Annotated in this window: 113 protein-coding genes, 2 tRNA genes and 1 riboswitch (2 of these 116 cut by a window edge); of the genes, 60 read left to right on the top strand and 55 right to left on the bottom strand. The window is 70.3% G+C overall.

Features of this window, described 5'->3' with window-relative positions:
- The 3 genes from BJ963_RS08165 to BJ963_RS08175 form a co-directional block, all read left to right on the top strand.
- On the top strand, positions 1–903 hold the 3' portion of the coding sequence (locus BJ963_RS08165; RefSeq protein WP_179455827.1) for a phospholipid carrier-dependent glycosyltransferase. Its footprint begins 711 nt before the window's first position; 903 of the gene's 1,614 nt are visible here — the last part of the coding sequence; the start codon falls outside the window, past its left edge; it ends in the stop codon at positions 901–903.
- Between the two features lie 58 nt (positions 904–961).
- Entirely contained in the window at positions 962–2,554 is a 1,593-nt protein-coding gene (locus BJ963_RS08170; RefSeq protein ID WP_179455829.1) for a S53 family peptidase, read from the top strand.
- 119 nt (positions 2,555–2,673) lie between these two features.
- Positions 2,674–3,696, top strand: a complete 1,023-nt coding sequence (locus BJ963_RS08175) for a putative sulfate exporter family transporter (RefSeq protein ID WP_179455831.1) — start codon at positions 2,674–2,676, stop codon at positions 3,694–3,696.
- Between the two features lie 5 nt (positions 3,697–3,701).
- Here BJ963_RS08175 and BJ963_RS08180 read toward each other — a convergent pair whose 3' ends face one another.
- Positions 3,702–4,016 carry an SMR family transporter gene (locus BJ963_RS08180; protein ID WP_179455832.1) on the bottom strand — a complete coding sequence of 105 codons (315 nt, stop codon included), beginning with the start codon at positions 4,014–4,016 and terminating at the stop codon, positions 3,702–3,704.
- Positions 4,017–4,026: 10 nt separating this feature from the next.
- Positions 4,027–4,091, bottom strand: a riboswitch (guanidine-III (ykkC-III) riboswitch).
- 77 nt (positions 4,092–4,168) lie between these two features.
- On the opposite strand from BJ963_RS08180, the gene BJ963_RS08185 reads away from it, so the two are divergent.
- Positions 4,169–5,470: an O-acetylhomoserine aminocarboxypropyltransferase/cysteine synthase family protein gene (locus BJ963_RS08185; RefSeq protein ID WP_179455834.1), complete on the top strand. Its 1,302-nt coding sequence runs from the start codon at positions 4,169–4,171 to the stop codon at positions 5,468–5,470.
- On the top strand, positions 5,467–6,060 hold the full coding sequence (locus tag BJ963_RS08190; RefSeq protein ID WP_179455836.1) for a CoA-binding protein: 594 nt from the start codon (positions 5,467–5,469) through the stop codon (positions 6,058–6,060). Before BJ963_RS08185 ends, BJ963_RS08190 begins: the two co-directional genes overlap by 4 nt.
- A gap of 27 nt (positions 6,061–6,087) precedes the next feature.
- On the opposite strand, the gene BJ963_RS08195 is transcribed toward BJ963_RS08190, so the two are convergent.
- Positions 6,088–6,669 carry a class I SAM-dependent methyltransferase gene (locus BJ963_RS08195; RefSeq protein WP_179455838.1) on the bottom strand — a complete coding sequence of 194 codons (582 nt, stop codon included), beginning with the start codon at positions 6,667–6,669 and terminating at the stop codon, positions 6,088–6,090.
- A gap of 152 nt (positions 6,670–6,821) precedes the next feature.
- Here BJ963_RS08195 and BJ963_RS08200 point away from each other — a divergent pair, with 152 nt between their 5' ends.
- The 8 genes from BJ963_RS08200 to BJ963_RS08235 all read left to right on the top strand — a co-directional run bounded on the left by BJ963_RS08200 (position 6,822) and on the right by BJ963_RS08235 (position 23,240).
- Positions 6,822–14,906 carry a DUF7507 domain-containing protein gene (locus BJ963_RS08200; protein WP_179455840.1) on the top strand — a complete coding sequence of 2,695 codons (8,085 nt, stop codon included), beginning with the start codon at positions 6,822–6,824 and terminating at the stop codon, positions 14,904–14,906.
- 43 nt (positions 14,907–14,949) lie between these two features.
- A complete protein-coding gene (locus BJ963_RS08205) occupies positions 14,950–18,315 on the top strand; it encodes a BTAD domain-containing putative transcriptional regulator (protein ID WP_179455842.1) in 3,366 nt (1,121 codons plus the stop codon).
- Positions 18,316–18,455: 140 nt separating this feature from the next.
- On the top strand, positions 18,456–18,698 hold the full coding sequence (locus BJ963_RS08210) for a helix-turn-helix domain-containing protein (protein ID WP_089909321.1): 243 nt from the start codon (positions 18,456–18,458) through the stop codon (positions 18,696–18,698).
- Positions 18,691–19,197, top strand: a complete 507-nt coding sequence (locus BJ963_RS08215; protein WP_089909317.1) for a Clp protease N-terminal domain-containing protein — start codon at positions 18,691–18,693, stop codon at positions 19,195–19,197. The genes BJ963_RS08210 and BJ963_RS08215 overlap by 8 nt, the downstream gene beginning before the upstream one ends.
- A gap of 116 nt (positions 19,198–19,313) precedes the next feature.
- Positions 19,314–20,315, top strand: coding sequence for an ATP-binding cassette domain-containing protein (locus BJ963_RS08220; RefSeq protein ID WP_089909314.1), 1,002 nt, complete (start codon positions 19,314–19,316; stop codon positions 20,313–20,315).
- The gene (locus BJ963_RS08225; RefSeq protein WP_179455844.1) at positions 20,312–21,130 is read left to right on the top strand and encodes an ABC transporter permease; all 819 of its coding nucleotides are present in this window, start codon (positions 20,312–20,314) and stop codon (positions 21,128–21,130) included. Before BJ963_RS08220 ends, BJ963_RS08225 begins: the two co-directional genes overlap by 4 nt.
- Before the next feature lie 171 nt (positions 21,131–21,301).
- Positions 21,302–22,687, top strand: coding sequence for an L-serine ammonia-lyase (locus BJ963_RS08230; protein ID WP_179455846.1), 1,386 nt, complete (start codon positions 21,302–21,304; stop codon positions 22,685–22,687).
- A gap of 64 nt (positions 22,688–22,751) precedes the next feature.
- Positions 22,752–23,240 (top strand): glutathione peroxidase, encoded by a 489-nt coding sequence (locus BJ963_RS08235; RefSeq protein ID WP_089909304.1) that lies wholly within the window; start codon positions 22,752–22,754, stop codon positions 23,238–23,240.
- A 22-nt stretch (positions 23,241–23,262) separates the two neighbouring features.
- On the opposite strand, the gene BJ963_RS08240 is transcribed toward BJ963_RS08235, so the two are convergent.
- Complete coding sequence (locus tag BJ963_RS08240; RefSeq protein WP_089909301.1) at positions 23,263–23,553, bottom strand: hypothetical protein; 291 nt, start codon at positions 23,551–23,553, stop codon at positions 23,263–23,265.
- A gap of 112 nt (positions 23,554–23,665) precedes the next feature.
- Here BJ963_RS08240 and BJ963_RS08245 point away from each other — a divergent pair, with 112 nt between their 5' ends.
- Positions 23,666–24,097 (top strand): TraR/DksA family transcriptional regulator, encoded by a 432-nt coding sequence (locus BJ963_RS08245; RefSeq protein WP_089909298.1) that lies wholly within the window; start codon positions 23,666–23,668, stop codon positions 24,095–24,097.
- A gap of 142 nt (positions 24,098–24,239) precedes the next feature.
- Here BJ963_RS08245 and BJ963_RS08250 read toward each other — a convergent pair whose 3' ends face one another.
- Complete coding sequence (locus BJ963_RS08250; protein ID WP_179455848.1) at positions 24,240–27,209, bottom strand: helix-turn-helix transcriptional regulator; 2,970 nt, start codon at positions 27,207–27,209, stop codon at positions 24,240–24,242.
- An 85-nt stretch (positions 27,210–27,294) separates the two neighbouring features.
- The gene (locus BJ963_RS08255) at positions 27,295–27,546 is read right to left on the bottom strand and encodes a hypothetical protein (RefSeq protein WP_246298008.1); all 252 of its coding nucleotides are present in this window, start codon (positions 27,544–27,546) and stop codon (positions 27,295–27,297) included.
- 128 nt (positions 27,547–27,674) lie between these two features.
- On the opposite strand from BJ963_RS08255, the gene BJ963_RS08260 reads away from it, so the two are divergent.
- Entirely contained in the window at positions 27,675–28,277 is a 603-nt protein-coding gene (locus tag BJ963_RS08260) for an NADPH-dependent FMN reductase (RefSeq protein ID WP_179455850.1), read from the top strand.
- Entirely contained in the window at positions 28,274–28,696 is a 423-nt protein-coding gene (locus BJ963_RS08265) for a WapI family immunity protein (RefSeq protein WP_179455852.1), read from the top strand. Before BJ963_RS08260 ends, BJ963_RS08265 begins: the two co-directional genes overlap by 4 nt.
- A gap of 116 nt (positions 28,697–28,812) precedes the next feature.
- Here BJ963_RS08265 and BJ963_RS08270 read toward each other — a convergent pair whose 3' ends face one another.
- On the bottom strand, positions 28,813–29,844 hold the full coding sequence (locus tag BJ963_RS08270) for an aldo/keto reductase (protein ID WP_179455854.1): 1,032 nt from the start codon (positions 29,842–29,844) through the stop codon (positions 28,813–28,815).
- Positions 29,845–29,891: 47 nt separating this feature from the next.
- Between BJ963_RS08270 and BJ963_RS08275 the strand changes: the two genes are divergently transcribed.
- Both BJ963_RS08275 and BJ963_RS08280 read left to right on the top strand, forming a co-directional pair.
- A complete protein-coding gene (locus BJ963_RS08275; RefSeq protein WP_179455856.1) occupies positions 29,892–30,392 on the top strand; it encodes a YfcE family phosphodiesterase in 501 nt (166 codons plus the stop codon).
- A gap of 95 nt (positions 30,393–30,487) precedes the next feature.
- Positions 30,488–30,874 carry a hypothetical protein gene (locus BJ963_RS08280; RefSeq protein WP_179455858.1) on the top strand — a complete coding sequence of 129 codons (387 nt, stop codon included), beginning with the start codon at positions 30,488–30,490 and terminating at the stop codon, positions 30,872–30,874.
- Between the two features lie 103 nt (positions 30,875–30,977).
- Here the strand turns inward: BJ963_RS08280 and BJ963_RS08285 are convergent, their stop codons facing one another.
- The gene (locus tag BJ963_RS08285) at positions 30,978–32,507 is read right to left on the bottom strand and encodes a DUF7059 domain-containing protein (RefSeq protein ID WP_179455860.1); all 1,530 of its coding nucleotides are present in this window, start codon (positions 32,505–32,507) and stop codon (positions 30,978–30,980) included.
- Between the two features lie 31 nt (positions 32,508–32,538).
- Between BJ963_RS08285 and BJ963_RS08290 the strand changes: the two genes are divergently transcribed.
- From BJ963_RS08290 to BJ963_RS08305, 4 genes are all read left to right on the top strand, one after another.
- Complete coding sequence (locus BJ963_RS08290) at positions 32,539–32,814, top strand: acylphosphatase (protein ID WP_179455862.1); 276 nt, start codon at positions 32,539–32,541, stop codon at positions 32,812–32,814.
- A gap of 136 nt (positions 32,815–32,950) precedes the next feature.
- A complete protein-coding gene (locus BJ963_RS08295; protein ID WP_179455864.1) occupies positions 32,951–33,844 on the top strand; it encodes an aminodeoxychorismate lyase in 894 nt (297 codons plus the stop codon).
- 188 nt (positions 33,845–34,032) lie between these two features.
- Positions 34,033–34,368: a hypothetical protein gene (locus tag BJ963_RS08300; RefSeq protein ID WP_018191664.1), complete on the top strand. Its 336-nt coding sequence runs from the start codon at positions 34,033–34,035 to the stop codon at positions 34,366–34,368.
- A 13-nt stretch (positions 34,369–34,381) separates the two neighbouring features.
- On the top strand, positions 34,382–34,993 hold the full coding sequence (locus BJ963_RS08305; RefSeq protein ID WP_179455866.1) for a dihydrofolate reductase family protein: 612 nt from the start codon (positions 34,382–34,384) through the stop codon (positions 34,991–34,993).
- 109 nt (positions 34,994–35,102) lie between these two features.
- Here the strand turns inward: BJ963_RS08305 and BJ963_RS08310 are convergent, their stop codons facing one another.
- From BJ963_RS08310 to BJ963_RS08325, 4 genes are all read right to left on the bottom strand, one after another.
- The gene (locus BJ963_RS08310) at positions 35,103–36,965 is read right to left on the bottom strand and encodes a thioredoxin domain-containing protein (protein ID WP_179455868.1); all 1,863 of its coding nucleotides are present in this window, start codon (positions 36,963–36,965) and stop codon (positions 35,103–35,105) included.
- 71 nt (positions 36,966–37,036) lie between these two features.
- Entirely contained in the window at positions 37,037–37,447 is a 411-nt protein-coding gene (locus BJ963_RS08315; protein ID WP_179455870.1) for a hypothetical protein, read from the bottom strand.
- A 58-nt stretch (positions 37,448–37,505) separates the two neighbouring features.
- Positions 37,506–38,339, bottom strand: a complete 834-nt coding sequence (locus tag BJ963_RS08320; RefSeq protein WP_179455872.1) for an aldo/keto reductase — start codon at positions 38,337–38,339, stop codon at positions 37,506–37,508.
- Positions 38,340–38,370: 31 nt separating this feature from the next.
- Positions 38,371–39,984 (bottom strand): long-chain-fatty-acid--CoA ligase, encoded by a 1,614-nt coding sequence (locus BJ963_RS08325; protein ID WP_246298009.1) that lies wholly within the window; start codon positions 39,982–39,984, stop codon positions 38,371–38,373.
- 160 nt (positions 39,985–40,144) lie between these two features.
- Between BJ963_RS08325 and hrpA the strand changes: the two genes are divergently transcribed.
- Positions 40,145–44,014, top strand: a complete 3,870-nt coding sequence (hrpA, locus tag BJ963_RS08330; protein WP_179455874.1) for an ATP-dependent RNA helicase HrpA — start codon at positions 40,145–40,147, stop codon at positions 44,012–44,014.
- 95 nt (positions 44,015–44,109) lie between these two features.
- Here hrpA and BJ963_RS08335 read toward each other — a convergent pair whose 3' ends face one another.
- From BJ963_RS08335 to BJ963_RS08365, 7 genes are all read right to left on the bottom strand, one after another.
- Complete coding sequence (locus tag BJ963_RS08335; protein WP_343037244.1) at positions 44,110–44,880, bottom strand: SDR family oxidoreductase; 771 nt, start codon at positions 44,878–44,880, stop codon at positions 44,110–44,112.
- Between the two features lie 82 nt (positions 44,881–44,962).
- A complete protein-coding gene (locus tag BJ963_RS08340; RefSeq protein WP_018191676.1) occupies positions 44,963–45,736 on the bottom strand; it encodes an amino acid ABC transporter ATP-binding protein in 774 nt (257 codons plus the stop codon).
- Positions 45,733–46,716, bottom strand: coding sequence for an amino acid ABC transporter permease (locus BJ963_RS08345; RefSeq protein WP_179455892.1), 984 nt, complete (start codon positions 46,714–46,716; stop codon positions 45,733–45,735). The genes BJ963_RS08340 and BJ963_RS08345 overlap by 4 nt, the downstream gene beginning before the upstream one ends.
- Positions 46,717–46,721: 5 nt before the next feature.
- Entirely contained in the window at positions 46,722–47,621 is a 900-nt protein-coding gene (locus BJ963_RS08350) for an ABC transporter substrate-binding protein (protein ID WP_179455894.1), read from the bottom strand.
- Positions 47,622–47,859: 238 nt separating this feature from the next.
- Complete coding sequence (locus tag BJ963_RS08355; protein ID WP_179455896.1) at positions 47,860–48,744, bottom strand: sulfurtransferase; 885 nt, start codon at positions 48,742–48,744, stop codon at positions 47,860–47,862.
- Between the two features lies 1 nt (position 48,745).
- Positions 48,746–49,735 carry a ribonucleotide-diphosphate reductase subunit beta gene (locus BJ963_RS08360; RefSeq protein ID WP_089909242.1) on the bottom strand — a complete coding sequence of 330 codons (990 nt, stop codon included), beginning with the start codon at positions 49,733–49,735 and terminating at the stop codon, positions 48,746–48,748.
- 112 nt (positions 49,736–49,847) lie between these two features.
- On the bottom strand, positions 49,848–52,328 hold the full coding sequence (locus tag BJ963_RS08365) for a ribonucleoside-diphosphate reductase subunit alpha (protein ID WP_179455898.1): 2,481 nt from the start codon (positions 52,326–52,328) through the stop codon (positions 49,848–49,850).
- 263 nt (positions 52,329–52,591) lie between these two features.
- Here BJ963_RS08365 and BJ963_RS08370 point away from each other — a divergent pair, with 263 nt between their 5' ends.
- Both BJ963_RS08370 and BJ963_RS08375 read left to right on the top strand, forming a co-directional pair.
- Positions 52,592–53,803, top strand: coding sequence for an MFS transporter (locus tag BJ963_RS08370; protein ID WP_179455900.1), 1,212 nt, complete (start codon positions 52,592–52,594; stop codon positions 53,801–53,803).
- A gap of 240 nt (positions 53,804–54,043) precedes the next feature.
- Complete coding sequence (locus BJ963_RS08375) at positions 54,044–54,820, top strand: hypothetical protein (protein WP_246298010.1); 777 nt, start codon at positions 54,044–54,046, stop codon at positions 54,818–54,820.
- 59 nt (positions 54,821–54,879) lie between these two features.
- On the opposite strand, the gene BJ963_RS08380 is transcribed toward BJ963_RS08375, so the two are convergent.
- A complete protein-coding gene (locus BJ963_RS08380) occupies positions 54,880–55,860 on the bottom strand; it encodes an aldo/keto reductase (RefSeq protein WP_179455904.1) in 981 nt (326 codons plus the stop codon).
- A gap of 9 nt (positions 55,861–55,869) precedes the next feature.
- Positions 55,870–56,481: a TetR/AcrR family transcriptional regulator gene (locus BJ963_RS08385; RefSeq protein WP_179455906.1), complete on the bottom strand. Its 612-nt coding sequence runs from the start codon at positions 56,479–56,481 to the stop codon at positions 55,870–55,872.
- Between the two features lie 57 nt (positions 56,482–56,538).
- Here BJ963_RS08385 and BJ963_RS08390 point away from each other — a divergent pair, with 57 nt between their 5' ends.
- The 3 genes from BJ963_RS08390 (at position 56,539) to BJ963_RS08400 (ending at position 59,686) form a co-directional block, all read left to right on the top strand.
- Positions 56,539–57,294, top strand: coding sequence for an SDR family NAD(P)-dependent oxidoreductase (locus BJ963_RS08390; RefSeq protein ID WP_179455908.1), 756 nt, complete (start codon positions 56,539–56,541; stop codon positions 57,292–57,294).
- A gap of 77 nt (positions 57,295–57,371) precedes the next feature.
- Positions 57,372–58,547 carry an acyl-CoA dehydrogenase family protein gene (locus tag BJ963_RS08395; protein ID WP_179455910.1) on the top strand — a complete coding sequence of 392 codons (1,176 nt, stop codon included), beginning with the start codon at positions 57,372–57,374 and terminating at the stop codon, positions 58,545–58,547.
- Positions 58,548–58,573: 26 nt separating this feature from the next.
- Entirely contained in the window at positions 58,574–59,686 is a 1,113-nt protein-coding gene (locus BJ963_RS08400; protein WP_179455912.1) for an aminopeptidase P family protein, read from the top strand.
- Positions 59,687–59,693: 7 nt separating this feature from the next.
- Here the strand turns inward: BJ963_RS08400 and BJ963_RS08405 are convergent, their stop codons facing one another.
- A complete protein-coding gene (locus BJ963_RS08405; protein ID WP_425484716.1) occupies positions 59,694–60,107 on the bottom strand; it encodes a DUF3054 domain-containing protein in 414 nt (137 codons plus the stop codon).
- 174 nt (positions 60,108–60,281) lie between these two features.
- Between BJ963_RS08405 and BJ963_RS08410 the strand changes: the two genes are divergently transcribed.
- Positions 60,282–63,155 (top strand): aminotransferase, encoded by a 2,874-nt coding sequence (locus BJ963_RS08410; RefSeq protein WP_179455915.1) that lies wholly within the window; start codon positions 60,282–60,284, stop codon positions 63,153–63,155.
- On the opposite strand, the gene BJ963_RS08415 is transcribed toward BJ963_RS08410, so the two are convergent.
- Positions 63,094–64,029, bottom strand: a complete 936-nt coding sequence (locus BJ963_RS08415; protein ID WP_179455917.1) for a LysR family transcriptional regulator ArgP — start codon at positions 64,027–64,029, stop codon at positions 63,094–63,096. The genes BJ963_RS08410 and BJ963_RS08415 overlap by 62 nt on opposite strands.
- Before the next feature lie 71 nt (positions 64,030–64,100).
- Here BJ963_RS08415 and BJ963_RS08420 point away from each other — a divergent pair, with 71 nt between their 5' ends.
- Complete coding sequence (locus BJ963_RS08420) at positions 64,101–64,700, top strand: LysE family transporter (protein ID WP_179455919.1); 600 nt, start codon at positions 64,101–64,103, stop codon at positions 64,698–64,700.
- Positions 64,701–64,733: 33 nt separating this feature from the next.
- On the opposite strand, the gene BJ963_RS08425 is transcribed toward BJ963_RS08420, so the two are convergent.
- The 6 genes from BJ963_RS08425 to galU all read right to left on the bottom strand — a co-directional run bounded on the left by BJ963_RS08425 (position 64,734) and on the right by galU (position 68,996).
- Positions 64,734–65,336, bottom strand: coding sequence for a TetR/AcrR family transcriptional regulator (locus tag BJ963_RS08425; protein ID WP_179455921.1), 603 nt, complete (start codon positions 65,334–65,336; stop codon positions 64,734–64,736).
- 2 nt (positions 65,337–65,338) lie between these two features.
- Positions 65,339–65,887 (bottom strand): hypothetical protein, encoded by a 549-nt coding sequence (locus tag BJ963_RS08430; RefSeq protein ID WP_179455923.1) that lies wholly within the window; start codon positions 65,885–65,887, stop codon positions 65,339–65,341.
- A 106-nt stretch (positions 65,888–65,993) separates the two neighbouring features.
- Positions 65,994–66,069 (bottom strand) — tRNA-Ala (locus BJ963_RS08435).
- A 58-nt stretch (positions 66,070–66,127) separates the two neighbouring features.
- Entirely contained in the window at positions 66,128–67,204 is a 1,077-nt protein-coding gene (locus tag BJ963_RS08440) for a hypothetical protein (protein ID WP_179455925.1), read from the bottom strand.
- 128 nt (positions 67,205–67,332) lie between these two features.
- Positions 67,333–67,995 carry a GNAT family N-acetyltransferase gene (locus BJ963_RS08445; RefSeq protein ID WP_089909194.1) on the bottom strand — a complete coding sequence of 221 codons (663 nt, stop codon included), beginning with the start codon at positions 67,993–67,995 and terminating at the stop codon, positions 67,333–67,335.
- A 23-nt stretch (positions 67,996–68,018) separates the two neighbouring features.
- Positions 68,019–68,996, bottom strand: a complete 978-nt coding sequence (galU, locus tag BJ963_RS08450; protein WP_089909191.1) for a UTP--glucose-1-phosphate uridylyltransferase GalU — start codon at positions 68,994–68,996, stop codon at positions 68,019–68,021.
- Positions 68,997–69,055: 59 nt separating this feature from the next.
- Between galU and BJ963_RS08455 the strand changes: the two genes are divergently transcribed.
- From BJ963_RS08455 to mscL, 3 genes are read left to right on the top strand one after another with little or no spacing between them, the layout of a single operon-like run.
- Positions 69,056–69,640 (top strand): 5-formyltetrahydrofolate cyclo-ligase, encoded by a 585-nt coding sequence (locus BJ963_RS08455; protein WP_179455927.1) that lies wholly within the window; start codon positions 69,056–69,058, stop codon positions 69,638–69,640.
- Between the two features lie 34 nt (positions 69,641–69,674).
- Entirely contained in the window at positions 69,675–70,010 is a 336-nt protein-coding gene (locus BJ963_RS08460) for an FmdB family zinc ribbon protein (RefSeq protein ID WP_179455929.1), read from the top strand.
- 16 nt (positions 70,011–70,026) lie between these two features.
- Positions 70,027–70,464: a large-conductance mechanosensitive channel protein MscL gene (gene mscL / locus BJ963_RS08465; RefSeq protein WP_089909182.1), complete on the top strand. Its 438-nt coding sequence runs from the start codon at positions 70,027–70,029 to the stop codon at positions 70,462–70,464.
- A 94-nt stretch (positions 70,465–70,558) separates the two neighbouring features.
- Here mscL and BJ963_RS08470 read toward each other — a convergent pair whose 3' ends face one another.
- From BJ963_RS08470 to BJ963_RS08490, 5 genes are all read right to left on the bottom strand, one after another.
- Positions 70,559–70,747 carry a hypothetical protein gene (locus BJ963_RS08470; protein WP_157696905.1) on the bottom strand — a complete coding sequence of 63 codons (189 nt, stop codon included), beginning with the start codon at positions 70,745–70,747 and terminating at the stop codon, positions 70,559–70,561.
- Positions 70,748–70,785: 38 nt separating this feature from the next.
- Positions 70,786–74,559 carry an ATP-binding protein gene (locus BJ963_RS08475; RefSeq protein WP_179455931.1) on the bottom strand — a complete coding sequence of 1,258 codons (3,774 nt, stop codon included), beginning with the start codon at positions 74,557–74,559 and terminating at the stop codon, positions 70,786–70,788.
- Between the two features lie 165 nt (positions 74,560–74,724).
- Entirely contained in the window at positions 74,725–75,222 is a 498-nt protein-coding gene (locus tag BJ963_RS08480) for a hypothetical protein (RefSeq protein WP_179455936.1), read from the bottom strand.
- A 51-nt stretch (positions 75,223–75,273) separates the two neighbouring features.
- A complete protein-coding gene (locus BJ963_RS08485) occupies positions 75,274–76,548 on the bottom strand; it encodes an MFS transporter (protein WP_179455939.1) in 1,275 nt (424 codons plus the stop codon).
- A complete protein-coding gene (locus BJ963_RS08490; protein ID WP_246298011.1) occupies positions 76,545–77,255 on the bottom strand; it encodes an ArsR/SmtB family transcription factor in 711 nt (236 codons plus the stop codon). Before BJ963_RS08490 ends, BJ963_RS08485 begins: the two co-directional genes overlap by 4 nt.
- Before the next feature lie 75 nt (positions 77,256–77,330).
- On the opposite strand from BJ963_RS08490, the gene BJ963_RS08495 reads away from it, so the two are divergent.
- Entirely contained in the window at positions 77,331–78,776 is a 1,446-nt protein-coding gene (locus BJ963_RS08495; protein ID WP_179455941.1) for an MDR family MFS transporter, read from the top strand.
- 111 nt (positions 78,777–78,887) lie between these two features.
- Here the strand turns inward: BJ963_RS08495 and BJ963_RS08500 are convergent, their stop codons facing one another.
- Positions 78,888–79,529, bottom strand: a complete 642-nt coding sequence (locus BJ963_RS08500) for a class I SAM-dependent methyltransferase (RefSeq protein WP_179455943.1) — start codon at positions 79,527–79,529, stop codon at positions 78,888–78,890.
- Between the two features lie 119 nt (positions 79,530–79,648).
- On the opposite strand from BJ963_RS08500, the gene BJ963_RS08505 reads away from it, so the two are divergent.
- Positions 79,649–80,557: a DsbA family protein gene (locus tag BJ963_RS08505; RefSeq protein ID WP_246298012.1), complete on the top strand. Its 909-nt coding sequence runs from the start codon at positions 79,649–79,651 to the stop codon at positions 80,555–80,557.
- A gap of 127 nt (positions 80,558–80,684) precedes the next feature.
- The gene (locus BJ963_RS08510) at positions 80,685–81,008 is read left to right on the top strand and encodes a hypothetical protein (RefSeq protein ID WP_089909162.1); all 324 of its coding nucleotides are present in this window, start codon (positions 80,685–80,687) and stop codon (positions 81,006–81,008) included.
- Here BJ963_RS08510 and BJ963_RS08515 read toward each other — a convergent pair.
- The gene (locus BJ963_RS08515; protein WP_179455945.1) at positions 81,005–81,619 is read right to left on the bottom strand and encodes a TetR/AcrR family transcriptional regulator; all 615 of its coding nucleotides are present in this window, start codon (positions 81,617–81,619) and stop codon (positions 81,005–81,007) included. The genes BJ963_RS08510 and BJ963_RS08515 overlap by 4 nt on opposite strands.
- A 132-nt stretch (positions 81,620–81,751) precedes the next feature.
- On the opposite strand from BJ963_RS08515, the gene BJ963_RS08520 reads away from it, so the two are divergent.
- The 3 genes from BJ963_RS08520 to BJ963_RS08530 are packed head-to-tail and all read left to right on the top strand — an operon-like array spanning position 81,752 to position 83,567.
- Complete coding sequence (locus BJ963_RS08520; RefSeq protein ID WP_089909158.1) at positions 81,752–82,348, top strand: DUF6230 family protein; 597 nt, start codon at positions 81,752–81,754, stop codon at positions 82,346–82,348.
- Complete coding sequence (locus tag BJ963_RS08525; RefSeq protein ID WP_179455947.1) at positions 82,339–82,863, top strand: DUF6114 domain-containing protein; 525 nt, start codon at positions 82,339–82,341, stop codon at positions 82,861–82,863. The genes BJ963_RS08520 and BJ963_RS08525 overlap by 10 nt, the downstream gene beginning before the upstream one ends.
- Positions 82,860–83,567, top strand: coding sequence for a hypothetical protein (locus BJ963_RS08530; protein WP_179455949.1), 708 nt, complete (start codon positions 82,860–82,862; stop codon positions 83,565–83,567). Before BJ963_RS08525 ends, BJ963_RS08530 begins: the two co-directional genes overlap by 4 nt.
- Before the next feature lie 10 nt (positions 83,568–83,577).
- Here BJ963_RS08530 and BJ963_RS08535 read toward each other — a convergent pair whose 3' ends face one another.
- Positions 83,578–84,192, bottom strand: a complete 615-nt coding sequence (locus BJ963_RS08535; protein ID WP_179455950.1) for a DnaJ family domain-containing protein — start codon at positions 84,190–84,192, stop codon at positions 83,578–83,580.
- An 86-nt stretch (positions 84,193–84,278) separates the two neighbouring features.
- On the opposite strand from BJ963_RS08535, the gene BJ963_RS08540 reads away from it, so the two are divergent.
- Together BJ963_RS08540 and BJ963_RS08545 are read left to right on the top strand one after the other, a co-directional pair.
- On the top strand, positions 84,279–85,364 hold the full coding sequence (locus BJ963_RS08540; RefSeq protein WP_179455952.1) for an epoxide hydrolase family protein: 1,086 nt from the start codon (positions 84,279–84,281) through the stop codon (positions 85,362–85,364).
- Between the two features lie 202 nt (positions 85,365–85,566).
- The gene (locus BJ963_RS08545) at positions 85,567–86,187 is read left to right on the top strand and encodes a methyltransferase domain-containing protein (protein WP_179455954.1); all 621 of its coding nucleotides are present in this window, start codon (positions 85,567–85,569) and stop codon (positions 86,185–86,187) included.
- 6 nt (positions 86,188–86,193) lie between these two features.
- Here the strand turns inward: BJ963_RS08545 and BJ963_RS08550 are convergent, their stop codons facing one another.
- A complete protein-coding gene (locus tag BJ963_RS08550; RefSeq protein ID WP_179455956.1) occupies positions 86,194–87,624 on the bottom strand; it encodes an FAD-dependent monooxygenase in 1,431 nt (476 codons plus the stop codon).
- A 397-nt stretch (positions 87,625–88,021) separates the two neighbouring features.
- Here BJ963_RS08550 and BJ963_RS08555 point away from each other — a divergent pair, with 397 nt between their 5' ends.
- Complete coding sequence (locus tag BJ963_RS08555; RefSeq protein WP_089909143.1) at positions 88,022–88,228, top strand: hypothetical protein; 207 nt, start codon at positions 88,022–88,024, stop codon at positions 88,226–88,228.
- Between the two features lie 113 nt (positions 88,229–88,341).
- Positions 88,342–89,538: a DNA polymerase IV gene (dinB, locus tag BJ963_RS08560; protein ID WP_179455965.1), complete on the top strand. Its 1,197-nt coding sequence runs from the start codon at positions 88,342–88,344 to the stop codon at positions 89,536–89,538.
- A gap of 18 nt (positions 89,539–89,556) precedes the next feature.
- On the opposite strand, the gene BJ963_RS08565 is transcribed toward dinB, so the two are convergent.
- Positions 89,557–89,784 (bottom strand): RNA-binding S4 domain-containing protein, encoded by a 228-nt coding sequence (locus BJ963_RS08565; protein WP_089909134.1) that lies wholly within the window; start codon positions 89,782–89,784, stop codon positions 89,557–89,559.
- A 95-nt stretch (positions 89,785–89,879) separates the two neighbouring features.
- Between BJ963_RS08565 and BJ963_RS08570 the strand changes: the two genes are divergently transcribed.
- The 4 genes from BJ963_RS08570 (at position 89,880) to BJ963_RS08585 (ending at position 92,410) form a co-directional block, all read left to right on the top strand.
- Positions 89,880–90,440 (top strand): dihydrofolate reductase family protein, encoded by a 561-nt coding sequence (locus BJ963_RS08570; RefSeq protein WP_179455967.1) that lies wholly within the window; start codon positions 89,880–89,882, stop codon positions 90,438–90,440.
- Between the two features lie 83 nt (positions 90,441–90,523).
- Positions 90,524–91,657 (top strand): hypothetical protein, encoded by a 1,134-nt coding sequence (locus BJ963_RS08575; protein ID WP_179455969.1) that lies wholly within the window; start codon positions 90,524–90,526, stop codon positions 91,655–91,657.
- A gap of 45 nt (positions 91,658–91,702) precedes the next feature.
- Positions 91,703–92,140 (top strand): alternative ribosome rescue aminoacyl-tRNA hydrolase ArfB, encoded by a 438-nt coding sequence (gene arfB, locus BJ963_RS08580; RefSeq protein ID WP_179455971.1) that lies wholly within the window; start codon positions 91,703–91,705, stop codon positions 92,138–92,140.
- 63 nt (positions 92,141–92,203) lie between these two features.
- A complete protein-coding gene (locus BJ963_RS08585; protein WP_179455973.1) occupies positions 92,204–92,410 on the top strand; it encodes a hypothetical protein in 207 nt (68 codons plus the stop codon).
- Between the two features lie 36 nt (positions 92,411–92,446).
- Here the strand turns inward: BJ963_RS08585 and BJ963_RS08590 are convergent, their stop codons facing one another.
- Positions 92,447–92,611: a hypothetical protein gene (locus BJ963_RS08590; RefSeq protein ID WP_179455975.1), complete on the bottom strand. Its 165-nt coding sequence runs from the start codon at positions 92,609–92,611 to the stop codon at positions 92,447–92,449.
- Positions 92,612–92,701: 90 nt separating this feature from the next.
- Here BJ963_RS08590 and BJ963_RS08595 point away from each other — a divergent pair, with 90 nt between their 5' ends.
- Entirely contained in the window at positions 92,702–93,127 is a 426-nt protein-coding gene (locus BJ963_RS08595; protein WP_179455977.1) for a response regulator transcription factor, read from the top strand.
- 116 nt (positions 93,128–93,243) lie between these two features.
- Here BJ963_RS08595 and BJ963_RS08600 read toward each other — a convergent pair.
- A tRNA-Arg gene (locus BJ963_RS08600) sits at positions 93,244–93,316 on the bottom strand.
- Between the two features lie 137 nt (positions 93,317–93,453).
- Between BJ963_RS08600 and BJ963_RS08605 the strand changes: the two genes are divergently transcribed.
- Genes BJ963_RS08605 through BJ963_RS08620 form a run of 4 tightly spaced genes read left to right on the top strand, consistent with a single transcriptional unit; the run spans position 93,454 to position 95,739 of the window.
- The gene (locus BJ963_RS08605; protein ID WP_089909106.1) at positions 93,454–93,783 is read left to right on the top strand and encodes a PadR family transcriptional regulator; all 330 of its coding nucleotides are present in this window, start codon (positions 93,454–93,456) and stop codon (positions 93,781–93,783) included.
- Between the two features lie 2 nt (positions 93,784–93,785).
- Positions 93,786–94,154, top strand: a complete 369-nt coding sequence (locus BJ963_RS08610) for a DUF1048 domain-containing protein (RefSeq protein ID WP_089909104.1) — start codon at positions 93,786–93,788, stop codon at positions 94,152–94,154.
- Positions 94,151–94,972 carry an ABC transporter ATP-binding protein gene (locus BJ963_RS08615; RefSeq protein ID WP_179455979.1) on the top strand — a complete coding sequence of 274 codons (822 nt, stop codon included), beginning with the start codon at positions 94,151–94,153 and terminating at the stop codon, positions 94,970–94,972. Before BJ963_RS08610 ends, BJ963_RS08615 begins: the two co-directional genes overlap by 4 nt.
- Entirely contained in the window at positions 94,969–95,739 is a 771-nt protein-coding gene (locus BJ963_RS08620; protein WP_179455981.1) for an ABC transporter permease, read from the top strand. The genes BJ963_RS08615 and BJ963_RS08620 overlap by 4 nt, the downstream gene beginning before the upstream one ends.
- 115 nt (positions 95,740–95,854) lie before the next feature.
- On the opposite strand, the gene BJ963_RS08625 is transcribed toward BJ963_RS08620, so the two are convergent.
- Complete coding sequence (locus BJ963_RS08625; protein WP_179455983.1) at positions 95,855–96,070, bottom strand: hypothetical protein; 216 nt, start codon at positions 96,068–96,070, stop codon at positions 95,855–95,857.
- Between the two features lie 11 nt (positions 96,071–96,081).
- Entirely contained in the window at positions 96,082–96,246 is a 165-nt protein-coding gene (locus tag BJ963_RS08630) for a hypothetical protein (RefSeq protein ID WP_246298013.1), read from the bottom strand.
- 246 nt (positions 96,247–96,492) lie between these two features.
- Here BJ963_RS08630 and BJ963_RS08635 point away from each other — a divergent pair, with 246 nt between their 5' ends.
- Together BJ963_RS08635 and BJ963_RS08640 are read left to right on the top strand one after the other, a co-directional pair.
- Entirely contained in the window at positions 96,493–96,987 is a 495-nt protein-coding gene (locus BJ963_RS08635) for an HAD-IA family hydrolase (RefSeq protein WP_246298014.1), read from the top strand.
- 190 nt (positions 96,988–97,177) lie between these two features.
- Positions 97,178–97,585: a hypothetical protein gene (locus BJ963_RS08640; protein WP_179455987.1), complete on the top strand. Its 408-nt coding sequence runs from the start codon at positions 97,178–97,180 to the stop codon at positions 97,583–97,585.
- Between the two features lie 38 nt (positions 97,586–97,623).
- Here BJ963_RS08640 and BJ963_RS08645 read toward each other — a convergent pair whose 3' ends face one another.
- Entirely contained in the window at positions 97,624–98,142 is a 519-nt protein-coding gene (locus BJ963_RS08645; RefSeq protein ID WP_343037245.1) for a GNAT family N-acetyltransferase, read from the bottom strand.
- A gap of 58 nt (positions 98,143–98,200) precedes the next feature.
- Here BJ963_RS08645 and BJ963_RS08650 point away from each other — a divergent pair, with 58 nt between their 5' ends.
- The 3 genes from BJ963_RS08650 (at position 98,201) to BJ963_RS08660 (ending at position 100,208) form a co-directional block, all read left to right on the top strand.
- Positions 98,201–98,683, top strand: a complete 483-nt coding sequence (locus tag BJ963_RS08650; protein ID WP_179455988.1) for a hypothetical protein — start codon at positions 98,201–98,203, stop codon at positions 98,681–98,683.
- A 137-nt stretch (positions 98,684–98,820) separates the two neighbouring features.
- Positions 98,821–99,648, top strand: a complete 828-nt coding sequence (locus BJ963_RS08655) for a phosphotransferase (protein ID WP_179455996.1) — start codon at positions 98,821–98,823, stop codon at positions 99,646–99,648.
- Positions 99,649–99,758: 110 nt separating this feature from the next.
- Positions 99,759–100,208: a GNAT family N-acetyltransferase gene (locus BJ963_RS08660; protein WP_179455998.1), complete on the top strand. Its 450-nt coding sequence runs from the start codon at positions 99,759–99,761 to the stop codon at positions 100,206–100,208.
- Here BJ963_RS08660 and BJ963_RS08665 read toward each other — a convergent pair.
- The 5 genes from BJ963_RS08665 to BJ963_RS08685 are packed head-to-tail and all read right to left on the bottom strand — an operon-like array spanning position 100,205 to position 103,675.
- Positions 100,205–100,903 (bottom strand): GNAT family N-acetyltransferase, encoded by a 699-nt coding sequence (locus tag BJ963_RS08665; protein WP_246298220.1) that lies wholly within the window; start codon positions 100,901–100,903, stop codon positions 100,205–100,207. The genes BJ963_RS08660 and BJ963_RS08665 overlap by 4 nt on opposite strands.
- A 34-nt stretch (positions 100,904–100,937) precedes the next feature.
- Complete coding sequence (locus tag BJ963_RS08670) at positions 100,938–101,690, bottom strand: class I SAM-dependent methyltransferase (protein WP_179456002.1); 753 nt, start codon at positions 101,688–101,690, stop codon at positions 100,938–100,940.
- A 7-nt stretch (positions 101,691–101,697) separates the two neighbouring features.
- Entirely contained in the window at positions 101,698–102,279 is a 582-nt protein-coding gene (locus BJ963_RS08675) for a P-loop NTPase family protein (protein ID WP_218857047.1), read from the bottom strand.
- Positions 102,280–102,288: 9 nt separating this feature from the next.
- Positions 102,289–102,798, bottom strand: a complete 510-nt coding sequence (locus BJ963_RS08680; protein ID WP_179456004.1) for a GNAT family N-acetyltransferase — start codon at positions 102,796–102,798, stop codon at positions 102,289–102,291.
- Between the two features lie 40 nt (positions 102,799–102,838).
- Complete coding sequence (locus BJ963_RS08685; RefSeq protein ID WP_179456006.1) at positions 102,839–103,675, bottom strand: hypothetical protein; 837 nt, start codon at positions 103,673–103,675, stop codon at positions 102,839–102,841.
- A 77-nt stretch (positions 103,676–103,752) separates the two neighbouring features.
- On the opposite strand from BJ963_RS08685, the gene BJ963_RS08690 reads away from it, so the two are divergent.
- Entirely contained in the window at positions 103,753–104,115 is a 363-nt protein-coding gene (locus tag BJ963_RS08690; protein ID WP_179456008.1) for an XRE family transcriptional regulator, read from the top strand.
- 6 nt (positions 104,116–104,121) lie between these two features.
- Here the strand turns inward: BJ963_RS08690 and BJ963_RS08695 are convergent, their stop codons facing one another.
- The 6 genes from BJ963_RS08695 to BJ963_RS08720 all read right to left on the bottom strand — a co-directional run bounded on the left by BJ963_RS08695 (position 104,122) and on the right by BJ963_RS08720 (position 109,814).
- Positions 104,122–106,623, bottom strand: a complete 2,502-nt coding sequence (locus BJ963_RS08695) for a site-specific integrase (RefSeq protein WP_179456009.1) — start codon at positions 106,621–106,623, stop codon at positions 104,122–104,124.
- Positions 106,616–107,212 (bottom strand): tyrosine-type recombinase/integrase, encoded by a 597-nt coding sequence (locus tag BJ963_RS08700; RefSeq protein WP_179456011.1) that lies wholly within the window; start codon positions 107,210–107,212, stop codon positions 106,616–106,618. The genes BJ963_RS08695 and BJ963_RS08700 overlap by 8 nt, the downstream gene beginning before the upstream one ends.
- Before the next feature lie 324 nt (positions 107,213–107,536).
- Positions 107,537–107,773, bottom strand: coding sequence for a hypothetical protein (locus BJ963_RS08705; RefSeq protein ID WP_179456013.1), 237 nt, complete (start codon positions 107,771–107,773; stop codon positions 107,537–107,539).
- Between the two features lie 68 nt (positions 107,774–107,841).
- The gene (locus BJ963_RS08710; protein WP_179456015.1) at positions 107,842–108,360 is read right to left on the bottom strand and encodes an HNH endonuclease; all 519 of its coding nucleotides are present in this window, start codon (positions 108,358–108,360) and stop codon (positions 107,842–107,844) included.
- Positions 108,357–108,761 (bottom strand): HNH endonuclease, encoded by a 405-nt coding sequence (locus BJ963_RS08715; protein ID WP_246298016.1) that lies wholly within the window; start codon positions 108,759–108,761, stop codon positions 108,357–108,359. The genes BJ963_RS08710 and BJ963_RS08715 overlap by 4 nt, the downstream gene beginning before the upstream one ends.
- A 414-nt stretch (positions 108,762–109,175) precedes the next feature.
- Complete coding sequence (locus BJ963_RS08720; protein WP_157696903.1) at positions 109,176–109,814, bottom strand: C40 family peptidase; 639 nt, start codon at positions 109,812–109,814, stop codon at positions 109,176–109,178.
- Here BJ963_RS08720 and BJ963_RS08725 point away from each other — a divergent pair.
- The gene (locus BJ963_RS08725) at positions 109,813–110,118 is read left to right on the top strand and encodes a hypothetical protein (RefSeq protein WP_179456017.1); all 306 of its coding nucleotides are present in this window, start codon (positions 109,813–109,815) and stop codon (positions 110,116–110,118) included. The two genes, BJ963_RS08720 and BJ963_RS08725, sit on opposite strands and share 2 nt — an antisense overlap.
- Before the next feature lie 214 nt (positions 110,119–110,332).
- On the opposite strand, the gene BJ963_RS08730 is transcribed toward BJ963_RS08725, so the two are convergent.
- Complete coding sequence (locus BJ963_RS08730; protein ID WP_089909085.1) at positions 110,333–111,025, bottom strand: iron-dependent transcriptional repressor DtxR; 693 nt, start codon at positions 111,023–111,025, stop codon at positions 110,333–110,335.
- 131 nt (positions 111,026–111,156) lie between these two features.
- Here BJ963_RS08730 and serC point away from each other — a divergent pair, with 131 nt between their 5' ends.
- A protein-coding gene (gene serC, locus BJ963_RS08735; RefSeq protein ID WP_179456019.1) for a phosphoserine transaminase crosses the window boundary here: on the top strand, positions 111,157–111,337 show its 5' end (the start). Its footprint extends 935 nt past the window's final position; the window shows 181 of its 1,116 coding nt (coding positions 1–181); it begins with the start codon at positions 111,157–111,159; the stop codon falls past the right edge of the window.

Raw genomic sequence — 111,337 nt, forward strand, 5'->3', positions numbered from 1 at the left:
CCGTGGCTGATCGCCGCGGGCATCCTGTGCGGGCTGTGCGCCGGGGTCAAGTGGACGGGCTTCTACTTCCTCGCCTTCTTCGCCGTGTACACGGTGGTGGTGGATGCGGTGGCCCGCCGCCGCGAGAAGCTGCCGTTCTACGCGAGCGGCGCGCTTCTCAAGCAGGCGCCGGCGACCTTCGTCCTCATGGTCCCGCTCGCGTTCGTCGCCTACGTCGCGACCTGGACCGGCTGGATCCTGTCGAAGGACGGCTACTACCGCCACTGGGCGGAGGCCGCGCACGCGCAGTGGACGGGCGCGTTCGCCTGGGTGCCGCTCTGGGCGCAGAACCTCTGGTACTACCAGACGCAGATGTACAACTACAGCATCAACCTGCACACGCCGCACCCGTACCAGTCGAACCCGTTGACGTGGACGCTGATGCTGCGGCCGACCAGCATGTACTACGTCGGGACGACGAAGGGCAAGGACGGCTGCGCGTGGGACTCCTGCTCCGCCGCGATCACCTCGCTCGGCAACCCGCTGATCTGGTGGGCGGGAACGGCGGCGATCCTGTTCCTGCTGTACTGGCTCGTCCGCACCCGCGACTGGCGCATCGGGCTCATCCTCACGGGGCTCGCGGCGGGATACCTGCCGTGGTGGCTGTACATGGGTCGCACCATCTTCACGTTCTATTCGATCGCCTTCGAGCCGTACCTGATCCTCGCGCTCACGGCCGCCATCGCCATCGTGCTCGGCCGGCGGACCGATCCGGAGCCGCGACGGCGGCGCGGCATCCTGTGGACCGGCGTCTTCCTGGCCGCGTGCGCCGTGGTGAGCGCGTTCTTCTGGCCGATCTGGACGGGGCAGCAGGTGCCGTTCTGGTTCTGGCAGATCCACATGTGGCTGCCCAGCTGGGTGTAGTCCGCGGGGGTCGCGGATGCACTGTCCCGTGTCGGGGGCCGGTGGTAGACCGAGGGGTATGACCGATGCGGAGCAGCCCCTCGACCTCGTCCCCCTTCCCGGAAGCGAACGGCCGGAGCGCCCGGGCTTCCACGCGCACGGGGGGCTCGCGCCCGACACCCGCGTGGATGCGACGCTCGTGCTGCGCCGCCGCGCCGAGCTCCCCGAGAGCGCCTTCGCCGAGCCGCTCAGCCGGGACGAGCTCGCGGAGCGCTACGGAGCCTCGCCCGACGACGTCGAGCTGGTGCGCCGCACCCTGGAGGGCCTCGGCGTGAGCATCGACGAGGTGGATGCGGGCGCACGGCGCATCCGCGTCTCCGGTCCTGTGCAGACCGTCGCCCGCGTGTTCGGCACCGACCTGGCGCAGTCGAGCGCGGAGGGCGCCGGCGAAGGCGCCGCGGTGTACCGGCAGCGGACGGGCGGCCTCAGCATCCCGGCGGCGCTCGCCGGGGTCGTGACCGCCGTCCTCGGGCTGGACGACCGGCCGCAGGCGCGCGCGCAGTACCGCTACGTGCCCGCCGCGGCGGTCAACACCAGCTACACGCCCCCGCAGCTCGGGACGGTCTACTCCTTCCCCGATGGCACCGACGGCAGCGGTCAGACCATCGCGATCATCGAGCTGGGCGGCGGCTACGTGCAGAAGGACCTCGACACCTACTTCGCCGGACTCGGCATCCCGACCCCGAGCGTCCGCGCGGTGGGGGTCGACGGCGGCTCGAACGCGCCGGACGGCAACCCGAACGGCGCAGACGGCGAGGTCATGCTCGACATCGAGGTGGCGGGGGCGCTGGCCCCGAAGGCGGAGATCGTCGTCTACTTCGCGCCCAACACGGACGCGGGGTTCCTGGACGCGGTGACGACCGCCGCGCACGCGGAGCCGACGCCCGCTGCGATCAGCATCAGCTGGGGGCAGTCGGAGGACGGTTGGACCGCCCAGGCCCGCACGGCGTTCGACCAGGCGCTGCAGGACGCCGCAGCACTCGGCGTGACGACCACGGCCGCGGCGGGCGACGACGGGAGCAGCGACCGCGTCGGTGACGGCCGGCCGCACGTCGACTTCCCCGCCTCCTCGCCGCACGCGCTGGCCTGCGGGGGAACGCGGCTCGAAGCGGACGTCTCGACCGGCACGGTGCGCTCGGAGGTCGTCTGGAACAACGGCACCGGCGGAGGCGCCACCGGAGGAGGCGTGAGCGCCGTCTTCCCGCTGCCGTCCTGGCAGGCGGGCGTCGGGGTGCCGTCCGGTGCGGACGGAACGGACGCGGGCGGCACCAGGAACGGCGCGGGCGGACGCGGCGTGCCGGACGTCTCCGCGGTCGCCGATCCGCAGACGGGCTACCGCATCCGCGTCGACGGCCAGGACACCGTGATCGGCGGCACGAGCGCGGTGGCCCCGCTGTGGGCCGCGCTGGTCGCGCGACTCGCGCAGTCCACCGGCACGCCGCTCGGTCTCCTCCAGCCGCGGCTGTACGACGCGGTGCCGGCCGGGCAGGTCGCGGACGGCTTCCGCGACATCACGACCGGCGACAACGGCGCCTACCGGGCGACGGCGGGGTGGGACGCGTGCACCGGCCTCGGCGTCCCGGACGGCGCGCGGCTGCTGACATCGCTCTAGGGAACCGCCCGCGTCCGTCGGACGAACGGCCGCAGATCTCCGACGGACCGCGGCGCGGACGGAGTCCTCGCGGTACGGAGGTCGAATGCCCGACAGCGGGATGCCGACAGAATGGGTCGGTGAGCACTCCGTCGCCGACCGCCCGAACGCTGCCCTGGCTCCCCGGTGTCGTGGCGTGCGCCGTGGCTGCGGCCGTCGCGTGGGGCGTGCACTGGCTGGTCCCCGTCGTCCCGTGGCTGACGGCGGCCGTTGTGCTCGGGATCGTGGTCGGTCAGCTCCCGGTCGCACGGCCGGCCGTCGCCGGACGCCTGGCCCCCGGTCTGTCCCTGAGCGCCAAACGGCTGATGCGCATCGGCGTCGTCCTGCTCGGACTGAAGCTCAGCCTCGGTGACATCGCCGGGCTCGGCTGGGTCGCCATCCTGACCACCGTCGGCGTCGTGCTGCTCAGTTTCGCCGGAACCTTCTGGATCGGTCGGCTGATGCGCCTCCCCGGTCACCAGCCGCTGCTGATCGCCACCGGCTTCTCCATCTGCGGCGCGTCCGCCATCGGCGCCATGAGCGGGGTCGTGAAGCCCAAGGACGAGGAGGCCGCCACCCCCGTCGCCCTGGTGACCCTGTGCGGAACGCTCGCCATCTTCGTCCTTCCGCTCTTCTGGCATCCGCTCGGATTGGATGCGCGGCAGTTCGGCCACTGGGTGGGCGCCGGCGTCCACGACGTCGGACAGGTCGTCGCGACCGCGCAGCTGGCGGGTGCACGAGCGCTCGCCGTTGCGGTCGTGGTCAAGCTCACCCGCGTGCTGATGCTCGCCCCGGTCGTGGCGGTCGCCGCGGTCGTGGAGCGTCGCCGCCACGTCGCGGGCGACCCGGGCGTGAAGCGCCCGCCCATCGTTCCGCTGTTCGTCGCCGGGTTCCTGCTGGCCGTTCTCGTGCGCACGTTCGTGCCGCTCCCGTCCCTCGTGACGGATGGCGCGGACACCCTCCAGACCGTGCTGCTCGCCATGGCGCTGTTCGGCCTGGGGACGGCGGTGCGCCTCCGCACCCTGGTCGGCACCGGCTGGCGCGCGCTCGTCACGGGCCTGGTGTCCTGGCTGCTGATCGCCCTGCTGGCGCTCGCCGCCGTCTGGGTGTCGGCCGTCGCCTGACGCGGTCAGTCGACCAGCTTCAGCCCGATGACGCAGCCGACCAGGCCGACGATGAGCAGCGCCTTCACGAGCGAGAAGCCGTCTCCGCCGAACGCCATGGCGTACAGCACCGTGAGGGCGGCGCCGATGCCGACCCACACCGCGTAAGCGGTGCCCGTCGAGATCTCGCGCATCGCGAAGGCCAGCCCGGCCATGGATGCGACGAGGGCGACGACGAAGACGACGGTCGGCCAGAGCCGGGTGAGCCCGGCGGACCGGCCGAGGGCGGTGGCCCAGACGGCTTCGAGCACGCCGGAGACGATGAGGACGATCCAGGACACGGTGCGACTCCTTGGCCAGTCTTGTCGCTCACCGGGTACTGAACCGTCGTCCGGGGCCCCGCATCGGACCTGGCCCCAGGGTAGCGAACCGGGTTGCCGCGTGTTACGTCGGCCGCCGCGGGCCGTCGGCGGCGTCGGGTAGCGTGACCCCCATGGCAGATCGCGAATACGGTTTCCGCACGCGGGCGATCCACGCGGGCAACATCCCCGATCCCGTGACGGGAGCGCGCGCGCTGCCGATCTATCAGACCAGCGCGTTCGTGTTCGACGACACGGCGGATGCCGCGGCCCGCTTCGCCCTGCAGAAGTACGGCAACATCTACTCGCGCCTCGCGAACCCGACCGTCGCCTCGTTCGAGGAGCGCGTCGCCAGCCTCGAGGGCGGCCTCGGCGCGGTGGCGACGGCCTCCGGCCTCAGCGCGCAGTACATCACGTTCGCGTCCCTCGTCGGCGCGGGCGACCACATCGTCGCCTCGGCGAACCTGTACGGCGGATCGATCACCCAGCTGGATGTGACCCTGCGGCGCTTCGGCGTCGAGACCACCTTCGTGCAGAGCGCGGACCCGGCCGACTACGCCGCCGCGATCACCGACCGCACGAAGCTGGTGTTCGCCGAGACGATCGCGAACCCGTCCGGCGAGATCGCCGACATCGAAGGGCTGGCGGAGGTCGCGCACGCGGCGGGCATCCCCCTCGCCATCGACTCCACGATCGCGACCCCGTACCTCAACCGGCCGTTCGAGTGGGGCGCCGACATCGTCATCCACTCGGCCACCAAGTTCCTCGGCGGGCACGGCACGACCCTCGGCGGCGTCGTGGTCGAGAGCGGCCGCTTCGACTGGCACTCCTCGAAGTTCCCGCTGTTCGGCGAGCCCGTCCCCTCGTACGGCGGCCTGCAGTGGTCGGGCAACTTCGGCGAGTACGCGTTCCTCACCCGGCTGCGCGCCGAGCAGCTGCGCGACATCGGCCCGGTGCTCGCCCCGCACTCGGCCTTCCTGCTGGCGCAGGGCGTCGAGACGCTGCCCTATCGCATCCAGGCGCACGTCGACAATGCGCGAGCGGTGGCCGAGTGGCTGGATGCCGACCCGCGCATCGAGAAGGTGTTCTGGGCCGGACTGCCCGGGCACCCGCACCACGACCGTGCGCTCAAGTACCTGCCGAAGGGCCCGGGAAGCGTGTTCAGCTTCGTGGTGAAGGGCGGCCGCGAGGTCGGCCAGAGGTTCATCGAGTCGGTGAATCTCGCCAGCCACCTCGCCAACATCGGCGACGCGAAGACGCTGGTGATCCATCCCGCCTCGACGACCCACGCGCAGCTCACCGAGCAGCAGCTGCTCGACGCCGGCGTGCTGCCGGGCGTCGTGCGCATCAGCGTCGGGATCGAAGACGTCGACGACATCATCTACGATCTCGATCAGGCGCTCACGATCGCCGTCGAGGAGGCGAACGCAGCATGACCACTCCCACCACGGAAGCCACCACGGAAGCCACCACTGAGGTCCAGCTCGCGAACGGACTGAGCTGCGCCCTGCCGTCGGACTCCCCCCTCGCGAAGCTCCTGAAGTCGCAGCGCACCTGGGCCGGACCGGACGCCAAGGAGCGCCTGAAGATCCTGCGCGGGGCGAAGTCCGTCGCGATCGTCGGCGCGTCCCCCAACCCGGCCCGGTCGTCCTCCTTCGTCGGCACCTACCTGCAGCAGTCGAGCGACTACCGGCTGTACTTCGTCAACCCGAACGCGGACACCATCCTGGGCGAGAAGGCCTACCCCGACCTCGCGTCGCTGCCCGAGGTGCCGGACATCGTGGATGTGTTCCGCAAGCCCGCCGACATCCCGGCCGTCATCGACGAGGCGCTCGCCATCGGCGCGCCGACCGTGTGGGTGCAGCTGGGCATCTGGAACCAGGAGGCCGCCGAGTACGGCGAGTCGAAGGGCCTGACGGTCGTGATGGACCGCTGCATGAAGATCGAGCACGCCCGCTTCCACGGCGGTCTGCACCTGCTCGGCTTCGACACCGGCCAGATCACCGCGCGCAAGACGCTCCGCTGACGTCCCTCCGCTGACGTCCCCGCGCGGTCAGGCGCGCGCGACGATGTGGAAGACGTGCCAGTGCTTCGGGCCCTCGAAGGACATCCCGCGACGGTCGTCCTCCACCAGCTGCAGCACGTCCATCCCGGCGAGCATGCCCTCCACCTGGCCGCGCTCATGGAAGCTCATCCCGGGCCGGCCGGCCCATTCGTCGTGCGGGCCGAACAGCTCGCCGGCGAACAGGCCGCCGGGCCGCAGCGCCTCGCGGATGTCGGCCCACAAGTATGGGAAGTGCGACTCGTCGCAGAACGGCAGCGCGAAGCCCGCGTAGACGAGATCCGCGGGAGGCAGCTCGCCCAGCGTCTCGAATGACGCGCGCCGCACGTCGACACGCTCGGACGCGTCCGGCGACAGGCCGGCGCGCACCCGCTCCTCCACGCCGGGGTCGGCGTCCACCGCCAGCACACGCCACCCGTGCTCGGCGAGGTGCCTGGTCTCGACGCCGTCGCCGCAGCCGAGATCGACCGCATCGCCCGGCTCCCCGTCCCAGGCGGAGAGGGCGCTCTGGAAGGTCGGCCGCACGCCGCGCCCGCCCTGCTTCTCATAGAACTGCGACCAGTCGAACGCCATGTCGCCGAGCCTACGCGGACCACGCGACCGCCGGGTGGGCCACGCGGCGCTGTCTTTCGAGCCGGGAGATGCCCACCTAGCTTGTCAGGCAGGCGTCCACCGGAGCACTCTCGCAGCTCCGGGTGGGGGGCGAACGCCGGAAGGAAGTTCTCATGCGTCACCGGAATCCCACCATCCGGCGAGCGGTCGTGGCGACCGTCGCCATCCTCGGGCTGATCGTCACCGGAGTCGGCGTCGGCCTCCCCGCCCAGCAGGCGGAGGCGACGACGGCGGGAACGCCGGGCACCCCGCAGCCGCCGACCGCCCTGTTCACCGAGGACTTCTCCGGCCAGAACGCGGCATCGACCGCGATCAACATCACGGCGTACCAGGGCACCCCGGGCAGCAGCTACGTTCCCGGCGTCTCCGGCGCGAACGCGGAGACCTACTACGCGGACCCCCGCTGGGCCGACGGGCAGTACTGCAACGGCTACATCGTCAACGGGTCGACGACGACCGCGCCGCCCGGGTGGAACCCGGGATGCCCGATCTCGGGGGTGCAGATCCTCGCGAACGCGATGGGCCAGTTCCAGGGGTACTCCACAGCGGCGGCCGCCCAGAACCAGGCGGTGACGGCCTACACGGCCAACGGCACCGTCCCGGGCATCCAGCTGCGGACGAGCACGGCCATACCGGCGATCCCCGGCCACTTCTACCAGACGACGGCGATCGTCGCGGCGACCAACTGCACCGCGAACAGCGCGGGGAACCCCTCGGAGACCCTCTCGCTCTACGTCAACGGCGTGAAGAACGTGCTGGCGACGCAGCTCGACCCGTGCCATTATCCCGGCGCGGTCCAGTACGGCTCGGGACCGTTCGGGCCCACGATGGTCGCCGGTCTCGTCTCCGCGGCGATCAAGGTGCCGAGCACCGGGACGCCGACCGTCGGCATGCAGCTCGAGAACCAGAGCGCGGTCGTGGCCGGGAACGACGGCGCGTTCGACCTCCCCCAGATCCTGGATGTGACCCCGCAGCTCGACAAGGCGTTCAGCCCGTCGACGATCGCGTCGGGCCAGACGTCGACGCTGACCTACACGATCACGAACACCTCCGAGCTGGCGGCGAAGAACGGCTGGGGGTTCCACGACGACCTGCCGTCCGGGGTGACGGCCACCGGGGTGAACGCGACGACATGCGCGAGCGGCGCGGTCACGGCTGCGCAGGGGTCCGCCTCGGTCGTCGTGAACGGCACCCTGAACCAGGGACAGAACGCCTGCACCGTGACCGTGCAGGTGACCGCCACCGTGCCGGGCACCTACACCAACGGCCCGGCCAACTTCCCCGACGGGACCGCCGGCCTCGACGGTCTCAACCCGCCGGCCGACACTCCCCTGACCGTGACGCCGCCCGCCTCCCTCATCGTGAGCAAGGCGTCGTCGACGACGGCGATCACCCGGGTCGGTCAAGTGGTCACGTACAAGTTCGTCGTGACGAACCGCTCGCAGGTGACGCTGCACGACATCGCGGTCGTCGACACCCAGACGCCGCCCGCATCGCAGGCCGCCCTCTCCGCGATCCTGTGCGAGACGCAGACGCTCGCACCCCAGGCCTCGACGACCTGCACCGCGCGCTACACCGTCTCCCAGGCCGACCTCGACAACGGGTCGGTGCGCGACACGGCGACGGCCAGCGGCCTCGATCCGGCGGGCGCGACCGTCACCGCGCCTCCGGCGACGCTCACGATCACCAGCGCCCGCCCCGCGATCTCGGTGGTCAAGTCGACCACGGCCACCCTGGCGAGCTCCGTCGGCCAGCAGATCCCCTACGTCTTCCGCGTCACGAACACCGGGAACGTCACGCTGTTCGGGGTGTCCGTCACCGACACGCCGACGCCGCCGGCATCCCCGGCGAACATGTCGGCGATCACCTGCCCGAACCCGGCGCTGGCTCCGGGCGAGTCGCAGTCCTGCACCGGCACGTACACGGCGACCCTGGCGGACCTCCAGAACGGCACGCTCGCGGACTCGGCGACGGCCTCCGGCGCACCCGAGGGCGGGGCCGCCGTGACCTCCGAGCCGTCCGACCTCTCCATCCCGACCCAGCTGCCGGGCTCGCTGACCATCCGCAAAGCGACGACGACGGCCGCCGTGACGTCGATCGGGCAGGTCATCCCGTACACGTTCCTGGTGACCAACAACTCCACGGTGGTGGTCGACAACATCGTGGTGACCGACACCGTCGAGGCCCCGTCCCTGCCGGGCAACCTGACCGCGCCGACGTGCCCGGCGACGACGCTCGCTCCCGGGGCGTCGACCACCTGCACCGCGTCGTACCGGGTCACCTCCGCCGATGTGAACGCCGGCGTCGTCGCCGACCACGCCCGGGCGTCGGGGACCGACCCCGGCGGCAACCCGGTCCTGTCGTCCCCCTCGCGCGTCGAGCTCTTCTCCCCGATCTCCGCCCTGACGATCGTGAAGTCGACGACGGCGACCTCGGTGTCCGCCGTCGGCCAGCAGGTGCCGTATTCGTTCGTCGTGACGAACACCGGGAACCAGGTGCTCACGAACGTGGCGGTCGCGGACACGCAGGTGCTGCCCGGATCGCAGGCGAACATGTCGGCGATCTCCTGCCCGCAGACCACCCTGAACCCCGCAGCATCCATGACCTGCACGGGCTCCTACCAGGTGACGGCGGCGGATCTCGGCAACGGCTCGGTGAACGACTTCGCGACCGCATCCGGGCGGAATCCGGCGGGGACGACCGTCACCTCCCCGCAATCGGCGGCGTCCGTCAACGCGACTCCAGCAGCGCTGACGATGGTGAAGGCCTCATCGACCAACTCCTTCAGCTCGGTCGGGCAGCCGGTGCGCTACACGTTCACCGTCACGAACAACTCGTCCACGACCTATCGGAACATCGCCATCCAGGACACCCAGGTCGCCCCGGCGACCCAGGGCCGGCTGTCGGTGATCGCCTGCGACCGGACCACCCTCTCGCCGGGCCAGATCGCCGTCTGCTCGGCCACCTACTCGGTGACCGCGGCCGACATCACGAACGGATGGCTCAGCGACTTCGCGACAGCGACCGGGGTCGACGTGGCGAACAACACCTACACGACCGCGCGGTCGAGCACGATCATCCCGGCCATCCAATCGCCCGCCATCACGGTCACCAAGTCGTCCGCCGTCACGCGCGTCACGGCCGTCGGACAGGAGGTGCCGTACGTCTTCACCGTGCGGAACACCGGCAACGTCGACGTCACGGACGTGACCGTCGCCGACACCCAGACGCCGCCGGCCGTGCAGGCGAACATGAGCCAGGTGGCCTGTCCGCCGGCACCTCTCGCACCGGGTCGGACCGTCGACTGCACCGGCACATACACGGTCACCCAGGCCGACCTCGACCATGGCGTGGTCGCCGACTCCGCGACCGCGACGGCCATCGGGCCGACGGGCGAACCGGTGGAGGCGCCTCCCTCGCGGCTGCGGATCACGACGAATCCGGCGCTGACGATCGCGAAGTCGTCGACGACGACGCTGATCACCGACATCGGCCAGCAGGTGCCGTACGAGTTCGTGGTCACGAACATCCGGACGACGCCGGTCTCGAACGTGCGCGTGGACGACACCCCTGCGTTCCCGTCCAGCCCGGCCGGGATGTCCGCGATCGTCTGCGACGACGAGACCCTCGCGCCCGGCGCCTCCACGACCTGCCGCGGCACCTACACCGTGACCGCCGCCGACATCGCGAACGGCACCGTGGACGACTCGGCCGTGGCCGAGGGCACGGATGCGAACGGTCTGCCGCTTCCGCCCTCCGAGCCGTCCGATCTCGGCATCCCGACGCAGCAGTCGCCCGCGCTGACGGTCACCAAGACCTCCGGCGTCTCGGTCATCACGTCGGTCGGCCAGACCGTGACGTACCAGTTCCTGGTCGTCAACACCGGGAACGTCCGCATCGACGGCGTCGACATCGAGGACACGCAGCTCCCGCCCGCCCAGCAGTCCGGCCTCTCGCCGGTGGCCTGCCCGTATCCCTCGCTCGAGCCGGGCCGGTCGCAGGTGTGCACGGCCACGTACACGGTCACCCAGGCCGACGTGACCAACGGCGCCGTGGCCGACACGGCGACCGCGACCGGGACGTCGCCGGCCGGCGTCGCCGTCCGCTCGACGCCGGATGCACTCAGCATCCCCGCACCCTCCACGCCGCCGGCGATCTCCATCGTGAAGTCGTCGTCGTCGCCGGGAGTCGGCGCCCTGAACGAGCAGGTGCCCTACAGCTTCGAGGTGACCAACAACTCCGCGACCACGCTGACCGAGGTACGCGTCGTCGACACCCAGACTCCGCCCGCCTCCCAGGCGAATCTGTCGGCGGTGTCGTGCCCGTCCACGACCCTCGCCGCCGGAGCGTCGATGACCTGCACGGCGACGTACACGACCACCCAGCCCGACTTCGACCACGGCCGCATCGACGACTCGGCCGTGGCGACCGGACGCGATCCGGGCGGCACGGTGGTGCAGTCGCCGGCGTCGGCGTACGTCGTGCTGGTCGACCCCGTCGACAACAGCCTGACGATCGACAAGCGCTCCAGCACCACTTCGATCACCCAGATCGGCCAGCAGGTGCCCTACGAGTTCGTCGTCACCAACACCGGCGGCCAGACCCTCACCGGGCTCTCGGTGACGGATGTGGTGGCCGCACCATCGGCGCAGTCCAACCTCACCGCGGTGAGCTGCCCCTCGGCGCCGCTCGCTCCCCAGGCGAGCGCGACCTGCACGGCCACCTACACGACCACCGAGGCGGACCTGAACAACGGGGCCGTGGCCGACACGGCGACCGCCCACGCCGTCAGCCCGACCGGGGCACGGGTCGACTCGGCCGACGACAGCCTGAGCCTGCCGGCGGTCGCCTCCCCCGCTCTCACGGTGGCGAAGTCGACGACGACGACGGCGGCGACCCGCGTCGGCCAGCAGATCCCGTACACGTTCACGGTGTCGAACGTCGGCAACGTGACCCTGGCGGACGTGGCGGTCGCCGACACCGTCGCGCCGCCGTCTCTCCCGGGCGGTCTGAGCGCGGTGACGTGCCCGGCGACCACGCTGCCGGCCGGCGGTTCCGTCACCTGCACCGCGACCTACACGGTCAGCCAGGCCGACATCGACGCCGGGACGGTGAACGACACCGCGACGGCGTCCGGCACGCCTCCGGCCACGCCGGCCGACCCGGACCCGGCACCGAGCACCTCGGGGCCGTCGAGCAGCACCGTTCCGGTGCTGTACCAGGCGGAGCTGACCATCCTGAAGTCGAGCACCTCCACCGAGGTGGTGCGCAGCGGGGAGAGCATCCCGTACACCTTCGTCGTGACGAACAGCGGCAACCTCGCCGTCTCCGGCCTCGAGGTGACCGACACCGTCTCCGCTCCGTCGGACCCGGCGAACCTCAGCGCCGTGGTCTGCCCGGTCACCACTCTCGCCCCCGGGGCGTCCACCACCTGCACCGCGACCTACCTGACGACCCAGGCGGATGTGGACAGCGGCGGAGTGCACGACTCCGCCGTCGCGTCGGGACAGCCCGCACCGAGTCCCGGCGACCCCACCCCCGGGCGCATCGCGTCGGAACCGTCGACGGTGACCCTGACGGTCGCCTCCGACCCGGCACTCACCGTGGTGAAGTCCTCCCCGCAGTCGGCGACGCCGCCGACGGCCGCCGGTGATCAGATCGAATACTCGTTCCTGGTCGAGAATACCGGCAACGAGACCCTCATGGATGTGAGCGTCGACGATCAGCAGGTCGCCCCGGCCGAACAGGCGGACCTGTCCCCGGTCCTCTGCCCGCCCGGCCCGCTCGCACCGGGCGCCCAGATCACCTGCACGGCGACCTATACGGTCACCCAGGCGGACGTCGACAACGGGTCGGTCACCGACCGCGCCACCGCATCCGGCCTGCCGCCGGCCACACCGAGCGACCCCACCCCGCCGCGCACCAGCTCGCCGGAGAGCACGCTCACCGTGTCCGTGCCTCCTTCGGCGTCCCTCACGGTCGCCAAGTCGTCGACCACGACCTCGGTGGATCAGGTGGGCGACGAGGTGCCCTATACCTTCGTCGTGACGAACACGGGCAACGTCACGCTGACCGGTATCACCGTGGACGACCAGGTCACCGCGCCCTCCGACCCGGCGAACCTCTCCGCAATCGACTGCCCGCAGACCACCCTCGCGCCGGCCGCGACCGTGACCTGCACGGCCACCTACACCGTCACCCAGGCCGACCTGGACAACGGAACCGTCACCGACAGCGCGACCGCCTCCGGCGTCCCGCCCGCGACACCGGGCGACCCGAACCCGCCGGCCGTCACGTCGCCCCCGTCCGACGCCACTGTCTCGGTCGACCAGTCGGCGGGGATCACCGTCGTCAAACGCTCCACCGCCCCCGCCGTCGGGGAGGCGGGACAGCAGGTGCCCTACGAGTTCGTGGTCACCAACACCGGCACTATCACCCTGACCGCGATCACCGTGGACGACCAGGTCACCGCGCCCTCCGACCCGGCGAACCTCTCCGCAATCAGCTGCCCGGGGACCACGCTCGCGCCGGCCGCCACCATGACCTGCACGGCCACCTACACCGTCAGCCAGGCGGACATCGACAACGGAACGGTCAGCGACACCGCCGCCGCCACCGGCACCCCGCCCGCCACCCCGGCCGAGCCCAACCCGCCGACGATCGAATCCCCGCACTCGACGGTCACCATCACCGCCGACACCGAGCCCGCCCTGACCGTCACCAAGTCCTCGCCGCAATCCGCCACGCCCCCGACCGCGGTCGGCGGCGTCATCGACTACGACTTCCTCGTCGTGAACACCGGGAACGTGACGCTCAGCGACATCCAGGTCGCCGACCTCCAGGATGCGCCCGCCACCCAGGGCAACCTCTCGCCGGTCATCTGCCCGCCGGGACCGCTCGCTCCCGGAGCGCAGGTCACCTGCACCGCCGCCTACACCCTCACCCAGGCAGATGTCGACGCCGGGACCGTCGGCGACCGCGCCACCGCATCCGGCCTGCCGCCGGCCACACCGAGCGACCCCAACCCACCGCGCACGACCTCCCCGGAGAGCACGCTCACGGTGTCCGTGCCTCCCTCGGCCTCCCTCACGGTGGCCAAATCGTCCACGACGACCTCGCTGGACCAGGTGGGCCAGCAGGTGCCCTACGAGTTCCTCGTAACCAACACCGGCAACGTCACCCTGACCGACATCACCGTGGACGACCAGGTCACCGCACCCTCCGACCCGGCGAACCTCTCCGCCGTCACCTGCCCGCAGACCACCCTCGCGCCCCAGGCGACCACGACCTGCACGGCCACCTACACCGTCACCCAGGCCGACCTGGACAACGGAACGGTCACCGATACCGCCACCGCGCACGGCATCCGGCCCGCGACGCCCGGCGACCCCACCCCGCCGCCCGTGGACTCCCCCACGTCCGGCCTCACCATCTCCGTCGACCGGGCGCCGGCGCTCAGCATCCTCAAGTCCACCGAGACCACCGAGATCACGCGGGCGGGGCAGGAGGTCGTCTTCACCTTCCTGGTGACGAACACCGGAAACGTCGACCTCGAGGGCGTCACCGTCGACGATCGGCTCGCCGCTCCATCCAGCCCTGCCGGTCTCAGCCCGATCAGCTGCCCGCAGACCGCACTGGCACCGGCCGAAGCGATCACCTGCACCGCGACGTACACCGTCAGCCAGGCGGATATGGACGCCGGCTCGGTCGCGGACACCGCCACGGCGTCCGGGACGCCGCCGGCGACACCGGGCGACCCCACCCCGACGGCGATCTCGTCGGAGCCGTCGACGGTCACCGTCGCCGAGCAGACGCAACCCGGTCTGAGCATCGCGAAGACGTCCGACACCCGCGCCGCGACCGCGGAGGGCCAGCAGATCCCGTACGCCTTCGTGGTCACGAACACCGGGAACGTCACGATGACCGACATCGTCGTCACCGACACCGTGGCTGCTCCCTCCACCCCGTCCGGCCTCTCCGCGGTCTCCTGCCCGTCCGACACCCTCGCGCCGGGAGAGCGGATGACCTGCACCGCCACGTACACGGTCAGTGCCGCGGACCTCATGCTCGGGAGCTCGATCAGCGACACCGCAACGGTGGCCGGCACGGCGCCGGGCGGGGCACGGATCGGCTCGGCGCCCTCCACCCTCGCCCTGCCCGTCCAGCCGATCGCGCACCTCCCGATCGTGACCGGGTGAGCGGATGCGACCGAGCGCCGGCCGCACTGGCTAAGATCGGCGGGTGCAGTCAGCGCCCCCGCCCCTCCGCGTCGCCGTGCTCGGCCCGGTGCTGGTGGAGGACCGCGCGGGCGCGCTGGCCGAGCCCGCCGGCGTCCTCGGCAAGAGCCTGATCGTCGCGCTGACCCTGGCGCGCGGCATCGCGACCGTCCCCTCCCTCGTGGAGGACCTGTGGGATGACGCCCCGCCCCGCCAGGAACGTGCGGCCCTGCAGACCCTCGTCTCGCGCGTGCGCACCGCCAGCGCCGACGGCCTGCTCGATTCGACTCCCAGCGGGTACACGCTCGCCGTCGCTCCCGAGCAGACCGACCTCGGGCTGGCCCGCCGGTGCCTCGACCGCGCCACCGCCGCGCTGCGGGCAGGCGACACCGCCTCCGCGATCGCCGAGGCATCGCGGGCTCTCGCGCTGTGGCGCGGCGAGCCGGGCGCCGAGCTCGGCGGCACACCGCTGGCCGACGCGCTGCAGCGCACCGCGAGCGCCCTCCGCGACGACCTGCTGCTCGTGCGCGCCCGCGCACACCGGTCCGGCGGCGACCCCGCCTCCGCCCTGGACGACCTGCGGCCCCTGCTAGAGAGCCGCCCGCTCGACGAGACCCTCCGCCGCGAGCAGCTGCGCGCGCTGGCCGACGCCGGCCGGCGCAGCGAGGCCCTGCTGGCCTTCGCCGAGCTGAAGGAGGCGCTGCTCGACCGGCTCGGAACGCGCCCGGGCCCGGACCTGGTCGCGCTCAACGCCGAGCTGCTCGCGGCCGACGAGGAGGAGCGGCCCAGCGCACCCCGCCGGGTGCGCATCGGGCTCCGCACGGCACCGAACGCGCTCGTCGGCCGCGAGTACGACCTGCAGGCGGTCGAAGACCTGATCGCCACCTCCCGGCTGACCACGATCCTCGGCGCCGGCGGCCTGGGCAAGACGCGGCTCGCGCAGGAGGTCGGGACACGCGCCGTCCACACGCCGGCCGTCATCGTCGTCGAGCTGGCGAGCGTCCGCTCCGGCGAGGACGTCGAACTCGCCTTCGCGTCGACCCTCGGCATCCGCGAGGCCCGTGCGACGCGGGCGGCGGACCCGGGCTCGCAGCTCGACCTGCGCTCGCGCATCCTCGGCCTCCTCTCCGAGCGCGAGACCCTGCTCATCGTCGACAACTGCGAGCACATCGTGGATGCGGCGGCCGCCTACGTGCAGGACATCCTCGACTCGACCACCACCGTCCGGGTGCTCGCGACCAGCCGCGCGCCGCTCGCGATCGGCGCGGAGCGCGTGTACCCGCTCGACTCGCTGAAGAGCACCGACGGAGACGCGGCACGCGCATCGGGTGCTGCGGTCGCCTCCGCCCCGCCTGCCGCTCTCGACGCGTACGGCCCGGCCGTCGCCCTGTTCGTCGAGCGCGCCCGGGCCGCGCGCCCGGGCGCCGTGCTGCCCCTCGACGTCGTCGCCCGGCTCTGCGACCGGCTCGACGGCCTCCCGCTCGCCATCGAGCTCGCCGCCGCGCGCACCCGCTCGCTGTCGGTGGACGAGATCGAGCGCCGGCTCGGCAACCGCTTCGCCCTGCTCACCGGCGGCGAGCGCACCGCCCCGGAACGGCACCGCACCCTGTTCGCGGTGATCGAGTGGAGCTGGAACCTGCTCGGCACGTCCGAGCAGGCGCTGCTGCGGCGGCTGTCCCGCTTCCCCGACGGGTTCAGCGCCGAGGCCGCGGAGGCCGTCGCCGGCGCGGGTGCCGTGACCGTGCTGGACGACCTGGACGCTCTCGTCGCGCAGTCCCTGGTGACCGTGACCGAGGACCGCAGCACCGGCCTCCTCCGCTACCGCATGCTCGAGACCGTCCGCGAGTTCGGCGACCACGAGCTGGTGGGTGCGCGCGACGAGGACGCGGTGCTGGCCGGGATGGACGCCTGGGCCACATCGTTCAGCCGCGAGACGCTGTCGCAGATGCACGGACCGCAGCAGGTGGCCACGTTCCAGCGGGTGACCGCGGAGCAGGACAACCTGGTCGCCGTCCTCCGTTCCGCCATCGAGGGCGAGCGGCGCGAGACGGCCGCCGTGCTGTTCGCCACGCTCGCCTACTACTGGTCGCTGCGCAGCGCGCACTCCGAAGTCATCGCCTTCGGGCCCGCGATCATGGACCTGCTGAAGGACGGGGAGCCCGCCGGCGAGCTCCGCGAGGCGGTCGCCGCGTGCTACACGATCCTGGGCGGCACCTTCCTGTTCGTGGACCTCCGCACCTCCGCCCGCGCGATCTCGCGGTTGCGCCGCCTGCGTCGGCGCGAGCCGTTCGCCGACTCCCGGCTGGATGCGCTCGCGGCGCTCGTCCTGCACGCGGGCCGAGCGGACACCGGGATCGAGCTGCTCCGGACGTATGCGGCCTCCACCGACCCGGAGCGTGCGGCCATCGGCAGCCTGCTGCTCGCGCAGCTGCACGAGAACTCCGGCGAGCTGGATGAGGCGCTCGCCACGGCCACGCAGGCATGGCAGGCCGCCCAGGCGGCGGGGGACGCCTGGTCGCTGGCGTCCGCCGCCCAGGCCATCGCCCAGTGCCACAGCCAGCTCGCGCATCCCGCGGAGGCACTGGAGTGGGCGCAGCGCGCCTACGACCACATGGCGCAGCTGCAGGCGGACGGCGACCTGCGCCAGCTCGACTGGCTGATCGCGATGAACGCGATCTCGAGCGGCGACACGGCTCGCGGGCGCACGCTGCTGGAGCGGTATCTCGCCGCGGAGGTCGACCGGACCGGCTTCGATTACGCCGACTATTACGCGATCGGCTACGCCGGCATGGCCGAGATCGCCCTGGCCGACGGCGACCCGGCGGAAGGCATCCGGCTCTACGACCAGGCGCTCGCGGCCTTCGGCGGGGCGCCGACCGCGGGCGAGCGCCTGCTGAACCCGTGGACGATCGTGCTCGCCGCAGCCGCGCTCGTCGTGCGACTGCGGCTGCTCACCACGGACCCGACCGTTGTCGACCGGGACGAGACGGACGCTGCGGCCGCCGCCCTGCGCAGGCGCATCCTGGTGACGGCTCGGCTCAACCCGCCCTCGCTCGACCGGCCCGTCACCGGGTCCGGTCTGTCCGGCTTCGCGGTGTGGATGCTCGACCCCCGCACGGCGGAGCGCCACGGCGCGACGGACGGCGCCACGACGGACGGCGCCGCCCCCGGCGGGAGCTGGGTCGACACCGGTCTCACCCTGTTCGCGCTCGCCGGACGGGCCAACGGGCGCCAGGACGTCGCGAGCCTGCACCGGGATGCGCTGGAGGCGCGGATCGCCGGCACCTGGGGTCGGGACCGGCTGGAGGCCGCATCCGCTGCCGTGGCGTCCGTGCCGCCGGCCGAGGCCGTCGTCCGCGGCCTCGCTGTGCTCGCCGACGTGCGCCCCTGACCCGGCCGCGCCCCTCCATCCGGCGCCGAGGGGTCGCAACACACCGTTTTGCGCCCGGCATAACGGCGTGTTGCGACCCCTCGCACCTCGCGCTAGCAACTTTGGTTGACAAAGAGGATTAAGCAACTATAGTTGCTTGCATGACTCCGAAAGCACCGTTCCCGGACCCCGTCGGAGGCGTCGCCGACGGATTGGCCGCGGTGGTCGCCCTCCGTGAGCTCGCCGACCGCCTCGAAGACGCCGAGGTCGAGCGCGCGCTCCGCGACGGCTGGAGCTGGACCCAGATCGCCGACGCGCTCGGCATCACGCGGCAGGCGGTCCACAAGAAGCACCTGCGCCGTGTCGCCGCGGCCGGCGTCGACCTGAGGAGACGCAATGTCTGAGACCTCCCACCCCGCGGCAGACCTGCCCGGGCAGCCCGTATCGCGCGCACTGCGCCCCATCGTGATCCGCGCCGTCGCCGAGGCGCAGCAGCGGAACGCGCCGCTCGTCGAGGCCGAGCATCTGCTGCTCGCGCTGTCCGCAGACGGAGGGCCCGCTGTGCGCACCGCCCTCGCCGAGGCGGGCCTCGGCCCGGATGGCCTCGCCGCCGCCCTCGCGGCCGAACGCGCAGCCAGCCTGCACGTCGTCGGCGTCACACCCCCGGACGAGGACCGGCTCGCCGCCGCTCCCCGCGTCACCCGCCCCCGCTGGGGCGCGTCGGCGAAGGAGGCGCTCGTGCGGGCGCACCGGGCCACGGTCGCGAACCGCCGGCAACGGGCCGCCGAGGTCGACCTCCTCGCCGCCCTGTTCGGGCTGGAACTCGGCACCGTTCCGCGCACGCTGACGCTCGCCGGGGTGGATCGGAACGCTGTCGTCGCCCGCGCCCTGCGCGCCGCCTGACACCCGCTCACACGCTCTTACATCCCCTCGCCCGCGCTGTAAGCGGCACGTGAGGGCGATGTAAGCGTGCCGGCGCAGCATCGGAGCATCACCATTCCCACCAGGAAAGGAACACCATGACTCGCAGCTCGGAGTGGGCCGTCGAAGCCCACGGGCTCGTCAAGGTCTTCGGCGACAATCGTGCGGTCGACGGCGTCGACCTCACCGTTCGCGCCGGCGCCGTCTACGGCGTGCTCGGCCCGAACGGGGCCGGCAAGACCACCACGATCTCCATGCTCGCCACCCTGCTGAAGCCGGATGCGGGCGAGGCCTTCATCTTCGGCCACGACATCCGCCGGGAGCAACAGGTCGTCCGCCAGCTGATCGGCGTCACCGCGCAGTTCGCCTCCGTCGACGAGACCCTGTCGGCCAACGAGAACCTCATCATCTTCTCCCGACTGCTCGGGCTCAGCGGCCGCGAGGCCAAGCGGAAGACCGCCGAGCTGCTCGAGGAGTTCGGGCTCACGGAGGCGGCGAAGCGCCCGTTGAAGAAGTTCTCCGGCGGCATGCGCCGGCGCCTCGACCTGGCCGCCAGCCTGATCGCCCAGCCGCCGCTGATCTTCCTCGACGAGCCCACCACGGGCCTCGACCCGCGCACCCGTGCGCAGATGTGGGACACCATCCGCCGCCTGGTCTCCACCGGATCCACCGTGCTGCTCACCACGCAGTACCTGGACGAGGCCGACCAGCTGGCCGACCGCATCGCGGTCATCGACCGCGGCCGCGTCGTCGCCGAGGGCACCGCCGACGAGCTCAAGGCGTCGGTCGGAGAGTCGTCGCTGCAGCTCCGCATCAGCGACCCGGCCGACATCGAGGACGCCCGACGCGCCATCCAGACGGTGCTCGGGGTGGATGCGGTGGTCTCGCCGGAGGGCTCGCGCCTCACCGCCCCCATGCGCAACGCGGATGCGGTCACCGACCTGTTCGTGACCTTCCGCGAGGCGGGCATCCACCTGTCGGAGATGTCCGTGCAGAAGCCGACGCTCGACGAGGTGTTCCTCACCCTCACCGGCCACGGCGTCGAAGACGAGAAGACGGACGAAGCGTCCGCCGACGAAGGAGAGAAGGTCTCCGCATGACCGTCCTGACCACCATCACCGCTCCCTCGGAGCGGAACCTGAAGAACCACGTGAGCGTGCGCCAGACGCTCGCGAACACCGTCACCATGGCGCACCGCGGCCTGCTCAAGATCAAGCGGACGCCGGAGCAGCTGATGGATGTGACGCTCCAGCCGATCATCTTCACGCTGATGTTCGCGTACCTGTTCGGCGGCGCGATCGCCGGCGACGTGCAGGCGTACCTGCCGCAGCTGATCCCCGGCATCCTCGTGCAGACGGTGATCACCACGTCGGTCGTGACCGGCGTCCAGCTGCGGGAGGACATGGACAAGGGCGTGTTCGACCGCTTCAAATCGCTGCCGATCGCGCGCATCGCACCGCTCTCGGGAGCACTCCTCGCCGACACCCTGCGGTACACGATCGCGACGACCATCACCTTCGTCGTCGGCTTCCTGATGGGCTATCGCCCGGCGGGCGGCCTCGGCTACGTGATCCTGGCGGGCCTGCTCGTCATCGTCTGCTCCTGGGCGATCAGCTGGATCTTCGCCTTCTTCGGCGTCATCGCGCGCACGGCCGGCTCGGTGCAGGGCATCTCGTTCCTGGTGCTGTTCCCGCTGACGTTCTTCTCGAACGCCTTCGTGCCCGTGAACACGCTGCCCGGGTGGCTGCAGTGGTTCGTGAACATCAACCCGGTGTCGCACCTGGTCACCGCGGTCCGCGACCTGGCCAACAGCGGCACGTTCGGCGCCGACGGCTGGATCGCCCTCGCCGGCGCCGCGGTGATCGTCGCGGTGTTCGCCCCGCTCACGGTCCGCGCCTACATGCGCAAGGCTTGAGCGCCGCCCCTCTCCCCTGACGGCGGCCGTCGCATCCTGCGGAGGGATGCGGCGGCCGCTTCGCCCCGCGATTTGGCGCAAATCGTGCGGCCGCAGGGTCGCGCACGATCCGTGCGCGGATGCGCGCGGGGACGCCGGAAAGCGGCGCGCCGGGCGACATACACTGGAGAAGTGACAGCGTACGTCTCGGCCTTCGACCTGTTCTCGATCGGCATCGGCCCCTCGAGTTCGCACACCGTCGGACCCCTCCGAGCGGCCGCCGCGTTCGCCTCCCGCCTCTCCGACGAGGGGATGCTCGACCGCGTCGACCAGGTCACCTGCGCCCTCTACGGCTCGCTCGGCTCCACCGGCATCGGCCACGGAACGCCGGACGCCGTCATCGCCGGACTCCGCGGCCTGCAGCCCGAGACGTGCCGCCCCGAAGACGTACGCGGCGCCTGGGCCGACCTCGCCCCCGGCGCGACGCTGCTGCTCGCCGGCCGCCGCAGCATCCCGCTGTCGAAGGACGACATCGCCTTCGAGCCGCGCACCCGCCTCCCTGGCCACCCCAACGCCCTGACCCTCCGCGCCTGGGGCCGCGACGCGAACGGCGAGCGGTCGCCGCTCCCCCTGCTCGAGGAGACGTACTACTCGATCGGCGGCGGCTTCATCCGGCGGGACGGCGAGGAGGCCGACCTGGCCGCGCGCAAGGCGCACCCGCTCCCCTACGACACCGCCCAGGAGCTGATCGCGATCTGCGACCGGGAGTCCATCCCGATCTGCGAGGTCGCCCGGCGCAACGAGATCGCCCTGCACGGGGAGGACGCCACCCGCGAGCGCCTCGACCTGATCTGGGAGGCCATGGCCGAGTGCGTCGCCCGCGGCCTCTCCGGCGACGGGACGCTTCCGGGCGGTCTCGGCGTCTGGCGCCGCGCCGCGAAGATGCGGCAGCACCTGGAGTCCGTGCAGGACGACCCGGGCCGCGCGACCGCCCTCGAGTGGCTGCACGCCTTCGCGCTCGCGGTCAACGAGGAGAACGCGTCCGGCGGCCGGGTGGTCACAGCGCCGACCAACGGCGCCGCCGGCATCGTCCCCGCCGTCGCCCACTACTACCTGCGGTTCGTGCCCGGCGCCTCCATCGAGGGCATCCGGCAGTACCTCCTGACCGCGACGGCGATCGGCTCGCTGTTCAAAGCCAACGCCTCCATCTCGGGTGCGGAGGGCGGCTGTCAGGCCGAGGTCGGATCGGCGTGCGCGATGGCGGCCGGAGCCCTCTGCGCCGTGCTCGGCGGAACCCCGCGTCAGGTCGAGAACGCGGCGGAGATCGCGATGGAGCACCACCTCGGACTCACGTGCGACCCGGTCGGCGGACTGGTCCAGATCCCGTGCATCGAGCGCAACGCGATCGCCTCGTCCACGGCCGTGTCGGCCGCGCGCCTCGCCCTCCACGGCGACGGCTCGCACCTGGTGTCCCTCGACATGGTGATCGAGACCATGCGCCAGACCGGGCTCGACATGTCGACCAAGTACAAGGAGACCAGCGAGGGCGGCCTGGCGGTCAACGTCATCGAGTGCTGAGGGCGCGGCGCGCCGGGCCACAGACTCGGAGCCGACTCGAAGGCTCACGCCATACGCTGCGATCATGACCGTGATGGACATCCCCTTCCACACCATCGACGGCGAGCAGACCTCCCTTTCGGCATTCGCCGGGAAGGTCATCCTCGTCGTCAACGTCGCCTCCCGCTGCGGGCTCGCCCCGCAGTACGAGAAGCTGGAGAAGCTGCAGGAGACCTATGGCGACCGCGGGTTCACCGTCGTCGGGTTCCCCAGCAACCAGTTCCTGCAGGAGCTGAGCTCGACCGACGCCATCAAGGAGTACTGCTCCACCACATGGGGCGTCACGTTCCCGATGATGGAGAAGGTGCGGCTGAACGGGCGCAACGCGCACCCGCTCTACCAGGAGCTGACGAAGTCGCCGGACGCCGACGGCAAGGCCGGGCGGGTGAAGTGGAACTTCGAGAAGTTCGTGATCACGCCCGACGGCGCCGTGCACCGCTTCCGCCCGCAGACCGAGCCGGACGCCCCGGAGATCCTCGGGCTGATCGAGGAATCGCTGCCCGCCGCAGCCTGACCAGGCTCGCGACCTGACGCGGTCACGCCCGGCGGAACCAGCGGCCACCGACGCGCTCGGTGAGCCGCCACGGGCCGGTCTCGGCGACCGCGCCGAGGCCGGCGACGGTGTGCTCGGCGACCCGGAGGGCGGACTGCGCGGAGTCCTCGGTGAACCGGACGGTGATGCGCGCCTCACCGGCCACCACATCCACACTCGACGCCTCCACGACGGCGAGTTCGCGAGCGGCATCCGCCGCCGTCGGCTCCACACTGCGCGGGTCGACACCTGGGCGGAGACGGCCGACGGCGACGATCACGCGGAAGGAGGGCACCCGGTGAGCCTACGCGCGTCGCAGAGGCGGAATCGATCGAGCGGGCGTACCCTGACTCGATCAGAAGCACGGTCGGGGGATCGGAAGGGGTGCACTGGTGCACGAGGCACGGATGGATGAGCGGGCAGCGGCCGACGAGCCGGTGACCGCCGAGCTGCGGCTGGTGACGGACGACGACGTCCTCACGGCCGAGGAGCGCGACGAACTGGCCGCCCTGCTGCACGAACGGCGACGCGGCGACCTCGCCGAGGCGCAGCGCATGGCGGAGTCCTTGGGCGTGCTGCTCGCCTCGCGGTCGGAGTCGACCGCCGACGACGAGCACGACCCGGAGGGCCCGACGCTGTCGTCGGAGTGGAGCCGTCTGCAGGCCCAGCGGTCGGACGCGGCCCGCGACATCGCGGCGGTGGATGCCGCGCTCGAGCGGATGCGGACGGGCACCTACGGCATCTGCGTCCGCTGCGGGGAGCCGATCGGAGTGGACCGCTTGCGGGCCCGGCCGACCGCCGAACTCTGCATCCGGTGCGCGGTGGCCGTCGAGAGCTGACCGAGCCGGCGCCTCTCGCCGACCGCTCGGGACGGCCGGCGGGCCGACGCGAGCCGACCGGGCCGACGAGTCGACGCGCCCGACCGGGCCGACGCGGTCGACCGGGGCGACGAGTCGACGCGGCCGACCGGTCGGGGCACACTCAGGGCAGCGGCCTCGACGCCAGGTAGACCGCCTCGGTGCGGCTGGACGCGCCCGTCTTGCGCAGAATGCTCGACACGTGCACGCTCGCCGTCTTGGCGCTGATGTAGAGACGCTCGCCGATCTGCTTGTTGCTGAGGCCCTGCTCGATGAGCGCGAGCACCTGCTCCTCGCGCTCGGTCAGCGGCTGGCCGTGCGCCGTCGCGACGGCGGCGGGGCGGCCGGCCGGGTGCTCGGCGAGCGCGTCGGCGACCTGGACGAGCAGCGGGATGCCGCCGGAGACGGCCGCCTGCCGCCCCTCGGCGACGAGCACGTCGGCTCGCGAGCGCTCTCCCGCGGCCAGGGCGACACGCGCTCCGCGCAGCAGCGCGTACGGCCGCAGGTGCACGGGCGCGACGGCGTCGCCCGCGGCTGCGATGGCGGACTCCCAGGCTGCGAGAGCGTCGGCGTACCGCTCGGCGCGATCCGCGGTGTCCGAAACGGCCGCCCGGGCCGTCGCGAGCTCGGCCTCCACGAGCGGGGCCCACGCCCGCGCGGTCGGCCAGGCACGCAGCCGGTCGAGGGTGGCCTCCAGTCGCGCAGCCTCGGCCAGAACGTCGAGCGCGCCGTCGAGCGCGCCGTCGCCTCCGGCCGCATCTCCGCCCCGGCCTGACGCCCCACCGGCCCCGCCTCCGCGCGCGGCCAGCTCGGCGAGCGCGCGCGACGCGGACGCCAGCACCGGGAGGTCGTACCCCGGCAGCGAGCGGAACGGCAGAGACCCGACCCCCCGCGCCTCCGCCCAGGCGCGGTCGTAGTCGCCGAGCGCGATCGCCACCTCGGCGGAGACCCGCGCCAGCGACAGGCGCGTCTGCTGCTCCAGCTCGGCCAGCGCGCGCAGAGGCGTGCGCAGCCGCCGGAGCAGCGCCTCCGCCCGTTGCGGCTCGCCGTGCCACACCCAGAGACGCGCCCGCTGCAGTTGCGCGGTCACCCCCGTGCGGTCGTCGAATCCGAGCGCGATGCGCAGCATCTCCTCCGCCCGGTCGTACTGCCCGAGAGCGATCAGGGGTTCCGCCGTGTTCGCCGCGAGCCACACCCCGGAGGTGCGCTCGACCCCGCGTTCGCGCGCCTGGGCGACCCCGGACTCGGCCAGGCGCACCGCCTCGGCGTACTGCCCCACCGAGTTCAGGGCGTCCGACGCGTTGACCGCGTGCCGCAGCGTCGCCCCGGCGTCGCCGACCGCGAGGCGCCCGGCGATCTCGAACTCGGCGAACCCCTCCTCGATGCGCCCGGACTCGATGAGCGACGCCGCGAGGATGTTGTGGGCGACGGAGCGCATCGCGGGCGCCGCCGACTCGGCCTCGGCGATCGCGGCGCGGGCCGTCTCGATCGCGATGTCGAACAGGCCGGCGAGCATGCGCTGCGCGGCGAGCTCGGTAAGCAGGTGCGGCCGCAACGGGTCGCCCGGCGACACCGCCTCGGGCGGGACCAGGGAGAGCGCCTCCTCCAGGAGCTCGGCACTGCCGGGACGGTTGAGGTTCGCGAGGTACTGCCCCTTGTCGCGCAGCAGCCGCGCGCGGCGCGAGGGCGGCAGGTCGTCGGCCTCCGCCAGCGCGGACTCGACCAGCGCGAGCGCGCGTTCGTTGTTGCCCGCGTTCCGGAGTGCGGACGCGGTGCGCGCGATCACCGAGGCGCGGTCCCGCCCGCTCAGGGTCTCCGCGTCCGGGATGCGGTCCCACAGCTCCAGCACGCGGTCGCCCATGGCCGCCGTGGTCGCATAGGCATAGGAGCGCTTGGCCTCCTCCATCGCCTCCAGCGAGGCGAGGAACGCGCGACGCACGTCGTGGGCGGCGAGCCAATGCGACGACAGCTGCACGGCCGAGCGCTGCGGGCTCTGCTCCAGCGCCTCGGCGTAGCGGGCGTGGAACCGCGTGCGCTCTCCCGGCAGCAGGTCGGCGTGGATGGCCTCGCGGACGAGCGCGTGACGGAACGAGTACTCGGTGGAGTCGGCGGAGAGGAGGTTGGCGACGACGGCCTCGCGCGCTCCCGCATCCAGCTCGTCCGGTGTGCCCTCGAACACCGCAGCGAGGAGCTCGTGCGTGACGCACACACCGCCCGCCGCCAGCACCCGCAGCAGCCGCTGCGCCGGGTCGCTCAACCGCTCGAACCGGGTGAGCACCAGCTCGCGGAGGGTCGCCGGGAGGTCGTCGCCGGACCGCAGCCCGTCGATGCACACGAGCTCTTCGACGAAGAAGGGAACACCCTCGCTCAGCTCGGTCACGCGGGCGAGCGACGGATCGTCCGGCACGCGCCCCAGGAGCTCGGCCACCAGCTCCGCGACCTGCTCGGGGCGCAGCCGGGACAGCTCCCAGCGGGTGACGCGGCGGGTGCGTTCCAGCTCGGGCAGCCACGACCGCAGAACATGGCCCCGCGGCACCTCGTCACTGCGATAGGTGAGAACGACGAGGAGGCGGCCGCCCTCCGCCATCCGCACGATGAAGCGGAGCAGCTCGAGCGTCGAGCGGTCGGCCCACTGCACGTCCTCGATCGCCAGGATGACCGGGCGGTCACCCGAGATCTTCTCCAGCAGCACGGTCACGAGCTCGTAGAGCCGCTCTGCGCCGATGCGCGGGGGCACCGCCGACTCGTCGGCGAGCTCCGGAAGCAGAGCCGACAGCACTCCGGCTCCGGAACCGGTCGCGTCGAGCACGCGATCGAGGCCGACCGTCTGGATGAGGCGCCGCAGCACTCCGGCGAACGGCGCGTAGGGTGCGGCGTCGTCGCCCAGGTCGACGCAGCGGCCGAGCAGCACGGTGGCCGTCGCCTCCTGCCCGGCCAGGAACTCCTCCAGCAGCCGGGACTTGCCGATGCCGGCCTCGCCGCCGATCACCACGGCCTGCGGCTCACCCGCCTCGGCGTCGCGGAGAGCGTCGCGCAGCGCCACCAGATCGGACTCCCGTCCGATCAACGTGGGGCTCGACGCCGGTGCTCGCATGACATCATCGTGCCACCCGCCACCGACATCCGTGGCCTCCGCGAACGCGGGTCTGCGGACGGCAGACAGCCGCCCGCCGCCGCCCTCAGCGGGCGACGTCGGCCAGCTCCCTGCGCTCCCCGACCCGGGCTTCCGCGACCGGCTCGACGGCGGCCGGCACAACGGCGGCCGCCGCGACGGCGACGGCGTCCGATCCCGCGGCCCGGCGCCCCCGGCGCTCCGACCGCAGCCACCGCCCCCGCTCGTCGGCGCGCCGCACCTGCTCGCGCCGCTGCTCCTCGCGCACCGTCTCGCCGGCCCGCACCCGGAAGTCCACGAACTCTTCGATCATCATCATCCGATCCCCTCGTCCTCGTTGACCTCAGCCTTCTCGCTAAGGCACCCCGCCGACATCGGGAAGATGCCCTATTCGCGAGCCCGGACGGCCACTTAAGGGGCTTCACTCCACCGGCCTGTGGGGGCAGCATGGCCACCATGGCGACGATCAACGAACTCCAACCTCCGTACAAGGTCGGCTACTTCGTGGGCAGTCTGTCCACGGAGTCCGTCAACCGCACGCTCTCCCAGGCGCTGCTCCGGCTCGCTCCCTCCGATCTCGTGTTCACCGAGATCCCCATCGGCGAGCTTCCGCTCTACAACCGGGACTTCGACGGCGACTTCCCGCCGGTCGCCCGCGCGTACAAGGCGCTGATCGCGGAGCAGGATGCGCTGCTCTTCGTCACGCCCGAGTACAACCGGTCGATCCCGGGGGCGCTGAAGAACGCCATCGACTGGGCCAGCCGCCCCTACGGCGAGAACGTGATCGCGCGCAAGGCCACGGCCGTCATCGGCGCGTCGCCCGGGCAGATCGGCACGGCCGTCGCCCAGCAGCAGCTGCGCAGCGTCCTCAGCTTCCTCCAGGCGCCGCAGATGAACGCGCCGGAGGCCTACATCTGGATGCGGCCCGGCCTCATCGAGGCCGACGGCACGGTCACCGACCCCGGGACGGAGGAGTTCCTCCGCGGGTTCATGAACGCGTTCTTCGAGTACATCGAGCGCGTGCTGACGGTGGTGCCGAGCGCATCGTGAGACTGCGCGACGAGGGCGGCGACCGCAGCGTCGAGCTGCGACCGGTCGCCGACGACTCGGCGACCGACCGCGTCGTCGTCGACGCCGTGGTCGAGGACGGCGTGCGGCGCTGGACGCTGGCCGACACCTGCCTGACCGACGACGAGGCGCGCGACCTCGCGGCGTGGCTCGCCGGGATCGCCGACGACGCCACGGCGGCGGCCGACGAGTGGACGGCGCTCACGTTCTCCTCCCCCGTCATCACGCTGAGCGGTCACCGCATCCCCGGCGGGACGGTGGAGCTGCGGATCGGGGTGCTGCGCATGGTCGCGGCCGGAGGCGGGACGGCGGACGTCGTCGTCGGGCTCCGAGCGCCGCAGGCGGCGGTCGTCGCCGCCGCCCGCGATCTCCTCGTCGAGGTGGACGCCCTTCCGTCGTAGCGGCCACCCCGCCCCATCTCGCCGCGCCGGGCTCGCAATTCGTCACGAATGGTCGCCATTCGTGACGAATTGCGCCCATTCGTGACGAATCGCGGAGGGGCAAGCACCCGGAAGGGCTAGCGGCCGCCCTCCCGCTTGCGGTGACGCTGCTGGATCGCCTGCTCGCCGTACGGGTAGATGCCGGCGTGCGGTGCGCTCGCCTCGTCGAGACGTGCCCGCTGCTCCCCGGTCAGCTCCAGGTCGGCTGCGCCGAGGTTGTCCTCGAGCTGCTCGACGGTGCGGGCGCCGAGGATGACGGACGTGACCGCCGGGCGGTCGCTCAGCCACGCCAGCGACACCTGCGAGGCGGAGACTCCGGTCTCGCGGGCCACCGCATCCACCGCGTCGATGATCTCCCACGTGCGCGGGTCGGCGTTCCGCGCCTCCCACGCCTCCATGCCGCGCGTCGGGTTCTCGCCGAGCCGGGTCGCGCCCGTCGGCGGCTCGTCGCGACGGTACTTGCCGCTCAGCCAGCCGCCCGCGAGCGGCGACCACGGCAGCAGGCCGACGCTCGCATCCAGCGCCGCCGGCACGACCTCGTGCTCGATGCCGCGCACGATCAGGCTGTACTGCGGCTGCAGCGTCACGGGCGGCGCCCATCCGTTGGCGCGCGCGACCTGCACCGCCTTGGTGAGCTGCCAGCCCAGGTAGTTCGAGAAGCCGTAGTACGAGATCTTGCCGGAGGCGACCGCGTCGTCGAGGAACCGCAGGGTCTCCTCGATCGGGGTCAGCGCATCCCACGCGTGCATCTGGTACAGGTCGATGTGGTCGACGCCGAGCCGGCGCAGGGAGGCGTCGAGCGCCGTGCGGAGATGGGTGCGCGAGAGACCGAGGTCGTTGGGGCCGCCGCCCATCGGGAACCGGCCCTTCGTCGCGATCACCACGCCGTCGCGGCTGCCCGGGTTGCGGGAGAGCCACCGGCCGATGATCGACTCGGAGGCGCCGCTCGTGTAGACGTCCGCGGTGTCGATGAAATTGCCGCCCGCGTCGAGGTAGCGCTCCAGGATGGCGTGCGACGTCTGCTCGTCCGCCTCCGCTCCGAAGGTCATGGTGCCGAGGGCGAACTCCGACACGATCGTTCCGCTGTTTCCGAGGTTGCGTAGATCCATAGCGCGAAACTAGCCCCGTCCCGGCGGTTTGCGTACTGTGTGCCATCGTGAGGCTGCTCCTGATCTCCGACACGCACGTCCCGAAACGCGCCCGCGTCCTGCCCGCCCCGGTGCTCGCCGCGGTGGATGCGGCCGATGTCGTCATCCACGCCGGGGACTGGGTGGATGCGGCGACGCTCGACCTCCTGGAGCAGCGGGCGCGGCGCCTGGTCGGCGTCTGGGGCAACAACGACGGACCGGAGCTGCGGCGGCGTCTCCCCGAGGTCGCGCGCGTGGAGCTCGACGGCGTGCGGTTCGCCGTCGTCCACGAGACCGGCCCTGCTGCCGGCCGCGAGGCGCGCTGCGAGCGGGACTACCCGGATGCGGACGTGCTCGTGTTCGGCCACTCCCACATCCCGTGGGACACCGTCTCGCCCGGCGGTCTGCGCCTGCTGAACCCGGGGTCGCCGACCGACCGGCGACGGCAGCCGGAGTGCACCTTCCTGACCGCCGAGGTCGTGGACGGACGCGTCGCCGACGTCACCCTGGTGCCGGTCGACCGCGGCTGACGCGCCCTGGCCCGTCCGCCCGCGGGAACGACTGTCTTTCCCTGCGCTCGGCGAACGGCGAGCCTGTCCCTGAGGCGCAGACCGGGGAGGCGACCATGCGGGATCATCAGGCGTCGGGACCGGGCCGTCCGGACATCCTGGCCTGGTCGGGCACTCTGGTGCTCGGGACCGTCGGGATCGGCCTCGTCGCGATCTGGCTCGCCGGGAGGGCGGCGCCGCCTGCGGTGCCGGACGACGCGCTCGGCGACATCCTCCAGGGCGCGGTCGGGGTGGGCGGGCTCCTGTGCGTGCTCGCCGTCGGCGTCGGAGCCGCCATGCTCCGCGAGCGTCCCCTCAGCGCACGATCGCACCGGGTACGGCGTGATCCGTCCCGGCACGGAGCGCTCGCACGCTCGACGGTGTCGGCGTCCGTTGCCACCCCGGTGCGCGAGGCGGCCGCGTCCCGTCCCGTCCCGCCGGCGCGCCGCGCACGACATCTCTGACCCGCCCGGTCCCTGCCCCCGAACGCCCCTGTGGGGCGCAACACGCCGTTACGGCTCCCCCATGACGGCGTGTTGCGCCCCACAGATGCGGATGGGCGCGAGGTCACGCCCGGAGGAAGCCGTCCGTCAGCAGTCCGCGCACGGCGGGCAGCAGGTCGGCGAGCAGCGCGTCGCCGTCCACCTCCAGCAGCTGCGCCAGCGCCGCCGCGATCGCGGCGACGGACAGCTCGCCGTCGCACGCGCCCACGAGCGCCGCGAGCCCGGTGTCGGCCGACACCGTGCGCCCGAAGCCGCCGCCCTGCCGGAGCAGGATCGCCGTCGGGGAGTCTGCACCCGGCCAGAGGTGCCGCTCCTCGGTCACGTCACCGGCGACGACCGGACGCAGCCGGCCGAGCTCGTCGTCCGTCAGCGCCGCCTGCAGGTCGTGCGCGTCGAGCGCCTCGCCGAGGTGCACGCCGAGCCCGGCCTCGTTGGCGCCGAGCGAGCCGTGCAGCCGCTCGAACCGGCGCAGCGTCGGCAGCCCGGCCGACCGGCGCAGCAGGAGGTATCCGAAGCCGACCGAGCGCACGTCCCGTGCCTCGAAGTCGTCGAGCCAGGCACCGAGGAGCCGCTCGAACTCCGGGGTGCCCGGGCGGGTGCCACCGTCGCGGATCCACGTCTCCGAATAGCGGACCGCGTCCTCCACGTCGCGCTCGATCACCCACGCGTCGAGCGGAGCGGGGGACGCATCCACCCAGTCCCGCACTCGCGCGAGGCCGTCGCCCGCTCCCCGGTACTCCCAGTTGCCGAGCAGCTGGGCGACGCCGCCCGGCTGGAGGTGCTCTCCGCATCCGCTCACGAACGCGGCGACGAGGCCGTCGCCGACCATGCCGCCGTCGCGGTACTCGTATGCGGGCACGCCTTCGGCCCGCGGCGTGATCACGAACGGCGGATTGGACACGATGTGGTCGAAGCGCTCCCCCGCGACCGGCTCGAACATGCTCCCGAGCCGCAGCTCGACGCCGTCGATCTCGTTCAGGGCCAGGTTCAGGGCGGCCAGGCGGAGCGCCCGCCGGGAGATGTCGGTCGCGACGACCCGGCGGGCGTGGCGGGCGGCGTGCATGGCCTGGATGCCGCATCCCGTTCCGAGGTCGAGCGCGCTGTCGACGGGGGTCTGCAGCATCAGTCCGCTGAGTGTGAGGGAGGCGCCGCCGACGCCCAGGACGTGGTCCTCCGGGAGCGCATGGCCGAGGGCGAGCTCGCCGAGGTCGGAGACGATCCACCACTCGGCCGGACCCGCCGCATCCACGAAACCGTACGGTCGGAGGTCGACCGCGGAGGCGACCGTGTCGCCGTCGCGCGTGACGAGCCCGAGCGCGACCGCTCCGTCGACCCCGAGTGCGGGAAGGGCCGCGGCGACCTCGTCGTGCGAGACGGGCCGGCCGAGCACGAACAGGCGCGCGAGGGTGGCGAGCGCCGAGGGACCGCGGCGGCGCAGGGCGCGCTCCGCCGGGACGCGCTGCCCGCGGTGCAGCGCCTCCGCCGCCTCCTCGCCCCACAGCTCGGTCAGCGCGTCGACGGTCAGACCCGCGGCGATCAGGTCGGACCGGAGGTCGGGGATGCGTTCGGCGGCCGGGACAGCGGGTGCGCTCATCCTTCCATTCAAGCAGGGGCAGAATGGGGCTGTGATCCGCAGGAGAGCGATCGTGTCCGGTGGCGTGCAGGGCGTCGGCTTCCGCTGGGGTGCGCGGGAGGCCGCGCAGCGCCTCGGCGTGACCGGCTGGGCGCGCAACCGCCTCGACGGCACGGTCGAGGCCGAGATCGAGGGGACGCCGGACCAGGTCGCCGGGATGCTGGACTGGCTCCGTACCGGCCCGCCCGGCGCATCCGTCACGTCCGTCGCCGTCACCGACCTCCCACTCGCCCACGACGAAGCCTTCCGCATCCACGAGACCGCCTGACCCGCCCCCACCCCCACCCCAGCCCCCGCCCCCGCCGTCGAGTCCGCAAACTTTGCACGCGACACGCGGGGGCGATGTGCAAAGTTCGCGGACTCGACGGTGGGGGGCCCGGGAGGGGGCGGGGCAGAATGGGGGCATGACGCGCGCGACACTGCTGACCATCACCATGCCGACCGGAGCGCCGGAGGCCGGCGACCCCGGGTTCGTGGTGTCCGACTTCGACGCGCCGCAGGTGCGCGTCACCGACCTCGCGGTCACCCGCGGCGACGGCGTCTTCGAGACGATCGCCGTCATCGGCGGGCACCCGCAGGCACTGGAGCCCCACCTCGCCCGCCTGGCCCACTCGGCCGCGCTGCTCGACCTCCCGGACCCGGCGCTGGATGTCTGGCGCGAGGCCGTCCGCGCCGGCGTCGCGGACTACCTGACCCGGAACGGCGATCGGGATGCGGAGCTCTACGCGAAGCTCGTCTACAGCCGCGGCGTCGAGGGCTCGGGCGCTCCGAGCGGCTGGCTGTTCGTCGACCAGGGCGAGGACTTCTCGCGGGCACGCCTCGGCATCCGGGTCGTCACGCTGGATCGCGGCCTCCGTCACGACGTCGCCGAGACCTCACCGTGGCTCCTCGCCGGCGCGAAGACGCTGTCCTACGCGGTCAACCGGACCGCTCAGCGCGAGGCCGTGCGGCGCGGCGCCGACGACGTGCTCTTCGTCAGCAGCGACGGCTACGCGCTCGAAGGCCCCACCTCCAACGTGGTGACCCTAGCCGACGGCGTCGTCCGCACGCCGAACACCGATCAGGGAATCCTCGCCGGGACGACGCAGGCGGCCGTGTTCGACTTCTTCGAGCAGCGCGGCCTCCGCACCGAGTTCGCACCGCTGACGCTCGACGACGTCACCGCCGCCGACGCCCTCTGGCTCGTGTCCAGCGTCCGGCAGGCCGCGCCCGTCACGCACCTCGACGGCCGCGAGTACCCGGTGGATGCCGCACTCACCGCCGAGCTCAACGCGTACCTCCTCGCCCGCACCGAGTGACAACGGGCCGCGCCAGGCACTGCCCGGCAACGCCGCATCCCGCGCAACGGAACGACACGTAGACCCATCGTTGCACCCCGATTGGCGTGGCGTCGGCGGCACCGCCTAGGCTGTTGCCACCGCGCGGCGATGGGGCCGGCGCGACGGGCGAACGTCCCGTCGACGACCCGGGGAAGGAGGGGTGCGAGATGACCGAGCCGGTGCCGCGCAGCATCGAGCTGCTCCGTCAGCAGGCGCGCGACGAACTGTCCGCGATCATCGAGCACCGCTGCCGTGCGGGCGAAGATCCGTGGCAGTTCATCCCCGACCTCCCGAGCGTCGACGAGCAGGTCGTCATCGGCCTCCGGGCGACGGCCATCGAGGCGTTCGACCTCGCCGACGAGCAGTCGCGGGCGCACCATCCCTCGGCCGGTCGCGACGTGTTCGCGCGCTTCGAGTACGGTGTGCTCCGCCGGATCGCGCTGGAGCATCCCGAACTGAGCGAAGCCGTCTGGGGGATGCTCGACAAGGTCGAGCGCGCCTGACTACTCTTCCCGCATGGGAATCGTCACCGCCGACATCGCCATCTCGCTGGACGGCTTCGCAGCCGGACCGGATCAATCGCTCGAGCACCCGCTGGGCGGGGGCGCGGCCGACCGCCTCCACGTGTGGATGTTCGAGTACGCCGATGCCCACACCGCCGAGATCGATGCGATCACCGCGGCCGGCGCCTACGTGATGGGCCGCAACATGTTCGGCCCGGTGAGGCACGAGTGGCCGGCCCCCGGCGAGCCGCTCGGCGACTGGATCGGCTGGTGGGGCGACGAGCCGCCGTACCACGCCCCCGTGTTCGTGCTGACCCACTACCCGCGCGACCCGCTGGAGCTGACCGGGACCACGTTCCATTTCGTCACCGACGGCATCCACTCGGCGGTCGAGCAGGCGCGGGCGATCGCCGGGGATGCGGACGTCGCCATTGCCGGCGGCGCCGAGACCCTCAACCAGGCCCTGTGGGCGGGCATCGTCGACGAGCTGCGCCTGCACGTCGCCCCCGTCACCCTGGGAGCGGGCGAGCGCGTCTTCGACCGCGTTCCGTCGCTCGAGCTGGAGCTGCTGAGCGAGCGGGTCACCCCGGAGGTCGCCCACCTCACCTACCGGGTGCGGCGCTGACGCCGCACCCTTCCGTCGGAGATCCGCAGTCGTCGGCTCCGCATCTCCTGCCGCACCGCGGTGCGTCGGAGATGAAGGCGCTTTCCACCGACGGAAGCACCGGCCCGTGCTACAGCGCGGCCGCGTCCGTCACGGGCAGCCGGCAGACGAAGTCGCGACACAAATACGCGGTCGGCAGTCCGTCCCGCGCGACGCGCCCCGCGAACAGCTCGAACCCGTCGGCGGTCAGGTCCGCCGCCTCCTGCTCGGTCACGAGGGCGACCAGCGGTGCGGGATGCCGCCGAGCGACCCGCACGAGGTCGCCGTCTCCGGCACCGCCGGCCGCCCCGTTCCCACCCGGCCGCACGACGACCAGCTGCTCCGGCTCCTCCGCCAGTCGCGACATCAGCGACAGCGACGCCCCGAACCCGCTCGGCACCTCCGGGGCCTGCGCGGCCACCATCCGCATCGCCTCGCGCGCCGCCCGCTCGTACTTCCGCTCCCCCGACAGCAGGTAGAGGGTGTGCGCCGCCGCCGCGGTCGCGCTCAGCCCGGACGGATACGCGCCCTCGCTCGGGTCGACGCGCACGGCCAGTCCGGTCGCGGCGAGCACCGGGTCGCCCCCGCCCGGAGTCTCGAACGGGCACGTCCCCTCGCCGGCCGCATCCAGGCACAGGTCCACCAGATCGCGCGCGGCCGCGGCGTACCGCGGTCCGCCGCCCGCGAGCGCGAGCTCCAGCAGACCGCCGGCGAGCCCGCCGTAGTCCTCGAGCGTCGCCTCCGCGTCGCTGACCCGGTCGCCGAGGGAGGCGCGCAGCAGCAGCCCGTCCGGCCGCCTGTGCCGGGCCAGCAGCAGGTCGGCCGTCTCCCGCGCCGCGGCGATCCAGGCCGGGCGGTCCAGGATGCGACCGGCGCGGGAGAGCGCACCGATCGCGAAGCCGTTCCAGCCGGTCAGCACCTTGGCGTCGACCTCCGGCGGTTCCAGCCGGGCCCGCTCCTCGGGCGCCACCCGGTAGTAGGTCCCCTCGACCCGGGCGCCGTCGATCACGCTCTCCGAATCCTGCGCCGACGCGAAGCCTCCGTTCGGTCGCCGCAGCACCGCCAGTAGGAACGCGGCGATGCCGTCGGCCGTCCGTTCGGCCCACGCGGCGCCGCCCTGCTGCCACGACGTGGAGTAGGCGTCGAGGAGGAGCGCGTTGTCGTACAGCATCCGCTCGTAGTGCGGGTCGCTCCAGTCACGGCGGGTGGCGTAGCGGAAGAACCCGCCGTCGACGGGGTCGCGCAGCGGGGAGTCCGCCATGCGCTGCAGGGTGCGGTGCGCCAGCTCGCGCCCGGCCGGGCGGGCGAGTAGGAACCCGAGAACGGGCGCGACGGGGAACTTCGGCGCGGTCCCGAAGCCGCCGTACTGCGGATCCTCCGCCTCGGCGAGACGTTCGACGGCGCCGTCCAGAGCGCGGTCGTCGGGCAGGTCGGCGACCGCTGTCGCCGCTGCGGCCGCCGCCGCCATCGCCTCCCCCACGCGGGCGGCGTCGGACTGGACGGCGTCGCGCCGGTTCTCCCAGGCGTCGGCCACCGCATCCAGCACCTGCCGGAAGGTGGCCCGCCCGCCGACCGGCTCCGGCGGGAAGTACGTGCCGGCGAAGAACGCCCGCCCGTCGGGGGTGGCGAACACCGTCAGCGGCCAGCCCAGGTTGTCGGTGAATGCGCTCGCGGCCGACAGATAGGCCGCATCCACCTCGGGATGCTCTTCGCGGTCGACCTTGATCGCGACGAACCGGGCGTTCAGCTCGCCGGCGGCGACGGGGTCGCTGAAGCTCTCACGCGCCATGACGTGGCACCAGTGGCAGGTCGCGTACCCGATGGAGATCAGCACGGGCACATCCCGCCTCCGCGCCTCCGCGAATGCGTCGGCGCCCCACGGGAACCAGTCGACCGGGTTGGCCGCGTGAGCGCGCAGATAGGGGCTGACCGCGTCCGCGAGCCGATTCACCATGCGCTCACCCTACGACCCGAGGGCTGTGACCGAAGCCCTCGATCCGGCCGGGCTCGGAGCCGGGTGCGCCCTCAGGCGGGCCGGTCCATCCCGTGCAGCCGAACCGACGAGTTGAGGTAGAACGCGCCGAGCACGGCGTAGGTCAGGCATGCGACGGCCGGGATGAGCGCCCCCTCCGGGCGGCTGGCCAGCGCGCCGACGCCCGAGACGAACGCCAGCAGGATCAGGCCGCCGCCGATCCAGAACCCCGCAGCAGGCCGGGCGGTCGCACGCCACCACGGCCGCGGGTCGGTGCGGTTCTCGTCGGCGCCGCGGAAGCAGCGCACCCCGACGATCACATACGCCACGTTGAGGGCGGCGACGATCAGCACGTCGAGGGTGGCGTTCACGAGGTTCGCGATGACGAACCCGTTGAGCAGCAGGATGAACGCGAAGACGCCGACGACGTAGGCGATCTTCCCCGTGACCGACGTGATCCTCACCCGACGAGCCTAGCCGGGAGCGGCGACAGCGGTGGGCCGCACGCTCCCGGCCGGTGGATCAGTTGACCTCGTCCGGGTGGGCGCCGACGCGTCCCTCGCGCTCGAGCGAGCTGATCGCCGCGATCTCGTCGGAGGTGAGCTCGAAGTCGAACACGTCGAAGTTCTCGGCCATCCGGGAGCGGGAGTTCGACTTCGGGAACACGATGTTCCCGGTCTGCAGGTGCCAGCGGATGACGACCTGCGCCGGCGTCTTGCCGTGCGCCTCGGCGGCCTGCGACACCTCGGGCGTCTCGAACAGCGGGTACTTGCCCTGGCCGAGCGGACCCCACGCCTCGATGGCGATACCGTGCTCGCGCGAGAACGCGGTCACCTCCGGCTGCTGGTGCGCCGGGTGCAGCTCGATCTGGTTGACGGCCGGGACCACGTCCGTGTTGGCGAGCAGCTTCTCGAGGTGCGGAACGAGGAAGTTGGAGACGCCGATCGCCTTGGCGCGACCGGACGCGTAGATCTTCTCCAGCGACGTCCAGGCCTGCACGAAGGTGTCCTTCTGCGGCGTCGGCCAGTGGATGAGGTACAGGTCGACGTAGTCGAGGCCCAGCTTGCCGAGCGACTCGTCGAAGGCCGCCTCCGCGTCGGTCTGGCGGTCGTTCCACAGCTTGGTGGTGACGAAGAGCTCGTCGCGCGGGATGCCGGAGGAGGCGATCGCGGCGCCCACGCCCTCCTCGTTGCCGTAGATCGCGGCGGTGTCGATGTGGCGGTAGCCGACCTCGAGGGCGTCGGTCACGATCCGGGTGGTCTCGTCCGGATCGACCTTGAAGACACCGAAGCCGAGCTGCGGGATGGTCGTCCCGTTGTTCAGGGTCAGGAGCGGAGTATTTGCGTTTGCAACCATATCCGCCACGGTACCAGGCCCGCGGGGGCTGTCATCCCACCGGCCGCGACTCCTCGTCCACCACCTCGTCCACCTCGTCGACGATGATCGCGTCACCGTCGAACCGGGCCACCAGCTCCCTCTTGAGCACCTTCCCGCTCGGTCCGAGCGGCAGGGTCTCGACGATCACGACGCGCCGCGGGAACTTGTAGGCCGCCACGCGCTCCTGGGCGTACGCGATCAGCTCCTCGGCCTCCGCCTCGCCGCCGGGCATCAGCGTCACCGCCGCCATGATCTCCTGCCCGTGGGTCTCGTGCGTCACCCCGAAGACGGCCACCATGGCGACGGCGGGATGCGCGGACAGCACCTCCTCCACCTCGCGCGGGTACACGTTGTAGCCGTTGCGGACGATCATGTCCTTCTTGCGGTCGACGATCGTGATGTAGTCGTCCTCGCTCTTCGTCCCCAGGTCGCCGGTGCGGAACCAGCCATCGACCACGGCCTCCGCGTTCGCCTCCGGCAGGTTGAGGTAGCCCTTCATCAGGTTGTGGCCGCGCACGACGATCTCGCCCAGCTCGCCGCGCGGGAGCAGCCGGATGCGGTCGTCCACCTCGGCGTCGGCGATCTCCACATCCACTCCCCAGATCGGCGTGCCCACCGTGCCCACCCGGGTCGGCCGGCCGCGGTGGTTGAAGGAGGCCACCGGCGAGGTCTCGGTGAGGCCGTAGCCCTCGTGCACGTCGATGCCGTAGACCTCCTTCATGCGCTCGATGACCGCGACCGGGATGGCCGCGCCCCCGCTCATCCCGTAGCGCAGCGGCGGGCGGTCCGGGTTGGCCTTCGCGGCCTCCAAGAGCGCGATGTACATCGTCGGAACCCCGGTCATGACCGTGCAGGCGTGCTGGTTCATCAGCTGCAGGGCCGTGGCTCCGTCGAACTTGGGTACGAGCACGACCGCCGCTCCCGCCCGGAAGCCCATGTTCATCACGCAGGTCTGCCCGAACGTGTGGAACAGCGGGAGACAGCCGAGGATGCGGTCGGCGGGTTCGAGGTCGAGCGTCCCGGAGAGCAGGACGTTGACCTGCTCGACCAGGGAGAAGTGGCATCCCTCCGCCCCCTTCGGCTTGCCGGTCGTCCCGCTGGTGTACAGGATCGTCGCGGTGTCGAACGGATCGCGCGGCACGTACGTGTCGACGGGCTCCGCTGCGGCGGCGAGCTCCTCCAGCCGCGGGAAGGGCGCCTGCTCGTACATCTCGTCCGGTACCAGCACCGACAGCGTCGGGATGCCGGCGAGCGCCGCCCCCCGGGCGCCCTCGGCGAGGAGCGGCGCCGCGCAGATCAGCAGCGACGCCCCGGAGTCGCGCAGCACGTACGCGATCTCGTCGGCCTTCAGCAGCGCATGGATCGGCACGACGACCCCGCCGAGCGCCAGGACGGCGTAGTACGAGCGGGGGAAGTCGGGGATGTTCGGCAGCATCAGCGCCACCTTGTCGCCCGGGCCGACGCCCAGCTCCCGCAACGCCCCCGCATACGCGCGGGTCTGCTCCCACAGCTCGCTGTAGCGGATCTCCTGCCCCGCGAAGATCAGGGCGACGTTGTCGGGCATCCGATGCGCCGTCTCCGCCAGGATGCTCGCGACCGACATGGTCGCATAGCCGTGACTCATGGGTTCTCCTCGTCTCCGTCGACGCCGGACCCGATACCGGTTGAGGAGAACCTACGTCACGCCCGGGCGCGGGGCAACGCCCCAGGGTGGGGACCACGGGTGAGGACCCCGGGCGCGGACCGTCCGGGCGGGACGCGCGCGCCGGTAGACTGGAGGGCTCATGTCTTCGACCTCGACCCTCCCCCGCATCGTCTTCCCGCCCGAACTGCCTGTCAGCCGGAGGCGGGAGGACATCGCGCGCGCGATCCGCGACAACCAGGTCGTGATCGTCGCCGGCGCCACCGGCTCGGGCAAAACGACGCAGCTGCCGAAGATCGCCCTGGAGCTCGGCCGGACCAGCATCGGCCACACGCAGCCGCGCCGCCTCGCCGCGCGCACCATCGCCGAACGCATCGCGGAGGAGCTGGGGCAGTCCGTCGGCGAGCTGGTCGGCTACCAGGTCCGCTTCACCGACCGGGTCTCGAAGGCGACCAGGATCAAGCTGATGACCGACGGCATCCTGCTCAACGAGCTGCGCCGCGACCGCCTGCTGCGCGCGTACGACACGATCATCATCGACGAGGCGCACGAGCGCAGCCTCAACATCGACTTCCTGCTCGGCTATCTCAAGCAGCTGCTGCCGAAGCGTCCCGACCTCAAGCTGATCATCACGTCCGCCACCATCGACCCGGAGAGCTTCGCCCGGCACTTCGCCTCGCCGGACGGCACGCCGGCGCCGATCGTCGAGGTCTCCGGCCGCACCTACCCGGTCGAGATCCGCTACCGCCCGCTGGTCGCCGAGGCGCTGGAGGACGACGACGACGATCCGGATCCCGTGCCGTCGGTCGACCGCGACTACCTGCAGGGCATCAACGACGCGCTCGACGAACTCGACCGCGAGGCACGCGGAGACGTGCTCGTGTTCCTCTCCGGCGAGAACGAGATCCGGGATGCGGCCGACGCCATCCGCGGCCGCAACCTCCCCGGAACCGAGGTGCTGCCGCTCTACGGCCGCCTCTCCTCCGCCGAGCAGCACCGCGTCTTCCAGCCATCGACCGTCCCCGGCATCCGGCGGCGCGTCGTGCTCGCCACCAACGTCGCCGAGACCAGCCTCACCGTCCCCGGCATCAAGTACGTGGTGGATGCGGGAACGGCCCGCATCAGCCGCTACAGCACACGGGCGAAGGTGCAGCGGCTGCCCATCGAGGCGATCTCGCAGGCCAGCGCCAACCAGCGTTCCGGCCGCTCCGGCCGCACCAGCGACGGCATCGCCATCCGGCTGTACTCGGAGGAGGACTTCGCCAAGCGGCCCGAGTACACCGAGCCCGAGATCCTGCGCACCAACCTCGCCGCCGTCATCCTCCAGATGATCTCGCTCGGCCTCGGCGACATCGCGGCCTTTCCGTTCCTCACCCCGCCCGATTCGCGCGGCATCAAGGACGGCCTGGACCTGCTCACGGAGCTCGGCGCGATCACGGCGTCGAAGGAGGACACCACGCTCACGGCGGTCGGCCGCCAGCTCGCCCAGCTCCCCATCGATCCCCGGTTCGCCCGCATGGTCGTCGAATCGAAGCGGCACGGCACCTCCCGCGAGGTCATGGCCATCGTGGCCGGGCTCACCATCCAGGATCCGCGCGAACGGCCGGTCGAGCGCCGCGGCAGCGCCGACGAGAAGCATGCCAGGTTCGCCGACCCGACCAGCGACTTCCTCACCCTGCTGAACCTCTGGAACTACCTCGAGGAGCAGCAGAAAGAGCTGTCGTCCAGCGCGTTCCGCCGGCTCTGCAAGGCGGAGTTCCTCAACTTCCTGCGCGTGCGCGAGTGGCAGGACGTCTATCGCCAGCTGCGCCAGCTCGCCAAGCCGCTCGGGCTGGCCATCGGCGAGCCGTCCGTGAACCCGGATGGCATCCACCGCTCGCTGCTCGCCGGGCTGCTCTCGCACATCGGGCTGAAGGATGTGCGCGAGAGCGGGCAGGCTCCGAAGGGCGCGGGGAAGGGCCCGCGCAGCCGGCAGGCCGAATACCTCGGCGCACGGCAGACCCGGTTCGTGATCTTCCCCGGATCCACCCTCGCCAAGAAGCAGCCCACCGCGCTGATGAGCGCAGAACTGGTGGAGACCTCCCGGCTGTTCGCGCGGATGAACGCGGCCATCGACCCGGCCTGGGCCGAGCCGATCGCCGGCGACCTCTGCAAGCGGCAGTACAGCGAGCCGCACTGGGAGAAGAGTCAGGGCTCCGTCGTCGCCTACGAGCGGGTGACGCTGTTCGGCGTCCCGATCATCCCGCGCCGGCGCGTGCAGTACGCCCGGATCGACCGGGAGCTGTCGCGGGAGCTGTTCATCCGGCACGCGCTCGTCGACGGCGAATGGGACTCCCATCAGGCCTTCGACCGCGCCAACCGCGCCCTGCGGGCCGAGCTGCGCGAGCTGGAGGAGCGCACCCGCCGCCGCGACATCCTCAACGACGACGAGGCGGTCTTCGAGTTCTACGACGCGCGCATCCCGGCCGATGTGGTGTCGACGCGCACGTTCGAGGGATGGTGGAAGAAGGCCAGGCAGGAGACGCCCGACCTCCTCACCATGACGCCGGAGGCCCTTCTGGACGAGGAGGCCGCCGAGGTCGACGAGGACGCCTTCCCGCCGGTCTGGCGGCAGGGCGACCAGCGGCTCACCCTGCGGTACCGGTTCGAGCCGGGCGCCGAAGACGACGGGGTCACCGTCCAGGTGCCGCTTCCGCTGCTCGCCGGACTCCTCCCCGACGGCTTCGACTGGCAGGTGCCCGGACTCCGTCACGAGCTGGTCACCGCGCTGATCAAATCGCTGCCGAAGGCGATCCGCCGCCAGGTCGTGCCCGCCGCCGACTGGGCGCAGCGCCTGCTCGGCGAGCTGTCCGGGACAGCCGGGATGCGCGCGCACGAGGGCGAGCGGCCCGCGGCGTCGCTCGCCGACACGCTCGCGGCGACGATCTCGCGGCTGACCGGCTCGCGCGTCAGCGGCTCCGACTTCGACCTCGACCGGCTCCCCGCTCACCTGCGCCCGACCTTCCAAGTCGTCGGGGAGCGCGGGCGCACCCTCGCCAGCGGCAAGGACCTCGCCGCCCTCCAGGAGCGGCTGCGCTCGCGGGCCCGCGACTCGGTGGCCGCCGTCGCCGAGGCGCGGACGCCGAACGCGATCGAGCGGTCGGGGCTCACCACGTGGGACCTCGACGAGCTCCCGCGCTTCGTCGACTCGACGCACACCGGGCCGGGCGGCACCACGAACGTGATCCGCGCCTACCCGGCGCTCGTCGACGACGGCGACGCGGTCAGCATCCGCCTGATGGGAACGCCCGCCGAGCAGGCACGCGCGATGCCGGGCGGGGTGCGCCGACTGCTGCTCGCCAGCATCCCCTCGCCCGTCGCGTACGTGCAGCAGCACCTCACGTCCGCCGAGAAGCTCACGCTCGCCGCCAGCCCGTACCCGAACACCAAAGCGCTGTTCGACGACTGCCTGCTCGCCGTCGTCGACTCGGTGCTGTACCGGATGAAGCCCGACGGCCAGGTGTTCATGCGCGCCGAGTTCGAGGCGGTGCGCGATCGCGTCTCCGGCATCGTGATGGACTCGATGTTCGAGACGGTCGCACTCGTCACCCGCATCCTCACCGCCGCGCGCACGGCCGAGAAGGCGATCGCGGGGGTGACGGCCCTCACCTACCTGTCGGCGCTGAACGACGCGAAGGGCCAGCTCTCCGGGCTCGTGTATCCGGGGTTCGTCTCCGCGACCGGCCTTGAGCAGCTGCGGCACCTTCCGCGTTACCTGGCGGGCATCACGCAGCGGATGCAGGCGCTGCCCACCAACCCCGGCCGCGATCGAGCCTGGCAGACGCAGGTGGAGACCGCGGTCGCGCTCTACACGGATGCCGGCGGACGCATCCCGCTCGCACCGGGCTCTCCGCCGTCGCTGGTGCACGCGCGGTGGATGCTGGAGGAGTTCCGCGTCTCGCTCTTCGCGCAGTCGCTCGGGACGGCCGAGACCGTCTCCCTCCAGCGCATCCGCAAAGTCCTCACCTCCTGACCCCCATCGCCCCACCGTCGAGTCCGCAAACTTTGCACGTTCGCACCGCGTGTCGCGTGCAAAGATTGCGGACTCGACGGTGGGACGGGGGCGGGTCAGACGTCGAGGTGGAAGCCGCCGTTGGAGTGGAGGAGCTGGCCGGTGATCCAGCCGCCGGACACGGAGAGCAGGAATGCGACGAGGTCGGCGGTGTCGTGCGGACGGCCCAGCCGGCCGAGGGCGGTCTCCGCCGTCAGCTGCTCGACCAGCTCCGGCGTCATCCACCCGGTGTCGATCGGCCCCGGGTTGATCAGGTTCGCGGTGATCCCGAGGTGCGCGAGCTCGACGGCCGCCGCCTTCACGATGCGATCGAGCGCGCCCTTGCTCGCGCCATAGGGCAGGTTGTGCGCGGTGTGGTCGCTGGTCAGCGCGACGATCCGCCCCAGACCCGCCGCCCCGGACGGGAACTGCTCGGCGAACGCCCGGATGAGCAGCCACGAACCGCGCGTGTTCACGGCGAAGTGCCGGTCGAACGCCTCCACCGACGTGTCGAGGATGCCGCTGTCGACCGAGTGCGCGTGGCTCATCACCAGCGCCTGCACCGGCCCGAGCTCGTCGCGCACCCGCGCGACAGCGACGGCCGGCGCCTCCGCATCCGCCAGGTCGACGGATACCGGAAGAGCGCGCGCGCCCAGGCGGCGCAGCTCCTCCGCCAGAGCCTCATGCTCGGCGGGATGCGCACCCCACGGCATATCCGAGTCGTAGCCGTCCCAATACCCGAACGCGACATCGAACCCGATCGACGCGAGGTTCCGGGCGATCGCGTCGCCGATCGACCCCGGCCGGCTCGCACCGGTCACGAACACCACAGGCCGCTTCGCATCCACCCCGCGATGCTATCGGCTCCGGAGTTTCTCGCACCGACACGCCGTGTCGAGGCGGAGAAACTCCGGAGCCGATGGCGGGAGGCTAGAGCACCTTCGAGAGGAACGCCTGCGTCCGCTGGTGCTGCGGGTTGCTGAGCACTTCGCGCGGGTCGCCGGACTCGACGACCACGCCGCCGTCCATGAAGACCAGCTCGTCGGCGACCTCGCGGGCGAAGCCCATCTCGTGCGTCACGACCACCATGGTCATGCCGCTCGCGGCCAGGCCCTTCATCACATCCAGCACCTCGCCGACGAGCTCGGGGTCGAGTGCCGACGTCGGCTCGTCGAACAGCATCAGCTTGGGGTCCATCGCGAGCGCACGCGCGATCGCGACGCGCTGCTGCTGACCGCCGGACAGCTGGGACGGGTAGTGGTCGCCCTTGTCGCTCAGCCCGACGCGGGCCAGCAGCTCGGTCGCCCGCTCCACCGCCTTCGCCTTCGAGAGCCCCTTCACACGGATGGGCGCCTCGATGATGTTCTCCAGCGCCGTCATGTGCGGGAACAGGTTGAACCGCTGGAACACCATCCCGATCTCGCGGCGCTGCCGGGCGGCCTCCTTGGGCTTCAGCTCGTACAGCTTGTCGCCGTGCTGCCGGTAGCCGACCACCTCGCCGTCGACCGAGAGCCGGCCGGCGTCGACGCGCTCCAGGTGGTTGATGCAGCGGAGGAAGGTGGACTTTCCGGAGCCCGACGGCCCGATGATGCACAGCACCTCGCCCGGGTTGACCTTGAGGTCGATGCTCTTGAGCACCTCGTTCGAGCCGAAGCTCTTCGAGACGCCCTCGGCCAGAACCATGGGGGTCTTCGTGTCGGTCATCCCTTGCCTCCGAGGTCGTTGCCGTCCGGTGCTCCGGCCGCGGGGAGCGCGCCGGTCGCGAGGGCCGGTTCGTTGCGGTCCGGGCGGCGCGCGTTGACGCCGCGGGAGAACCGCTTCTCCAGGAAGTACTGGCCCACCATCAGCAGGGAGGTGAACAGCAGGTACCAGAGCGACGCCACGATGAGCAGCGGGATGGGCGTGTACGTTACCGCCGAGATGTCGCGTGCGACCCCGTAGAGGTCGGTCGTCAGCGGGATCGCCGCCACCAGCGAGGTCGTCTTCAGCATCGAGATGACCTCGTTGCCGGTCGGCGGGATGATGACGCGCATGGCCTGCGGGATGACGATCCGGGTCATGGTCTGCCACCACGACATGCCGAGCGCCGTCGCCGCCTCCTCCTGGCCCTCGTCGACCGAGAGCAGACCGGCGCGCACGATCTCCGCCATGTACGCGGCCTCATTCAGCGCGAGGCCGATCACCGCGATGACGAAGGCGTTCTGCATGAACCCGAGGTCGAGGGTGAAGCCGACCTGGGTCCACGGAACGCCGAGGAAGATCTGCGGATAGATCAGCGAGAACAGGCCCCAGAAGACCAGCTGCACGTACACAGGCGTGCCGCGGAAGATCCAGAGGTAGAGCCAGGCGACCGACTTCACGACCGGGTTCGGCGAGAGGCGCATGACGGCCAGAATGAGGCCGAGCACGACGCCGATGATCATGGAGTAGATCGTCAGCTGGAGGGTCACGAGCGCAGCAGCACTGATGCGCTTGTCGAAGACGTACTTGCCGACGTACTGCCAGCCGTAGGCCTCGCGCTGGGAGGCGTCCACGATGAACCAGACCAGCAGGAGGATGAGGATCGCCGCGATGACGATGCGCCAGGGGTGCCGGAGCTTGATCGCCTTGATCGGCTCGGGACGGGTCCCGCCCGGCGACGGGACGGATCCCGTCGCCGGCCGGGCGGTGTTGCTCTGTGACATGAAGGTCAGCCCTTCGAGGCCGCGTTGACCTCGGCCTTCTCGACGGCGCCGTCGGCGACGCCCCACTTGTCGAGGATCTTCTTGTAGGTGCCGTCGTCGATGAGGGCCTGAACGGCCTTCTGCAGCACCGGGGTCAGCTCCGAGTCCTTCTTGACGGGGAGGCCGTACGGCGCCTCGTCGAAGGTCTTGCCGGCCGCCTCGAGCTTGCCGTTCGACTTCGAGATCGCGTACAGGGTGACGGGCGAGTCGGCGCTGAGGGCGTCGGCCTTGCCGAGGATGACCGCGTTGGTCGCGTCGTCCTGCGTGTCGTAGCGGAGCGCCTGGATGGCGGGCTTGCCCTCATCCGTGCACTTCTTCGACTTGGTGGGAACCTCGTCGGTGTCCTCGTACGTCGTCGACTGGACGGCGACCTTCAGGCCGCAGGCGTTGTCCGGGTCGATGTTCTTGCCCTTCTGGGAGGCCCAGAGGATGCCGGCCGAGTAGTAGTTGACGAAGTCGACCTGCTGCTCGCGCTCGGTGGTGTCGGTGAACGACGACATGCCGTAGTCGTCCTTGCCTCCGGCGACGCTCGGGATGATGTTGTCGAACTTCGCGATCGCGAACTCCGTCTTCACACCCAGCTTGTCGCCGATGGCCTTGGCGAGGTCGACCTCCCAGCCGACGGGCTGGGCGTTGTCGTCCTTGTACTCGTTCGGCGGGTACGTGTTGTCCATGCCGACGACGAGCTTGCCGGCGTCCTTGATCTTCTGGGGCAGCTGCCCGGCGAGGGTGTCGTCCTTCTTCACGTCCGAGGCCGAGCTCGACGTTGAGCTGCCGGACGGGGTGCTGTTGTCGACACAGCCGCTGAGCGCGAGCGCTGCGACGGCGGCGACTGCGGCGATGGGAACCGCGGTACGAATGCGCATGATTGTCGTTGTCCTTCTTCCTGTGCAGGAATGTGCCTGATGCGTATTGCAAGGGTAAGGGGAGGATACCCCAGCGGCGTTGCCGCACCTCAACACTAATTCGCGCAGAGAACGGCGTTTTTCGCGGACGTTTCCGGAAGGTTTCGTGCAATCCGGCAGCGGAATTCGTGGAATCGTGCGTGGACGCGCTGCGAAACCCGCGCGGGAGGCGCCGGTCGCCGCTCCCGCGCTGCCGAGGTCACGCTCCCGTAACGACCGGCCGTTCCGGGTCGTTCGACCACGCCGAGTAGGAGCCCGCGTACAGGGCCGGCATCGGCAGCCCGGCGGTGACCATGGCGAGCGCCTCGTGGGCGGCCGTGACGCCCGATCCGCAGTACACGCCGACGGGCGTGTCGGCGCCGATGCCGAGGCCCTCGAACCGCTGCGCCAGGGCGTCGGCCGGGAGCATCCGCCCGTCCGTCCCGAGGTTGTCGGTGGTCGGCGCACTCACGGCGCCCGGGATGTGACCGGGTCGCGGGTCCACGGGCTCCACCTCGCCGCGGAACCGCTCGCCCGCGCGCGCATCCAGCAGCACCCCTCGCGCGTCGGCGGCGAGCGCGGCGGCCGCGTCGCCGTCGAGGGTCGGAAGGGCGCCGAACCGCACGGTGATGCTGCCGGGGATCGGCGTCGCCCCGGGCCCCTTCTCCAGCGGCATGCCCGCGTCGCGCCAGGCGGCGATCCCGCCATCGAGAACCCGCACGTCGCGCACGCCCGCGTGGCGCAGCAGCCACCAGGCGCGGGCGGCCGACGTGCCTGAGGCGTCGTCGTAGACCACGACGGCGTCGCCGTCGCCGAGGCCCCAGCGTCGCGCGGCCTCCTCGAAGGCCGCCGCGGTGGGGAGCGGGTGGCGCCCGTCCGTCGGCTCCCCGTGCCCGGCGAGCTCCGTGTCCAGGTCGACGTACACGGCACCGGGGATGTGCCCGCGCTCGTACTCCTCGCGTCCGGGCGGGCCGCCCAGCTTCCAGCGCACATCGAGCACGCGCCACGCCGAACGCCGCCGGCCGGCGCCGCTCCACAGGGATTCAGCCCCGAGAGCGACGTCCAGCGCGGCGGCGGTGATCAGCGGAGAGATCTCCGAGGTCATATCAGCGTCCGGTGGAGGCCTTGGCGTTCGACTCGTAGGACGTGTTGGTCGACTCGAAGAAGTTCACCAGCTCCAGCGTGTCGTTGGCGGTCGCCATCCACTTGGCCGGGTTGGAGACCTTGTACTCGGCCTCGAAGCCCAGCTCCTCCAGGCGGCGGTCGGCCAGGTACTTCACGTACTGGTTGATGTAGTTGGCATTCAGGCCCAGGATGCCGCCCGGAAGGAGGTCGCGGTTGTACTGCTCCTCCATCTCGACGGCGTCCAGGATCATCTGACGGATCTCGGCGGCGAACTCCGGCGTCTGCAGGTCCGGGTTCTCCTCCAGCACCGTCAGGATGAGGTTGATGCCGAACTTGAGGTGCAGCGACTCGTCGCGCACCACCCAGTCGATGAGCGAGCCGAAGTTGCGCAGCAGGTTCCGCTGGCGGAACGAGAGCGCCACCATGAAGCCCGAGTAGAACCAGATCCCCTCGAGGATGACGTTGTACGCCACCAGGTTGCGGATGAAGTCCTGCTTGCCCTCGGTCGTCGTGATGTCGAGCGCCTGCTCGGTCATCCGCTTGATGAACCGGACCTCGAACTCCTCTTTCTTCGCCATCGACGGCACGTCGACGTGGGAGTTGTAGGCCTGCTCGCGGTCGATCGGGAACGTCTCGAGGACGTACTCGAACGACATGCAGTGGTTCGCCTCCTCCCACATCTGCTTGGCGAGGTAGAGGTGCGCCTCCGCGGCGTTGATGTAGGGGTAGACACCGAAGGCCAGGGCCTTGTTGACGAGCAGCTCGTTCGGGTTGAAGTAGCTCATCAGGAAGGTGACCGCGTGGCGCTCCTCGTCGGTCATCCGCTTGAAGTCGGCGATGTCCTCACCGAGCTGGATCTCGTTCGGGAACCAGGTGTTCGCGACGGCCTGGTCGTAGAGGTCCATCGCCCACTGGTACGTGACCGGCTTGAGCAGCAGGCCCTCTTCGATTCCCGTTCCCAGAATCCCCATGGTGTTCCGTCTCTTTCGTTATTCGTTCGGTCGGCGGGTTACTGGCAGGACTCGCACTGCAGGTCGTCCATCGGGTCGACCGGCACGTAGTATTCCTCGATCTTGGTGCTGTTCACTTGCTCTCACCACCCGTCGCGAGTCCGCCGAAGCCGAAGCCACGGCGAGCGGGCGCCGCGGCCGGAGCCGTCTCGGTCACCGCGGGAGCGGCCGAGGGAGCCGGAGCCCCGACGGTCGCGAAGCCCTTGCGGCCACCGCTGATCTCCTCGGCCTTGTTGACCTTGACGGTCGACTGCTCGGCCTGGTGGCGCGGCTTCATGTGGAGGTAGTACGTCGTCTTGACGCCCTTCTCCCAGGCCGCGTAGTAGATGTCCATCATGTCGCCGAGGTCGCGCGTCTCGAGGTACATGTTGCGGCTGATCGCCTGGTCGATCCACTTCTGCGCGCGGGCCGCGACCTCGATGAAGGCGTACGGCGAGAGCTGGAAGCTCGTCTTGAACGTGGCCTTCACCTCGTCCGGGATCTCCGCGATGTTCTGGATGTCGCCCTGCGACCGCAGGATCGCCTCGCGGACGTCCTGCCAGATGCCGCGCTCCTGCAGCGTCTCGACCAGGTTGCGGTTGACCTCGAGGAACTTGCCCGAGGAGGTCGAACGGCTGAAGATCTGCGAGAACTGCGGGTCGAAGCCGGGCGTGGTGCCCGCGACGAGACCGATGGACGCGGTCGGCGCGATGGCCATGAGGGTGGCGTTGCGCATGCCGCCCTTGACCTTCTCGCGGAGGCGGTCCCAGTCGAGGCGGATGGTGCGGTCCACCGTGATCGGGACGCCGCGGTCGGCCTCGGTGAGGGCGATGGAGTCGTAGGGCACCAGACCCTGCGACCAGCGGGAGCCCTCGAAGTTCGGGTACGCACCGCGCTCCTGCGCCAGGTCGGCGCTCTCGTCGATGGCGGCGTAGGAGACGTGCTCCATGATCTCGTCGATCAGGGCGTAGGCCTCTTCGCTCTCGTAGCTCAGGCCGAGCTTCTCGACGATGTCGGTGAAGCCCATGACGCCGAGGCCGATGGCGCGGTTCTGCTGGTTGGAGAAGTCGGCCTCCGGAACGCTCGACACGGTGATGTCGATGAGGTTGTCGAGCTGGCGGACCGCCTGGCGGGCGCTGGCCTCGATGCGCTCCCAGTCCATCTTCCCGTCGACCAGGTGACGCGACAGGTTGATCGACGCGAGGTTGCAGACCGAGACGTTGTCGCGGTCCTGCGGCAGCGTGATCTCGGTGCACAGGTTGGAGAGGTGGATGGTGCCCGTGTTGTTGTTGAGCGCACGGTTGTTGATCGTGTCCTTCCAGGTCAGCCACGGGTGGCTGGTGGTCTGGAGGCTCATCAGGATGTCCTTGAACTGCGCGCGGGCGCTGATCTTCTTGAACATCTTCAGGTTGCCGGCCTCGGCCTCTGCGACGTAGTGCGCGTAGCGCTCCGAGAAGGCCTTGCCGTACAGCTCGTTGAGGTCGGCGACCTCCAGCGGGTCGAAGAGGTACCAGTCCTCGTCGTTCTGGACGCGCTTCATGAACTCGTCGCTGATCCACACCGCGGTGTTCGCCGTGCGGGTGCGGCGGTACGGGTCGCCGGAGTTCTGGCGGAGGTCGAGGAACTCCGGGAAGTCCATGTGCCAGTTCTCCATGTAGAAGCAGAGGGCGCCGAACTTCTTGCCGCCGCGGCTGACCGCCCGCAGCACCGAGTCGATCGTGTGCATGAACGGGATGGGGCCGGTGGAGGTGGTGTTGTTGGAGCGGATGGGCGAGCCCTGCGCACGCAGCTTGGTGACCGACAGGCCGATGCCGCCGGTGCCCTTGGTGAGCCACATGACGTCGCGGACGCTCTTCGCGATGTGCTCGATGTCGTCCTGCATCTCCATGACGAAGCAGTTGGAGAGCTGCGGATAGGCGGTGCCCGCGTTGACGAGGGTCGAGCCGGCGGCCAGATACTCGAGCTTCGACATCTTGTCGTAGAACGCGATCGCGTGGCTGGTGGGGTCGGCCTCGTTGAGGGAGAGGCCCATGGCGATGCGCATCCAGAAGAACTGCGGCACCTCGAGGGAGTCGCCGTTGCGGGCCTTGATGCCGTAGCGGTTGTTGAGGGTGACGACGCCGATGTACTTCAGCAGCTCGTCGCGCGCGGGGTCGAGGTAGCCGGCCAGGCGGTCGAGGTCGAAGGCGGTGGTGAAGCGGCCGTCGAGCAGCGTCTCGGCGACGCCGCGCTCGATGTAGCCGCGGAAGCGGGAGGTGTGCAGCTCGACCAGCTCGTCGTGGCTCTCGTAGTCGCCGAGCACGCGCTTGTAGATGGTCTTGAGGAGGAGGCGCGCGGCGACGGTGTCGAACGCCGGGTCGTCCTTGACGTTCTGGAGGGCGACCTGGATGACCGCCTCGTCCAGCTGCTGGGTCGTGATGCCGTCGAACAGCGTGAGCTCGAGCTCGCTCGCGATCTGCGTCACCCACGTGATGTTCTCGTCGAGTCCCTTGGCCGCGTTCTCGATGGCCAGGTTGATCTTGTTGGCGTCGTACGGCTCGCGCTCGCCGTTGCGCTTCACGACTGTGATTGCCACTGTCTCTCCCTCATTCGCTAAGCCGCCTGAGCGGCGGAAATCCCCGCGGAACCGTGCCTTCCCGCATCGGGGGGAGGCTGACCGGCTCTGTGTGCTCGACCACTATATAGCGGGGGTCCGACATTTCCACTCCCCCACATCTAGTGGGCGTGTCGTCCACAGATGGGGAGAAGTTATGCACAGTTTCCACACCCCGCAAAGTGGGGATGGGCCGTGTGGATGATCCCGCGGAACGGCCCCCGCGACCGATAGTGTGGATAGTCGTGAGCACCTACTCGAGCCTCCTGAAGACGCCGGGCGTCGCCCGCATCATCGCGGCTCAGCTCACCGCCCGCTTCCCGTTCGGGATGCTGTCGCTGGCCTTCCTGCTGCACATCGAGCGCGTCCACGACTCGTACGCCGCCGCCGGACTGGTGCTCGGCGCCATGAGCATCGGGCAGGCCATAGCCGGCCCGATGACCAGCAGGCTGATGGGCGTCCTCGGCATGCGCGTCGTGCTCTGGACCACCCTCGCCCTGTGCTCCGTGGCGGTCGCGGCGATCGGCATCTTCGTCATGCCCATCCCCCTGACCATGGGCGTCGCGTTCTTCGCCGGGCTGAGCATGCCGCCCATCCAGCCGGCCGTGCGCACCATCTACCCGAAGATGGTCAACTCGCGGCAGCTGACGCCGCTGTTCTCGCTCGACGCCTCGGCGCAGGAGATCATCTGGATCGCCGGACCGGTCGCCATCACGTTCGTCTCGACGCAGATCGGCACCGTCGAGGGCATCCTGATGTCGGTGGCGATCATGCTCGCCGGCGGCTGCTGGTTCATCTCGTCGCCCGAGGTCGGCCGGGTGCGCATCCCCCGCAGCAAGCGGCGGTTCGGGACGGTGCTGGCGCGGCCGCCCGTCCTGCTCGCGACGGTCGTCGGCTTCCTGCTGATCGGATCCTGCTCGGCGGTCGAGGCCGGTGTCGTCGCCACGTTCGGCGAGGGCTCTCCGCTCGCCGGGATCGTGCTCGCCATCTGGTCGCTCGGTTCGCTGGTCGGCGGCCTCGCCTTCGGCCACGTGCCGATCGGGCCGTGGGCGACAGCGCGGCGCATGCTCATCGTGTTCGTCGGCGTCGTGCTGTCGACCTTCATGCTGTGGTCGTGGTGGGGGCTGTCGCTCACGCTGCTCGTCGCCGGACTCGGCATCGCGCCCGCCCTCGCCGTGCTGTTCGCCATCGTGTCCGCGAGCGTGAAGTTCTCCGACACGGCGGAGGCGTACGGCTGGGTCGGAACCGGGCAGCTGATCGGTGCCGCGCTCGGCTCGGCGCTCGCCGGCTTCCTCATCGACGGCGTCGGTGCAGTGGGAGCCTTCTGGGTCGCCGGGGCGTTCGCCCTGGTCGGCTTCGTCGTGCCCGCACTGGCGCACCGCATCCACCCCGACCTGCGGGGTCGCGACGCCTCCCCCATCCCCGACACCGAGCCCGTCCCCGTCCAGCCCTCCTAACGTCCCCAACCACCGCGCGAGGTGCTCGTCGTTGCGGTCGACACGCCGGGCTTGCGCGCATCTTCGAGCACTTCATGTGAGGGCTGTGGATAGTTCGGGGCAGGAGGGGCGCACGAGTGCGAGGGTGTGCGGATGGATCCGCACCCCTTCACCCAACCGTTCTCAACCGCTGAGGCGCTACGCGACGGAGTCTCGCGCGGACGGCTCCGCTCACGCTCGCTCGTCGCACCGTTCCGCGGGATGCGCATCGCGCGTGACTCCGATTGCGACGACGCCCGCCTCCGGGCTTTCGCCGCTCACCGGCTGACCGACTACGCCTTCAGTCACACGACCGCCGCCGCGCTCTACGGGATACCCCTGCCCGCCTGGTGCTCGGCCGAGATCCATGTCAGCGTGCCGGGAACGTGCCGTGCGCCCGTGGTGCGCGGCCACGTCGGCCACAAGCTGAGCCGGTGGGAGATCACGGAGGTGCGCGGACTGCCGGTCACCCGCCCGGAGCAGACCTGGCTCGACCTCGCGACCCTCCTCGACGTGCAGGAGCTGGTCGTCGCCGGCGACTCCCTCGTCGGAGGCCGGCCGCCACTCACCTCACTCGAGCTCCTGTCAGCAGCAGTGGCCGCATCGGCGGGGCGGCGTGGCGCGGGCCGGGCGCGCCATGCGCTCGAACGCGTACGTCGAGGAGCCGAGTCGCCGGGCGAGACGCGATTGCGCCTCGCGCTCAGCGACGCAGGTCTCCCGGAGCCGATCCTCAACCACCCGATCTTCGATCCGTCCGGCCGGTTCGTCGCCCGGGTCGACCTCGCCTACATCGGTCCGCGCGTCGCACTCGAGTACGAGGGAGACATCCATCGCGTCGACCGCGCGACCTGGCGCAAGGACATCACGCGACGCGAGCTGGTCGAAGACCTCGGCTGGCGGATGGTACGAATCACCGCCGACGATCTGCGCGACCAGGCGGCCCTCGTCGCGCGCATCACCCACCTCCTCCTCGCGCGCGCCCCGCGATCGGGCGCGTGAGGTGCTCGTTGTTGTCGCGCGGCCCGGCGTGTCGCGTGCCCCTGCGAGCACCTCGGCGGCTACCAGCGGGGGTGGATGGAGGCGCGGAAGTGGCTGTCGTAGATGCGGTGCACGGCCGCGTCGAAGCCGTCGGGGAGGCGCACGGCGGCGGCAGCCGCGTTCGCGCGCGCCTGCTCCGGCGAGCGCGCGCCCGGGATGACGGTGGTGACGCCGTCCTGCGCGATGATCCACGCGATGGCGGCCTGCGCCGGCGTCGCACCCTCCGGCACCAGCTCGGCGAACTCGCGCGCCGCCTGCACGCCCTCCTCGAAGTCGACACCAGAGAACGTCTCGCCCACGTCGAACGCCTCGCCGTGACGGTTGTAGTTGCGGTGGTCGTCCGCCGCGAACGTCGTCTGCTCGCTGTACCGGCCGCTCAGCAGCCCCGAGGCGAGCGGCACCCGCGCGATGATGCCGACACCGGCCGCGCGCGCGGCGGGAAGGACACGGTCGAGCGGCTTGAGGCGGAAGGCGTTCAGGATGATCTGCACCGTGGCCGTGCCGGGCCGGGCGATCGCCGCGAGGGCCTCGTCCACCGTCTCGACGCTGACACCGTAGTTCTCGATCACGCCCTCCTCCACGAGCGTGTCGAGCGCGTCGTACACGGCGTCGGTCGAGAACACCGGAGTGGGAGGGCAGTGCAGCTGGACCAGATCCAGCCGGTCGACGCCGAGATTGCGGCGCGAGCGGTCCGTCCACTCGCGGAACTTCGGCAGGGTGAAGTTGGCCGGGTCCTGCGCCTCGCGCCGCCCCATCTTGGTGGCGACGGTGAGCGGCAGTTCGGGGTGCTCCGTCACGAACCGCCCGATGAGCTGCTCGCTGCGGCCGTCGCCGTAGACGTCGGCCGTGTCGAAGAAGGTGACGCCGGATTCCGCCGCCGCCTCCAGCACGCCGAGGGCGTCGTCTTCGGAGACGTCCCCCCAGTCCGCTCCGAGCTGCCAGGTGCCGAGTCCGACGACCGACACCTCCCGTCCTGTCCCGCCGAGGATGCGCTGTTCCATGCCATCAGCCTAGGCCGCGCCGGAGGCGGTGTCGGGGGGTTGCGCTCCGCCGCTTCCCGGCCACCACGCGGGCGTGATCCGCCGCACCAGGGAGAGGAACGCATCCACGTCTCGAGGCCGCGGCCGGGTGAGCCACACGTCGATCGCGCCGATGATTCCGTCTGCGAGGTAGCGCGCGATCGCCCGCCTCTCCATGTCGTCGTTCGCCGGGACGACCAGGCTGTGCTGGTCGAGCAGGAGTTCGATCGACGCCTGGAAGTGCTCGCTGAGCATGGCGTGCAGGCTCGCGGCGCCGCTGTCGGTCCCGAGGCCGCGGCGGTAGACGATGTCGTGGTCGTCGACGTGCCGCAGGACGGCGCGGGTGACCCCCACGACGGCGGCCGCGGCGTCCGACGGTTCGACGTCGACGAGGTACTCGGCGCGCAGCGCGTCGAGCTCCGACCGCAGCACGCTCTCCAGCAGCGCAGCGGGCGAGGGCGCGTACTCGTACACCGTCGACCGGTGGACGCCGGCGGCGGCGGCGAGCGCGCTGACCGTGACCTCGCTCACCGGTCCGCGGCCGGCGAGGTCGAGGATGGTGGCGCTGAGCCGGGCGAGCGTCTTCTGCTGGCGTGCATCCACCGCACGATCGTACAATGGAGTTATCCGACAGTTGTCGGATAACGAAAGGAGATCTTCATGGCTCAGTACGACGTCGCCGACCGGTCCGCGATCGTGACCGGAGGCGGCTCGGGCATCGGCCGTGCCGTCGCCCTGACTCTGGCGGCGAGCGGCGCGTCGGTCCTGGTGACCGACCTCGACGAGGAGCACGCGAAGGCCGTCGCCGACGAGATCACGGCAGCGGGCGGCACTGCACGCGCCCTCGCCGGCGACGTGACCGACCCGGACTTCGCGACGGCGAGCGTCGCCGCGGCGAACGAGCTCGCCCCGCTGCGGATCGCGGTGAACAACGCCGGGATCGGCGGCGCGTCCGCTCCGGTCGGCGAGTACCCGCTCGACTCCTGGCGGAAGGTCATCGAGGTCAACCTCAATGCCGTCTTCTACGGAATGCAGCCCCAGCTCGACGCCATCGCGGCCAACGGAGGCGGCGCCATCGTGAACATGGCGTCCATCCTGGGCAGCGTCGGATTCGCGAACTCGTCCGCGTATGTGACCGCGAAGCACGCCCTCCTCGGCCTCACGCAGAACGCCGCGCTCGAGTACGCCGGGCAGAAGGTCCGCGTCGTCGCGGTCGGCCCCGGCTTCATCCGCACGCCGCTCGTCGCCTCGAACCTCGACGCCGACACCCTGACATTCCTCGAGGGCAAGCACGCGCTCGGCCGCCTCGGCGAGCCGGAGGAGGTCGCGTCCCTCGTCGCGTTCCTCGCGTCCGACGCCGCCAGCTTCATCACGGGCAGCTACCACCTGGTCGACGGCGGTTATACCGCCCAGTAATCCTCCACAGCCCCCGGCTTTCCACAGAACAGCCGGGGGCCTGCCGTGCCCGGTCGCGCTCGCCTAGGGTGAGGAACGTGACCGAGCACGACACGTCCCCCGCGAGCAGCCTCCTCTCCGACGACCTCCTCTCCCGCTTCCGGGAGCGGGCCGCCGGCTACGACCGCGACAACCGGTTCTTCACCGATGACTTCGCCGAACTGGCCGACGAAGGGTACCTGCGCGCCCTCGTCCCGACCGAGCTGGGCGGGCTGGGGCTCAGCCTGCAGCAGACCGCGCGCCTCCAGGCGCGACTGGCCGGAGCGGCTCCCGCGACCGCCCTCGCCGTGAACATGCACCTGGTCTGGACGGGCATCGCCAAGACCCTCCGCGACCGCGGCGACGACTCCCTCGAATTCGTGCTGCGCGAGGCCGGGAAGGGCGAGATCTTCGCCTTCGGCCTCAGCGAAGCGGGCAACGACCTGGTGCTGTTCGGCTCGACGACGGAGGCGCGGCCGGAGCCCGACGGGTCGTACCGCTTCCACGGGCGCAAGATCTTCACATCGCTCTCCCCCGCCTGGACCCGGCTCGGCACGATGGGGCTCGACACCACGAGCGACGACGCCCCGAAGATCGTCTACGGCTTCATCGAGCGCACCGGCGGCGGGTTCGAGATCCGCGAGGACTGGGACACCCTCGGCATGCGCGCCACCCAGAGCAACACGACGGTGCTGGACGGCGCCCGCGCCCCCGCCGACCGCGTCGTGCGCCGTCTCGACCCCGGCCCGAACCCCGATCCGCTCGTGTTCGCCATCTTCGCGAACTTCGAGATCCTGCTCGCCGCCGTCTACACCGGCATCGGCGCGCGGGCGCTCGATCTCGCGGTGGAGGCGGCCCACCGCCGCACCAGCCTCAAGAACGATGGGCGCAGCTACGCGAACGACCCGGACATCCGCTGGCGCGTCGCCGAGGCCGCGATCGAGCAGGATGCGCTGCTCCCCCAGCTGGATGCGCTGGCCGGCGACGTCGACGCGCTGGCCGACCACGGCCGCCTCTGGTTCCCGAGGCTGGTCGGGCTTAAGGTGCGCGCCACCGAGACGGCCCGGCGCGTCGTGGATCAGGCCATCCGCGTCTCGGGCGGCTCGACGTTCTTCTCGGGCAACGAGCTGGGGCGTCTGTACCGGGACGTCCTGGCCGGGATCTTCCACCCGTCCGACGCCGAGTCGGCGCACAACACCGTCGCGAACGCCTGGCTCGGGCCGATCGAGGAGTGACCGGGTCGCCCCGGAGGGAGACGCACATGCAGGACATCACCGCGCGGCACTTCGCCGAGCGCCTGGAGCGCGGGGCGCGCCAGGCCGAAGCGGCGGGATTCGACGGGCTGGTGATCGCGCCCGGTCCCGATCTCGCCTACTTCGCCGACTACCTTCCCGTCGCCACGACCGAACGCATCACGCTGCTGGTGATCCCGGCGCAGGGCGAGCCCACCATGCTCGTCCCCGCGCTCGAACACGGCGGCGCGGCCGAGACGCGCGCGGCCGGGGCGATCCGCCTGCGCGACTGGTCCGACGGGGAGGACGAATACGTCCCTGCGGCCGCCCTGCTCCGTCCGGACGGCCGTTACGCGATCTCCGACGCCACCTGGGCGATGCACCTGCTCGGCCTCCAAGAGAAGCTGCCCGACGCGCGCTTCGCGGCCATCTCGACCGCCCTGCCGATGCTGCGGGCGGTGAAGTCGGCCGACGAGGTCGACCGGCTCGCGGCGGCGGGCGCCGCTGCCGACGCGACCTTCGACGCCATCCTGCGCGTCCCGTTCGCCGGGCGCACCGAGGAGCAGGTCGCCGCAGACCTCGACCGGTTGCTGCGTGAGCACGGTCACTCGCAGGTCGACTTCACGATCGTCGCCTCCGGACCGAACGGCGCCGACCCGCACCACGAGCCCGGGTCGCGGATCATCGCCGACGGCGACATGGTCGTGCTCGACTTCGGCGGCCTGCTCGACGGCTACGGGTCCGACACGACCAGGACGGTCCACGTGGGTGAGCCGACCGACGAGGAACGCGAGGTGTTCGACGTGGTGGCCCTCGCGCAGCAGACCGCGTTCGAGGCCGTGGCCGTCGGCGTCCCGTGCGAGGAGATCGATCGCGCCGCCCGGCGGGTCATCCGCGACGCCGGATTCGGCGAGTTCTTCATCCACCGGGTCGGACACGGCATCGGCGTGACGACGCACGAGCCGCCGTACCTGGTGGAGGGCGAGCAGCATCCGATCGAGGCGGGGATGTGCTTCTCGATCGAGCCGGGAATCTATCTGCCCGGGCGATTCGGCGTCCGGATCGAGGACATCGTCGTCGCGGCAGAGGACGGCGCGCACCGGCTGAACAACTCCAGCAGGGAGCTGCACCTGGTGGGCTGAGCGGACGCTAGCGCACGGCCCGATCGACCGCGACCTGGTGCGCCGCGGCCAGCGTTCGGCGCCGTCGCACGAACGGCAGCGCGATCAGACGCCAGCCGACGAGGAACGCTCCGAGCACGACAGCCGCCACCGCGATGAACGACGGCTGCACGCCCTGGCCCGCGGCGGTGCGGATGAGCATCCCGACGGCGACGGTCATCAGCCAGATCGGGATGCCGGGCCAGACGATCGCCAGCGGGCGGTACCACGCCCAGGTCACCAGCCAGCCGACGACCAGGCCGACGAGGAACGGCCAGAGGGTGTCGATGATGCCGAGGACGGAGTTCGCCTCACCGTGGCTGCGGCGCCCGACGAGCACGAAAAGGGTCACGAGGGCCACGTCGATGACGAATGCGCCGAGCGCGGTCCTCCAGGATTTCACGGGCTCCAGGCTACGCGGACACCCCCGAAGGTTGGCTGGACGGGAGCCGAGTTGATACCGGGGGTTATCCACAATCGGCAGGCTGTCCACAACCTCGCCCCGCGGTCGACATGGCGTCCATACCCCGTCAATAGACTGGCGTCAGATCCGCCCCGCCCGAGCCCTGGAGCCCCGTTGCCGAACTTCGACTTCCTCACCCAGCCCGCTCTCCCGCGCCCCGACGTCACCCCCGACGACGCGGCGGCCATCGCGGCCAAGAACTTCGGCCTCGCCGGCCGGATCAGCGAGCTCGGCAGCAACCAGGACCGCAACTTCCGCATCGACACCGGCGACGCGCGATACGTGCTCAAACTCGCCAACCCGGTGTTCTCGGCCGACGAGCTGCGCGCGCAGAACGCCGCCCTCCGCGCGCTCGCGGGCTCCGGCATCCGCATCCCGGAGGTCATCGCCACGACCGGCGGCGACGAGCTGATCGAGGTGGAGGTGCGCGGCACCGCGCTGTTCGCCCGCGTCCTGCGCTATCTCGACGGCGACCCGCTCACCGACGTCGGCCGCCCGTCTCGGGAGCAGCTCCGCACACTCGGCGCCCTCGCCGGCCGCGTCGCCGCCGGGCTGTCGCCCCTCCGCCACCCCGGGCTCGACCGGACGACCCAGTGGGATGCGCGCGTCAGCGGCGAGGTCGTCGACCTGCTGCTCGACCACGTCGCCCAGCCCGCGAAGCGCACCGTCGTGCGGGAGGCGACCGACGCGGCCCTCGCTCGGCTGCGTCCGCTGCGCGACCGGTTGCGCGTGCAGGCGGTCCACGGTGACGTCACCGACGACAACATCGTCCTCGGACACGGCGGACCGGGCGTGATCGACTTCGGCGACGTGTCCGACGGCTGGCTCGTCGCCGAACTGGCCGCGACCGTGACGAGCGCCCTGCATCATGTGCCCGACGAGCCGCTCGCGGTTCTCGACGTCATCGAGGCGTTCCACGCCGAGTCGCCGCTCGACGACGCGGATCTCGCCGCCCTGTGGCCGCTGGTCGTGCTGCGCGGAGCTGTGCTCGTCGTCAGCGGCGAGCAGCAGGTCGCCCTCGAGGCCGACAACGTCTACGCCGCCGAGAACCGCGCCCACGAGTGGGTCGCGTTCGACGTGGCACGGCGGTTGGATGCGGCCGAGCTGGAGACGCTCATCCGCGCCCGACTCGCCCCGGCCCCCGCGCAGCCGTCGACCGGCTTCGGCCGGCTCGTCGCACTCACGACCGGTCCGGAGCACCTCGCCGACCTCTCGGTCATGGCACGCGACCTCGATGCGGGCGTGTGGCTGAGCGACGACGCGGAGGACCGCATCCTCGCCCGGGTCTGCCGCGAGCACGGGCACGCCGTCACCCGGTACACCGAGGCGCGGCTGACCCGCGCCCGGCCCGACCGCTCCCTGCCGTCGGCCACCGTCGCCCTCGCCGTCACGCTCGATGCGCCCACCGGCGTCGACGTGACCGCTCCGTTCGCCGGGGAGCTCGCCCTCGTCGAAGGGTCGTGGCTGCTGCGCGGCGACGCCGTCGACCTGTGGCTCGACGGCCTCACCCGCCCGCTGACCACGGCGACCGTCGACGCCGGGGAGACGATCGGCACCGCCATCCGCCTCACGGCGCAACTGAGCACCCTCGCCGGGCACCGGCCGCCCGCGCTCGTCACGCCGACGCTCCCGCTCAGCGCTTGGACGACCGTCTCCCCCGACCCCTCCGCGCTCTTCGGCATCGACCTCGCCGTGGGCGCTCCCGACCCGGAGGCATCCCTGGCCCGGCGCGACGCCACCTTCGCCCATGTCCAGGAGCACTACTTCGCGCATCCGCCGCTGATCGAGCGCGGCTGGCGCCACCACCTGGTCGACACCCGGGCGCAGAGCTACATCGACATGGTCAACAACGTCACGCAGATCGGTCACGGACACCCGCGGCTGGTCGACGCCGTCCGGGACCAGTGGGCGCGTTTGAACACGAACTCGCGGTTCCACTACGACGAGCTCTCGCGCTTCACCGAGCGCCTGGCGGAGATCGCTCCGGAGGGACTCGACACCGTCTTCCTGGTCAACAGCGGCAGCGAGGCGGTCGACCTGGCGCTGCGTCTGGCGCAGATCCACACCGGCCGGCGCACCATCCTCGCCGTCACCGAGGCCTACCACGGCTGGACGATCGGCTCCGACGCGGTCTCCTCGTCCCTGGGCGACAACCCGCGGGCTCTGGAGACCCGGCCGGACTGGGTGAAGCTCGTCGCCGCACCGAACTCGCTGCGCGGACGGCACCGTGGTCCCGACTCTGCAGCCGCCTATCTGGCCGACCTGGATGCCGATCTGGCCGAGCTGGATGCGGCCGGCACCGCGGTCGCCGGGTACATCGCCGAGCCGGTGTTCGGCAACGCGGGCGGCCTGATGCTTCCCGACGGCTACCTGGCGGGCGTCTACGAGCGCGTCCGCGCCCGCGGCGGCGTGTGCATCGCCGACGAGGTCCAGGTCGGCTACGGCCGTCTCGGCCACTACTTCTGGGGCTCCGAGCAGCAGGGCGTGGTGCCGGACGTCATCACGATCGCGAAGGCCATGGGCAACGGGCAGCCGCTCGGAGCGGTCATCACCCGGCGTGACATCGCTGCGTCGTTCGCGGCGGAAGGCAGCTTCTTCTCCTCCGCCGGCGGCAGCCCCGTCTCGTCGGTCGTGGGCCTCACCGTCCTCGACGTCATGCGCGACGAGGGCCTGCAGCAGAACGCCGCGGAGGTCGGCGACCACCTCGCGGCGCGGTTGCGGGAGCTGGGCAAACGGCATCCGCTCGTCGGCGCCGTCCACGGCATGGGCCTCTATCTCGGCATGGAGCTCGTGCTCGACCGGGAGACGCTGCAGCCGGCGACGGAGGAGGCCGCCCGGGTGTGCGATCGGATGCTGGCGGAGGGCTGCATCGTGCAGCCGACCGGCGACGACAAGAACGTGCTCAAGATCAAGCCGCCGCTGTGCATCACGCGCGAGAGCGCCGATCGCTTCGCGGACGCGCTCGATCTCGTGCTGGCGACGCTGTAGGGCGGAGGACGCGCCGCGCCTCCTCCCCGATCGCCGCGGCGACGGCGTCGAGCGCTGCGGACCGCAGCGTCCACTGGTGCCAGTACAACGGCACCTCGGCCGTATGCGCGTCGTCCAGCACGACGAGCGCGCCGGAGGCGACGAGCGCATCCGCCTGGAGGTCCGGCAGCATCCCCCAGCCCAGCCCGTGCACGGCGGCCTCGACGAACTGAGTCGAAGCCGGGATGAAGTGGCGCGGCGGCCGGGCGCCCGGTGCGACTGCGTCGAGGTAGCGGTCCTGCAGGGCGTCCTTGCGGTCGAAGACCAGCATCGGCGCCCGTGCAGCCGCCTCCGCGGTCCATCCGTCCGGGCACCAGCGCTCGACGAACGCCGGGCTCGCCGCCGCGCGGTAGACCATCGACCCGAGCGGGCGGGAGGTGCACCCCTGCACCGGCTCCGGATCGGACCCGATCGCGGCGAGGGCCGTGCCGTCGCGCAGGCGGTCGAGGGTGTGCTCCTGGTCGTCGATGCTCAGCTCGTACGCGACGCCGTCGAGCCGGGCGAGGGCGGGCAGCACCCAGGTGGCGAGCGAGTCGGCATTGACGACCAGCGGCAGCGGTGTGCCGGCCGCGCCGTCGTCGCCCGCGAGCTCGGCCGCCGCCTCCGCCTCCAGGAGGGTCAGCTGGCGCGCCAGCCGGAGCAGCACCCGCCCGGCCTCGGTCGGCTCGACCGGCTTGCTGCGCTGCACCAGCACGCGCCCGCTCTGCTCTTCGAGGGCTTTGATGCGCTGGCTCACTGCCGAGGGCGTGATGTGGAGGGCAGCGGCGGCCGCCTCGAAGGTCCCGCCGTCCACGACGGCTGCGAGAGTCCGCAGGTGTTCGACATGGGCCGCCATATGAAGGGATGCTAATGCATCATCAGGAACCTGAGCTGTACTTAGGCGCGAGAGCCCCTTAGCGTCGAGAGGTGCTCGCAACGTTCTTCACCGGCCTCGGCTCCTCCGCCTCCCTGATCGTGGCCATCGGCGCGCAGAACGCGTTCGTCCTCCGGCAGGGCCTGCGCCGCGAGCACATCCTGCCGATCGTGGTCATCTGCGTGGCCAGCGACGCGCTGCTGATGGCAGCCGGGGTCGCCGGAATCGGCGTGCTGGTGAAGAACGCGCCGATCGCGCTCGAGATCGTCCGCTGGGCCGGCTTCGCCTTCCTGCTGGGCTACGCCGTCGTCGCCGCGCGCCGGGCGCTGCGCCCCGGATCGCTCACCGCCTCGGGGGCCGTCGCCGGCTCCCTCGCCGCCGCCATCGGCACCTGCCTCGCGATCACCTGGCTCAATCCCCATGTCTATCTCGACACCGTGCTGCTGATCGGCTCGCTCTCCGCGTCGCACGGCGACCCCGGCCGCTGGGTCTTCGGCGCGGGCGCAGCGACCGCCAGCCTGCTCTGGTTCAGCCTGCTCGGCTTCGGCGCGCGCTTCGCCGCGCCGGTGTTCGCCCGGCCGGTCGCCTGGCGCATCCTGGACGGCGGCATCGCGGTGCTCATGGTCGTGCTCGCCATCCTGCTGGTCGTGTAGCCCGGCGGACGACACGATCGCGGCAGAACGGCCTCAGCCCCGAAGCCCGTCGAGGTGCGCCGTCAGCACAGCGACGGCACGCTCCCGCTCCCGCTCCTGTTCTCGCTCCCCCGGGCCGCCGTCCCAGAGGAGGTGGAGCGCCACCCCGTCCACCAGAGCGTGCAGACGGTCGGCCTCGACCGTCCGGTCGGCGCCCGGCCGCAGCTCCCCGACCCGGTCGAGCTCCGCGATCAGGCCGGCGCACAGCTCGCGGATGCCCTCGTTGAACTGGAGCAGCACCGGTCGCAGCTGCTCGCTGCTCAGCGCCAGCGCGCCGAGCTGGAGGTGTGCGGTCAGCTCGATGCGCCGCTCCTCGTCGAGAGGCAGCAGCTCCTCAAGCACGGCGAGCACGGCCGGTCGGCCTTCGCCCCGGACGCCCTGGATGCGCCGCGTCGCGCTCAGTCGGATGTGCTCGAGGCAGAAGCGGCGGAGGGCGTCCTGCTCGGGGAAGGCGCGGCGGAGGGAGGCGGTGGCGATCCCCGCCTCGGCCGCCACATGGCGCACCGACAGTCCCGCCAGTCCGTCGCGCGCCAGCACCCGCATGGATGCCTCCGCGATCTGGCGGTCGCGCTCGTCGTGGTCGATCAGGCGGGGCATCGTCAGCCCCGCGACGCGACGGGCTGCGCCGCCTTCTTCGGCCAGATCGTGTAGCTGACCGCCCAGAGCACGTCGATCCCGAGGATGAGACCGAGCGCGGGGAAGAAGCCGAGCAGTTCCGCCGTGCGCTCCGGAGCGCCGACCACGAGGATGAGCGCACCCAGGATCGCCCCGGCCACCGCGCAGGCGAGCAGGGTGCGCGCTGCGTCCTTCCAGCAGACGACGGTGTACGCCCAGCCGGTCGGCTTCGGCCGCGGTTCGGCGCCGCGGAACCGCTGCGCGAACTTCGCGTCCGCCCAGGCGATCATCCGGTGGCCGTAGGCGACCGAGATGCCGATGTAGAGGGCGGCGAGGCCATGGTGCCAGGAGGCGGTGGCCCCGCCGATCAGGTCGGCCGCCACCAGGACGAGCAGCACGACGTCGATGAGCGGTGCTGCGATGAGCAGAGCGGCGCCCAGCTTCGGTCTCCCGGCCGGGTAGCGCGCGATCAGCCCGGCCACGATCGCCACCCAGAACCCGATCTCGCACGCCACGATCGCCAGCAGAATCATCTCGCCCCCCACATCCCCTGTGTTAGCACGAGTGTACCAACAAACCGCTGAGGCGGTCCGAGAGGGCAAACAAAAAGGCCGCCCAGCTGGGCGGCCCTCTCGGTGGTGGTGGAGCTAAGGAGATTCGAACTCCTGACCTCTTCGATGCGAACGAAGCGCGCTACCAACTGCGCCATAGCCCCGGGGAACTGCTTAGAAACAATAGCACCCCTCGCCGGTCCCGTCGAAATCGAGCGGGGCTCAGCTGGCCGCGCGACGACGACGCAGAACCGCGTCCAGGTCCATGCTGCCGGTGTCGACCTCGTCGAGGATGCCCATGCTGGCGTAGCGGCTCGGGACGGTCGCGGCGGGCGGCGCAGCGGGCGCGGACACCGGCACCGCGGCCGGCCGCTCCACCGCGCGCAGCGGGACCGGCGCGGCCACAGGAGCCGGCGGCACGACCTCTGCCGCCTTCCGCTCGAACTCGGCACGCGCGGCCGCGCGACGCAGCTCGGCCGCCGCATCCACCGACGCCATCGCGGCCGCGGCGACGGTTCCGGGAGACAGGTGCAGCGGCTTCGGGAGCGGACGCGGCGTCCAGCTCTGCCGGAGGCGCTCCTGCACCGGGATGTCGTCGTGCTGCGCGTCGTCGTACAGCTCCGGTGCGACGACAGACGTGCGGACCATCGGCTGCGCGACCGCGGCGGCGCGCTCCGGCCGCGCGAGGCGGCCCAGCATCCACCCGGACAGTGCGACCGCGCCGAGCGAGGCGACGGAGAGGAGCCAGGCTCCGGTCTCGAGGAGCAGGACGGCGCCCGAGACGAGCCCGATGAGCCCGGCGACGAGCACGAGGGTCGAGAGGCCGCGCGCCCGGCGGAGCCGACGGCGGCGCTGCGGCGACAGCACGGGGCGAGCGGCGGAGGTGGCGAGCACCCGGGCGCGCTGCGCGGCGGCAGCACGCGCGGCGCGCTCCAGCGCGATCGCGTCGTTGGCGGCTCGTTCCGCCTCTTCGGCGGCCCGGCGGCGCTCGTCCGCGAGCGCCTGCTCGCGGCGGGCGTGGGCCGCGGCCTCCGCGCGAGCGGTGGCGAGGGTCCTCTGCTCGGACTTGCGGAGGATGCGCTGCTGCTCCGCGACCGTGCGCGCGGTGGCTTCGAGACGCACCTCGTCGGGCAGTTCGCTGGTCTCCGCGAGGATGCGCAGCGTCTGCTGCAGCCGGACGGCGTTCCGCTCGGTGGCGAGGTACTCGCGGCGGCGCAGCCACACCGGGACCAGATAGGCGAGCCAGAGAGCGGCCGCGAGCGCGACGATGACCCCACCGCCCATCACATCCCCGTTCATGTCCTCTACGGTAGGGGCGGCGAGGGTCGTGCCACCGTCACTCGCGGGGGTGTGTCACCCGATCCAGCGTGCTTTCAGCACATTTCCACCGAAAGCGCCCGAGCAGGGCTCCGCGAATGAGAGCCGCCTCAGTAATGGCGGGCGATCGGCAGCGGGATGGCCGCCGCCGCGCGGTCCTCTGCGGGGATGACCGCCGCGTCGTCCGGGACGTTGTGGTCGAGCCAGCGGCGCAGCACGCCCTGGTTCAGCTCCTCCGACACCAGCGCGAAGCAGAAGTGGTCGCGCCAGTCGCCGTTGATGTGGATGTAGCGGCGCCGCAGCCCCTCGTACCGGAAGCCGAGCTTCTCGACGACGCGCAGGCTCGGGCCGTTCTCGGGGCGGATGCAGATCTCCATCCGGTGCAGCCCCAGCTGGTAGAAGCAGTAGTCGGTCGCCAGGGCGACCGCCGTCGGGGTGATGTTGCGGCCCGCGAACTCCTCGGCGATCCAGTAGCCGATCGTCGCACTCGACAGCGAGCCGTACGCGATCGACGAGACGTTCAGCTGCCCGGCGAGCCGGCCGTCCCACTCGACGATGAACGGAAGGCCGTGGCCGGCCCGCGAGTTCGCCAGCAGCGACCGGATGCTCGCCCGGGTGTCGAACGACCCCGGCGCGTACGGGCTGGTCGCCTCCCACTGCCGCAGCCAGCTGCGGTTGTCGAGCAGCGACCGCTCCAGCGGGCGCGCGTCGCGCAGGCGGATGGGACGCAACCCCACGCGACCCTCGGTGAGGGTGGGGACGACGAGCGCCAACGGAGTCCTCCTTCAGCCGGCCGTCAGCGGGACCGGTCGGAGAGCGTCTGGATGGGCCCGGTCGGGTCGACGGGCATCTCCTCGACGAACTCCACGGGCTCGTCCTCGAGCTCGGAGGCGAACTCGCGCAGCCACGGGCGCAGCTCGGGGCCGAGGTCCTCGCGGTCGACGGCGAGCCGCACGATCGCCTTGATGTAGTCGAGGCGGTCGCCGGTGTCGTAGCGGCGGCCGCGGAACACGACGCCGTACACGCCGCCCGTCCAGTCGGGGGCCTCCGCCATCGACTGCAGCGCATCGGTCAGCTGGATCTCGCCGCCGCGGCCCGGCTCCGTGCGCTCCAGGACGTCGAAGACCTCCGGGCGCAGCACGTAGCGTCCGATGACGGCGTAGTTCGAGGGAGCGTGCTCCTTGTCCGGCTTCTCGACCAGACCGGTGATGCGCACGACGTCGTCCTCGTCCGTGGCCTCGACGGCGGCGGCGCCGTACAGGTGGATGGAGTCGGGGTCGACCTCGAGGAGGGCGACGACGCTGGTGTGGCGCTGCGCCTGCACGGTCAGCATCCGGCTCAGGAGGTCGTCGCGCGCGTCGATGATGTCGTCGCCGAGGAGCACGGCGAACGGCACCCGCCCGACGTGCATCTTGGCCCGGAGGACGGCGTGGCCGAGACCCTTCGGGTCACCCTGGCGCACGTAGTGCATGTCGGCGAGGGCGGTCGAGTAGTTGACCTTCTCGAGCCGGTCGGTGTCGCCCTTCTTGGTGAGGGTCTCCTCCAGCTCGGCGTTGCGGTCGAAATGGTTCTCGAGGGCGTTCTTGTTGCGGCCGGTGATCATCAGGACGTCGTGCAGGCCCGCGTCGACCGCCTCCTCGACGACGTACTGGATGGCGGGCTTGTCCACGACCGGCAGCATCTCCTTGGGCATCGCCTTGGTCGCCGGGAGGAACCGGGTTCCGAGGCCGGCTGCGGGGATCACTGCTTTCGTAACGCGGTCGTGATTTGCCATGCCGCCTACAGTATCCGCATTTCGGGGGTGCACAGGATGGCATCTCCTAGGATTGCCGTATGGATCCGGACACTGCCGCTCATCGCAAGCGCGCCCTGCGCGCCGAGCTCCGCGAGCGCCGGCAGAACCTCACGACGACCGAGCGCCAGACCGCAACGGCAGGCCTGACCCGCAACCTGGTCGACCTCGCCACCGACCTCTCCGCCCGTTCCGTCTCGGCGTACCTCTCCACCCCGATGGAGCCGGACACGCGCCCCTTCCTCAACTGGGCGCACGCGCAGGGGCTGCGCGTGCTGCTGCCGATCTCGCGCGAGGACGGCCTGCTCGACTGGACGACCGGCGACGGCGAGACCGAGACGGAGGGGCTGTTCGGACTGCCCGAAGCCGTCGGCGAGCTGCTCGGGCCGATCGCGATCAACGACGTCGACCTCATCCTGGTGCCCGCGGCCGCCGTCGACGCGAGCGGGATGCGGATGGGCTGGGGTCGCGGATACTTCGACAAGACGCTCGGCAGCATGGAAAAATGTCCCCCGGTGTACGCCGTCCTGTTCGACGGCGAACTCGTGGACGAGGTGCCGCGCGAGCGTCACGACCAGCCGGTGGACGGCGCGGTCACGCCGACCCGCATCGTCCAGTTCACCTGACCACCACCCCGACAGCGAGCGCAGCGGAAGAAGAATGCCGACCTACTCCTACTCGTGCCGCGACTGCGGCCATGCCTTCGACATCCAGCAGGCCTTCACCGACGACGCCCTCACGGTGTGCCCGAACTGCGGCGGATCGCTCCGCAAGGTGTTCGGGACCGTCGGCGTGACGTTCAACGGCTCCGGCTTCTACCGGACCGACTCGCGCGGTGGGGCGAAGAAGACGGATGCGGCCCCGGCCTCGGCCTCGGGCTCGTCGTCGTCCGGCTCCGGCTCGTCGGGCTCGTCCTCCTCCGGCTCCTCCGGCTCGTCGTCCAGCTCCTCCACCTCCTCGACTCCGTCGACGCCGTCGTCGGGTTCCGCCGCGTAGAAGGGTTCCTCCGGTCATGCTCAAAGGGTTCAAGGAGTTCATCCTCCGCGGCAATGTGATCGACCTGGCCGTCGCGGTCGTCATCGGCGCGGCGTTCACGGGGGTCGTAACGGCGATCGTGAACAACCTGATCAACCCGCTGATCAGCGCGTTCTTCAAAGCGAGCGATCTGGACAATGCGATGATCGTGACGCTGAATAACTCCGACATCAAGTTCGGAGCGGTCCTCGGTGCGGTGATCAACTTCCTGATCGTCGCGGTCGTCGTCTACTTCGTCTTCGTCTACCCGCTGAACCAGGTCAAGAAGCGCGCGGAGCGCCTGCGCAAGAAGGGCGTCGTGGAGCCGGAGGCCCCCATCACGGAGCTCGACCTCCTCACCGAGATCCGCGACCTCCTGCAGGCGCAGCAGTCGCCGCCCCAGCCCGCCGGCAAGCACGCAGACCCGCTCCCCTGACCCGACCCCGTACCCGTCCCGTCGGGTCGTGACTCGGTGCCGTTATCCGGCGCGAGGTGCGACATGATGTCGCAACTCGGCGGAGGGGCGGCGGTCACCAGTGCGGCGGCACGTCGCGGCGCAGCCGCTCGTCGTTCGACGACCACGCCGGCGCGTTGTCGGAGTCGGGCGCGGCCGGCGGCGCGGGCTCGTCCCGCGGTTCGGCACGCGGCTCCGGGTCGGTTCCTGGCGCGCCGGGACGCTGCACGCGGCGGTGCCGTCGCCTCCCGGGTGTCTCGCTCATCCCGTCCAGCCTAGAACGGGCGACCGCGAACGGGCGACCTAGACCGAACGGCTGTCGACGAGCCCCGGCAGCACGATGGGCGCCGTCACGGCGTCCGGCTCGCCCTTGCCGATGAGCGTGGCGATGCGTCCGGCGACGGCGTCGGGGTCGGCGAACAGCTCGAAGCTGTGCACGCGCAGGTAGTGCCAGCCGAGGCGGCGCAGCACGTCCGGGCGCAGGCGCAGCGACTCGCGCAGGCTGCCCTTCGACACGTCGTGGTCCGTCTCCACCGCCACCGCCCTGCCGCCGTGCGAGGCGACCAGGGTCAGTTTGCCGCGGTAGCCGAGGTGCACGTCGAGCCCGCGGCGGGCCAGGCGCTTCGCGAGGTCGAGCACCATCGGGTCGGCGTCCGGGCTCAGGTACTCCGGAGCGGCGGCCTGGATCTGGTCCGCCTCCCCCAGCACTTGGGCGAGCGCCGCGATCCCGTGCCGCATCCGCGTCTCGTCGATGTCCTCCGGCCGGAAGCAGGAGACGATGTCCATGCCGCGGCGGCCGCGCGTCATGCCGACTGCGAGCAGGCGGTCGCCGCCCGGCTCGGCGAGTGCGCCGAAGTTCGACAGCAGGCGTCCATGCGGGGTGCGCCCGTAGCCGATGGAGAAGATGACGCGGTCGCGGCTCTGCCCCACCGACTGGTCGAGCGTCACGACGGTGAACGGCTCCGCGCGGTCGCCGAGGATGAAGTCGGCCAGCTCCGAGCGCTTCGCGAACGCCGCGAGCACGGCCTGGTTGACCCGGACGGCATGACGCTCGCTCGCGGTGATGACCATGAGGGATTCGCGCGGACGCTCGGTGGCGTGCGCGAGCACCAGCTCGACGACCTTCGCGACCTCGGCATCCGTCGACTCGACGGCACCGGTGTCGGTGTCGGGCATGCCCTGGCCGCCGCGGACGTAGTGCAGAGACAGGCTGCCGTGGCCGAGGTACGTCCCGGCCCAGGGCAGGGAGTCGATCATCCCGCCGTAGAAGCGGCGGTTGACCAGCTCGGCGAGGTCTTCGCCGCCCGCGCGGTAGCTGCGGCTCAGCGTGTAGACCGGGAGCAGCTCGGAGAGCCGGGAGAGTGCGGAGTCGGCGTGCAGCGCATCCACGTCGACGGCCTCGACGGTCGTGCCGTACTCGTGCACGCCGATGTCGAAGCGCGACGGCGTCTGGGTCACCGGGTCGCCGAACGCGACGACCTGCTTGGCGCGGCGGATGACGGGGACGTTCTCGGCGAGGCTCGACGCGCCCGCGTCCACCAGCAGCACGGCGTCGAACCCGACCTCGCGCCCGATCGACGGCACCTCGTATGGCGAGATCAGCCAGACCGGGGCCAGCGGCCGGGCCAGGTGCGGCGCGGCCTCGTTGAGCGTGGTCGCCGTCGGCGTCGTGCTCTTCAGGAGGCGCTTGAGCGCTGCGGCCTCGTCCGGCCAGTCGACGATGCCGATCTTCCAGGTCTCGGCGAGCATCCAGGCCAGCTGCTTGCCGGTCGCGGAGGCGTGCGCCTCGTCCACCAGGCGGAAGTCGGCCTCGAGCCGGTCGAGCACGCCGGTGTTGGCGTTCAGCAGGGCGCGGTCGGAGGCGAGCAGCGACTCGAGCACCGACTGCCACCAGGCGAGTTCCAGCTCGGCGCTCACCTGCGCCTCGGGGACGTGCCGGATGGAGAGGTCCGAGATCAGCGGGTCGAGCTCCTGCTCGCGCAGCTGGGTGAGCAGCGCGGTGCGCTCCTGCAGGTTGGCGAGCACCTCGGACTCGGCGGCGAGGCCGGCGATCTGGCGGGTCAGCTCCTCCACCGGCAGCGCGGCGAGCGACTGCGGGGTGCCGGTGCGGCGGAGCGGGATGTCGAGGCGCGCGAGGTCTTCGGCCACGCGCTGGTAGGCGACCTGCACGTCCGCGATCCCGACGGGGACCTCGGGCACGACGCCGGCGACGGCGAACCGGTTCCAGAGGATGCGCTGCTGCTGGATGCGCCGCAGGCTCTCGTTCAGATCGGTGACGTGCACGCCGGGCCGGACGTACTCGAGCGCGTGCTTGCGCAGACGGCGCCGGTTGGCGCTCGACATCGACGGCGACTCGCGGCGGGATGCGGTGGCCGCGATCAGCTCGGTGAGCGAGCGGTCGAAGACGGACGGCGTGAACTTGTCGAGCGTCTCGCGGATGTCGAGCAGGAGCCGCAGGTAGACGCCGAGCTCGGCGATCGAGGCGAACGGACGCATCCGGGTCTGCCCGATGAGGGCCTGCGCGCGGTCGATGAGGCGCGGGAGCTCCGCGCGGTTGAGCTTCTTCGCCAGCTCGTGCGCTGCCTTCCCCTCCTCCGTCGTCGTGAAGGAGGCCCCGTACCAGGGCGAGTCGTTCGGGCCGTAGCGGAACTCGCCGAGGCGGGCGGCGCGGATCAGCGCGTCGGCCGACGCTGCACGGTCGCGGGCCAGCCCCTCGATCGCGCGACGGCCGAGACGGGCCGTCGTCGACGGCGGCGCCGGAAGAAGGGACAGGCGCGACAGCTCGCGCAGCGCATCCAGCACGGAGACACGGAGCACCGGGTCGCGGCGGGTCAGGGCGGCGCGGTAGTCGACCAGCACCTTCCGCAGCCGCACCAGCGCCTCGTCGACGTCGGTCACCTTGGGCTGCGTGGCCTTCTCGTTGCGCGCGATCGACTGGATGAGGTCGCGACGCAGCGTCCGCGGCGTCACGGCGAGACCGGGAAGGCCGGCCGTGCTCAGCCGCTGGGCGATGTCGTCGAGGCTCGACCGCCGGGGGCTCACCACGAGCACACGCTTGTGCTGGGCCACCAGGGCGCCGATCGCGTTCACGATCGTCTGGGTGCCTCCGGTGCCGGGGAGCGTCTTGACGACGAGCGAGTTGCCTGCCGCGATCTGCGCGACCACGTTCTCCTGCGCCTCGTCGGCGTCGAGCAGGAGGGTGTCGGTCGCGGGCGGGCGCTCGTCCTGGCGGATGGGCTCCACCGGGTTGAAGGCGCTCTCGACGGTCGTGCGCGCGGTCGGGTTGCCGGCCAGCGCATCCAGCAGCACGGTGTCGAGGTCGCGCGCCTCCTCGCTCAGCGCTGGCGCGACGTCGGCGAACGACGACGCCACCAGGCGCGGCTGCACGTTGAACCATGGCAGGTGCGAGGTCAGGCCCCGCAGGCGGTCGATCACCGGCTGCGGCTTGAACACCCCGTTGCTGACGGCGAGCGCCACGAAGGCGTCCGCATCCAGCGTGATCTGGAACTGCTCGTTGAGGGCGCGCGCCAGCTCCGGGTTGAGGAACGTCTGGCCCTTGAGCTTCAGCTCGAAGTCGCGGCCGTAGCGGCGGATGGCGAGCGGGCGCAGCAGGATCGGCGCCATGTACTCCTCGGAGCCGTGCCGCCACTGCGCCAGGCCGATCGCGAGGTGCACCGACTCGATGCCGCGCACCGAGCGCAGCTCGATGCCCTTCGCGGTGATCGCGTTCGCGGCCGCCCGCGCGGTGCGCAGGGCCAGCTCGTCGCGGATGAGGCTGGAGAGCAGGGTGCTCTGCCCGGTGATGAACTGCGGAAGGCCGCCGGGATGCGTCGTGCTCAGCTCGATGCGTGTCCGCGGGCTGTCCTCGAAGTGGAGCAGCGGAGAGACCCCGCCCACCGCCGCGATCTCGTCGCGCCAGCGCTTCCACACCGGCTCGGCGATGTTGCCGGCGACCAGCGCCGGGTCGCCCAGGCTGAGCGCGTGCGGAGCCGTCGTCGTGCGCGGGTTCAGGGCGTCATCGTCTGGGATGCCCGACGTCGCGTCGTCATCCTCGGTCTTCCTGTCCAGTCGCCACACACCGACACCCTACGTTCACATCCCCGGAAACAGCGGGAACCCGGGCGGGTTTCGCGTCAATATCATGCGCCGGACGAACGGCGCCAGCCTCGAGGCGCGCCCGGCGCGTCGCGACGGAGCGGCGGACGCGACGGACCGAGCCGAGGACAGGAACGTCGAGAGCGATCAGGGCGCCGGGGTGAGCGTCCCGTACGGCGGGAGGGCGCCGGTCACCACCGGCACCTGGAGTCCGACCGACTCTCCCCCGCTCGTGACGGTCACGGTCGTGAGCGAGCCGGGGGCCGCATCCAGACCGCTCACCAGGCTCTCGTCGTCCGGCGGATCGCCCAGCTGACGGGTGTCGCGCGGGTCGAGGGACACCGAGATGCTCCCCCCTCCGGTCGGGGCGATCTCCACCTGCTGGGTGTCGCCGCCCTGGTTCACCAGCGTCACGACGAGGTTCGCCGTCGAGCCGCCGTCGCTCGTGACCAGCACGGCGTTGCCGACGAACACGTCCCCGACCGTCGCGCTGGACCCGACGCTGGCCTCCTCGATGTCGAGGGTGTCCTGCGGCGCGAACAGGTCGCATGCGGTCAGCCCCGCGACGAGCGCTGCGGCGAGCGCCGCCGCTCCGACGGTGCGTCGCAACGGCGGGATGCGGAAGAGCGGGGTGCGGAACGTCATATCCACCTCCGGGGGACCACGGTGGCAGCACCCTAGCGCCCGCGCGCTCCCTTACGTAAGACGGGTCCCTCCGCCGGCCGGCGCCCTGTCGCGCAGGGCCACGATCCCGATGAGCCCGCAGAGCAGGTAGAGCGCCGCCTGCACGTCGAGCACCGGCACGATGTCGCCCGAGTCGGCGAGCAGACCGCCGACCAGCAGGCCGACCGCCTGCGCGCCGCCGTCCAGCGTCGTGACGGCGGCGATCACCCGGCCGAGCGCGCGCGGAGGCACGGTCGTCTGGACGAGGGTGATCTCCCCCGTCGCCGATGTCACGCCCGGGACGCCCATGGCGACGAACAGCCCGGCGTACACCCACAGCGCCGTGGTGAACGGAGCGAGGTTCCAGGTGAGGAGGGAGAGCGCACCGAACACCAGGTACCCGACGCCGATCATCCAGCGCGGAGCCAGCCGCTTCGCCAGCGCGCCGGTCACCAGGCCGCCCAGCACCCCGCCGATCGCCTGGACCCCGCGGATGATCCCGGCGCCGGTGTCTCCCGCCCCGAGGTTCTGCGTGACGTAGACGAGGAAGAGCACCAGGAAGAGGCCCTGCGCCATCCCGGCGAGCGCCGCGATGCCCGCGAGCGTCCGCAGCGTCGCGGACCGCGCGATCAGCGCGAGCCCCTCCACCCACTCGTGCAGGATGCGCCGCTCGGCCGCGACCGCCGGCTCGCCGTCCGCGGTCGCCTCGGCGCCGTCCTTCCGTCGCTGCGGCCGGACGAACAGCACGAGCGTCGCGGTGATGAGGTACGACGCCGCGTCGGCGATGACCACACCCGGCAGCCCCCACAGCGCGAACGAGAGGCCGCCGAGCGGGGAGCCGATGAGCCGCGCGAGGCTGTCGCTCACGGCGATAAGCGCATTGCCGCGCGCAAGCTGGTCGGCGCCGACCAGCCGCGGGATCATCGCCTGCCGCGCCGGGTTGATGATGGCCCCGAGCACCGCTTCGACGGCGGCCACCGCGTAGACGATGCCCATCCGGTCGGCGCTCGCCGCGAGGAGCGGCAGGAGCAGCAGGCCCTGCAGCAGGGCGACGACGACGATGGTGCGGCGGTGATCCCACCGGTCGACGAGCACCCCGAGGAAGCTGCCGACCAGCAGCATCGGGACGATCTCCACCAGGAACACGGTGGACGCGCCGAGCGCCGACCCGGTCGCCGACAGGGCGAACAGCGGCAGCGCGATCATGAGCAGCCAGTCGCCGGTGTCGGAGACCAGGCCCGCCGTCCAGACGAGGGCGAAGTCCCGGCGGAGCAGCGGGGAGCGCTCGCGGGTCGCGGTCGCGGTCACGACGCACTGCCGTCGGTCGGCTCGATGTGGCCGGGCCGGACGGTCTCGTCGGGCTCGGCCGCGGCCCGCGCGGCGTTCGCCGCCGCGATCGCGTCCGGGTGCCGGAAGGCGTTGAGGTGCAGCGCGACGACGTCGCTGCCCTCCGGCGCCTCCGCACGGGTGAGGGCGATGTAGGGGCGGATGAGCGCATCCAGTCCCTCCACGAGCTCGCGGAGCTCGCCCGGCGTGAGCTTGAGGGCGTACCCGCTGAGCATGCTCGCCTCGCGCCACTCGATCGGCTGCTCGTCGCGCTGGGCGATCGCGCGGTGGACGAGCGCCGCCTCCTCGTCGACCTGGCGGTCGGCGAGGGCGCGCTCGACGGTGTCGGCTCCGATGGCGAACTCGGGGTCGTCCGTGCGGCCGAAGGAGAGGCCGGTGGACGACGACCGATAGGGGCGCTCGCGGCCGTCCTCCGCATCCACCGGCTCGACGAGCCCGACCTTGGCGAGCGCGCGGAGGTGGTAGCTGCAGTTGGAGGGAGTGGAGCCGACGACCGCCGCGCACTCGCTGGCCGTGCGCGGCCCGAACGACATCAGGTGGTCGAGCAGGGCCAGGCGGAGGGGATGCGCGAGCGCGCGCAGCGCCCGCGGGTCGGTGACCGTGGTGCGCCGTTCCTGGCGGCCGGCGTCGGCGTCCGCCTCGTCCGGCGACCCAGCTATGAAAGACATGTTTCAGATTGTCGCGCCGACCCTCTTTCACGTCAAGCCGGGAATGCGAGCGCCTCTCCCACGTTGTTGACCTCTATGAACGAACCCACCCGCGCCAGCGTCGGCTTCCGGTCGGAGCGCGGCCCCATCCTGATCGCCCTCATGCTGACGACCGGGCTCGTGGCCATCGACTCGACGATCCTCGCCACCGCGGTGCCCTCGATCGTTCAGGACCTCGGCGGGTTCGCGCAGTTCCCGTGGCTGTTCTCGGTCTACCTGCTCGCGCAGGCGGTGTCCGTCCCCGTCTACGCCAAGCTGTCCGACACCGTCGGCCGCAAGCCCATCGTCCTGATCGGCATCGCACTGTTCCTCATCGGGTCGGTGCTGTGCGGATTCGCGTGGAGCATGCCCGCGCTGATCGCGTTCCGCGCGCTCCAGGGTCTCGGCGCCGGAGCGATCCAGCCGATGTCGATGACGATCGCCGGCGACATCTACACCGTCGCCGAGCGCGCCAAGACGCAGGGCTACCTGGCGAGCGTGTGGGCGATCTCCTCCGTCGTCGGGCCGACGCTCGGAGGCGTGTTCTCGCAGTTCCTCTCCTGGCGCTGGATCTTCTTCGTCAACGTCCCGCTGTGCATCCTGGCCGCGTGGATGCTGATCCGCAGCTTCCACGAGAGCATCGAACCGCGGAAGCACCGCATCGACTACGCGGGAGCCGCGCTGCTGACCGGCGGGATGACGCTGCTCATCCTCGCCGTGCTCGAGGGCGGACAGGCCTGGGCGTGGAACTCGGTGTGGAGCATCGGCGCGTTCGCGCTGGGCGGCCTCCTGCTCGTCGCGTTCGTGCTGGTCGAGCGACGCGCGGCCGAGCCGGTGCTGCCGCTCTGGGTGTTCTCCCGCCGGCTGCTCGTCACCACGACCCTCATCTCGCTCGGCGTCGGCGCCATCCTGATCGGGCTCACCTCGTACGTGCCCACCTACCTGGAGGGCACCATCGGCGTCGCGCCCATCGTGTCCGGCCTCGCGGTCGCCGCTCTGACCCTGGGCTGGCCGATCGCGGCGAGCCTGTCCGGCCGGTTCTACCTGCGCATCGGCTTCCGCAACACGGCGTTGCTCGGGACCGCGATCGCGATCGTCGGCGCGGTGTCGCTCGCGGCGACCTCGGTCAGCCCGTCCGTGCTGTTCGTCGCGGTCAGCTGCTTCGTCGTCGGCCTCGGGATGGGCCTGATCGCCACCCCGACGCTGATCGCGGCGCAGTCGAGCGTGCCCTGGAACGAGCGCGGCGTGGTGACCGGGAGCAACATGTTCGCCCGCTCGATCGGCAGCGCGGTCGGCGTCGCCGTCTTCGGAGCCATCGCCAACGCGATCATCGGAGCGTCGGCGGGCGGCGCACACGCCGCCGGGACCATCCAGCAGGCGTCGACGGCGGTGTTCGTCGCAGTGGCGATCGCCGCGGTGCTGACCATCGTCGCCGGCCTCGCGATGCCGCGCTCCCGCGTCGAGGACGTGGAGCTGGGCCGCACGCCCGCCCCCGCGGAGTAACCGCACCCGCCGCACCCCGGTCCGCCGTCGCCAGCAGCTGGTTGACGCGACGCGCCGTCGCCGGCGGCCGCCGGGCGGCGTGTCGCGTCAACTCGCGGCACGCCGCGCGGGTCAGCCCGGCAGACGCGTCAGCATAACGAACTCGTTGTACGTGAACACCTTCCCCGCGAAGCGCGGCAGGGGGAACGAGTACTCCCGCTCCACCGTGAGGCCGAGTCGGTCCGCGAGGCGGCGCAGCCCGTCGAAGTCCGTGAACGAGACATGCGTCGCGTCGCTCGCGTAGCCGCGCTCCTGCGGTGTGATGAAGAGGACGCGTCCTCCCGGCTTCACATAGGGCAGGTACATGCGGACGAGCTCGACGGCGAAGTCCGGGTCGACGTGCTCGACCACATGGGCGAACAGCAGCGAGTCGAAGGCCCCCGGCACCGCGTGCGGAGTCGAAGGGAACTCGTCGCTGGTGAACGACGTGAGCCCCCGTGCCCGGGCGATGGCCACCGAGTCCGCATTGTGGTCGACGCCGACGCCGTTGTTCCCCAGATGGGCCAGATTGCGGCCGAGGCCGCTCCCCACATCCAGCACCCGCCCGAGATGCAGACGGCGGATGTTCCACCGGTACGGCGCCTGGACGTTGAGGGTCCGGCGCCACCAACTGGTGTCCAACCGGCGGAGGCGCTCCGCGTACTCGGACCCCGCGGTGTCCCGGCCTTCGTTCGGCTCCGCGCCCGTTTCGTGCCCTTCGGGCTCCGACGGCATCAGCTGGCCCGGTCTCTCGACTGCATGCGTCCACGGTAGAGCACCCGGTACAGCGCCTTCAAAGCAAAGTCCCCCTACGATCATGGGAGAACTGTCCACTGTTCGATGGGATGAGCTGAATGGCAACTGGCAGAGGATCGACAGGTCCGACGAAACGCGACCGCCGCGAGGAGGCGCGTGAGACCGCCAGGAGGATGCGCGAGGAGGCCGCCAAGAAGGCCAAGCGGCGCAAGATCATCGTTCAGGGCTCGGTCATCGCCGGCGTCGTGGCCGTGCTCGCCATCATCGGCGTCGTCATCTTCACGACCGTGGGGAACGGGGGCGCAGGCGCCGCCAACCCGAAGAACATGGCGAGCGGCGGCATCCTGCTCACGTCCCCGACGACCGCGGTCAGCACTCCCGCGATCCCGTCCGGCGGCCAGCCGACGCCCACGAAGATGAAGCTCGACGGCAAGACGGCGCACATCCAGATCTGGCTCGACTACCAGTGCCCCTACTGCGACCAGTTCGAGACCACCAACGACGACCAGATCAAGCAGTGGCTGCAGGACGGCACGGCGACGCTCGAAGTGCATCCCGTCGCCATCCTCGACAGCGTGCAGAACAACAACTACTCGACGCGCGCCGGCGCCGCCGCCTCGTGCGTGGCGAACTCGCAGCCCGACAAGTTCTGGGACATCAACTCGGCGCTGTTCGCGAAGCAGCCGAACGAGCAGACCGGCACCGGCCTCACCAACGCCGAGATCCTCAGCATCTTCAAGGATGCGGGCGTCAGCTCGAAGGCGATCACCGACTGCGTGAACAACCAGACGTACGCCGACTTCGTCACCACCATGACGAAGGACGCGTCGACCAACTCGCAGCTGAAGAACCCGGCCAACAACGGCTTCGGCACACCGACCGTCTTCGTCAACGGCGAGCGCTACCAGGGCGGCTTCACCGACGCCTCCGTGTTCGCCGCGTTCACGCAGGCGGCCGTGAAGGACGCCGGCTCGGGCAAGACCATCACCTTCCCCACCGCCAAGTAGCCCCGCACCCCCGCACCCCCACCGTCGAGTCCGCACAAATTGCACACCGCTTCGGCGTGTCACGTGCAAAGTTTGTGGACTCGACGGTGGGTGTAGCGTCGGAGGCGAGAGCGGAAGGGACGAGGCGATGGATCGGATTCCGGAGGACGGCGTGGACGGCGTCGAGATCGGCGAGACGGATGCGGGCGAGACGCCCGGCTGGGCCGACCCGGCCGACGGCGACGTCGACTACGCGCTGAACGACCCGGAAGCCGAAGCCGACTTCGCCGATGAGCTGGTCACGAACGACGCGGTCGCCGGCGAGACCATCTGGCCCGGACCGGGCGACGGCAACGACGGCCCCACCGGCGGCCAGTCCCGCGAGGCCGAGCCGGTCTACGACGAGCACGGCGACGAGCCCGAGGATGACGGCGTGCTGACCGAAGAGGACGTCGAGGAGGAGGGCATCTAGCCCTCCGCACCTCCGCCGGCGGACGCGCCCAGCGCATCCACCACTCCCCGGGCGCTGCGCTCGAGGAAGCCGACGATCTCCTCCGACGGCAGCTCCGTGCCGATCGCGCTCTCGACGAGCGCCTCCTCGGCGAACGCGATCCACGATCGCAGGCCGATGCGCAGCAGCAGCGTGTCCGGCACGCCCAGTTCCAGGAACGCCGCGATCACCCGGTCCGCCTGCTCGCCGCGCGCCTCCTCGACGACCTGACGCACCTCCGTGTCGGCGGAGGCGACCCCGCGCACGAGCGAGTAGAACGTCCCGCTGTGCTCGCGGACGAACGCGACGGTCCGCGTGAGCGTGTCGTGGAGGCGGTCCAGTGGCGCCAGCCCTACCACCGGCTCCGTGGCGTGCAGCATGCTGTCGCGGGCCGTCCGCACGACCTCCCGGTGGAGTCCCTGCTTCGACCCGAAATAGTGGAACAGCAGCCCCCGCGAGACCCCGGCGCGGGCCGACAGTTCTTCGATCGAGAGCTGGTCCAGCGGGTTGTCGGCGAGGAACGCCACCCCGAGGGCGACGAGCTGCGCCCGGCGCTCGTCCGGCGTGAGCCGCGTGCGCCGGTCGGTCTCCATGCTTCGACCCTATCGGCCGTCTCCCCGACCGTGAGGTGCGCGATCGGCTATTGACAGCCGGTCAATAACGTCTAAGCTCACATCTGGACCTGACTGCGCCGACGCTGTCAAGTCCCCCGAACAGGAGGATCGATGAAGTTCCGAAAGCTCGCCGGGTCGCACGCCGGACGGATCGTGCTCGCCGCCGTCCCCGTCGCCCTCGTCTCGACCGTGCTGATGACCGGCGTCGCCCAGGGCGCAGTCCCCGTCTCGTTCGCCGTCTCCGGCAGCCAGTTCCAGATCAGCGCGACCAAGCTCGACGGCACCGGCTTCTCGCAGTACGCGGGCGTCGCTCCCGACACCGCGGGCAAGGAGCACCAGGTCGCCATCGCCAACATCAAGTCCGCCACCCTCTCCGATCTCTGCCAGGCCGTCGTCACCGACACCCCGCTCGGCAAGGTCGGGATGCTGATCACCGCGGGCGGCGGCGGGACCCCGGCCTCGGCCTCCGACCTGCAGATCGGCATGACCGACCTCAAGGGCGACTCCGAGTTCCACAACATCCGGATCGGCGTGGACGCTTCCACCGTGAACACCGCCGCCAAAGGCACAGCGGGCGACTTCGCACAGGATGCGGACACGGTCACGATCACAAACCTCCAGCAGACCGCGTGGAGCACCCAGGCCTCCGTCTTCACCCTCAACGGCATGCACGTCCAGCTGACCGACGGCTCGAAGGGATGCTTCTGATCGTGGCCCGCGCGCACGCGAACGGCCCGATCCCGCCCGCCGACGAGTCGGAGGCGCCGGGCGGCCGCGCACGCTTCCGGGCGTGGCGCCGCAGCCGCCCCTTCGTCGGCGGCCTGCTGACGGCGCTCGGCGGCGTCGAGATGTTCTTCTCCGGCCAGCTCGACATCGGCAAGATCCACGTGCAGCTCGGCATCGAGGGGCTGCAGGCGACGATCATCCCGATCCTGCTGGTGCTGCTCGGGATCCTGGTGCTGGCGATGCCCGCGCACCGCATCTTCTACGGCGTGATCGCGCTCGCGGTCGCCGTCTACTCGCTCGTCGGCGTGAACCTGGGCGGGTTCTTCATCGGGATGCTGCTGAGCAGCATCGGCGGCATCCTCACCGTCGCGTGGATGCCGAAGAAGGCCGATGTGGACGCGGCGGGCACGGAGGCGGCCGACGCGGAAGCCGCGGAGACTGATGCAGCCGGGCCCGCCGCCGCCCAGCACAACACCGTCGAAGGCACGACCGCATGAGGCGGGGCCGCTCCGGCATCGTCGCGGGCGCGCTGGTCGCGTGCATCGCCGCCGCCCTCGCCGGGCTCGGCGCGGCCCGGGTGCCCACCGCGGCCCCCGCCGCGCTGTGCATCCCGATCATCATGCCGTGCACCTCGCCGACGCCGACGCCGTCTCCCACGCCGACCGCCACCGGCATCCCGGGCGTCCCCACCCTGCCGATCCCTGGTGCACCCGGAGCCCCTGCGGCGCCCGGCTCCCCCACCCCCGCCCCGTCCGCACCGGCGACCCCGGCCGCCCCGGATGCGGGCGCCCCGGTATTCACCCAGCCGCCCGCGCAGCTGGGCAGCCAGTCGCTCTCGTTCTCCGGCCTCCGCGGCATCAGCGTCGTGACCGTCCCGCTCGCCGACGGCAGCCGCATCCCGGTGCTCAAGATCTCCGCCGACAGCATCACCATCGACGGCTTCAGCCTGACTGTCCGCAAGGAGACCGGCCCCAAGCTCGCGACGACCGCCGACCAGATGGCCCTGCGCGGGAACGTGCAGGTCTACCTCGACTCGGTGACCGCGACCGGCCCGGACGGGAAGACGCTGACGCTCGGCGCGGCGACTCCTCCCCCGGCGGACGGCCTGCCGCCCCAGCTGCTCCGGGTCACGCTGGGGCTCGTCGGGGTGACGGCGGACAGCATCCACTTCACCAACCCGCACCAGCACCTGACGGACTAGCCGGCCGCGCTCAGCGCCCGCGGCGCAGCCGACGTCGCTCGCGCCAGGAGAGCGCCGCGTACGCCTCCTGCTCGGCTCGCCGCCGCGCATCCGCCTCCCGGATGCGCTCGTCGCGTCGCTGCCGCCAGCGGGCGATCTCCTCGTCGACGTCGCGCGTGCGGGTGATGACGGGCGGGCCGCCCTGCAGCTGGCGGCGCGCCTCGATCACGCGCCGGTTGAAGCTCTCGAGCTGCTCGCGCACGCTGCTCTCCGACGCGAGCCGGTCGAGTTTCGCGTCGAGTTCGGCATCCTCCGTGCGCAGCAGCAGGGCGGGCGGGCCCAGCCCCGTCAGCTGCTCGCGCTCGATCTTGCGGCGGATCCACCAGTCCGGGTCGTGCGTGCCGGTGAGCCCGGGGAGCGGCTTGCCCGCGCCGGGCAGGTTGTCGAAGTCGCCGCGGCGCATCGCCTGCTGGATCGCCGTCTCCACGATCTGGGCGCGCTGCTCCATCGTCGGCTGGCCGGGGTTGGACTCCTCCACCGGCTCTCCGCGCGCCTCCGCGTCTCGGCGCAGGCGGTACCGCGCGGCCTCCACGAGCGGGTCGGACTCGCGAGGCGCGCGACGGGTCTCGTCGCGGTTGCGGGCCATGCCTCCACATTACGCCGCGCTGCCGACACCGCACCGGGTCGGAGCCGGCCTCCGCCGGTGTCGGCGGCAGGCGCTAGCGTCACCCCATGGAGTTCCGCATCGACGTGCCGCAGCCCGTGCTCGACGACCTGCGCCGGCGGCTGGAGGCGACCATCCTGCCCGAGCCGACGCCCGGTCCCGAGTGGTCGAACGGCATCCCGCCCCGCATCCTGGCGGCCCTCGTCGACCGCTGGAGCAGCGGGTACGACTGGCGTGCCTTCGAGCGCCGGCTCGTCGGCTACGAACAGCGGATTGTCGACCTCGCTGGCTGCGATGTGCACGTCGTCCGCCTCCCCGCCCGCCGCGGGACCGGCCTCCCGATCGTGCTGACGCACGGCTGGCCGTACTCGTTCGCCTCGATGCTCGACCTCGCAGATCTTCTCTCCGAGGAGCGCGACGTCGTCATCCCCTCGCTGCCGGGCTACAGCTACTCGGCCGTGCTGCCGGAGCCGTTCTCGTCGCCGGGCGTCGCGCACCGCTGGAACGCCCTGATGACCGCCGAGCTGGGGTACGACCGCTACCTGGTCTACGGCGAGGATGTGGGCGCCGGCGTCAGCGACTGGCTGGCGGGCGCGCATCCCGAGTCGGTCGCCGGGATCATCGCACCGCACGCCTCTTTCTCTGCGCGCTCCCGCCCGGGCGTCGAGCTGACCGAGGAGGAGAAGGAGTTCCTTCGGTCGGTCGCCCGCCCCGAGGAGTCGGGCTACGCCCACCAGCAGGGCACGCGTCCCGACACCCTCGCCGCCGCGCTCATCGACTCCCCCAGCGGCCTGCTCGCCTGGATCGCCGAGAAGGTGGCCGCCTGGAGCGACGGGGAGGGTCTGGAGCCGTTCGACGTGGATGACGTGCTCACGAATGCGGCGCTCTACTGGGTCACGCGCTCCATCGGCACCAGCTTCCGGCCGTACCGGGAATCGCCGGACGACGACGAGCTGCACCCGCTGATCGAGGTGCCCGCCGCCATCGTGGTCCAGCGGCACGAGGCCGGCTACCCGCGCTCGCTCGCCGAGAAGAGCTACACCGACATCCGGTCGTTCGAGCGGCTGGAGCGCGGCGGGCACTTCACCGCGTGGGAGGCGCCGGACGCCGTCGCACGCATCGTGCGTGAACTCGAGGTGAACATCCGGAACTGACCTCCGCCGACCCGTTGACAATCCGGGAAAGCCCTTTACTGTGTGCACTAAGCAACGGATGGCAGGCTGAACCGCAGGGGGCGGGCAGCTGTACTGCGTTCCCGGTGCGCGGCGGTCGGCTTTTTTCGGGTGAGCCGACCGCCGCACCTTCTTTAACCGGCCGATCTCGCTCGAGACGCGCGACCTCGGTACGCTGGCGGCCGTGACCGATGACGACCATCTGAGGGCCGTGCGCGAGCGCTTCGACGATCGCGCGCCCACCTACGACGACAGCGCGATGCACCGGGCGCTCGCGGCTGCGGTCGCCTCGTTCGTCGACCTGGACGGCGTGGATGCTGTGCTGGATGTCGCGACCGGCACCGGTCTGGTGCTGCGTGCGCTGCGCGACCGCGGCTACGCGGGCGCCGCCACCGGCGTGGACCTGTCCCCGCGCATGATCGCGGAGGCCCGACGGCACCGTCCGGACGCCGAGCTCCTCGTCGCCGACGCGACCCGGCTGCCCTTCGGCGACGACGCGTTCGATCTCGTGACGTGCGTCACCGGGCTGCAGCTGTTCCCGCATCCCGGCGCCGCCATCGCCGAGTGGGCGCGCGTGCTCCGTCCCGGCGGACGTGCCGTCACCGCGACCTTCCTCGCCTTCGATCCCAGCCGCCACCGCTCCGCCCCGCCGCAGGCCTTCATCGACCACACGCCGTTCGACTCCATCGAGCATCTCGCCAGGACGGCCGCGCCGGCCGGCTTCGGCATCGCCCGCACCGAGACGTGGACGGACGGCGCCGACGAGGTCCTCATCGCCGAGCTGACGCTCCCGTCCGAATCCTGACCGGCGTCACACCGAACCGAACCACCGCGCGAGGTGCGCGTCCAACGCCTGCTGGTCGTCGCCCACCCAGGCGACGTGGCCGTCGGGGCGCAGTAGCACCGCGGGAGCGTCGAGCTCGTCGCTCGCGTCCGCCACGCGGTCGACCCGCCCCGACCATCTCCCGACGGTAAGCGCCCCGGTCTGGTCGAGCAGCAGGCCGCGCCCGTCGTGCAGGTGCTCGTAGAGCCGGCCGTGCGACAGGCCGAGGTCGCGCAGCCGCCGCCCGAGCAGGCCGGAGTCCGCCGGCCCCTGGCCGACGTCGTACCGCACCGCGATCCCGGCCACCTTGGCGCCGAGGAACGTGCCGACGCCGTCCACGTCCGTCAGCTCGGTCAGCAGCCGGCGCACCGCCTGCGGCCCGGGCTCCGGCGCGATCAGCTCGCTCTGCGCGCGCGTGATGGTCAGCACGTCCTCCGCGGCCGGGTGTCGCTCGGTGAAGTACGTGTCGAGCAGACCGTTGGGCGCCCATCCACCGACCTCCGCCGCGAGCTTCCAGCCGAGGTTGAAGGCGTCCTGGATGCCGAGGTTCAGCCCCTGCCCACCGAGCGGCGGGTGGATGTGTGCCGCATCCCCGGCGATCAGCACGCGCCCGACGCGGTAGCGTTCGGCGAGCCGCGTCGCGTCCGTGAACCGCGTGATCGAGCGGGGCGAGTGGATGCCGAAGTCGGTTCCGGCGTATGCCTGCAGCTGCGCGCGGAACTCATCGAGCGTCGGCGGTATCGAGCGGTCTTCGGAGACCGACGCCGCGGGCACCACCGCCCGATACAGCCCCTCTCCGTTCGGCCCGATGCCGAAGCCGCGGTGCGTCTTCCGCACCTCCTCGGCGATCGCCGCGATCTCGTCCGCCGGTGCCGTCGCCTCCGCCTCGCCGAGGATCCACTCGGTGGTCGCCGCTTCGCCCGGGAAGCCGATCCCGAGCGTCCGCCGCACCAGGCTGCGCCCGCCGTCGCAACCGACCAGCCAGCGGCCGCGCACCCGCTCCCCCGACGTGAGCTCGACGCTCACGCCGTCCGCGTCCTGCTCGAACCCGGCCACCCTCTCGCCCCGCCGGACCAGCGCCCCCAGCTCGGCAGCGCGCTCGGCGATCAGCCGGTCGGTCACCGGCTGCGGCATCCCGAGGATGTAGTCGTGCGTCGTGTCGAGGTGCACCGGCCGCGCGCTCGCGATGCCCGCGAACCGCCCGCCGCCCGGATACGTCGTGCCGACCGCGAGAAAGCGGTCGAGCAGCCCCCGCGAGTCCATGATCTCGATGCTGCGCGGGTGCAGGCCGAGCGACCGCACCGCCGTCGTCGGCTCGGCGTCCCGCTCGAGCACCAGCACCTCCACGCCGTGCAGGCGCAGTTCGCTCGCCAGCATCATCCCGGTCGGGCCGCCCCCGCTGATGATCACGTCGATCACGTCATCCTCTTTCCACCGTCCGCGCCACGATCTCTCGTGCGACCAGCCATTCTGCTGGATGGGGTGGGCCTTGCCGCAAGCCCCCGCCCGACCGGTATCCTGGAAATGCAGGGGGGACGTCAGCCCGCCGCGTCCGGCCGCCACTCCTCCGCGAGCAGTCGATCTGCAGCCTGCGCAGGCCGCGCACGACTAACCCGTACCGGCAGAGCGGATGCGGGCGAGCGTGGCCGCCTCGTGCGCCCGGCGCCGATCGCACCGTATGCATGCAACTTCACCCTTTCCGGATGACGCCGCCCCCTCTCTCCCCGCCCTAGCGTGCCTCGTGCAGTGATGTGAAGCCCGTGCCGGCCGGCGATTCGGGACCGCCGGCCGGCACGGGTCCAACGAAGGAGCGGATATGACCTACATCGATCTGCCCATCGGGCTGACGCCGCGCCGCGGGGCGGAGTTCCACCTGATCCGGTGGACGCGCGAACGCGACGAATGGACCGCCGAGACGATCATCGCGGTCTACATCTCGTCCACCCTCGACGAGTGGATCGTCGACCACCGTGGCCGCCGAGTGCGGCTGTCGAGGCAGGAGTGGCTGCGGTACCTTCCGTGAGTCCGGTCGGCGGCGCGGCGACCGCCGCGGTCCCGCCGAGCCCTCTGCGCTGCGGCCGATGTCCGCGGTCCCTGCGACCATCTCCCTGAAGGTTCGGACGACCGGAGGGCGGGATGCGAGGCGAGGCGACAGTGCTGCACGCGGATCTCGACGCGTTCTACGCCTCAGTCGAGCAGCGGGATGCGCCGGAGCTGCGCGGCCGCCCGGTCATCGTCGGCGGCGGGGTCGTGCTGGCGGCGAGCTACGAGGCGAAAGCGCGCGGGGTGCGCACCGCGATGGGCGGCCGGCAGGCACGCGACCTGTGCCCGGAGGCCGTCGTCGTCCCTCCGCGCATGGACGTGTACTCCGCAGCGAGCAAGGACGTGTTCGCGATCTTCCGCGACACCACCCCGCTCGTCGAGGGCCTGTCGATCGACGAGGCTTTCCTCGAAGTCGGTGGGCTCCGGCGCATCGCGGGCACGCCCGAGCAGATCGCGACACGACTGAGGGAACGCGTCCAGACCGAGGTCGGCCTCGCCATCTCGGTCGGCATCGCTCGCACCAAGTTCCTCGCCAAGGTCGCCAGCGCCGTCAGCAAGCCCAACGGCCTGCTGCTCGTCGAGCCGGAGCGGGAGCAGGAGTTCCTCCTTCCGCTCCCGGTAGAACGCCTGTGGGGCGTCGGCGCCGTCACCGCCGAGAAGCTGCACCGACTCGGCATCCGCACCGTCGGCCAGCTCGCCGAGCTCGAGGAGTCCGCCGCCGAGAGGCTGCTCGGCCGGGCGGCCGGCGCGCACCTGCACGCGCTGGCCCGGCTCCGCGACCCGCGTCCGGTCAACGCCACGAAGCGACGCGGATCCATCGGCTCCCAGCGCGCGCTCGGAAGCCGCCCGCGCACGGCCGAGGAGCTCGACCTCATCCTCACCCAGATCATCGACCGGCTCGCCCGCCGGCTCCGCGACGGCGACCGCACCTGCCGCACGGTCGTGCTGCGCCTCCGCTTCGGCGACTTCACGAGGGCCACGCGGTCGCGCACGCTCGGCTTCCCGACCGACCGCACCTCCGTGCTGCTGACCATCGCGCGAGCGCTCGTCGCCTCCGTTCAGCCGGACATCGCGGAGCGCGGGATCACCCTCATCGGTGTCTCGCTGTCTCACTTGGGACGGTCCGACACCTTCCAGCCCGAGCTGCCGATCGACTGGGAGGACGGAGCGCGCCTCGACACCGTGCTCGACGCCGTCCGCGACCGCTTCGGCGCCGCCTCGGTCGCCCGTGCCGCGCAACTCGGTCGCGACCCCGGCTGGTCCACGCCGCTTCTGCCGGAGCACGAATGACGGATCCCGCGGGCGCCCTTATGGGCTGACGCGGACGCTGCGCCCCTCGAACGTGACGACGTCGCCGAGCTGCAGCTGGCGTCCGCGGCGGCGATCGACCTCGCCGTTCACGGTCACGTAGCCGTCGATGATGGCCTCTTTGACGTTGCCGCCGGAGTCGAGCAGCCCGGCGAACTTCAGGAACTGGCCGAGGCGGATGCCGTCGCCACCGATCGAGATGTCGTCGATGGATGTCGGGTCGCTCATCCCGAAAGGCTAACCCACCGCAGGCATCCAGGGAGTACGGTCCCGGTGAGAACGCGCCTCGCGCATCCACCTCGTGCATCAAGGGAGACACCGGGATGAGACCGCTCCGCTACGCGATCAACGTCACGCTCGACGGCTGCTGCCATCACGAGGCCGGGCTTCCGCCCGACGAGGAGTCGATGCGCTACTGGACCGCCGAGCTGGAGCGGGCCGACGCCCTCCTCTTCGGCCGGGTCACCTACCAGATGATGGAGTCCGCGTGGCGGCGACCGCCCACCGGCGCATGGCCCGAGTGGATGCTGGACTGGCAGATCCCCTTCGCCGAGGCCATCGACGGCGCGCAGAAGTACGTCGTGTCGAGCACGCTGACCGAGCCCGACTGGAACGCCGAGCGGCTGCGCGGCGACCTCGGCCAGGCGGTCGAACGGCTCAAGCAGCAGCCCGGCGACGGCCTGTTCGTCGGCGGGGTGACGCTCCCGCTCGCTCTCGCGGATCTGGGACTGATCGACGAGTACGTGTTCGTGGTGCAGCCGATCCTGGCGGGGCACGGGCCGCGCCTGCTCGACGGGCTGCGGGAGCACATCCACCTCGAACTCATCGATCGGCAGGAGTTCCGGTCCGGGGTAACCGCGATGCGGTACCGGCCGCGGGAGTAGCGGAAGCGGCCTCTGGAATTCGGGGGGCCACCGTCGGGGTTCCCGGTCGTACCCTGAAGGCGTCGACCGAGGGGGACGGCATCATGGGATGGAGACTCAAGAATCTGACGACGTCGACCGCGGGCGCGGGACTCGCGGTGTACCGGCCGACCGCGTGGCTGTTCGCGCAGTTCACCCGGCACGTCGTCTACCAGGGCTTCTCGTACCAGGACGGCGATGACGGCCAGCTGTATGAGCTGTATAGCAGCCAGAGCGACGACTGGAACGTCAAGAACCTCGTCGCGGAGGCGGGCGGAGCGGAGGTCGCGACCACCGCATCCGGCTACATCTGGGCCCATCAGGGCTCGCAGCATGTCGTCTACCAGGGAGTGCGGTTCGACGGTCACGTGCACGAGCTCTGGTACACGGAGGACGACGGCTGGAACGCCAACGACCTGACATCCGCGGCGCGGGCGCCCCTTACATTGACGCAGCCGTTCGGCTTCGAGACCTCCTACGACGGCGCGCAACGGGTCGTCTACCAGGGCCGGGACCGCCATGTCCACGAGCTTCGAAACGCCGGGAGCGGCTGGCATGACCACGACTTGAGCGCCGCCACCGGCGCACCGCTCTGCTCGGTCATCTCCGCGCCGACCGGCTACTCGTTCGAGCACCAGGGCACGGCGCACGTGCTCGTCCACACCGACAGCGACGTACCCGGCGGCGGCCACATCCTCGAATACTGGGCGGATGCGACGGGATGGCACTGGGGCGACCTCATGGCGGCGACCGGTGCGCCCGGCGTCTCCGACTCGGAGACCGTCCACGGTTACGTGTTCCGCGGTGAGGGCAGTCAGCACGTCGACTACATCGGACTCGACGGGCACATCCACGAGTTGTGGTGGAGCACCGACGGCTGGCACCACAACGACCTGAGCGTCGCCGCGTCGGCAGCGACGCCCGCGCAGCTCGGCGGGAGCCTCGCCTGCTACGCGTTCGAGGCGGGACTGTTCCAGCCGGTGGCCACGCAGCACGTCTTCTACACCGGCACCGACTCGATGATCCACGAGCTGTGGTGGAGCGCCGGCGGCTGGCACGTCAACGACATCGGCAGCCGCCTCGGCGCCCCGGCCGTGTGGGGAGACCCCGCCGGTTTCGTGGAGGTGGACAACGGCAGCCAGAACATCTTCTACCTGAGCGACGCGCACCAGATCATCGAGCTGCGCTGGCGCCCCTGAGCCGCTGGCGGCGTCCACGGCCATGACTCAGGGGATGATGGACGCATGCCCGCCGCCCACCGTCCCGGCCTTCGCGTCGACGCCGGACTCACGATCCCCGAGTCCGAGCTGTCGTGGCGGTTCTCGCGGTCATCCGGTCCCGGCGGCCAACGAGTGAACACCGCCGACTCCCGGGCGGAACTCGTGTGGGATGTGGCGGGCTCCGCCGTTCTCGCGCCGTTCCAGCGGGAGCGGCTCCTCGAGCGGTTGAGCGGGCGCATCGTCGACGGGAAGCTGACGATCACCGCATCCGAGCACCGCGCGCAATTGCGAAACCGCGAAGCCGCGCGCGCCCGGCTCGCCGACCTCGTGGCCGACGCCCTCCGCCCGCCGGCGGCCCCGCGAAGACCGACCAAGCCGAGCCGCGGGGCCAGGGAACGGCGGCTGGATGCGAAGAAGCGCCGCACCGACGTGAAGCGCCTGCGTCGCCCTCCTCAGGACTGAGGCGGCCCGCCCGCATCCCGACGCAGCACCCACGGATCACGAGTTGAGACGTACCCTCGCATCGTGAAAGCGAAGTGGTTGTTCCTCATCCTCGGCATCGTGCTCGTCCTCATCGGACTGCTGTGGACGCTGCAGGGATTGAACGTGCTCGGCGGTTCCGTGATGAGCGGATCCCCGCTGTGGGGCACCATCGGCCCCCTCGTGCTCATCGTCGGAGTCGTGCTGATCCTCGTCGCGCTGCTGCGCCGGCGCCGGGGCTCGGGCACCTGACGACGCCCGGCTCGGCCCGGCCCGGCCTGGCCTGTCTCAGACGCGCCGGCTTTCGGTGAGCATCCGGACGAGGAAGACGATGGCCGCGATGACGAGGAGGACGATCCCGACCCAGAGCAGGAAGTTCAGCGACGAGACGAACCCTCCCGTGAGCAGGAGGACGATGGCGATCACGGCGATAACGATCAGCAGAATGTTCATCAGTTGACCCTTTCTGGTCGGGGGTTGATGGCTCCATGCAACCACCGGCGAGGAGGGGGCGCCTCACCCCTAGGGGTGTAATGTGCGGCCATGTCGGCAGCCCCGGACGGAGCGACGAAGCCGTTCACGATCGCCCTCGAGGGCGTCCACGGCTACCTCTCGAAGACCCTCACGGCACCGGAGCTGGTCGCCGCCCTCGAATCCGTGAACTCCGGCCAGATCGTGGTGAGCAACTCCCCCGCGCGAGCCCGCAGCGCCGAGGAACTCGACTGGCCCGGGAAGGAAGAAGGGATCACCGACCGCGAGTCCGAAATCCTGGCCCTCATCACGCAGGGCAAGAGCAACGCGGCGGTCGCCGAGCTCACCTACCTCAGCCCGAACACGGTCAAGTCGCACATCCGCAGCGTCTACCGCAAGATCGGCGCCAGCAGCCGGACGCAGGCGGTGCTGTGGGGCGTGGAGCACGGCTTCACGCCGGACCACCGGAGGATCGAGCGGTGGGTGGGTAGGCGGTGAGGGCGTGGTGTCGAGGTCGGGGCCCGCGGCTCATATAGCGGCCCGGACATAGAGCAACGCCCGATCCACGGGCGGTCGGTGCGCACGATCCCTCGAACTCTTGGCATCACCCGGAGCAGCCCTGGAGGGACTCGAACCCCCAACCGTTTCCTTAGGACGGAACTGCTCTTCCATTGAGCTACAGAGGCTGGCCCGTCGAGTCTAGCGAACGCCGCGCATCCCCCTCGCAAAAAATCTTGCTATTCAGTGTTGCTAACTACCGGTACTCATGCTTACTATGTACCGGTAATCAGCAACACTGACTAGCAAGCAGGAAGGAGGGTCCCATGGGCAAGCAAGAGACCGAGATGCTCAAGGGGACGCTCGAGGGCATCGTGCTCGCCATCCTGTCGCGTCGGCCCGCGTACGGGTACGAGATCACCGCGTGGCTGCGCGACCAGGGGTTCGCCGACATCGCGGAGGGCACCATCTACGCCCTCCTCGTCCGGGTCGAACAGCGTGGGCTCGTGGATGTCGAGAAGGTTCCATCCGAGAAGGGGCCGCCCCGCAAGGTGTACACCCTCAACGCCCGGGGTCGTGACTACCTCGAAGAGTTCTGGAGGACGTGGAGCTTCCTCGCAGAACGGATCGAACAGCTCCACGAAGGAGACAACTGATCATGGCAGCGAAGTGGATCGAGACGATCACCGGATCCCTCGAGCAGAAGAAGCAGTACCGGCAGTACAAGGCCCGCGTGCAGGCCCTGCCGGAGCCGTACCGCGGCGCCGCGAAGGCGTTCGAGCGGTACTTCATGTACAACGGCGGCATCACCGACGGCGACACGCTCGTCACGATGCTCTCCGATTTCGCCGACATGTGGGAGCGGGCGGCCATCGACGGCACGCCGATCAGCGAGCTCGTCGGGGGCGACCCGATCGACTTCGCCGAGACCTACACGGAGTCCTACGGCGGCGTGAAGTGGATCGACAAGGAGCGGGCCCGCCTCATCAAGGCGGTCCAGGAGGCGGAACAGGAGGAGAAGAAATGAGCGCACCCGCGATCAGCGTCCGCGGCATCGAGAAGTCGTTCAAAGATGTCGAAGTGCTCCGCGGGGTCGACTTCGACGTGCAGGCGGGCACCATCTTCGCCCTGCTCGGCTCGAACGGAGCAGGCAAGACGACGCTCGTCCGCATCCTCAGCACCCTCCTCCGCGCCGACGGCGGCACCGCCACCGTGCACGGGGTGGATGTGGCGGCCAAGCCCGGCGACGTCCGCGGCGCGATCAGCCTCACGGGGCAGTTCGCCGCGGTGGATGAGGTGCTCACCGGGCGCGAGAACCTCATCCTCGTCGCCAAGCTGCGCCACCTGAAAGACCCGGGCGGCATCGCCGACGACCTGCTCGCCCGGTTCTCCCTCACCGACGCCGGCAAGCGCAAGGCGTCCACCTACTCGGGTGGGATGCGCCGCAGGCTCGACATCGCGATGAGCCTGATCGGCAACCCGCCGATCATCTTCCTCGACGAGCCCACCACCGGACTCGACCCGCAGGCGCGCATCGAGGTGTGGGAGACGGTCAAGCGCCTCGCCGGCCAGGGCACGACGGTGCTGCTCACCACGCAGTACCTCGACGAGGCGGAGCAGCTCGCCGACCGGATCGCCATCCTCCACAAGGGGACGATCATCCAGAACGGCACCCTCGACGAGCTCAAGCGGCTGCTCCCGGCCGCGAAGGTCGAATACGTCGAGAAGCAGCCGACGCTCGAAGAGGTCTTCCTCGCGCTCGTCGGCGACACGGGAGACGAGAACACCGACACCACCACCGACCGCACCGAGGGCGCGGCCGCCACAGGAAGGAAAGCACGATGACCGCCACCGTTCTCAGCGACACCGGTGTGCTCACCGGGCGCTCGCTCCGCCACATCCTGCGCAGCCCCGACACCATCATCACCACCGCGGTCACGCCGATCGCCCTGATGCTGCTGTTCGTCTACGTGCTGGGCGGCGCGATCAACACCGGCTCCAGCAGCTCGTACGTCAACTACCTGCTGCCGGGCATCCTGCTCATCACGATCGCCTCCGGGGTCGCGTACACGTCGTACCGGCTGTTCCTCGACCTGCAGGGCGGGATCTTCGAGCGGTTCCAGTCGATGCCGATCGCCCGCAGCAGCGTGCTGTGGGGGCACGTCCTCACGTCGGTCGTCGCGAACATCGTCTCGATGGCGGTCGTGATCGGGGTCGCGCTGATCATGGGCTTCCGAACGGGAGCATCGGTGTGGGCCTGGCTCGGCGTCGCCGGCATCCTCATCCTCTTCACCCTCGCCCTCACCTGGCTCGCGGTCATCGCGGGGCTCTCGGCGAAGACGGTGGATGGGGCCAGCGCCTTCAGCTACCCGCTGATCTTCCTGCCCTTCATCAGCTCGGCGTTCGTCCCCACGACGTCGATGCCCGGACCGGTCGCCTGGTTCGCCGAGAACCAGCCGGTGACGTCCATCGTCAACACCATCCGCGCACTGTTCGAGCAGCAGCCGGTCGGAGGGGACATCTGGATCGCCCTCGCCTGGCTCGTCGGCATCCTCGTCATCGCGTACGCCTTCGCGATGGTCATCTACCGCCGCAAGGTCACCGCGGGCTGACCGGGGTCACGCTGCCGGCCCCGGCGCCGAACGGAAGGTTCCCACGAGGGCCTTCCGCTTCGGCCGTTAAGCCGCCCTTCGCCCGCCGCCGGGACGGGGCCGTCGAGATGCTGCGTCACCCTTCGCCGTTTGCGACCGCCTCGATCCAATCCGTCTCCTCATCGGAGAGATACAGGCCGTCCTCGTCATCCTCCGCGGAGCCTTCGGTCAGAACCCCGCCGGCCGCGACGACCTCGTCCGCCACCGGCTCAGGGACGGCATCCCCGTTGTTGGCGATCAGCCACGCCCTCGTCGCTTCCGACAGCGTCGGCCACAACTGCTCGATATCCATGACGAAGAGGCTCACCCGGCCAGCTGCAGCTCGTGGCGGCGCCAGGGCTCGGTGAACTCCTCCCAGTTGGGGTCGTTCCAGCGCATGCTGATCAGGGACGCCATGTTCAGGTGTGGCTCCTTCAGCTCGAACGGGAGCTTCCAGCCCAGCTCGCTGAGCAGGCGGTCGGACTTCACGTTGTTGCAGCGGAAGCATTATCTGAACTAGAGATCCGTACTTCCCGACCGAACGCTCCCGAGCGTGAGGCAGTATGTGAGCATGAGCAAGCCAGTGGACTCAACCCGACGTTGGCTCCCGCTTGATGTTGGCGGAGTCCTGGAAACCGTCGATGACGACGCTCGTCCCGATGCGTTCGCGTCTCGATGGGCACCAGCGCTTGGCATGACGGCAGAGGACTTCAGGCAACGCATCAACGAGCTGACTTGCCTGATGCCACACGCCGCACCGGCGTGGCCGAGCTTTACTGGCGAGGCATTGGCGAAGCTGTAGGGGCGAGTGATGACCTCCTCGCTCAGATGCAGTCGGATTTCTGGGACGAATACTGCGGGGTGGCAAACGAAGAGCTGCTCGAATATCTACGTGGCCTTCGCGAGACAGTTGGCCTCGCCATACTCTCCAACTCGGGTGATGGTGCTCGAGAGGAGGAAGAGCGACGCTTCGGTTTCTCGGACCTTTTCGATCCGATCTGCTATAGCCACGAGATCGGGGTCACGAAGCCGGATCGCGACGCCTTCCGCATCGCACTCACTCACATGGACGCGAGCCCCAACGACGTCCTATTCATAGACAACGTCGGAGAAAACACCGACGCTGCGGCCGAACTAGGAGTCCGCGCTCATCTACATGTCGATACGAAGACGACCATTCGGGCTATTGAGTTGTTCCTGGATGAGTCAGACGTGGATTATCTGAGATAGTCGCGACCGCTCGGGGCAGCCGTCACAGCCAACGATCATGGGTCACCCGATTCGTGATTGAACTCACCGGTGTTCGAGATGAAAGTACGACTCGCGAGCGAACCGCTTCCGCCGCATCGAGCAGTGAAAACGGCCAAACGAATGTGGATCAGTATGATCGCGATGGATGTCACCGTAGACAGGGGGAATCATGAAACTGCGCGCCCGCGCTTCAACAGGAGTGGCTATCGCCGCGTTGTTGGTGGCTATCTGCCTGGCTGGTTGCTCCACCGAGCCGAGCGGCCGCGCGGCAGGTGTAGAAACCAGCTGCCTGAATCTGCGGTCAGTCGTCACCAACCTGGAGGCGCTGCGGTCCTGGTGTCTGGATCACGGAGACGCCGCGGGCGCAGCCGCCTGGCTTTCCGGGATCGACAACTCGCTGAAAGCTGAAGCCCCTGCGCACGCCCGAGTCCGCGCGGTGACAGACAAACTCGACGCGCAGGTCAAGCTGTTGAGCGGAGCCGACCAGAAGTCGACGCTAGAGCAGCTGCCGGATGCCCTCTCCAACGTGATCGACGAGCTCATTCCGGCGCGCGACAGCGCCTGCGCCTCAGTTTGAGCCCGGCTGCGATCGGTGTCGGCTGCGGAACCGAGACGTCAACTCGATGCACGCCGGAGACGTATCTCTCGAACGCCGTCTTCGTCCTTGGCGTTACCGTCGGCGACGAACCCGTGCTTCCGATAGAACGCCTGAGCCCTCGGGTTGGGGTCCGCAACCCACAGACTGGCCGGCTTGTCACTGCGCAACACCGCGTCCAGGAGCGCAGCACCTGCCCCGGTTCCGTGGTGCGTTCGTAGGACGTAGAGCACATGAAGCTGCTGCGGTTCAGCCGATAACAACGGCTGAGCCATCGCAATGCCGATGATGGCACCGCCAACCTCGGCGACAGCTGCGACCCGATCCGAGAAGCGACTGTCCGTGAGCACCGTGTTCCAGAAACGCGTCCGTCGAGCGACAGCGTCTGGGTCGTCGAGGACGGCATCGGGCATCACGCCGCGATACGTCTCCTGCCACGACCGCACGTGAACCTCAGCCATGGACGCCGTATCAGCCGCCTGGGCCTGCCGGACAACGACCGGCTCACGAGACAACGCGACGTCACCGACCTCCCCCACGACGCTCAGCTTAGCTAGAACTCGATGCGCGCCCGCTACCATCTCTCCCGGAGGGCACATGGGGCGGAAGTCGCTGGCGGAGCGGATACAGGACGGGTTCGAATCACGCCCGCTGACTGAGCATCACCCGACGCCGCCGGAACCGCCGGTCACCCCAGCTCGGCGACGTCTGGGAGTGTTCGGCTTCATCATGGCTGGCTTCGCGTTCACCATCGTGTTGCTCGTTATGGCCTTCCTGGCGGTCGACGGCGTCTGGTGGAACGTACAATCGCAGGCGGTCTGCACGATCACCTCCACGAGCCATCACCCGGTGTACTCGAAGAGCGGTTTCCTCGGCACCGACTGGAAGATCGGCACCGCCCAGTGCGGGGCCTTCCAAGTGACCCGGAACGGGGAACGGTTCCCCGACGAGGCCGCGCAACGGGTCGGCCGGTCACTCCGCATCGGAGACACCTACCGGCTGTACCTGCGTGGCTGGGACGGCTGGCCGGAACCGGCCAAAGCGATAGTCGCATCGAAAGCCGCGCATAGTGGGCACTGAGAAACGAAATGTCCGGCCCAAGCGGAAGGAAAGGAGGGGCGACCGTTTTGAAAACTAGCGACCGCATCCCGTGGGCGGACGTTCCAGCACCCTTGCTGCACCGGATCGCTGCACTTCTCGGGTCGCATATCGACACCGTGGACGAGCAGACCGGTGGTTTCTCGCCGGGCGTCGCTGCCCGCGTCAGCACCATTTCTGGCCGTCGTGCGTTCGTGAAGGCGGCGCCGCACAGCTTGGGCGCGGCAGCCTCCCTGTATTCCCGGGAGGCTGATGTGCTGTCCGTCCTGCCCTCAGGAACATCAGCGCCTGCACTCATCGGCTCCGCAGAAGCGGACGGATGGTTCGCCCTAGTCTCCGAGGAGATAGACGGATCCCACGCTCAACCACCGTCCGAGGAGCACCTTGTCGCGGTTCTCGACCTACTGGCAGCGTCGCCCGAGGCAAACGAGCTTCCCCTGCCGAAGCTGACGGAGTCGGTGGACTTCACACAATGGCCGATTCTCGCCGCCGAATACTGTGACAGGCTCGGCCGCTGGGAGCTTGAGAACGCGAGCCGCCTATCCGACGCTGCCATTTCTGCTCTGCCACTACTCACCGGCACGCGACTCGTTCATCTGGATACCCGACTGGACAACATCCTTTTCAACGCCGGAGGCCAGCCTCACCTCGTTGATTGGGCATGGGCGTGCATCGGTCAACCGTGGATCGACGGACTGTGCTTGCTGCTCGACGCCCGCTACCACGGCTTCGCCGGGACCGACGCGCTCACGAGTCACGAACTGTTCAGCGGTGTTGATCCGACAACCGTCGACGGGGTGCTCGCCGGCCTTGCCGGCATGTTCCGTCTCGGCTCCTTCCAGCCGGCACCACCGAGAATGGGATTCCTCCGTGCATTCCAAGCGGCGGAAGCTAACGAGGCCACCGCATGGATCCGCGAGCGCCACGCGAAAAGGGTGTGCAGCTGATCCCTCACGCTTCTACGCTGCTGGATCACGCGCGTCTTCGATGAGCGCGACCCGTAGCATGTTGACGTGGTCGGGCTGACGGGTTTTGAGCTCCGGGTAGCGTTGTGTGCATGAAGGCTGCAGCTGACATCGAGGTCGCATCCACGCTGAGTTCCACCGATCTGGATGCCGTGGAGCGCCTCCTTCCGCTACTCTCGTCCACCGCCGGCTACGACCGCAACCGGATGCTGGCGATGCTCGACCATCCCGGACTCAACCTCTTTGTCGCACGCGTCGGCGGAGAGATCGTCGGAATGGCGACCCTCGCCACCTTCCCCCTCCCGACCGGCTGGCGCGGGCACGTCGATGACGTCGTGGTGGATGACACGCAGCGCGGTAAAGGGATCGCCCGAAGCCTGCTCGTTGCGATTATCCAGCTCGCGCGGGAGCGCGGGCTGCGTACCCTCGACCTGACGTCCCGTCCCTCCCGGGCCTCGGCCATTCACCTTTACGAGTCCGTCGGTTTCGAGCGGCGCGACTCCGTCCTGATGCGGTTCAGGCCAACGGAGTTCAACAACTAGAAGCTCAGCCGGATCCCGATGTTCTCCCCGCGGTCTTCGAACCCGAGCGATCGCGCCAGAGAACGCGACGCCGCATTGTTCGCCAGGCTCCTCCAGCGGGCGATGCCTGCCAGCGCGATTGCCTCGTTCACGGCAGCCGCTGCCACCAGCTGGCCGTAGCCCCTTCGCCGGGCCCACGGGAGGGTGAGCACCCCGACATCCGACGGCTCATTCATCCAGGCGCTCAGACCGGTGGCAGCGGCGAGCTTCCCGTGCTCCCGAAGACCGAACACTCGGGTGGCGTTGGCTAAGCCCGACTCCTCAAACTCTCCGTCCTCCGCTTCGCGTGCAAACAAAGCGAGGTCTGGCTCGGATACCAACTCAATATCCCAGGAGTCCCGCGCCACAGGGTCGCTCCGGTACGAGTGAATCGCGGGTCCTAGCACTTGCGGCGAAAACGCAGCCAGGGCGTTCTGCCAGTGTCGCGTGTTGAGTGCGCCCTCGGCGGTGATCGTTCGGAAAACCGGTTCGAGCTTCGCCCGTTCAGGGCGCGGAGCGCGAAGACGCACCACGCCGGGTCGGACCAGCACGTACACGCCGGGCCAGGGGTCCTTCGTCCACGTCGTGCGGATGCCCGGCTCCCAAACCCGAGCGGACTCCACCTCAAAGACCTCAGCCCAGTAGTTATCGACTCGCGCCTCCGTCGCCGGCTTCATCTGAACCAAGCCAGCCCTCCCGACTGGCCGTTCGTCAGCATGCTTCGAGCACAAAGAAGAGGAACGCGAGAAACCGCCCACTGGGGCGGTCCTTGAGCTCCGGGAAGCGCTCGAACGCCTCCGCAGCCGGACCGGGCTCGCTGATGACGGAGATGCGAAAGCCCGCCTCCGCGAAAGCGTCGGTCATGGCGTGCAACGGCCGATCCCAGAAGATGAGCTCTGCGGACTGCTCGCCGAAGTCCCAATTCTCGAGGCGCTTGTGGATACCGAAATACTCGCGATCCTTACCGGCGAGCTTGTCCGCCAGGAACACTGCGGCTGGATGCTCCTCTGAGACGATGAGCCGACCGCCGGGTCGGAGGACCCGGTGAAACTCTGCAAGGGTGGGGCCCCAGTCCGGCATGTAGTGGAGAACTAGCGACGCGACTATGTCGTCGAACGCGTCGTCCTCGAAAGGGAGCGGGCTGGCAAGGTCGGCGACGCGGAGGTCGACGTTACTCCCAAGCCGCTCCCGCGCGTGCTGTAGCAATTGCGCGCTTGAGTCGATGCCGACCACCTCCGCACCGCGGTCGCGCAGGTCAGCCAGGATGGGGCCCGTACCGCAACCTGCGTCCAAGATGCGTCGCCCCTCGACGTCCCCTGCAAGCTCGATGATCGCAGGTCGGTTGTAGAACTCGTTCATCAGGCTGGATGCGTTCAGCTGCGCATAGCCTTCGGCGATGCGGTCGTATGCCGTCTCGCTGGGTTCGTTGCCGTCGACGACGGTGGACGAGTCATTGTCGCTCATTCGCCCATCATGGCATCCGCCCGTCGGCGTCCACTGGAGCGTGCAGGTGTTCGGAACGGTAGAACTCGCGGAGGGCTTGCCTGGTTGGTAGAAGGATCGCGGGGAGCTCAGTAGATTCCGCCGTGGCGCGGTAGCGGGCCCTGTTGCGCGGGGTCTCCTCGATAATCCAGCGCATCATCCGCAGATTCAGGCGGTCGGCGACGCCGGGGAGCCCGCCGTGACGGTGAGACTCAAACAGGGTTCGGCGGAAATAACGGGCAAGGCTGACTCCGGTTGAGACGTCCAGCACGATCAGACCAGTGGCTCGATCGAGGCGCTGCGGCAGCCACGTTGAGTAGTTGCCCTCAATCACCCAACGCTCCCGTCTGACTGCGGCCTCATGAAGCCGGCCGAAGTCATCGGCGTCACGTTCGACCCACTGGGATCCGGGGATATGGCGCAGCACGTCGAGGTGAATGACGGGTAGTTCCGCGGCCATCCCGATCGCGACGGCGAGCGTAGATTTTCCGCTGTTGGAAGGCCCCAGGATGCAAATGCGTTCACCCAGATCGGCAAGGCAGGGCATTTGGCCGGTGTTCGACTCCTTCACGAGCGGACGCTACCTGACTGCGGGCGGGCCCGCCTTCCTAGCGGCGAAGATGTCGGTAGGCGCGATGAACGCGTGGAGCAGCCGGTCGTCGTCAGATGTAAAACCATGCCGTTCATAAACAGCAACAGCACGTGGGCTGCTGTGTACGGTGACCCGCTCGAGCCCGAGTTCGGCGGCACGCGCCAGAACAGCTTCGATGAGCTGGCCTCCGATTCCACGGTTGCGCTGGTCGGGCGCGACGTAGGCACATTGGAGATCGCCTGATGCTCGTTCAAACTTGCGCGCGCTCGGTACGCGGTCGGTGACGGCGAGCCAGGCCATGCCGAGGACGCGACCCGGGCTGACTGCCACGAAGCATTGATGACTGGTGTGCGTGGCCGCCCAGGCAGCGAACTGTGCTGCGAACGAATCTCGCGAAGCGTCGGCCTCACCCTCTAACTCCTGCAGGTAATCCCAGCGGAGACCTCCGACAGCCGCCCATTCCTCGGGTAGCGCCGGCCGAACCTCGATGTCGTCCATTCCGTCACGATACGACGTCGCTTGGCTGGCGCTTGTGTCCTCACACCGTCGGGTCAAGCTGAAGTGCCGGTGCTACCACCGACGAGGGGGCGGACTCGAGTGCGAGAAACCCGCCGATGTCGATAGCCGCGGTGTGAGAGGCGCTGATGACGTTAGCGACGAGACCGACCGCGACCATGACCCGCTCGACTGCCTCCCTCACCCGCTTCTTCTTTCCGACCTCGACACGGACGCTGCCATCACGGACGATCAACCCCAGCAAGCGATCCAATTCCGTCAGTAGCGCGTCAACACCGCCCACGAAGAACTGGTCGATGCTCGAGGTCAGCAGGTTGACGTGTTTTAGGAGCGCAGATCGGACGCGCTCGTCGATGGACTCGTCGTCACGCAGCACCCCCGCGAGGTCCGCCAGCGCGATCCTCACCTCTTCAATGCCCGATTGGGTCGAAGCGAGGCTTGAGCCTTGGGACTGGTTCAGCGTCTCGCTCCACATCTCCAGCACACGAAGAGTGCCTGCGTCGTATTGGTTGCGGAAGGCATCGACCTGACCCTGCAACACCGCGCCCCATCGGAGCGCGGTGTCCACCTTCGCCAGTTCCTCAGCGGCGGCTTTGGCTCCGGGCAACTGGCTGTTGGTGGTGACCGACTTCGACGCTAAGACGCTTAGCGTCGCTATGGATTGAGCAGTGGAGTAGAGGGCGGGCAGGTCTGAGACAGAAACCTTTACCCATGAAGCGACACAGTCGGCCATGTTCTCGTTGCCGGCGCGGCCGCCGACGTGGGAGAGATAGAGGTAGAGGCGGCCTGCGGGGTTCAGCTCGTGCTGACTGAGCACCCTCGGTTCATTGGAGGTGTCCGAGGAACTGGGTTCCGTCATGCCGTGAGCATAACGGCTGCCCGCGACAGCACGCCGCTGGGACTCGGGCCGTCGGAGGGCGCCTGTACGCTCGTGCTGTGGCGAAGACCGGACGCACCAAACCGAATGAGCTGACCAGCTCATGGCCGGACGCGCCGTCAACCGACCCAGCAGGCGAGATGGCTCGCCGCTTCACCCTCAAACTCCAGGCCGCGATGGGTGACCGAGGCGTTCGCGATGTGGCACGAGACGCCGGCATCAACCACTCCACCTTGATCTCGCTGCTTGCCGGCAAGACCTGGCCGGACTTCCTGACGATGGCGAGGCTCGAGACGGCACTTCACGCACAGTTGTGGCCGGGGGCTGTCGAACTTCACGGCGACCCGAACGGGGAGCACGACCTGGACTTCCGGTTGCCGGACGACCTACCCAAGAATAGGTCGTCCGACACTCCGGGCTAAGTGGCGCTACTCGTCGGCTCGCACCGTTGGAAGACCGAGGAAGGTCGGCCCATCGGCAACCTGCCTCCGCATGGACTCGAGCTTCTGATAGGCACCGGCGAGGGTCTGTTCGAGGAGCTCCACTTCGCCGAGCCAGCGCTGTTCGTTCGCTTCAGCGATGCGCGCCTTGAGGTTGTCGATCCGTTCCAGGAGTCGGCCTTCTTGCGCTGGATCTGGGCGCAGGAGCTGGCAGCGTAGGCACGCGCCGTCGTGAGCGCATGAGCTTCCGAACGCCCGGCCGCAGATGCCCATTTCGGTCTGCCGGCGTTCGTAATGACCGAGAAACTCCTCCCATTCTTCCGGGGTCGGTGTGCGGTATTCCTCTGCTGGCCGAAGCGCGCGTCGAGCATCGATAAAGCTCCTGAAGTGCCGGTAGACATCCTCCTCGTAGATGGCGTTGTAGCGCTGGGTGGTGTTCAGGTCGCGGTGCCCGAGTAGCGCCGCGGCGATGTGGATAGGGAGCCCGTTCTTGATGGCGTCGGTTGTGAAGATTCTGCGGAGGTCGTGGTTGGCGAACTTGATGGGTTCACCGTCATCGCCGACAAAGCCAGCGTCACTCGCTGCGTTCGCGAGATGGCGGCCGATCCAGGCGCGGTTTATCGTGCGGCGTTCGCCGTTGATTTCCCGTTGGAAGAGAAATGGCATCGGTGCGGACTCCTTCTTCTCTTGGTAGTCCCACCGGGTCACCAGCGGGAGCCGTTCTGTCCCCGCCTCACGTCTTACGCGCGAGATCATTTCGGCGAGGACCGAGGCGAGCTCCGGCGACACGGGGATGACCCGTTCTTCGTCGGTCTTCGACGGGGCGATCTGGAGCAATGGCAGCAGCTCCCCGGTGGTAGGGAGCTTGTACTGGACAAGGGCCGTGTGCGTTAGTTCCTCGAGTTCCTCGATTCGGACGCCGGTCTCCGCCATGACGTTGATTGCTGCCCACCGCCAGAAGTGGTTCGCTTCGGCATGTACGGCGTCGAAGATGTCACCGTTGTCTAGCCGGCGCACGGGGATGCCGCCGGCCCGCTTGTAGCCGTTGAGCAGGCGTCCGCCAAACTCTCGGGCTTCGGCGCCGACGACTTCGCACTGGATGCCGGACACCACGAATTGTTCGCCCACCGCGCAGTTGCGCGCCTTCGTGAGCGCTTCGAGGTGCCAACGCTTTGTCGATTCGACTGTGTCCAGCAGCTTTGGCAGTAGGGGTAAGCGCACTCTTGTCCTGGCGTGGCTGCGTGCCTTTTGGTGCTTGATCGACTTGCGAAACGCTTCAACGTCCGCCTGCGTCACTGGGTTCGGTGCGGCGAACGCTGCATACCGATCGGGTTCGGCCAAGGCCCAGTCGGCGAGGTCGTAGTAGAACGCTCGAACGGCAAGGAGGATCGGCCCGATCGTGGTGCGTCGCTTACCCTTCCCCGTCCCGTGTCGAACTACCCACAGCCCAGCTTTCCACTCGTCGAGCAGTTCGGCGTCCAGGTCAAGTGAGTCGATACCCGGCCGGAGGATTTCCAGCTCTACCCAGAAGTTCTGCACGAGTGTGGAAGCCAGGCCGGTTAGAGACGTGTAGTCGAGGGCCGCTGAGCGCGCGCGCAGATAGTCGATGAACAGGTTGCGCATGCGCCGATTCGCGATACCCGTCCTGTCCACGAGCTCTTCCACAGAGCGTTGACGGGTTCGACGCGTCTTGGCGAAGTTCTCCGGCGCACCGTCGGGGAGAAGCCCCGCCCAAGACATGGCGTCGTAGGCAGCGCCGGACGGCAAATTGTTCCGGATACCACGCGCCGTCTCACGTACTTCAAGCAGGTCGTCCACGCTGATGTCTGCGGCCCGGCGTTTACCTGTGCGCACCAGCACGCGAGCCAGCTGCGAGAGGGCGCTAACCTTCTGCGCCGCGATGCGGCTCGAGAGCTTGCCGTGCTCGTCGATCGCTTCTTCCAGCGCTTCGCGAGCTGAGGGATCACGCACGTCGAAGACGATGTTATGCAGGCCCCGCACCACTTCGTGATTGCGATGCATCCATTCGTAGCTCGGTCTGATGGCGTCGACGGCGCACATCCACGCGATGCCGCGCGGAACGACTCCACGCTGGTAGTTGACGCCGTTCGTGGAGTTGAAGTGCGCGACGATGGTATCCGCCCAATCTGGATCGTCTTCGACACCGCTCGCGAGCCACCGTTCCTGCCAACTCCGCCCAGGCATCGTAGACAGCCAGCCAGTCACGGCTCGCATCGCGATACGTCGGGCGCTCCGTTCACCCTTCGGATTGCTGAAGCGAGCGCTGACCGGAACAGCAGACAGCGAAAGCTCGACGAGTTCGGCGCAGGTCATTAGCGACACCGGCCAAGAGACCGGCTCTGGGGAACGAACCGGTGCTTCACGGTGCTTGGACGGTGGTGGCGGGGAGACCCGCTGTCGCTGCGTCTGGCTCGGTTCGATACCGGCGGGCGGGACTTCGTCGATCAGTCTTGAACGCTGCTCAGACATGGCGCCCACCAAACAGGACGTCGAGGGCGTCGGCGTCATAGTTGGCCGGCCTGTGAGCTGCCGGCGCTGGTGGTCGCGCGAAGTGCGCGGCCATCCTGGCGAGCAGGTCGTCCTCCAGCGGCACCGTGTAGATCTGCGTCGTTGTGACCGACGCGTGACCCAGGACCCATGCGACATCTGTCAGAGAGAGGTTCGGGTCCCGAACCATCCGGTAGGCGGCGGTGTGGCGGAGTTGGTGAAGTGTGTACCGGGTCCCAAGCACCTCCTGTGCTCGCTGGAAGACTTTCCTCAGCGCGTGGTAGTTGAGCGGTCGCAGTGGCTCTCGGAGCGTGAGCCACACCGGTTCCCCACTACGAAGCGACCGCGAGCCGAGGTACAAGCTGAGCCACACGAAGGCGTCCTGCGAAGCCGGGATCCACTGTTCCCGCCGGTCGCCTTTCCGGTGGACCAACACGCGATTCTGGCCTGGGTCGATTGCTTCGCCGGTGACTTCGAGCAGTTCTGAGGCGCGAGCGCCCGAACTGACGTAGAAGGCCACCAGCGCACGGTCGCGATTGGAGCTCAGCTGTGCGAACAGCTCGTTGAACACCTGGTCCGGGATAGCTTGCGGTGTCGCATGCGGCACCTTCTGCTGGCCCGCTCGTCGCATGGGCGCGCTGAAGGTGTGCATCGGGTTGTGGTGGGCGTGCGGTCGTACCGTCAAGGCGCGGACCGGACTGAGCATCGGCCCCGTCCCGCGGCGAGCGTGGTAGTCGTAGAAGCTCGCTAGGACTGCGTTGGAGTGGTTGATGGTTCGAGCTGCGTACGACCCTTCGTTGCCGGCGTGGCCTCCGGAGGCGCTTCCGCCGTGCCTCGGCTGGTGGGAACGCATCCAAACTACGAAGTCAACGTGTTCGGCGGAGGCGGCCTGGGTCTAAGGAATCTCGACCGCATCGAGGAAGCGCCACCAGCGGACGAGCGCGTAGGCGTAGGAACGGCAGGTACGAAGGGACGCACCATTGGCGAAGACGTCGCGCAGGTACATATTGATGGGGTCGACCCGGGCGCCGGCGGTGTCATAGACAATGACTCCGACCGGTTCGCCCGGGTCCTCCCGCACGCGCACCACCTGTGAAAGGCGAATTGCTTGCAGATCTCGCGGTTCGGTCACAATTGACCTCCTCCCGCTGGCGCGCTGCCACCGCACCCCGTTCGGAGTGCTGTCGAGTGGTTAGCTTATCAACCAGCTAGTTGGAGGTCGTGCTTTCGCCACGGGGTCGTAAACTCGTCCCACGTCGGGTCGTCCCAACGCAAGCTGATCAAGGAAGCCATGTTCAAGTGGGGCTCCTTGAGCTCAAACGGCAACTTCCAGCCCAACTCGGACAGCAAAGAGTCCGATTTGGTGTTGTTGCACTTAAAGCACGCAATCACCACGTTTTCCCAGCAGTGAGTTCCCCCACGCGCTCGGGGGACAACGTGATCCAAGGTGTCGCCATATCGTCCGCAATAAGCGCATACGTGGCCGTATCTCTCCAACGCCGACTTTCTCGTAAGAGGGATGCGCCGCTGAGGCACCCTGACATAGCGATTCAGCAGCACAACGCTCGGCGCATCGAGAACCGCTGAGCGACTGTGGTACTGAGCACCGCTGGCTGCCAATGTGGACGCCTTGCCCGCGAGGACGAGCAAGATCGCGCGACGTGTGGAGACGACGCCCAGCGGTTCATAGCTGGCGTTAAGAACAAGCGTCTTTGTCATGCCGCCAGCCCCCAGTCGCTACGGCTCGAGCGAACGACGAGCTCTGGAGTTAGTTCAGTCAACAGGCAGGCGACGACCACGTTGTCCCAGGTGTGGGTGCCGCCGCGGGCGCGCGGGATGACGTGATCGAGCGTGTCGCCGTACTTGCCGCAGTACGCACACACGTGGCCGTACCGCTCCAGCGCCGACTTGCGGGTCAGCGGGATGCGGCGGTGCGGCACCTTGATGAACTGGTTCAAGAGGACGACGCTCGGCGCATCCAGCACCAGGGAGCGGCTGTGCAGCTGCGCGCCGCTCTGCGCGATCGTCGACGCTTTCCCGCTCAGCACCAGCATGATCGCGCGTCGCGTCGCGATCACGCCGAGCGGCTCGTAGCTGGCGTTGAGAACCAGAGTCTTCATCTGCGGCCCTTCGGGACAAGAGGAGGGAGGGTGCTCGGGCAAACAAAAAGGGCACTGTCCGTGCGGACAGCGCCCAAGGAGGAGGCGGCATGGTGGCGGCACGCCACATGGTGGCGGTGGCAGGCCTCGACGTGGTGACGGCAGGCGAGGAAGTCGCCCCAGCGGGAGAGCGTGATGCTCGATCCCGTCGGAAGGCCGCGCTCGTCCCACCCGGTCGCCCTCAGCGGCCCGGCGGAACGCGTTCCGGCCATCGGATCCTCCGAATCTGCGGCTGCGTGACGCAGCGTCAGAACGCCAGGGTAACCCAGAAACGGCGCGCCACCTATTCGGGGCGCGCCGTTCCTGTGCTGTGGTGCGGAGTGTTCACCGAACGGAAACCCGCGGGTGTGCGTCCGGAGAGAAGGGCAGCCGGGCTCAGATGCCCAGGCGGACGATGTAGTAGTCGCTGGTCCAGATCGGGCGGATCGAGATCGACCGACCGGAGTCCGGGGCGTCCATGATGTTGCCGTTGCCGGCGTAGAAGCCGTCGTGGCCCGGCATGATCACCAGGTCGCCCGGCTGGGCGTCGGCAATCGAGATGCGCTTGCCCCTCGCGGCCTGGCCGGACACCGAGTGCGGGAGGGAGACCCCGAACTGGGCGTACACGTACATGACGTAGCCGGAGCAGTCGAAGCCCGCAGGGGTGGCGCCGCCGTACACGTACGGGGTGCCGATGTACTGCTGGGCCACCGAGAACACCTGCGAGAGGCTGAAGTTCGGGTACGGCGGGTTGGCAAGGAAGTCGGAGACGGACGGGCCCGTCGACTTGCTGGCGTACGTGGCCAGCTCGACGGCGGCCTGGCGTCGGGCGGCCTCCGCGGCAGCGACGGCCTTCTGCGCGGCCAGCTGCTCCTCCGTCGTGGCGGAGGCGGCGTCGCGGCTCACGGTCGACGCGGCGACCCCGCCGACCTCGACGGTCTGCGACTGGGCCTTCTTCATCGAGTCGGCGGCGCTGGGGCCGAAGCCCGCGCTCTGCGCGTCGCTCGGGTTGAAAGCGAAAGCAGGGAGGGACATGGTCGCGATGATCCCGGTGGCGACGGTGATGACACCGGCGTTGAGGATCCATCCGCCCTTGCGCTTCTTCTTCGCCTGCGCTGCCGTCGAGCCGGTGGCCGTGCGGACAGCGGTCGAAGCGGCGCGGCCGTTCGTGCGCGCCGGCGACGATGCCGGGCGGAATGACGCGGCGGCCTCACGCTGCACGCGCTGCGCGCGGCGGGAGACGGGGGTGGAAGGGGAAGAAGTGATGTCCGTGCTGCTCTGGTCCGGGTTCGAACGGTCCTGGAGGGGACCGATCGTGCTCGAGTCTGCCAAAGTGTGACCTCCAACGCTCCGGCAGCACTAGGGAGCTGCCCCCGTCCGCACGAGTGGCTTCGGCTTCACGGATCGAGAGACGGGTACTAGGGGGGTGGAGCGTCTCGATCCAGGGTCCTGATGGGCCGGATGGTGGCCCGTTCGGACTCGTAAGAGACTACGGGACGAGACCCCGTTTGTCACATCTTTTCGGGTGCTTTTTAACGAATCGGTAACGGGAATCAGGCGTCGACGAAGATATGCGCGGCGAGTTCGTTGGGCAGTTCCAGGCCGGTCTCGAACCCGTCGATCTGCACGGCGACGTAGGAGCCGGCCGGGGAGAATGTGCCGGTCGAGCCGGGAAAGACACCGGCCTGCTTGAGCTGCAGCAGGAGCTCGGGGTCGACCTGTGCGGGCTCGCCGAGACGCCGGATCCTGGCAGTCACCCCGGAATCGCTGCCGCGCACGACGTCGACCAGGTTGATCAGGTTCTCGGTGGAGAGGGAGGAGTCGGCGGCGCCCAGCTCGCCCAGACCGGGGATCGGGTTGCCGTACGGCGACTCGGTCGGGTGGCCGAGCATGGTCAGCAGCTTGCGCTCCACCTGCTCGCTCATCACGTGCTCCCAGCGGCAGGCCTCTTCGTGGACGTACTCCCACTCGAGCTCGATGACGTCGCTCAGCAGGCGCTCCGCGAGGCGGTGCTTGCGCATGACGTGGACGGCCTTGCGGCGGCCGTCGTCGGTGAGCTCCAGGTGGCGGTCGCCGGAGACGACGACGAGACCGTCGCGCTCCATGCGGCCGACGGTCTGCGAGACGGTCGGACCGGAGTGGCCGAGACGCTCGGAGATGCGCGCACGCAGGGGGACGATGTTGTCCTCCTCCAACTCCAGGATGGTGCGAAGGTACATCTCGGTCGTATCGATCAGATCGGTCATGAACCCCTCCACGTGACGGCGCGCGAACGTCGGATGACAGCCTACTTGGTGCGGCCGACAGCCAGGCGCAGGCCCGGGCGGAGCGCCCGCGCGCGCCGTCCTGAGCATGCAACAGCCAATACACTTCAGTTATGCCGGACGTCACGATCCCCTCTGAGCTGCTGCCCGCCGACGGTCGATTCGGATGCGGACCCTCCAAGGTCCGGCCCGAGCAGGTCGCCTACCTGGCCGGGGCCGGTGCCGAGCTGCTCGGCACCTCGCACCGCCAGGCCCCGGTGAAGAACCTGGTCGGCCGCGTGCGCGAGAGTCTCG

The sequence above is a fragment of the Leifsonia soli genome (assembly GCF_013408745.1).
Classification (GTDB): domain Bacteria; phylum Actinomycetota; class Actinomycetes; order Actinomycetales; family Microbacteriaceae; genus Leifsonia; species Leifsonia soli.

Excerpts from the sequence above, each read along its gene's own strand:
- BJ963_RS08295 (WP_179455864.1), top strand. The coding sequence starts at position 32,951 with ATGACGCGCGCGACACTGCTGACCATCACCATGCCGACCGGAGCGCCG.
- BJ963_RS08425 (WP_179455921.1), bottom strand. The coding sequence starts at position 65,336 with ATGCCCCGCCTGATCGACCACGACGAGCGCGACCGCCAGATCGCGGAG.
- BJ963_RS08360 (WP_089909242.1), bottom strand. The coding sequence starts at position 49,735 with ATGGGGATTCTGGGAACGGGAATCGAAGAGGGCCTGCTGCTCAAGCCG.
- BJ963_RS08170 (WP_179455829.1), top strand. The coding sequence starts at position 962 with ATGACCGATGCGGAGCAGCCCCTCGACCTCGTCCCCCTTCCCGGAAGC.
- BJ963_RS08345 (WP_179455892.1), bottom strand. The coding sequence starts at position 46,716 with ATGTCACAGAGCAACACCGCCCGGCCGGCGACGGGATCCGTCCCGTCG.
- BJ963_RS08480 (WP_179455936.1), bottom strand. The coding sequence starts at position 75,222 with ATGACGTTCCGCACCCCGCTCTTCCGCATCCCGCCGTTGCGACGCACC.
- BJ963_RS08530 (WP_179455949.1), top strand. The coding sequence starts at position 82,860 with ATGAGGCGGGGCCGCTCCGGCATCGTCGCGGGCGCGCTGGTCGCGTGC.
- BJ963_RS08525 (WP_179455947.1), top strand. The coding sequence starts at position 82,339 with ATGCTTCTGATCGTGGCCCGCGCGCACGCGAACGGCCCGATCCCGCCC.
- BJ963_RS08430 (WP_179455923.1), bottom strand. The coding sequence starts at position 65,887 with ATGATTCTGCTGGCGATCGTGGCGTGCGAGATCGGGTTCTGGGTGGCG.
- BJ963_RS08710 (WP_179456015.1), bottom strand. The coding sequence starts at position 108,360 with ATGACAAAGACGCTTGTTCTTAACGCCAGCTATGAACCGCTGGGCGTC.
- BJ963_RS08195 (WP_179455838.1), bottom strand. The coding sequence starts at position 6,669 with ATGGCGTTCGACTGGTCGCAGTTCTATGAGAAGCAGGGCGGGCGCGGC.
- BJ963_RS08415 (WP_179455917.1), bottom strand. The coding sequence starts at position 64,029 with ATGGCGGCCCATGTCGAACACCTGCGGACTCTCGCAGCCGTCGTGGAC.
- BJ963_RS08620 (WP_179455981.1), top strand. The coding sequence starts at position 94,969 with ATGACCGCCACCGTTCTCAGCGACACCGGTGTGCTCACCGGGCGCTCG.
- BJ963_RS08520 (WP_089909158.1), top strand. The coding sequence starts at position 81,752 with ATGAAGTTCCGAAAGCTCGCCGGGTCGCACGCCGGACGGATCGTGCTC.
- BJ963_RS08210 (WP_089909321.1), top strand. The coding sequence starts at position 18,456 with ATGACTCCGAAAGCACCGTTCCCGGACCCCGTCGGAGGCGTCGCCGAC.
- BJ963_RS08695 (WP_179456009.1), bottom strand. The coding sequence starts at position 106,623 with ATGTCTGAGCAGCGTTCAAGACTGATCGACGAAGTCCCGCCCGCCGGT.
- BJ963_RS08355 (WP_179455896.1), bottom strand. The coding sequence starts at position 48,744 with ATGACCTCGGAGATCTCTCCGCTGATCACCGCCGCCGCGCTGGACGTC.
- BJ963_RS08215 (WP_089909317.1), top strand. The coding sequence starts at position 18,691 with ATGTCTGAGACCTCCCACCCCGCGGCAGACCTGCCCGGGCAGCCCGTA.
- BJ963_RS08185 (WP_179455834.1), top strand. The coding sequence starts at position 4,169 with ATGGCAGATCGCGAATACGGTTTCCGCACGCGGGCGATCCACGCGGGC.
- BJ963_RS08640 (WP_179455987.1), top strand. The coding sequence starts at position 97,178 with ATGAAACTGCGCGCCCGCGCTTCAACAGGAGTGGCTATCGCCGCGTTG.
- BJ963_RS08270 (WP_179455854.1), bottom strand. The coding sequence starts at position 29,844 with ATGGATCTACGCAACCTCGGAAACAGCGGAACGATCGTGTCGGAGTTC.
- dinB (WP_179455965.1), top strand. The coding sequence starts at position 88,342 with ATGCGAGGCGAGGCGACAGTGCTGCACGCGGATCTCGACGCGTTCTAC.
- BJ963_RS08680 (WP_179456004.1), bottom strand. The coding sequence starts at position 102,798 with ATGGACGACATCGAGGTTCGGCCGGCGCTACCCGAGGAATGGGCGGCT.
- BJ963_RS08285 (WP_179455860.1), bottom strand. The coding sequence starts at position 32,507 with ATGAGCGCACCCGCTGTCCCGGCCGCCGAACGCATCCCCGACCTCCGG.
- BJ963_RS08280 (WP_179455858.1), top strand. The coding sequence starts at position 30,488 with ATGCGGGATCATCAGGCGTCGGGACCGGGCCGTCCGGACATCCTGGCC.
- BJ963_RS08505 (WP_246298012.1), top strand. The coding sequence starts at position 79,649 with ATGGCAACTGGCAGAGGATCGACAGGTCCGACGAAACGCGACCGCCGC.
- BJ963_RS08725 (WP_179456017.1), top strand. The coding sequence starts at position 109,813 with ATGGTCGCGATGATCCCGGTGGCGACGGTGATGACACCGGCGTTGAGG.
- BJ963_RS08650 (WP_179455988.1), top strand. The coding sequence starts at position 98,201 with ATGGGGCGGAAGTCGCTGGCGGAGCGGATACAGGACGGGTTCGAATCA.
- BJ963_RS08325 (WP_246298009.1), bottom strand. The coding sequence starts at position 39,984 with ATGAGTCACGGCTATGCGACCATGTCGGTCGCGAGCATCCTGGCGGAG.
- BJ963_RS08400 (WP_179455912.1), top strand. The coding sequence starts at position 58,574 with ATGCAGGACATCACCGCGCGGCACTTCGCCGAGCGCCTGGAGCGCGGG.
- BJ963_RS08350 (WP_179455894.1), bottom strand. The coding sequence starts at position 47,621 with ATGCGCATTCGTACCGCGGTTCCCATCGCCGCAGTCGCCGCCGTCGCA.
- BJ963_RS08660 (WP_179455998.1), top strand. The coding sequence starts at position 99,759 with ATGAAGGCTGCAGCTGACATCGAGGTCGCATCCACGCTGAGTTCCACC.
- BJ963_RS08310 (WP_179455868.1), bottom strand. The coding sequence starts at position 36,965 with ATGGTGAATCGGCTCGCGGACGCGGTCAGCCCCTATCTGCGCGCTCAC.
- BJ963_RS08225 (WP_179455844.1), top strand. The coding sequence starts at position 20,312 with ATGACCGTCCTGACCACCATCACCGCTCCCTCGGAGCGGAACCTGAAG.
- BJ963_RS08490 (WP_246298011.1), bottom strand. The coding sequence starts at position 77,255 with ATGTCTTTCATAGCTGGGTCGCCGGACGAGGCGGACGCCGACGCCGGC.
- BJ963_RS08455 (WP_179455927.1), top strand. The coding sequence starts at position 69,056 with ATGGATCCGGACACTGCCGCTCATCGCAAGCGCGCCCTGCGCGCCGAG.
- BJ963_RS08470 (WP_157696905.1), bottom strand. The coding sequence starts at position 70,747 with ATGAGCGAGACACCCGGGAGGCGACGGCACCGCCGCGTGCAGCGTCCC.
- BJ963_RS08340 (WP_018191676.1), bottom strand. The coding sequence starts at position 45,736 with ATGACCGACACGAAGACCCCCATGGTTCTGGCCGAGGGCGTCTCGAAG.
- BJ963_RS08665 (WP_246298220.1), bottom strand. The coding sequence starts at position 100,903 with ATGAAGCCGGCGACGGAGGCGCGAGTCGATAACTACTGGGCTGAGGTC.
- BJ963_RS08590 (WP_179455975.1), bottom strand. The coding sequence starts at position 92,611 with ATGAACATTCTGCTGATCGTTATCGCCGTGATCGCCATCGTCCTCCTG.
- BJ963_RS08250 (WP_179455848.1), bottom strand. The coding sequence starts at position 27,209 with ATGCGAGCACCGGCGTCGAGCCCCACGTTGATCGGACGGGAGTCCGAT.
- BJ963_RS08540 (WP_179455952.1), top strand. The coding sequence starts at position 84,279 with ATGGAGTTCCGCATCGACGTGCCGCAGCCCGTGCTCGACGACCTGCGC.
- BJ963_RS08440 (WP_179455925.1), bottom strand. The coding sequence starts at position 67,204 with ATGAACGGGGATGTGATGGGCGGTGGGGTCATCGTCGCGCTCGCGGCC.
- BJ963_RS08305 (WP_179455866.1), top strand. The coding sequence starts at position 34,382 with ATGGGAATCGTCACCGCCGACATCGCCATCTCGCTGGACGGCTTCGCA.
- BJ963_RS08535 (WP_179455950.1), bottom strand. The coding sequence starts at position 84,192 with ATGGCCCGCAACCGCGACGAGACCCGTCGCGCGCCTCGCGAGTCCGAC.
- BJ963_RS08715 (WP_246298016.1), bottom strand. The coding sequence starts at position 108,761 with ATGAAGACTCTGGTTCTCAACGCCAGCTACGAGCCGCTCGGCGTGATC.
- BJ963_RS08500 (WP_179455943.1), bottom strand. The coding sequence starts at position 79,529 with ATGCCGTCGGAGCCCGAAGGGCACGAAACGGGCGCGGAGCCGAACGAA.
- BJ963_RS08575 (WP_179455969.1), top strand. The coding sequence starts at position 90,524 with ATGGGATGGAGACTCAAGAATCTGACGACGTCGACCGCGGGCGCGGGA.
- mscL (WP_089909182.1), top strand. The coding sequence starts at position 70,027 with ATGCTCAAAGGGTTCAAGGAGTTCATCCTCCGCGGCAATGTGATCGAC.
- BJ963_RS08510 (WP_089909162.1), top strand. The coding sequence starts at position 80,685 with ATGGATCGGATTCCGGAGGACGGCGTGGACGGCGTCGAGATCGGCGAG.
- BJ963_RS08610 (WP_089909104.1), top strand. The coding sequence starts at position 93,786 with ATGGCAGCGAAGTGGATCGAGACGATCACCGGATCCCTCGAGCAGAAG.
- galU (WP_089909191.1), bottom strand. The coding sequence starts at position 68,996 with ATGGCAAATCACGACCGCGTTACGAAAGCAGTGATCCCCGCAGCCGGC.
- BJ963_RS08200 (WP_179455840.1), top strand. The coding sequence starts at position 6,822 with ATGCGTCACCGGAATCCCACCATCCGGCGAGCGGTCGTGGCGACCGTC.
- BJ963_RS08460 (WP_179455929.1), top strand. The coding sequence starts at position 69,675 with ATGCCGACCTACTCCTACTCGTGCCGCGACTGCGGCCATGCCTTCGAC.
- BJ963_RS08375 (WP_246298010.1), top strand. The coding sequence starts at position 54,044 with ATGCGCATCGCGCGTGACTCCGATTGCGACGACGCCCGCCTCCGGGCT.
- BJ963_RS08685 (WP_179456006.1), bottom strand. The coding sequence starts at position 103,675 with ATGACGGAACCCAGTTCCTCGGACACCTCCAATGAACCGAGGGTGCTC.
- BJ963_RS08380 (WP_179455904.1), bottom strand. The coding sequence starts at position 55,860 with ATGGAACAGCGCATCCTCGGCGGGACAGGACGGGAGGTGTCGGTCGTC.
- BJ963_RS08260 (WP_179455850.1), top strand. The coding sequence starts at position 27,675 with ATGGCCACCATGGCGACGATCAACGAACTCCAACCTCCGTACAAGGTC.
- BJ963_RS08730 (WP_089909085.1), bottom strand. The coding sequence starts at position 111,025 with ATGACCGATCTGATCGATACGACCGAGATGTACCTTCGCACCATCCTG.
- BJ963_RS08670 (WP_179456002.1), bottom strand. The coding sequence starts at position 101,690 with ATGAGCGACAATGACTCGTCCACCGTCGTCGACGGCAACGAACCCAGC.
- BJ963_RS08220 (WP_089909314.1), top strand. The coding sequence starts at position 19,314 with ATGACTCGCAGCTCGGAGTGGGCCGTCGAAGCCCACGGGCTCGTCAAG.
- hrpA (WP_179455874.1), top strand. The coding sequence starts at position 40,145 with ATGTCTTCGACCTCGACCCTCCCCCGCATCGTCTTCCCGCCCGAACTG.
- BJ963_RS08615 (WP_179455979.1), top strand. The coding sequence starts at position 94,151 with ATGAGCGCACCCGCGATCAGCGTCCGCGGCATCGAGAAGTCGTTCAAA.
- BJ963_RS08255 (WP_246298008.1), bottom strand. The coding sequence starts at position 27,546 with ATGATGATGATCGAAGAGTTCGTGGACTTCCGGGTGCGGGCCGGCGAG.
- BJ963_RS08625 (WP_179455983.1), bottom strand. The coding sequence starts at position 96,070 with ATGGATATCGAGCAGTTGTGGCCGACGCTGTCGGAAGCGACGAGGGCG.
- BJ963_RS08190 (WP_179455836.1), top strand. The coding sequence starts at position 5,467 with ATGACCACTCCCACCACGGAAGCCACCACGGAAGCCACCACTGAGGTC.
- arfB (WP_179455971.1), top strand. The coding sequence starts at position 91,703 with ATGCCCGCCGCCCACCGTCCCGGCCTTCGCGTCGACGCCGGACTCACG.
- BJ963_RS08235 (WP_089909304.1), top strand. The coding sequence starts at position 22,752 with ATGACCGTGATGGACATCCCCTTCCACACCATCGACGGCGAGCAGACC.
- BJ963_RS08595 (WP_179455977.1), top strand. The coding sequence starts at position 92,702 with ATGTCGGCAGCCCCGGACGGAGCGACGAAGCCGTTCACGATCGCCCTC.
- BJ963_RS08555 (WP_089909143.1), top strand. The coding sequence starts at position 88,022 with ATGACCTACATCGATCTGCCCATCGGGCTGACGCCGCGCCGCGGGGCG.
- BJ963_RS08495 (WP_179455941.1), top strand. The coding sequence starts at position 77,331 with ATGAACGAACCCACCCGCGCCAGCGTCGGCTTCCGGTCGGAGCGCGGC.
- BJ963_RS08605 (WP_089909106.1), top strand. The coding sequence starts at position 93,454 with ATGGGCAAGCAAGAGACCGAGATGCTCAAGGGGACGCTCGAGGGCATC.
- BJ963_RS08245 (WP_089909298.1), top strand. The coding sequence starts at position 23,666 with ATGGATGAGCGGGCAGCGGCCGACGAGCCGGTGACCGCCGAGCTGCGG.
- BJ963_RS08515 (WP_179455945.1), bottom strand. The coding sequence starts at position 81,619 with ATGGAGACCGACCGGCGCACGCGGCTCACGCCGGACGAGCGCCGGGCG.
- BJ963_RS08390 (WP_179455908.1), top strand. The coding sequence starts at position 56,539 with ATGGCTCAGTACGACGTCGCCGACCGGTCCGCGATCGTGACCGGAGGC.
- BJ963_RS08720 (WP_157696903.1), bottom strand. The coding sequence starts at position 109,814 with ATGTCCCTCCCTGCTTTCGCTTTCAACCCGAGCGACGCGCAGAGCGCG.
- BJ963_RS08320 (WP_179455872.1), bottom strand. The coding sequence starts at position 38,339 with ATGGTTGCAAACGCAAATACTCCGCTCCTGACCCTGAACAACGGGACG.
- BJ963_RS08570 (WP_179455967.1), top strand. The coding sequence starts at position 89,880 with ATGAGACCGCTCCGCTACGCGATCAACGTCACGCTCGACGGCTGCTGC.
- BJ963_RS08300 (WP_018191664.1), top strand. The coding sequence starts at position 34,033 with ATGACCGAGCCGGTGCCGCGCAGCATCGAGCTGCTCCGTCAGCAGGCG.
- BJ963_RS08565 (WP_089909134.1), bottom strand. The coding sequence starts at position 89,784 with ATGAGCGACCCGACATCCATCGACGACATCTCGATCGGTGGCGACGGC.